This window comes from Streptomyces sp. iso_384, assembly GCF_056172905.1.
This window is the reverse complement of the sequence record NZ_JBWBTT010000001.1, coordinates 7,533,714-7,646,892: the sequence shown is the minus strand read 5'-3', so window position 1 is coordinate 7,646,892 and position 113,179 is coordinate 7,533,714. Positions and strand designations below refer to the sequence as shown.

Genomic DNA, 113,179 nt, shown 5'->3' with positions numbered 1-113,179 from the left:
TACGACTTCCGGCCCGATGCCTCGTCGATCTCGTCGTGGGCCTTGGTCAGCAGTTTCATCGCCAGTTCGTTCAGCGCCCTGGCCCCCGCGATCTCCTCGCCGACCCGCTGCTGGTCGGCGTCCGAGGGGTGGCGGCTGGCGTAGCCGTGGGCGCGTACCTCTGTTCCGTCGGAGAGGCGGACGAGCGCCGCCGCGCGGGTGCGGTGGGTGTCCTCCTCGAATTCGAGGTCGATGTGCCATCCGACAGCGATCCTGGTCATGACGAACACCTCCGGGACGTTCCGGGCGTCTTCTACCAGCGTGCGCCCGCCGCCGCGTCCGCGCTCGCCGGGCCCGGCAGCATCAGCCCCCAGGCGCCCGCCCGGACCGTCCAGGTCCGGGTCCGCACCGGCCCCCCGGTCTGTATGTCCGCCCGGTAGCGGAAGTCCGCGCCGGAGACCGTGACGGCCTTGGCCTCCGCCGTCACGTCCTCGCCGGAACCGGTGCGGACGACGACGTCGGCCAGGCCCCCGTCGCCCTGGGAGGTGACCGAGAGGTCCCGGACGGGCGTGTCCAGGTCGCTCAGCAGCACCCCGTCCGCCTCGATGCGCAGGCGGTGCGTGCCCGGGTTCGTCGTGGCGGCGACCGGGGCCGGGCGGACCAGGGAGCTCACCAGCGAGCGGCAGGTGTCCCAGACGGCCGTGACGCCCGCGTGCGGGGTCCCGGAGCCGGGCGGCGGGGGCGGCGGGGCCGGGATGCGCAGGCGGCCGAGGACCACGCCGTCGCTGTCGTCGACCAGGAGGTCCAGCCGCCGCACCGCACCGTCCAGCGCGGTCCGGGCGGCCGCCACCGCGCCCCGGGGGACGCCGAGGGCGTGGGCCACCTCCAGGGCGTGCGCCGCGCCGACGGGGATCAGGGAGAGGACGCCGTCGGCCAGCTCCCGTTCGCGGTGCAGCTGGGCCACCGCGCGCAGCAGCGCATGATCGTCGCCGACCACCACGGGCCGCCGCGCACCCCGCCGGGACAGGGCCCGGGCGAACTCCTCGGGGGTGTCCGGAAGGCAGATCTTGGCGTGCGAGCCGGCGCTCAGCACGTCCTTGGCGATGCGCACGGACTCGCCGTCGGTCCGGCGGGCGACCGGGTCGATGACCACCAGGAGCTGGTCGTCGCCGTCGCCGGGGGGCTCTGCAGCCGACACCTCGGTCCTTCCTCGGGTAGCATCTTGGTGCAAGAGCCCCTTGCGCTATTGCGCCAGGGGCTTCGTCTATTCCGGGGCACCCGGTTCGACGGCTCAGGCTTTGCCGTACATCGTCGTGCGGCAGGTACGACCTTTACGTACGCCCCCTGACCTTGGACATGCCCCGCCCGGAAGGGGTGTACGCCTGTGCCCGCACTTGTGCTGCTCGGTGCTCAGTGGGGTGACGAGGGCAAGGGGAAGGCCACCGACCTCCTCGGTGGATCCGTGGACTATGTCGTGCGATACCAAGGCGGTAACAACGCCGGTCACACGGTCGTCGTAGGCGACCAGAAGTACGCACTGCATCTCCTCCCCTCCGGAATCCTGTCGCCGGGTTGTACCCCGGTCATCGGGAACGGTGTCGTGGTCGACCCGGCGGTCCTGCTCTCCGAGCTGAGCGGTCTGAACGAGCGAGGCGTCGACACGTCCAAGCTTCTGATCAGCGGCAACGCTCATTTGATCACTCCGTACAACGTCACGCTCGACAAGGTGACCGAGCGCTTCCTCGGGAAGCGCAAGATCGGCACGACGGGCCGGGGTATCGGTCCGACGTACGCCGACAAGATCAACCGGGTGGGGATCCGCGTCCAGGACCTCTACGACGAGTCGATCCTGGAGCAGAAGGTGGAGGCGGCCCTGGAGCAGAAGAACCAGCTCCTGGCCAAGGTCTTCAACCGCCGGGCCATCGAGGCCGGCAAGGTCGTCGAGGACATGCTCCAGTACGCGGAGCAGATCAAGCCGTTCGTCGCCGACACGACCCTGATCCTGAACGATGCCATCGACGAGGGCAAGGTCGTGCTCTTCGAGGGCGGCCAGGGCACCCTGCTCGACGTCGACCACGGCACGTACCCCTTCGTCACCTCGTCGAACCCGACGGCGGGCGGTGCCTGCACCGGCGCCGGTGTCGGCCCGACGAAGATCAGCCGCGTCATCGGCATCCTCAAGGCCTATACGACGCGGGTCGGCGCCGGTCCGTTCCCGACCGAGCTGCACGACGAGGACGGCGAGGCGCTGCGGCGTATCGGCGGCGAGCGCGGTGTCACCACCGGCCGTGACCGCCGCTGCGGCTGGTTCGACGCCCCGATCGCACGGTACGCGACCCGGGTCAACGGCCTCACCGACTTCTTCCTCACCAAGCTCGACGTGCTCACCGGCTGGGAGCAGATCCCGGTCTGCGTGGCGTACGAGATCGACGGCAAGCGCGTCGAGGAACTCCCTTACAACCAGACCGACTTCCACCACGCGAAGCCGATCTACGAGAACCTCCCGGGCTGGTCCGAGGACATCACCAAGGCCAAGACCTTCTCCGACCTGCCGAAGAACGCGCAGGGTTACGTGAAGGCCCTGGAGGAGATGTCGGGCGCACCGATCTCCGCGATCGGCGTCGGCCCCGGCCGGACCGAGACGATCGAGATCAACTCGTTCCTGTAGGGACGGCTCCCGGGAACGGGCGGGCGACATCGCGGCGGCGGACGACGGGGATGACCCGTTGTCCGCCGCCGCTCGGGCTGGATGGTGTGACTGATGTGTCCGCCATGAAGGAGCCAGGATGCTGCTGAGATTCCGGGTGGCGGACGTCCGGTCTCTGCGCGATGGCGGTTGCCGGGCAGGGCCCTGCCAGAGTGCCGCCGGCTGAAGACGGAGCTGGACGAGCTGGGCCGGCGGGTGTGGATGGGGGACCTCGCCTGATGCGGGCTACGGGCCGCGGAGCCTCGGTCCTTCGGGGTACGGCCGCCTGACCGGAGCACCTCGATCGAGGCGAGGACGCCGAGTGCGGCGGTGAGGACCGGCACGACGTTCTCGGCGCTGAACCGTTCAGAGGGCAGTTGAGCCCTTCCCTACCGAGGTCCCGGCACCGTCGCCGCCGGAGGGCTCCAGCGGCCGGTGCGGGCGGGCCCGGACGGGACGCCGTACTCCTTCTTCAGGTGTTCGGGGATCGCGTAGTGCATGACGCGGCCCCGGGTGAGGGAGGACAGCTCCAGGACCGTGGTGAGGTGGCCGATCCGGTCCAGGGCCCAGGCGCCGAGCGGGGAGCGGTCCTCGATGGTCTCCAGGACGCCGAGGAGGTGCGGGACGGCCTTGGCGACGGTGTCCCAGGGGGTACGGGGCACCTCCAGCCAGTCCGCGCAGGTGTCGCCGACGAGGTGGCGGATGAGGGCGGAGACGATCGGGTCGAAGAAGGTGCCGGGGACGACCTCCTCGTAGAGGTCGATGAGCTGCCGGGTCAGCAGCGCGCCCTCGGGGGACGGGCCCATGTGCCGGATCATGTAGAGGTCGAGGAACTCCCGCGCTTCGGCCAGGGACTTGGGTACGGCCTGCTGGTCGACGCCCAGCATCGCGCCGACCACCCGCCACGCGTAGTAGTAGGCCTCCGCGCCCTCCTCGGACATATGGATGCCGAGCCGGTGCAGGCTGTCCAGGACCAGCATCGAGAAGAACATCTGGCCGCCGATCATGTCCTCCTGGCAGATCGGCACCCCCTGGCTCTCCGCGTCCCAGACGCCCTCGCGCCGCAGGTGGTGGCGGATGGAGGCGTGCAGGAGGCGGACCTTCTGCGCGGCCGGGACGAAGCGGCTGCCCGCCTCGAAGGCGTCGGGTCGCATCAGATAGACGGTGAACTGGCCGGTCTCCGCCATCCGTTTGGACGGGTAGTTCAGCCCGTGCGTCGCCGAGAGCAGCTTCGCCACGTGCGGGACGACGTAACAGGCGGGCATGGAGGCGAAGGAGAGGGCGGTGGAGATGTGCACGTTGTTGTCGATGAAGAACAGCCTGGCCTTCTCCATCTCGTCCCAGTCCACCCAGGGGGGCGGCGCGGCTGTGGCGTCGAGGTACTCCCGGGCCACGTCCGGCAGGCCGTCGGGAAGCGGGGCTCCGGCGGTGGAGACATAGCGCATCAGGGTGTTGAACGTGCCGACCTCACCGCGTTCGAAGAGGGCGGCGACCGTGGCGTCGGCGAGTTCGTCGCCCCTCTGTCGCAGCGCGTCCAGTGATGCCTTGGTGTAGTTCGGGGCGGGGGCGGAAGTCATGGAGAGCCTTGCCTTTCCGGGGGCCTCGGGGAGGCGTCAGTGACGGCGGACGGACGCCGAGTGCGCCAGGCCGGCGAGTGCGGTGGCACCGGGGCCGGGCAGGTCCAGCTCGTCGAGGGCACTCAGCGCCTCCTCGACCCGGGCGTTGATCATGGCCTCGATGCGGTCGGGGGCCTTCAGCCGGCGCATCACGTCGCGCACGGCGTCGGTCGCGCCGGCTGTGCAGGCCCCGGTAGCGGGGGCGAGCAAGGCGCGGAGGCGGGCGCGGTCCTCCTCCCCGGCCAGCCGCCAGGTCTCCGCGAGCAGGGCGGTCGGCCGATGGCCGCGCACGTCGTCGGAGCCGTCCTTGCCGGTGAGGGCGGGGTCCCCGAAAAGGCCCAGGAGGTCGTCCCGCAGCTGGAAGGCCTCACCCAGCGGCAGTCCGTACGCCGAGCAGCCCGCGCGCAGCCGCTCCCCGGCCCCGCCCAGCAGTGCTCCGATCAACAAGGGCTGCTCCACGGTGTACTTGGCGGTCTTGTAGCGGACGACCTTGAGCGAGACCGCCGTGTCGGGGTCGGCGCCCCCGGTGTGCAGGATCTCCAGGCACTCGCCCGCAACCAACTCGCGTGCCAGGCAGGCCCAGAGAGGGCGTGCCCGGGAGACGTAGGCGGCGGGCAGGCCGCTGGTGACGAAGAGCTGTCCGGCCATCGATATCAGCAGGTCCCCGGCGAGCATCGCCAACGACCTCGCCGCCGGAGCGGGTTCGGGGTGGCCCTTCACCGCCTCGCGCAGCGCCAGGTGCGCGGTGGGCTTCCCGTGCCGCAGCGGGCTGTCGTCGATCAGGTCGTCGTGGACGACGGCCGCCGCGTGCACCAGCTCCATCGAGGCCGCCGCCCGCACCAGCGCGTCGCTGTCGGGCTGCCCGGCGGCGCGCCAGCCCCAGTAGCAGAAGGCCGCCCGCAGCCGTTTGCCGTCGGCCACGGCCGTCTCCACCGCCTCCGCCACGGGGCTCAGGGAGGCGTCGACCGCGATGAGTTGCTCGGCCTCCTCGGAGGCGAAGCGGTGCAGCACCTGGTCCACCCGGGCCTTGAACGCGCTGGGCTCCCACGCCTCAGGCACGGTCACCGTCGCGCTGGGCGATCACATGGCGGGCGAGCACCTCCAGGTGCGCCGGGGGCGCGCTCGTGTACCGGCCGAGTGCGAGCCGGCCGCGCGCGATCAGGTCCTGCTCGGCCTCGGCCGCCAGCTCGGCCGTGTCGGACCGCCGCAGCAGCCCGCGTACGGAGGTGAGGGCTGACCCCACCGTGGTGACGGCCAGGTCCGCGAGCCCCGCAGCCAGCAGCACCGCCTGTTCGCCCGGTCCGCCGACGCCCTCGTGTGTGTGTGCCGTTCTCTCCACGCCATCCCCCAGCCACAGGTGTCCAGTCCGGGCGGCACCCGCCCGTACCGCTCTTGAGTTTTGCCCGGAGTGCGCACCGGAGCCGGAGAAACTCACCAACGAGTGATCGGCGTCTTTCAAACCTGTGGCCCGTCAGGCGGCCGACGCCGTTCCGCATGCTGGACGCGCCCGAATCCTTTACCTTCGGTCCCGCTCGTGGCCTCGGCCTGATCCGGATCGACGCCTTCCGGAATCAGGCCAGTTGAGGGGCCTGATGCGCTCGTGGTCCACGGCGGTGGGCGGCCGGCGGAGGACGGGGACGCATGCGACAGGCCTGGTCTAGACCTTGACAGGTCCAGACCATCCTCGCTTGAGTGTCGGGCACCCCCACGGCGGCGCACGGCCGGACGTCGCGCCGCGTCTAAGGAGTGTGATCACGTGATTCGACGTGTCATGGCCCTGCTGGTCGCGCTCGGCGCGATCGTCGCGGCGCTCGTCGTCCTGCCCGCCGCCACCGCGCAGGCCGCCACCTGTGCCACGGCCTGGAACTCCTCCGCGGTCTACACCGGAGGCGGCACCGCCTCCTACAACGGCCGCAACTACACCGCCAAGTGGTGGACCCAGAACGAGACGCCGGGCAGCTCCGACGTCTGGGCCGACAACGGCGCCTGCGGCACCGGCGGCGGTGAGGACCCGGGCCAGAGCAACGGCTTCGTCGTCAGCGAGGCCCAGTTCAACCAGATGTTCCCGAACCGGAACCCCTTCTACACCTACCAGGGCCTGACCGACGCCCTCAGCGCCTACCCGGCCTTCGCCAACACCGGCAGCGACGAGATCAAGAAACGGGAGGCCGCCGCCTTCCTCGCCAACGTCAGCCACGAGACCGGCGGGCTGGTGTACATCAAGGAAGTCAACGAGGCGAACTACCCGCACTACTGCGACGCGAGCCAGCCCTACGGCTGCCCGGCCGGCCAGTCCGCGTACTACGGCAAGGGCCCCATCCAGCTGAGCTGGAACTTCAACTACAAGGCGGCCGGTGACGCGCTGGGCATCGACCTGCTGAACAACCCGTACCTCGTGGAGCAGAACGCCGCCATCGCCTGGAAGACCGGCCTCTGGTACTGGAACACCCAGTCCGGCCCCGGCACGATGACCGGCCACAACGCCATCGTCAACAACGCCGGCTTCGGCGAGACGATCCGCTCCATCAACGGGGCGATCGAGTGCAACGGCGGCAACCCGGCCCAGGTCCAGAGCCGGATCAACAAGTTCACGCAGTTCACCCAGCTTCTCGGCACCACCACCGGCTCCAACCTGAGCTGCTGACCCCGGCCCGCGAGGGCCCCTGAGGTTCCCGAGGACCCCACCCGAACGGGGGGTGCGTCCGGCTCACGCCGGGCCACCCCCCGTTTCGGCGTCCGTCACGCCGAGGAGGAGCCGCAGCGCTCACGCCAGCTGCGGCTTCACCGACATCAGCAGGTGGCGGTGGGCGTCCGTGCCCGCCTCGTCCGTGATCATCGCGCGCTGGCCGGCCCCCAGCAGCAGGAGCCGCAGCGAGGGATCCGTGAACGAGGCCAGGGCGTCGGCCAGATAGCCGGGGTTGAAGGCCACGGTCAGTTCCCCGGGCCCCTCCAGGACGGCCGGCAGCCGCTGGGAGGCCACATCGTCCTCGTAACCCGCCCGGAGCAGGACCGAGGCGTCGGCGCGGGAGAAGGTCATCTGCACCGGGCTGTCCCCGTCGGCGACGACGGAGACCCGCTTGACGGCCTCCGTCAGCCGGGCCCGGTCCACCACCGCTACCGCCGGGTCCGTCATCGCGAACAGCTTCTCGTGGCGCGGCAGACGGCCCTCCAGGAGGCGCACGGTGGTCCGCATCCCGGCGTGCTCGAAGCCCGCCGAACCGGCGTCCAGGGCGACGCTCACCAGCCCGGACCGGCCCAGCGAGCGGGCGATCTCGGTGAGGCGGCGGGCGGAGACGATGACGTCGGCGCTCTCGCCGGGGGCGGTCGCCTGCCACGGGAGGGTGCGTACGGCGAAGCGGTAGCGGTCGGTCGCGGCGAGCGTCATCGTGTCGCCGTCGAGGCCCAGCCGGATTCCGGTGAGCGCGGGCAGGGTGTCGTCGCGACCGGCGGCCACCGCCACATCGGCCACGGCCGAAGCGAACAGTTCCGCGTCCACCGCGCCCCGGACCTGCGGCAGCGCGGGCAGTGCCGGGTAGTCGTCCAGCGGCAGCACGGAGAGTCCGAACCGGGCGCCGTCGCCCGCGACCGTGAACCGCGAGCCCTCCACCGCGCACTCCACGGGGCCCTCGGGCAGCACCTTGCAGATGTCCAGCAGCCGCCGCCCCATGACGAGCACCCGCCCGGGCCGCACGACCTCGGCGTCCACGTCGATACGCGCGGACGCCTCGTAGTCCAGCCCGGAGATCCGCAGCCGCCCGCCCTCGCCCGCCGTGTCCAGCAGCAGGCCGCCCAGCACCGGGACGGGTGACCGTATGGGCAGCACACGGGCGGCCCAGGCCACGGCCTCGGTCAGGGCACTGCGTTCGATACGGAACTCCATGGGGGCGCCTTTCCTCGGACGTCGGGAGCCGGAGGCCGGAAGGGGGAACCGACTTCTGCGTACGACGTTAGGAGGCACCACTGACAATCGGGGCCGGCCGTCGGGCCCGGGCGGCGGTGCGCCGGCCGGGAACCGGCGACAGCGACCACCCCGTGAGCCGCTGCCGCCGCGCCCCGAGCGTTCCGGCCTTCCCCCGTCTCCCCCGACGTGCCGGAACACGATGTCGAGTGCCGAGCCTGCCGGTTCTGCTGGCCCTCTCCGACAGCGGACCGGCCGGAGCCGAGCTGCGCGGACTGCTGGAGACCGGACCGCTGGACGACGAGGTACGCAGGCGGCGCGCGCTGGAGCTGTTCCGGTCCTCCACCGCGCCCGCGGCCGCGGAGGAACACCTTCAGGAGCGCCTGCGGCTGGCCAGGGCCGCGCTGCGCCGGCTGCCGGCCGGCGCCCCGCGCCGCGCGCTGGACGCGCTGTGCGCCTACGTCGGCGCCCGCGCGTCCACGGCCGCCTGGCCGGCCGGATGCTGACCCGACCGCAGGACAGGACGAGGAGGAGACCGGCCGTGGAGCAGGAGGCGAACACCGAACTCGCCGTGATCCGCGCCGAAGCACTGCGCGGGCCGAGTGAGCGGGCGACCGAGGCGCAGCATGCCAAGGGGGAGCTGATCGCTCGGGAGCGGATCGGGCTGTTGCTGGATCTGGGTTCGTTCAAGGAGGTCGAGCAGCTGCGTCGGCACCGGGCGACGGGGTTCGGTCTGGAGGCGAAGAAGCCGTACACCGATGGTGTGGTCACCGGTTGGGGCACGGTCGAGGGCCGGACGGTGTTCGTGTACGCGCACGATTTCCGGATCTTCGGCGGGGCGCTGGGTGAGGCGCATGCGACGAAGATCCACAAGATCATGGACATGGCGATCTCGGCGGGTGCTCCGCTGGTGTCGCTGAACGACGGTGCGGGAGCGCGTATCCAGGAGGGCGTTTCGGCGCTCGCAGGTTACGGCGGGATCTTCCAGCGCAACACGCGTGCTTCGGGTGTGATTCCGCATCGCGGTCATGGGCGCCGAGGGCGCGGCCAACGTGATCTTCCGCCGCCAGATCGCGGACGCCGAGGACCCCGGGGCCATGCGCACCCGCATGGTCAAGGAGTACAAGGCCGAGCTGATGCACCCCTACTACGCGGCCGAGCGCGGCCTCGTCGACGACGTCATCGACCCCGCCGAGACCCGCGAGGTCCTCATCGCCTCGCTCGCCATGCTCCGCCGCGAACACGCCGATCTGCCGTCGCGCAAGCACGGCAACCAGCCGGCATGAGCGCCGCCACCGGGCCGCTCGGACCCCTCCTGCGCGTGGTCCACGGCTCCCCGACCGACGAGGAACTGGCCGCCCTCGCGGCCGTCCTCACCGCCGTCCGGAGCCGGACAGCCCCTCCGCCCCCGGGCAGCGTCCGCGACCGGGCCGCCTGGGGCCGGTCGGCGCCTCCTCTCCCCGGCCTCCTCCTGGCGGAACGACCGGGAATGACGCGCACGGGCCTCCTCGGGCGGCCCGTGCGTGCCGGTCACTGCTGGAGGTCGCCGCCCGGCAGCATCCTCTGAACAACTCGCCCTCGCCGACGCGCGCTTGACATGATTGCTTGCGCATGCAAGATTAATGACCCGAGGTCGGGCCCTTGCGGCGCAGCCTCATGGTGAATATTTCCTTGCATGTGCAGGCAATTATGTCCGCGTATGCAGTTCGACCCACCGCACGGAAGGTCCTCCCATGCACTGGCTCCACCTCGCTGTCGCCGTCGTCTTCGAGATCTTGGTCGCCATCGCCGCCGGAAAGGCGGAGGGCTTCAAGAACCGCAAGTGGACCGGCATCACCCTGGCCAGCGGCGCCGCCGCGACCTTCTTTCTCAGCAAGGCGCTGCTGACCTTCGACGTCGGCGTCGGCTATGCCCTGTGGACGTCCGTGGCGGGCGTCGGGATCACGGTCCTCGGCGCGCTGTTCTTCGGCCAGCGTCTGAACGCGCACAAGGCGATCGGCATTCTCCTCGTCATCGGTGGCGTCGTCGGTCTGCAACTGAGCGGATCCGCCTGAGCCCGGAGCCGCACATACCCCCGCATCGCATACCTCCGAGAGGAACCACTCCCATGTCGAACCCCGCCAAGAACTCCACCGACACCAACGCCTGGCTCTCGCTGCTCCTCGCCGGGGTCTTCGAGATCGGGTACGCGCTCGCCGTCGGAGGCAGCGAAGGTTTCACCGTCCTGACCTGGTCCTCGGTCGCCGTGGTCTTCTTCCTGCTGACGCTCTACGCGCTGAGCCTCGCCCTCCGCACGATCGACGTGAGCATCGGCTATGCCGTCTGGGCGGGCATCGGCGCGGTCGGTGCGGCGGTTCTCGGCCCGCTCTTCTTCGACGAGACCCTCACCCCGGCCAAGGGCATCTGGCTGGCCGTCGTCATCGTCGGGGTCATCTGGCTCAAGCTGGCCGACCGTACGAAGCCCGAAGCGGCCGACGCGCCCCGATCCGCGCCGATCGCCGACCGGACCGGCGCACTTCAGGTCTGACGCGTCTCCCATCGGTACGCCGCAGGCGCCCGCCCGTCCCGTCACGAGGGGGCGGCGGGCGCCTGCGGCGTACCGATGGGTGGTGTCCGGTGTGCGGGGTGATGCCCGCCGGACGGCGATCCCGAGGCTGACGGGCTCCGCCGTCCGGCGCGGTCGTGTCAGGCGGCGGCGCCGCGCAGCGCCTGCACCGCGCGGGCGAGCTGGTCGTCGGTGCTCGCTGTGTTGAGGGCCGAACTGAGGATCTCCGCGTACGTGGCGCGGGCGTCCTGGTAGTGCTTGCGGCCCTCGTCGGTGATGACGGCGTAGACGCCGCGCTTGTCGTCGGCGCAGTGGTCCTTGTAGGCGTAGCCGGCGCTTTCCAGCCGCCCCACCAGGCGGGTCACGGAGCTCTGGCTCAGGCCGACGCGGTCCGCGAGCTCCTGCATGCGGTATTCGCCGCTCTCGGCCCGGGTGAGGGCCTCCAGGGCGCGGTACTCGGAGAGGCCGACGCCGAAGCGGCGCTGAAGGGAGTGCGCGAGCCGGCGCTCCACGAAGGCGTGCAGGCCGAGGACGGCCTCCCACATGGTCTGGTCGGAGGCGGCGCGCGGCTGCTGGTGGATCGTCACGGACAGCTCCCCTTCTTGACTGCGATAGCAACAAGATACATGCCCATGCAACTACTGAGGGAAGGCTGGAGCGGTCTCAGGCGCGTTCCGTTCTCCGGGGCCCGGCGGGGCCCGGCGCCGTGATCCGGGCGATCGCCTCGACCGTCAGGGCGCGGTCGTGCGGCTCGGTCTCCAGGGCGCGATGGATGGACAGACCCTCGATGAGCGCGTCGAGCCGGCGGGCGGTGGCCGGGTCGAAGTGCCATTCCAGGGCGCGGCGGCTGCGGCCCATCCAGGTGCGGGTGAGCTCGCGGCAGGCGGGCCGGCGGGCGGCGAGGGTGTAGAGCTCGTGGGTGAGGATCAGCTCGCGCTGGTTGCCGCCGGAGAGGTGGTGGACGAGGTCGGCGACGGCCTCGCGCGCCTCGTCCTGGGTGCTCGCCGCGCCCAGGCGCTCCTCGAAGACGGCGACGATCGTGCCGGAGAACCGGGTGAACGCCTCGTGCAGCAGCTCGTCCATGCCGGAGAAGTGGTACGTCATCGAGCCGAGCGGCACGCCCGCGCGGGCGGCGACCTTGCGGTGCGAGACGCCCGCGACGCCCTCGTCGACGATGAGATCCAGCGTCGCGTCGATGATGCGGTCCCGCCGCTCGGGGTCGGTGCGCCCTGTCGCCACGCGGCGCGGCGCTGATCACCCGGGCGCTGCGGTCTCCTGTGCCGGACCGGGAGGGGCCGGGACCGGGGCGGCCGCTTCGCGGGAGGGCCGGCCGCGCACCGGGTCGGATCAGCCGGACTTGGTGTAGATCAGGCTCTCGCCCGTTCCGGCCGTGGACCGGCGCAGGCTGCCGTCCGGGAGCAGGGTCAGCTCGGTGGGCTTTCCGGGGGAACAGGAGGAGGCCGGGCGGCCGGAGGACACCGTGGAGGATCCGATGCGGACGGGGCCGTCGCCGGACGGGCGGTCGGCGAGCGGCGCGGTGAACTCGCAGTGGTACGTGGAGCCGGAGGCGAGGGGCCCCTCGGCGGTGAGGGCGAGGACCTGGTCGCCCACATCGCCCTGCCGGATGGCCAACGTGCGGGTGGACGTGCCCTGTTCGCCGGGTATGGAGCCCGACCAGGTTCCGAGGAAGCCCTGCGGTACGGCGCCCTCGCCGCCCTGCTGCCCACCGCTGCCGCCGGTGTCGGCGGAGCCCGACGGGCCGGGTGAGGCGGTCTTTCCCGGCCCGTCGCCGTTCATGAACGCGTACACCGATCCGCCTGCCCCTATCGCCACGAGCACGGCGACCGCGATGAGCGCGACGGTGGCCCCGACGGAGCGGCGTTCCCGGACGGGCGGGGGCGGCGTGGGCGCGAAGTAGGCCGGGGGGAGGCGCTGTTCGGCGGTGGGGCCGTAGGGCGGGTGAGGCTGCGCGTACGGGTGGGGCTGTGCGTACGGGCGGTACGGCGGGGCGGTTTCCGTCCGGGCGGCCGGGGCGGCGGGACCCGTCGGCGGTATCGGCGTGGGCGCGGGGGCCGACGGTATCGGGCCGGTCCGGGCGGCGTGAGGGGGGCGGGCGGGGGAGCTCTGGCTGCTCCGGGGGGCCTGCGGGGGTGGTGAGGCCTGCGTGCTGCTCCGGCCCTCCGGATCCGCCGGATCCTCCAGGTCCTCCGCGTCGAGCAACCCAACGGCGTGGCCGCCGAGTTGGGCGATAAGGGTGGCGGGCAGCCAGGGTTCGTCCGCGTCCGTCTCGCCCAGCCGGGCCAGGATCTCGTCGGTGCCGGGGCGGGCCGCCGGCTCCTTCGCCAGGCAGTCCCGGACGAGGCCGGCCAGCTCCTCCGGTACGCCGCTCAGGTCCGGGTCCTCCTGGGCGATCCGGAACATCAGGGCATGGACCCCGCCGCTCTCCGCCGTACCGAACGGCAGCCGGCCCGACGCGGCGTACGCGAGGACGGCCCCGAGGCAGAACACATCGCACGCGGTGGTCACGCGCTCGCCGCGCACCTGCTCCGGAGCCATGAACCCGGGCGAGCCGACCAGGGCCCCGGTGCGGGTCAGATCGCCGTCGGGCACGGACTCCAGGGCGCGGGCGATACCGAAGTCGATGACCCGGGGCCCGTCGATGGTCATCAGCACATTGGAGGGCTTCAGGTCCCGGTGGATGAGCCCGGCCCCGTGGATGTGCCGGAGGGCGTGGGCGAGCCCGGCCCCGAGGAAGCGTACGGAACGGGGCGGCAGCGGCCCGTACGCCCCCGCGGCCGCGACCGGGGCTCCGGGGCGGCCCGAGACGATGCGCTGGAGCGAGGGCCCGGCGACGTAACCGGTGGCGACCCAGGGGACGGGGGCCTCGGTGTCGGAGTCCAGCACCGGTGCGGTCCATGCGCCGCCGACCCGGTGCGCGGCACGGACCTCCTGGCGGAAGCGGGCGCGGAACTCGGACTGCTCGGCGAGCTCGCGGCGGACGACTTTGAGGGCCACGGTGCGGCCGCGGTCGGAGCGGGCGAGGAAGACCTGGCCCATGCCGCCTTCGCCCAGGCGGCCGAGGAGACGGTACGCACCGATGCGGTGCGGGTCGTCGGACCCGAGCTTGTCCATGGTGCGCTTCCTCCCCGTACGGCCCGCACGAGAATAGCGCCGCCCCCACGAACGGCCCCGCCCGTCCCCCTCGCCCAGGACATCCCGACCCCACCCGACGGTTCCCCCGCACGACTCGACCCGCCCGGCACCCCCCCAGCCCGCCCGGCGTTTGAGGGCGGAACCCTTGACCGGACAGGGGCGGTGCACATCTCTCAGCCCGTCCGGCGCTTGAGGACGGAACCGTTGATCGGACGGGGGCGGCGCGCACACCGGGGGCGGCGCCCCGGAGGAGCCAAGACGTTCAGTCCGAGCCCGACACCAGCAGGGTTCCGTCCTCAAACGCCGGACGGGCTGGAGTGGGCACCCGACGCGCCGGAGTGGTGGCCCCCCGCCCCGAGGCTTCCGTCCTCAAACGCCGGACGGACTGGGGTTGGCCGGGTCCGGGCTGGGGTTGTCCCGGTCCTGGCCGGGGTTGACCGGGCCTGGGCTCGAAGGGGCCCGGTCCGCAGCCGTGAGGGTGCCCAAGGCCTGCGACAGCCGCTCCAGCACCCGCACCGCCTCCGCCACCCCCTCCACCCCCAGCTCCCCTGCCAGCCGCGCGGCGAACTCCGCGTGGGACGGGCCGATCCGGGACACCGCCTCCCGCCCCGCCCCGGTCACCCGCAACAGCTTCGCGCGGCGGTGGGCCGGGTTCTCCGCGTACTCCGCGAGCCCCCGCTCGACCAGCAGGTCCGCGATCCGCTGCACGCTCTGCCGGGTGATCCCCATCGCCCGGGCGATCCCCGCCACCGGCAACGGCTCCGGCAGCACCGCCCCCAGCACCTGCCACCACGCCGCCGTCAGGCCGCCCGGCCGCGCCAACTCGTCGGCCACCGACAGGAACTGCCCGTTCAGCCGGAACACCGTCAACGCCGCCCGGCTCAGCAGGTCCTGCTGAACCCGGACGTCCTCCGAGCCCGAGCCCACACCCGCCTCCGTACCCTCACGCACCCTGCAACACCTCGTACGCGCTCGCGTCCGAGTCGTGGAACAGCCGGTACCAAGCGTCCAGCCTCTTCGCGTCGTACACCCCGAGCAGCGCGAAGACCTCCCGTGCGAACGCCACCGGCTCCGTCGGCCCGGCCGTGATCAGCCCGCCGTCCGTGACCGCGTCCGCGTCCACGTACCTCGCGCCGCCCGCGTACCCCGTCGCCGCGAGGTAGAAGGAGACCGCGCTCGTGTGCGCCCGGCCGTCCAGCAGCCCCTCCCGGGCCAGCCCGGCCGTCGCCCCGCAGATCGCCGCGACCGGCACCCCGGCGTCCAGGAAGCCCCGGGCCGCCCGCGCGAACGGGGCGAGCGCGTCGCCCGTGTCCCACTCCGCCGCCCCGGTCAGGATGAGCAACGCGCTGTCCTGCGACCGTAGTTCGTCCAAGGACAGATCGGGCCGGACGCGCAGGCCGCCCATGGTCGTCACCGGCTCCCGGGAGAGGCCCACGGTCCGCACGGTGTAGCCGTTCTGCGCGAGATGTGCGGTGGTGTGCCCGGTCTCCCAGTCGGCGAAGGTGTCGTAGACGGCGAGATGCACGGTCCTGTTGCTGCTGCTGGTCATGATGACCTCCTCGGCTCGATGACAGAAGACTGTCATGTCGACAGCATGCTGTCAATCGGTCGGGGGTGGGCGATGAACAACGGGCCCGGGCCCGACACCTTGCCGATCCATCCGCCCCAGGCCGTACAAGGTGGCCATGGAGACGGGCCCCACCAGCCCCTACGCTCGCCGCATGACCCCTCATGCCCCTCATGCCCCGTACGCCGACCCCGCGGCCGGTGCGGCCGTGAAGGCCGCGGACCGCGCGCACGTGTTCCACTCCTGGTCCGCCCAGGGCCTCATCGACCCGCTCGCCGTCGCCGGCGCCGAGGGGTCCTACTTCTGGGACTACGACGGCAACCGCTACCTCGACTTCACCAGCGGACTCGTCTACACCAACATCGGCTACCAGCACCCCACCGTGATCGCCGCGATCCAGGAGCAGGCGGGCAAACTCGCCACCTTCGCGCCCGCGTTCGCGATCGAGGCGCGCTCCGAGGCCGCACGCCTCATCGCCGAGCGCACCCCCGGCGACCTGGACAAGATCTTCTTCACCAACGGCGGGGCCGAGGCCGTCGAGAACGCCATCCGCATGGCCCGGCTGCACACCGGGCGTACGAAGGTGCTCTCCGCCTACCGCTCGTACCACGGCGCCACCTCCACCGCGATCAACCTCACCGGCGACCCGCGCCGCTGGCCCTCCGACAACGGCTCGGCGGGCGTCGTCCGCTTCTGGGCGCCGTTCCTCTACCGCTCGCCGTTCCACGCGCAGACCGAGGCCGAGGAGTGCGCCCGCGCCCTCCAGCACCTGGAGGACACCCTCGCATTCGAGGGTCCGGCCACCATCGCCGCGATCATCCTGGAGACGATCCCGGGCACGGCCGGCATCATGACGCCGCCGCCGGGCTACCTCGCCGGTGTGCGCGAGATCTGCGACCGGTACGGGATCGTCTTCGTGCTCGACGAGGTGATGGCCGGATTCGGCCGCACCGGCGCCTGGTTCGCCGCCGACCACTTCGACGTCGTGCCGGACCTGCTGACCTTCGCCAAGGGCGTCAACTCCGGTTACGTACCGCTCGGCGGCGTCGCCGTCAGCGCCGAGATCGCCGCCACCTTCGAGACCCGCCCCTACCCGGGCGGCCTCACCTACTCCGGGCACCCGCTGGCCTGCGCCGCCGCCGTCGCCACCATCGGTGTGATGGAGGACGAGAAGGTCGTCGAGCACGCGGCCCGGATCGGCGAGACCGTCCTCGGCCCCGGCCTGCGCGAACTCGCCGAACGCCACCCCTCGGTCGGCGAGGTCCGCGGCCTGGGCGCGTTCTGGGCGCTGGACCTGGTCCGCGACCGGGAGACCCGCGAGCCGCTGGTGCCGTACAACGCCTCCGGCGAGGCCGCCGCCCCGATGGCCGCCTTCGGCGCGGCGGCGAAGAAGCAGGGACTGTGGCCGTTCATCAACATGAACCGGACCCACGCCGTCCCCGCCTGCAACGTCTCCGAGGCCGAGGCCGAGGAAGGGCTCGCGGCCCTGGACGTCGCGCTCTCGGTCGCCGACACGTACACGGTGCAGGGCGGACAGGGCGTGTAGAGCGGCACGTCCGACCGACCGCGCCCCCGACCGCGCCCCCGTCCGTGCTCCCGGCCCGCACACCGGGTAACCGGATCACCCGATTCCGTACGCGATCGACCTCGTACGCCTCCCCGCCGTGCCCGGAATCGGGCACGGCGGCGGCGCTGGCTTAAGGTGACCCGAGCCAGAGTGACCCCCCACCGGAAACGGCCGGCGAGCGGGGCGGACGGGACGGACGGATGGGGGCCGGCATGGGTACGAGCGGAGGTGTGACGCGCAACACCCTGCGCCAGCAGATCGCCGACGCGCTGCGGGACGAGGTGCTCGCGGGGCGTCTTCCGCCCGGCCGGGAGTTCACCGTCAAGCAGATCGCCGAGCAGTACGGGGTCTCCGCGACGCCCGTCCGCGAGGCGCTCTTCGACCTCTCCGCGCAGGGTCTCCTCGCCTCCGACCAGCACCGCGGCTTCCAGGTGCGCGAGTTCACCGTCGCCGACTACCGGGCGATGGCCGAGGCCCGCGCCCTCGTCGTCGAGGGCCTCTTCCGCAACCCCGCCGAGCGGGTCGCCGTCCGGCCCGAGGCCCTCGCCTCGATCCGCCGACGGGCCGCGGAGGCGGTCCGTGCGGCCAAGGGCGGCGACCTCGACGTACTGATCGGGTACGACCTGCGGTTCTGGCGGGAGCTGGGGCAGTTCGTCCTCAACCCGTACATCGCCGACTTCCTCACCAAGCTCCGTGTCCAGGCCTGGGTGTTCGCCGTGCACCGGCTGCGCCGCGACGGCATGGCCGAGGACGTGCTGTGGTTCGGCCACGAGGAGCTGGTCGAGGCCATCGCACGGGGCGACCACGAACAGGTCCACGCCGCCATGCACTCCTACTACGCGCACGCGCTCGCCTGGGCGGACCGGCTGGAGGCGGGGGAGGCCGGGAGGAACGCCCCCGATGCGCCGGAGTCGCCGGGGCACTGTGCGTGAGGTTCGCCCCGCATTACGCTGTCCCGACGATCGCCCGAACCCTTCCGAGAGCGAGACTTCGTGGCCTGTGACCTGTGGCTGGTCCCCCTCGTCGATGTGCTGTGCCACAGCGCCGACAATCCGTTCGCCGAAGAGATCGCCGTCTACGACAAGGCGTTGAACGATGCCGGGCTGCCGCCCGTCCCCGTCTACGCGTACATGCCGGGCCTCACCGGGGACGTCGCCCCCGTGGCCGGCTTCGACTACGACGCCCTGCACTTCCTGCGCCGCGCCTATCTGCTCCAGCTGAGCGGCCTCGCGGTCACCCCCGTCGCCGGTCTCGACGGCGACTACGAGCAGCTCCTGGAGATGTTCGAACAAGGCGCGCAGCAGTCGCACCTGGTCTGGCACTACGACCACGCCGGGGCGTACGTCCCGGTGGACTTCCCGGCCCCGCTCTCCGACGACGCGCTCCTGGCGGGCGGCGGTCCGCTCGGCTCCGCGCACGGGCTGCTGCGGGAGCTGGAGTTCGTGGCCCCGTCCATCGGCATCGACCCGGCCAACCCGCCGGCCGCCCCACAACCGCCCGCCGGCCCCACCACCCTGGAACAGCCGGCGGACCCGGTCCCCTACGACGACAGCCCGTTCGCCCGGGAACGCCACGTCTGGCTGGGCCTCCACGCGGCAGCGACCCGCAGCCTGGCCCAGGGCTCAATGATCATCTTCAGCTAGGGCCTTTCGACCCCTCATGAGCCCTCACGGACCGGGGTGCCGAAATCCAGCCCGACCGGCGGTCGAGGGCCGGGGGTCCGGGGGCAGAGCCCCCGAAACGGCTCACCGCGGCGGCGACTCCGGCGGTCGCTGCCGCGGCATGTTCGGCCGCGCCGCCACCGACGGCATCGAGAACCGCCCCGGCAGAGCCCCCGGCTCCCCCCGCCCGCCCGCGCTCCCCGTCGCCAGGGCCTGCATGCCCATCGGCGCGGGCCCGGCCCGGAACTCCACCATCCAGTCCGCCGTCTCCGACCGCACCAGCTCGGTGATGTCCTCCGAGAACCTCCGCAGCACCCCCAGGCACCGCTCGGCCGCCTCGCTGGCCGTGCCCTCGGTCGGCCCGAGCATCTCCCGTACGCACTCCGAGGCCCAGTCGAACTGCAGCACCTGGAGCCGCCGCTGCACGGCCTGGGCCGTGGCGAGGTTCCTTATCCACCCGGAGGTGAGGCCGAAATACCGGTCGCAGCCCATACAGGCGGCCCCCAGCAGCAGCGACAGATAGCCCCAGCCCGCCGAACCGCTCAGCGTGCCGGTCAGGTCGAGCAGCGGCAGCGCGGCCCCGGCGACCACCCCGGCGGCGGTGCCCATCCGCAGGGCCCTGGCGGCCCGTCGCTTCCGGATCCGGTCGTTCAGATACCAGTCGGCGGTGTCCAGGGCACCGGTCTCGACCCAGCGGTAGAGCTCGTCGAGCCGCTCGGCCGGTTCGCCCCAGTCGCCGAGCGGAAACGGGCGCCCGGTCAGATCGCGCCCTCCGGCGCGGCCCTCGGCACGATCTCCGGCACGACGCTCGGCCCCGGCCGCGGAACGGGAATCGGAATGCTCAGCTCCGTTCTCACCGGATCCCGCGTCGGACTCCTTGCGGGGCGGCCCCTCGGGCTGCATCTCCGGCTGACTCACCGGGGCACTCCTCTGCACTCTGACGGACGGGGATGGACGGGGATGGACGGGGACGGACGGGGACGGACGGGGACGGACGCGTAGGGGGTAACTCTGCGTTACCGCACATGCACGCTCGTGTGCCGATGTGCATGCCCTTCCTACCGCCGAATGGTGGGCCGTGGGGTCGAAATCGCGGGATTCCCGCCTGCACACGGCCGCTGGTCAGGTATAGGAGCATGCACGCCGGGTCCGGAATCTCACCCGAAAGAGTTGGTCCCCGGCGGGTGGAGCGCGGTGACCGGGGAGCACGTAGGCTCGGCTTACCGAAACATTTGTCGTCGAAATGCCAGGAGTGACCGTGATTCCCGGTGGTGGCCAGCCCAATATGCAGCAGTTGCTCCAGCAGGCCCAGAAGATGCAGCAGGACCTCGCCGCGGCCCAGGAGGAACTGGCCAGGACCGAGGTCGACGGACAGGCGGGCGGTGGTCTCGTGAAGGCCACCGTGACCGGTTCCGGCGAGCTCCGCGCCCTGGTGATCGACCCGAAGGCGGTGGACCCGGAGGACACCGAGACGCTCGCCGATCTCGTCGTCGCGGCCGTCCAGGCGGCCAACGAGAACGCGCAGGCGCTCCAGCAGGAGAAGCTCGGCCCGCTGGCGCAGGGCCTGGGCGGCGGTGGCGGCATCCCCGGCCTGCCGTTCTGACCGGACCGGAGTGAGCCGGGCCCCACGGGGCCTACAGGTACCGACCCGTACCCACTACGGTACGGAGCAGGAAGAAAAGAAAGGCGTTCCGTTGTACGAAGGCGTTGTTCAGGACCTCATCGACGAACTGGGCAGGCTGCCCGGCGTCGGTCCCAAGAGCGCGCAACGGATCGCCTTCCACATCCTGCAGGCCGAGCCCACGGACGTACGCCGGCTCGCGCACGCCCTCCTGGAGGTCAAGGACAAGGTCCGGTTCTGCGCTGTGTGCGGCAATGTCGCGCAGCAGGAGCAGTGCGGGATCTGCCGGGACGCGCGCCGCGACCGGAGCGTCATCTGTGTGGTCGAGGAGCCCAAGGATGTCGTCGCGATCGAGCGGACGCGTGAGTTCCGGGGCCGCTACCACGTCCTGGGCGGGGCGATCAGCCCCATCGAGGGCGTCGGCCCGGACGACCTGCGCATCCGCGAGCTGCTGGCGCGGCTCGCGGACGGCTCCATCACGGAGCTGATCCTCGCGACCGACCCCAATCTGGAGGGCGAGGCCACCGCCACGTACCTGGCGCGGATGGTCAAGCCCATGGGCCTCAAGGTGACCCGGCTGGCCAGCGGCCTGCCGGTCGGCGGCGACCTGGAGTACGCCGACGAGGTCACTCTGGGCCGCGCCTTCGAGGGGAGGCGGCTGCTGGATGTCTGACGCCACCGCCGTGCACCCCCGGCCCTCACACGTACCGCCCTTCACTTCACCGTCTGTGACCGCGCCCACGGGAGGTCCCCTCGATGTCTGACGCCACGCTGAACTCCGTCACGCAGGACCCGGGCGACTTCGCCGTCCAGATCGCGGACCAGATCAAGACGTTCATCGTCGCGGTCACCGAGGTGTCCAAGGTCAACGAGCCGGAAGAGGCCGTTCCGGTCCTGCTCCTCCAGGTCTCGCAGCTCCTGCTCGCGGGCGGCCGCCTCGGCGCGTACGAGGACGTCCTGCCCGACGAGCGGTACGAACCGGACCTCGGCGCGGAGCCGGACGCGGACGGCCTGCGCGAGCGGTTCGCGGCGCTGCTGGAGCCGATCGACGTCTACTCCGAGGTCTTCGACCCGTACGAGCCCCGCAAGGCCCCGGTCCCGCACCGGATCTCCGACGACCTGGCCGACCTGGTCACCGACCTCGGCCACGGCCTCGCGCACTACGACGCCGAGCGCACCGCCGAGGCGCTGTGGTGGTGGCAGTTCTCGTACTTTTCCAACTGGGGTTCCACCGCCTCCGCCACCCTCCGCGCCCTCCAGTCCCTGGTCGCCCACATCCGCCTCGGCCAGCCCCTGGAGGAGCTGGACGGCCTGGACACCGACCAGGACCCGGGCGAGGACGACCTCGCCGAGGAGGCGGGCCGCGTGATGCTCCAGGAGATCGCGGGACCGCTGGGCCTGCGGCCGGTGAAGTAGCGGGCGACCACGCCCCGGTGAAGCAGCCGGGCCGGCGTCCCCGCCGGACCGGGCAGGCGTCCCCGCCCGGTCTCACCGGTACGCGTCGGCGCCCCCGCCCGGTCTCACCGGTACGCGTTGGCGTTCTCCTCGGCCCAGCGGCGGTAGGGCCGGGCGGGGCGAGCCGGTGACCCGGGCCGGTCGGTGCGGCCCGGGCCGCCGAGGCGATGTCGGCAGGGTGGACGGCGGGCAGCCCCATGAGCGAACACGCCCCGTCCGGCGCGGGCTTCAGCGACGCGGCCCGTCCTGGATCGGCTTTCACCACCTCGATCCCGCCGAGCACCCAGGCCCTCGACGTGGAGACGCCGGCAGCGTGCGGACCCGGCCCGGGCGGAATCCCGCAGGCCCGCCCGAGGCTCAAGCCCCGAGTCGCGAGCCCCGGGCCGCGAGCCCCGGGCTCCGAGCCCTCTTTGCAGGAATGGGTGGTGAGGTTCAACCCACCCACCCTCCCTTCCTGGTCAGGTTCCGAACTCCGCTGCGAGCTGCGCGAGTTCGACCAGAAATGACGTTAGGTGATCAGGTTGCGCCGGAGCGTATGCACGCTCTAGGTTCACGAACAGCAACCCACAATCCGTAAAACGGACAACCCCGGTGGTGCTCACAACACCGACCGGGGTCTGACCGTCAGAGATCGACGCCCGTAGAAAGGCGATCCCCATGGCTGCTGCCAACCTTAGTGCTGCCCTGCGCGCTCCCGCCCACCCCATGGCGAAAGTCGGGTACGGAAAGCGCGACGCCCCCGACCAGGCCCCGCCCCGCGCCGCCGACTTCGCCGGTCTGGAACCGCGTGAGGCGGCCATCGCCGCGTACATCGACCGGCTCCCCGAAGGCGCGGCGATCGGCTACAAGGTGCTCGCCGAGGAGTTGCCGGACTACGGGCAGCAGGCGTGCCGCAGCGCGCTCGACCGGCTGACCCGGGCCGGGCACCTCCGTCGCATCAAGGTCCATGTCACCGTGGCCGACGGCCAGATGCGCTGGGTGACGCGTACGTACTTCTCCCGCACCGCCCGCGATGCCACCTGGTGGGCCGCCCATGTGCGGTTCGTCCGGGGCATGGACGCGCCGGGGCAGCCGGCCGCGCCCGCTGCCGTATCCGCATCGACGGAAACAGCCGGGGAACCGCGCCCCGAGCCCGGCGTACGCGCCCCGCGCTCGGAGGCGTACGACGTCCTCGCCGGGCTCGGCCGCCGTGAGCCCCGGCTCCAGCTCTCCGAGGGCGACTGCGTGCAGCTGGAACACCTGGTCGGGGAGTGGCTGGCGCGCGGCGCCGGCCGCGAACAGATCACCCGGGCCCTGACCTCGGGCCTGCCGGAGCCCGTGCACTCCGCCGGACCCCTCCTCCGTAAACGACTGGAGACCAAGATGCCGCCGAGCCCCGCCCCGCAGCAGGAGAAGGACCACCCGCGAGAGCAGATCGTAGGGGTCGTGATGATGTGCCTCTTCTGCGACGAGGACGAGACGACGACCACGCTGGACCACGGCGTATGCCTCGACTGCAAGGAGGCGATCGCCCGCGACGAGGCGGCGGGCCTGACCGGCGACGTACCCGACACCTTCCTGGCCCGCCCGCGCGCCGAGGTCGACGTGGCCGCCCGCATGGCCGAACTCCGCTCGGCCACGGCGGCCCGCCCGGTCCTTCCGGCCCCGAGGTCGCGCCGATGAGCGTGCAGGAGATCCCAGTCGGGGCACCACGGAGGCGAGGAGGCGACGTCGTGACCCCCAGGAGCACCGCCCAGCCCCAGATGAGCACCGAAGAGTTCGAGGAACTCGCCCGCCGAGCGACCGAGCTGGTGCGGCTGGAGTTCATCCACGGAAAGGTCCAGGTCAAGCCCGTGCCCGACGAGCACTTCGCCGGGGCGGGGGAGTGGGCGGCCCCCTCCGGCGTGCTGATGACCGTGGAAGCCACCTCCCACGACGCCGACACCAAACGGCGCGACCGGGTCGAGAAGCCCGACGGTTACGCGGCCGCCGGTATTCCGGTCTACCTCCTCGTCGACCGCGAGGCGTGCTCGGTGACCGTCTTCACCGAGCCGGAGAGGGCGTGTACCGGTCCGCCACCACCCGGCCCTTCGGTGCGGTCGTCGAGCTGCCCGAGCCGGTCGGCTTCGCGCTCGACACCGAGAAGCTCAAGGAGTACGCCGACTGATGGTGTCCATCGAGTACGGGGACCGGACGGTCGGGGCGGCCTGAGCGTCAGGTCGGTGACCTCTTGTCCTCAACCGCGTTTGAGGGAACAGGCTCCGGAGTGAACGGCCGACGGCCCAACTGACGGCGGGCCGGCCCGGTCGCCCCGGCGTGCGGAATCCGGGGCGGATATCCGGGGGTGGCCGGCGCGTGCGGTTGTTAGTCTCCCTCAGCTCTTGATCTTCGATCTTCAAGGGCCGGACAGGGGAGGGCAACGCGCATGACAGGACGTACGGGACAGAGACGGGCGGGACGAGCGAGACGGGCTGCCGTCGCGGCGACGATCGCCGCCGGGACGGTGCTGGCGACGCCGGGCACCGTACTGGCGGCGGCGGGTGACGGGCTGCCGAGGCAGCCGCAGGTCGCCGATCTGGCGACGGAGAACTCGGCGTGCGTATCCGGCGGGGAACGGCCGTACGTGGGGTCCGTGCCGCGGGTGACGGCGCGGCTGTACGGGCCCGGCGGCGGGCAGCCCGGTGAAGCGAGCAAGGTCCGGGGCGAGTTCGAGGCGTGGTGGCAGGGCGAGGGCGGCGTCGAGGAGCGGGTGACCACGACCACCAGCACGATGCTCGACACCGCCCCGTTCAGCTGGCAGCTGCCGAGCACCATCCCCGACGAGACCGTCGTGTCCTGGCGGGTGCGGGCCGTCAACGACGCGGGTGCCTCCGCCTGGAGCAGCGAAGGGCCGGGCGCGCCCTGCGAGTTCGTGTACGACCGCACCCACCCCGACGCCCCCGTCGTCACCTCCTCCGACTATCCGGACGACGACACGTGGACGCCCGGCGCCGGGGTCCGGGGGACCTTCCGCTTCACGGCGCAGGGCGGGGACATCGTCGGATTCGCCTACTCCTTCAACGGTGAGCTGCCGCGCATGGCCGACGTCCGGCCCGACGGTTCGGCCGAGATCAGCTTCGTGCCGAAGAAGTCCGGCGTCCAGACCCTCTCCGTACAGGCGCAGGACCGGGCCGGCAACCGCGGCCTGCCCACCGACTACACGTTCCGGATCGGGGAAGGGCCCGCCCCGGTGGCCCGGTGGAAGCTCGCCGACGCGACGGGTTCCCGTTCGGCCGCCGCCGAGAACGGCACCGCGGCCCGGGCCGGTGCGGGAGTCGCGTTCGGCGCGCCCGCGCCCTCCGGCACCCCGCTCACCTCCACCGCCTCGCTCGACGGAACGGGCCACGGCTTCCTGACCCCGGGCGCCCCGGTCGTCGCCGACACCGCGAAGGACTTCGCCGTCGGCGGCTGGGTGCGGCCGGCGCGCGTGGACGGCACCCGTACGGTCCTCTCGCAGGACTCGGGCACGGGGCGTGCCTTCGCGCTCGGGCTGACGCAGGCCGGTACGGCCCCCGCGTGGTCGTTCGCCGTCGGCGGGGCGCGGGTCACGGGCGGGCTGCCCGAGACCGATGACTGGGCGTACGTGCTCGGCCAGTACGACGCCGGGACCGGCACGGCCCGGCTGTACGTGAACGGCCGCGCGGTCGGCGAGGAGACGGCCGCCGTCCCCGTGGCGGGCGAGGGCGACTTCCAGATCGGCCGGGCGCGCGGGGCGCGGGGCTACCGCGACCGCTGGCAGGGCGAGATCGGTGACGTACGGGCGTACGACCGGATCGTGGTTCCGGAGGAGCTGACGGCCCTCGCGACCCGTGCCGCGCGGCGCGTCGGCCACTGGGCGCTCGACACCGCGCCGGGCGGCCTCGCCCCGGAGTCGGGCGGCGGGGCGCCGCTGAAGCTGGGCGCCGGGGCCTCGGTCTTCCGCCTCGACGACCCCTGCGACCCGCTGGACCAGGAGTGCGGCCAGGACTGGCCGCTGGAGGGTGACGGGCACCTGCGTCTCGACGGAGTCTCGGGCCACGCGGCCACGGACGCCCCGGTGGTCGACATCTCCGGGAGCTTCACCGTCAGCGCCCGCGTCCGGCTCACCGACGACGCCCCCGCGGGGCCGATGACGGCGATCTCCCAGGGCGGGGAGCACGGCGACGCCTTCAAGGTGCGCTTCGACCCGGAGAACTCCAGCTGGGACCTGGTGCTGGCGCACGCCGACGAGCCGGGTGCGCCGGAGACCGTGCTCCGCCGGATCGAGTGGCCCGACGGGGACCTCGGCGTGGGCCACCGGGTCACCGTCGCGTACGACGCCCCGGCGAACGAGGTGTCCTTCTACGTGGACGGGTGGGCGGAGTCCGACGGCGGCACCGCGGCCTTCGACGCCGCCTGGAAGAGCACCGGTGGGCTCCAGCTCGGCCGGGGCCGCACCGCCGACGGCTGGGGCGAACACCTGAAGGGCGTCGTGGACAGCGTGTACGCCTACGAGGGTGTGCTGTCCGAGACGGAGATACAGCAGCTGCCGTAAGCCGCGGCGGACGCGCCCGCCGGACGGATGAGAGGGCTCGCCCCTCATCCGTCCGACGGGTCCCGACTCGCGCATTTCCTGCGGACGGTGTGGGCTGGGACACAAACGGGAGTGCTCGCGGGCTGGGTGGGCAACAGCCAGGTACGAGCGGTTCGGAGCGACACGCCGTACCGGGTGATGAGCGGGACATCTCATCATCTGGTATGGACGGGTCGATTCCGGGCTGCTCGTTAAACTGAGCCGACCGCAGTAATGACTGAGCGAGGAGCGCACGTGGGCCTTGTCGTGCAGAAGTACGGAGGCTCCTCCGTAGCCGATGCCGAGGGCATCAAGCGGGTCGCCAAGCGAGTCGTCGACGCCAAGAGAAACGGCAACCAGGTGGTTGTCGTGGTGTCCGCGATGGGCGACACGACGGACGAGTTGATAGACCTCGCCGAGCAGGTGTCTCCGATGCCTACCGGCCGTGAATTCGACATGCTGCTGACCGCCGGTGAGCGGATCTCCATGGCCCTGCTGGCGATGGCGATCAAAAACCTGGGCCACGAGGCCCAGTCGTTCACGGGCAGCCAGGCCGGTGTCATCACCGACTCGGTCCACAACAAAGCGCGCATCATCGACGTCACGCCGGGCCGCATCCGGACGTCGATCGACGAGGGCAACATCGCCATCGTCGCCGGGTTCCAGGGCGTGAGCCAGGAGGGCAAGAACATCACCACCCTCGGCCGCGGCGGGTCGGACACGACCGCCGTCGCGCTGGCCGCCGCGCTGGAAGCCGAGGTCTGTGAGATCTACACCGACGTCGACGGCGTCTTCACCGCGGACCCCCGGGTCGTGAAGAAGGCGAAGAAGATCGACTGGATCTCCTTCGAGGACATGCTGGAGCTGGCCGCGTCCGGCTCCAAGGTGCTGCTGCACCGCTGCGTCGAGTACGCACGCCGTTACAACATCCCGATCCACGTCCGCTCGTCCTTCTCCGGACTGCGCGGCACCTGGGTCAGCAACGAGCCGCAAGGGGACCAGCAGGTGGAGCACGCGATCATCTCCGGAGTCGCCCATGACGTCTCGGAGGCCAAGGTCACCGTCGTCGGCGTCCCGGACAAGCCGGGCGAGGCGGCCGCGATCTTCCGTGCCATCGCGGACGCCGAGGTCAACATCGACATGGTGGTGCAGAACGTCTCCGCCGCGTCGACCGGGCTGACGGACATCTCCTTCACCCTGCCCAAGGCCGAGGGCCGCAAGGCCATCGACGCCCTGGAGCGGACCAAGGGCTCCATCGGCTTCGAATCGCTCCGTTACGACGACCAGATCGCGAAGATCTCCCTGGTCGGCGCCGGTATGAAGACCAACCCGGGCGTCACGGCCGGATTCTTCGAGGCGCTGTCCGACGCGGGCGTGAACATCGAGCTGATCTCGACCTCCGAGATCCGTATCTCGGTGGTCACCCGCGCCGACGACGTCAACGAGGCCGTGCGCGCCGTGCACACCGCCTTCGGTCTCGACAGCGACTCCGACGAGGCCGTCGTCTACGGAGGCACCGGCCGATGACCGGACGCCGCCCTTCGCTCGCGGTCGTCGGCGCGACTGGGGCGATCGGCGGTGTCATGCTCCGGATCCTCTCGCAGCACGCGGATGTCTGGGGCGAGGTCAGACTCGTCGCCTCACCGCGCTCGGCCGGCCGGAAGCTGGTCGTGCGCGGTGAGGAGAGCGAGGTCCTCGCACTCGCCGAGGACGTGTTCGACGGCGTCGACGTGGCGCTCTTCCTGGTGCCGGACGAGGTGTCCGCCCACTGGGCCCCGATCGCCGCCGCCAAGGGCGTCGTCGTCATCGACGACTCGGCGGCCTTCCGGCTCGACGACGACGTGCCGCTCGTCGTCCCCGAGATCAACCCCCATGCCGCACGGCTCCGGCCGCGCGGCATCGTCGCGTCCCCGAACTGCACCACGCTGTCGCTGATCGTCGCGGTCGGCGCGCTGCACGCCGAGTTCGGGCTGCGCGAGCTGATCGTCTCCTCCTACCAGGCGGTCAGCGGCGCGGGCCGGGACGGGGTCGCGGCCCTGCGCGAGCAACTGGCCCTGGTGGCCGGTACGGATCTCGGCACCCACCCCGGGGACGTACGGCGGGCCCTCGGTGACGAGGCGTCCGCGGCGGACAGCCCCTTCGCCGCACCCATCGCCCTGAACGTCGTGCCCTGGGCCGGTACGGACGCCGGCGGCGGCTGGTCCTCCGAGGAGATCGCCATCCGCGAGGAGTGCCGCAAGGTGCTCGGCCTGCCGGATCTGCGGACCACGGCGACCTGTGTGTACGTCCCCGTCGTCGCCACGCACTCGATGTCCGTCCACGCCCGCTTCGAGAACGAGGTCGCCGTCGACAAGGCGCACGAGATCCTGGCGACCGCCCCGGGCGTGGTGCTCTTCGACAGCCCGGCGTCCGGAGACTTTCCCACCCCGTCCGATGTGGTCGGCACCGATCCGACCTGGGTGGGCCGCGTCCGGCGGTCGATGGACGAACCGCGCGCCCTGGAAATGTTCCTTTGCGGGGACAATCTCCGAAAAGGTGCGGCTTTGAACGTGGCGCAGATCGCCGAATCGGTCGCCGCCGAATTTCCCCGAGCGTGATCGAATCTTTTTTGTAGGATCTGTGAACGCCCTGTGAGCAATTAACTGGTCTGAACCTCTTGAGCTGGGGCGTTGTCGTATCCGACGATGATCTCCCGGCCTTTCGCAACCGCATCTCGGCCGGGCGGCGTCTATGCGGTCACTTCTGCGTGGCCGGACGTCATTACGGGGCATTTGGGGAAGAGCAGGTATGTATGAGGGCATGTCGCACAGCGTCGAACGTGGCGCCGTCCGCGTACAACCCTGACGGGGGGCAGCGTGTCCAACAGGCGTGGCAGAGGTTCTCGACATCACAGTGGTGGGCCCGTTGCGAGGCGCTTCGGTGCGTCCGCTCCGGCGGCCCCGCGCGCGCGGCGGCATGCCGGTGATCGCGCCCATGCCCGCCGCGCGACCGGCCTCGTTGCCCTCGCAGCGCGGGGGTGCTGAAGAGTCGGTGGCAGCTGGAACCACGGTCGACCATCTCACCGAGACCTATCGCGCCCACTACCGCTCCCTGCTCGGTCTCGCGGCCCTGCTGCTGGACGACACGGCGTCCTGCGAGGACGTGGTGCAGGAGGCGTTCATCCGCGTGCACTCCGCGCGCAACCGGGTCCGCGAACCGGAGAAGACCCTCGCGTATCTGCGCCAGACCGTCGTCAACCTCTCGCGTTCCGCGCTGCGCCGCCGCATCCTCGGGCTGAAGCTGCTCTCCAAGCCGATGCCGGACATGGCGAGCGCGGAGGAGGGCGCCTACGACCAGCTGGAGCGGGACGCGCTGATCAAGGCCATGAAGGGGCTCCAGCGACGCCAGCGCGAGGTGCTGGTGCTGCGCTACTTCGCGGACATGACGGAGGCCCAGGTCGCCGAGACGCTGGGTATCTCGCTGGGGTCGGTCAAGGCGTACGGTTCCCGGGGCATCGCGGCCCTGCGCGTCGTTATGGAGGCCCAGGCATGAGCGGGCCCGACCAGCGCCCCGAACGGGGACCCGAGCACAGGCACGAGAACGACCCGACGGGAAACGGAATGGTGAACCACGGGCCGGAGAAGACTCCGCACACAGATCCGGACCGCCCGCACGCCGGTAGCGCGGGACCCGAGCCGGACGAGCGGGACGCGGGGCCGGGTGCGGGCGCGAGTGTGGATGCGACGGCGACTGCGGGTTCGGGTGCGGAGGACGGTACGCAGTCCCGTGCCGACGCTGACGCGAAGTCCGGGTCCGGGTCCGGGCCTGATGCCGCTGACGCCGCCGCGAAGTCCGACCCGAAGCCCAGGCCCGGTGCCGCTGCGGGGAAGGCCGCGAAGTCCGGGCTCGGCGCCGACGATGCCCCCGGGGCGCCCGACGACGATGTCCTCGCCACCCTGACCGACCTCTTCGCCGCCGATCGGTCCGCGCCCACGGCCGACGAGCTGGACGAGGTGGCCCTGCGCCGCATGCTGCAGGGCGCGGTGCGCGACATCAGCCCCTCCGAGGGGACCCTGGACCATCTCCACCGGGCCGTCCCCGCCCGCCGCGCCAGGCGGCGGCAGGCCGTCGTCGGGGCGGCCGCTGCGGCCCTGCTGATCGGCACCGCCGTCCCCGCCTTCGTCCACGTCGCGGCCTCCGACGGCCAGACCACCGCCAGCCCCGCCATCGCCGGACACGGCGAGCAGGCCCAGGGCGGCAACGGGGACGAGAGCGGCCCGGAGGAGCCCGGCCGGCGGACCGTGCAGCCCACCGAGCGCGAGAGCGAGGGCGGTGTCGGCGAGGCCGACCCGGATCCCAGCCCGTCCGAAGGCCGGGGCGGTGACCCCGAGGGGGCGGAGAAGGACGAGGAGCCCGACTCCCCGCGCGTGGACTTCGCGTCCCTGCCGGTCTGCGACCCGAGCCAGCTCGGCGTCGCCTCCGCCGGCACCGACGCACCGGGGGCCGACGGCACGGTCTACGGAAGCTTCAAGATCGCCAACATCTCCGCCAAGGAGTGCACGGTCAGCAGCAACGGCACGGTGGGCGTCACGGCCCTCGGCGCGGCCGACCCGCTGAAGATCGGCGTCGTCCAGCACGCCGCGGGCGACGCGGCCCCCGGTCTGCCCGACCCCTCGCAGGAGCCGGGCACGGTGGCGCTGAAGCCGGCCATGGCGTACGAGGTCAAGTTCGCCTGGGTGCCGACCGACACCTGCCCGACCACGGGCCCATCACCGACGCCGACCCCGTCGGCGGACGGCGCGGGAGGTTCGGTCGGCGAGGGCAGCGACCAGTCCGGCGTCGAGGCGCAGTGGCTTCAGGAGGACGGCGGGGGCACGGCGGAGGGCAGTGTCGCGGTGACCCACACCCCGGAGACGGGAGCGCCCACCGCGGAGACGAAGATTCCCAACGCCTGCTCGGGCACGATCTACCGCACGGGCGTGCTCGCCACGTCGTAGTCCGGCGAGGACGGGCCGTCGCGGTCGTCGTCCGCCGCCGCGGAGCCCTCCGGGCCCTTCGGGGCCGAAGCAGGCTCGGCCGGGGCCTCCGGGGCGTCCGAGGCCTCCGGGGCGTCCGAGGCCTTCGGGGCCGTCGCCGCCTCCTCGGTGGCGGGCTCCTCCGGGACGAGGCCGAGTGCGATGTCGCGCACGGCCTCGGCCTCGCGGCGCACCAGCCGGAACCACATGAAGAGCACGAAGCCGGCGAAGACGAACCACTCGCCCGTGTAGCCCAGGTTCTGGAAGGCCTTCAGATCGAGGCCGCTGCCCTGCGGGGCCGCCGCGGGCACGGGCTTCATCGCACCGCCCGTACCGCCCGCCTCGGCCTCGGGCAGCGTCACCCAGGCGTCGTAGACGTCGTACGGGACGAGGTTCACCAGGGTCGCGGCGCTGATCATGCCGATCTGGCCATCGGGCAGCCCGCCCCGGACGTTGACGCCGTCGCTGTTGGTGTTCTCGGAGGCCTGGAGGTCGCCGGTCACCGTGACCTCGCCCTTCGGCGCGGCGGGCACCCGGGTGTCGCTCGCGGAACCGGGCAGCCAGCCCCGTACCACCGGCAGAGCCTTGCCGCTGTCCGTACGCAGCAGGCTCAGGACGTAGAAGCCCTGCCGGTCGTCCAGCTCACGGCCGGGTACCAGGAACTGGTCGGCGTACGTGCCGGTGGCGACGGCCGGGCGGCCGGAGGTCACCTTGTCGACGGGCAGCAGCTCGTCCAGGGGTTTCGCGGCCCGGGTGCTCGGATCGGGTGCTTTCTCCGCCTGTTCGTGCGACTGCACACGGTCCTCGAAGCGGCCGAGCTGCCAGGTGCCCATGAACACGCAGAACGGGATGGCCAGCACGACGAAGAGGTTGATCCCCCACCATCGCGGGGTCAGCAGGAACCGGTACACCCCTCAAAGGTACGGTTCCCCGCCCCGGGCTCCCGGAGCGGGGTCCGTCATTTATCCGGCCCTTACGCCCGTCCGCCGCCCGGGTTCACCCCGCCGTACCGGCCACCGCGCCCCCGCCCAGGTGCTTCAGGGCGAACTCCAGCTCCAGCCGCACCTGCTTGATCCGCTCCTCCACCACCAGCGAACCGTGCCCGGCGTCGTAGCGGTACACCTCGTGGACCGCGTCGCGCGCCGCCAGCCGGTCCACGTAGTTCTCCACCTGACGGATGGGGCAGCGCGGATCGTTGACGCCCGCCGAGATGTAGAGCGGGGCGCGCACCGCGTCGACGTACGTCAGCGGCGACGAGGCCTCGAAGCGCTCGGGCACCTCCTCCGGCGTGCCGCCCAGCAGCGTGCGGTCCATCGCCTTCAGGGCCTCCATCTCGTCGTGGTACGCCGTGACGTAGTCCGCGACCGGCACGGCCGCCAGGCCAAGCGTCCAGGAGTCGGGCTGGGTGCCGAGCCCGAGCAGGGTCAGATAGCCGCCCCAGGACCCGCCGGCCAGGACCAGGCGCTCCGGGTCCGCGAGCCCGGACGTGACCGACCATTCCCGTACGGCCGCGATGTCCTCCAGCTCGATCAGGCCGACCCGGTGCTTCAGCGCGTCCGTCCAAGCGCGGCCGTAGCCGGTCGAGCCCCGGTAGTTGACCCGGACGACCGCGAAACCGTGGTCGACCCAGGCGGCCGGACCGGAGGCGAAGGCGTCGCTGTCGTGCCAGGTCGGACCGCCGTGGATCTCGAAGATCGTCGGGAACGGGCCCTCACCGGTGGCGGGCTTCTGCACGAGGGCGTGGATCCGGCCGCCCGGTCCCTCCACCCACGCGTCCTCGACGGGCACCGACGGCGGCGCCTTCGGTCCGGGCGGGTCCAGGACCACCGCACCGCTCGTGGAGCGCACCACGGGCGGCTGCGCGGCCGAGGACCACAGATACTCCACCGTGCCGTCCGGGCGGGCCGTGGCGCCCGACACCGTCCCGGCGGGGGTTTCCACGCGTACGGGCTCCGGGGCCCCCGGTTCGTACCGCCACAGTTCGCCGCGGGCCTCGAAGCTGTGCTCGATGAGCAGGGCGGAGCCGTCCGGATACCACTCGGCCCCGACGTCGCCCGGCAGATCGACGGCGAGCGCGGTCTCCGTGCCCGTGACCGGGTCCCAGATCATCGGCTCCCAGCGGCCCCGGCGCTGGTGCCCGACGAGAAGCCGGGTGTCGCCGGCGATCGGTGCGAAGCCCAGCACGGCGAGCCCCAGCTCCTTGGTGCCGCCCTCGGTGTCGTCCAGCTCGGCGACCGTGGAGCCGTCCTGGCGCACCACTCGCAGCGCGGAGTGCATCGCGTCGCCGTGCTCGGTGTGCTCCAGGGCGATCAGGGTCCCGTCGTGGGAGAGGTCGCCGACCCCGGCGGACTCCCGGTGCCGGTAGATCTCCACGGGCTCGCCGCCCGGCTTCCGCACCAGGTGGATCGTCGTGCCGTCCTCGTCGGTCGAGCGGCCGATCACCGCCGAACCGTCGCGTCCGATGGCCAGGCCCGCCGGGTAGGAGGGGGCGAGGCCCGGGACGGCCGGCTCGTCCGCCCCGCCGTCGAACGGCTGGCGCATCCACACCCCGAACTCGTCGCCGTCGGTGTCGCTGAACCACCAGACCGCTTCGCCGTCCGGAGTCAGCACGCCGTCCGTGGTGCCGTTCGGCCGGTCGGTGACCTGGCGCTGCCGCCCACTCGCCCGGTCCCACGCGTACAGCTCGTACGTACCGGTGGCGTTGGAGACGAACAGAGAGCGGTCAGGCGCGTCCTCGGCCCAGTCGGGAAGGGACACCCGGGGCGCGCGGAACCGCTGTTCCCACTCGGGCGCGGTCGAGGTCCCGGGCGTGGTCGAGGCCCCAGGTGCGGTCGGGGCCCCAGGCGCGGTCGAGGCGTTCTGTGATTCGCTCATGTCCTCCATCCAACCCGATCGGCCGCTCTGCCGGGGACCCTGTGGATAACCTGTCCGCCGGCCCCGCCGATCTCCCCCGCCCTGTGGATAACCGGTCGCGTTCCCCCGGGCCCGTGGGTAGCTTTCCGCTCATGTACTCCCCGACTCCGGACGACTGGCACGAGACCAACCGAGCGCGCTGGGACGAACGCGTGCCGATCCACGTGGCGAGCGACTACTACGAAGTGGACGCGTTCCGGGCGGGCAAGGACGCGCTGCGCGCCTTCGAGCTGGCCGAGGTCGGTGACGTCACCGGGAAGACCCTGCTGCACCTCCAGTGCCATATCGGCCTGGACACCCTGTCCTGGGCACGGCACGGTGCCGCCCAGGTCGTGGGCCTCGACTTCTCCGAGCCCGCAGTCGAGACGGCCCGGGGCCTGGCCAAGTCACTGGAGTTGGGCCCGGACCGGGCGGCGTTCGTCGCGGCCGATGTGTACGACGCTCCGGCCGCCGTTCCCGACTCCGCGTACGACATCGTCTACACGGGCATCGGCGCGCTGGGCTGGCTGCCCGACATCGACCGCTGGGCCGAGACCGCCGCGTCGCTGGTCGCGCCCGGCGGGTTTCTCTACCTGGCGGAGTTCCACCCGCTGACCGACTCGATGGACGAGACCGGTTCGGTGGTCACCGACGACTACTTCAGCCGCGACGCCTGGGTGGACGAGACGCCTGGCACGTACGCCGACCTCGACGCACCGACCGTGCACAACCGCAGCGTCGAGTGGCAGCACCCGGTGGGCCGGGTGGTGACGGCGCTCGCCGCGGCCGGTCTGCGGATCGAGTTCCTCCACGAGCACGATGTGTCGCTCGTCCAGCGGTTCGGCTCGCTGGAGCGCCATGCGGACGGTCACTACCGCTTCCCGGCGGGCCGGCCGAGGATCCCGCTGATGTACTCGATCAAGGCGTCGCGGCCTGCGGGGCGACGCGGATAGCCGCAGGTCGGAGCTGTCTCGCGGGGCTTATCCGGCCGATTGTCAGTGGTGGCCGCCACACTCTTCTTCATGACCGACATGACAGGAAGCGTCCCGGGGACGACGACGGCAGCGCTGCGCGGAGCGGTGGAGACGTACTGGACGGCGGCCGAGGCGCGCGACTGGAGCGCGTTCGGGGCGACCCTCGCCGAGGGCGTGGTGTACGAGCTGCCGCAGACGCGCGAGCGGATCCTCGGCAAGGAGCGGTATCTCCGGTTCAACCAGGAGTATCCGGGCGACTGGCACGTCCGGGTCGAGCGGATCGTCGCCGACGCGGAGGGCCGCCAGGCCGCCGCCCGGACCGGGTTCACGGTGACGGGGGAGCAGGAGGGCGATCAGGCGCAGGAGTTGGACGCCATCCACTTCTTCACCTTCGACGAGCAGGGGCTGATCACCGGGGTGACGGACTTCTGGCCCGAGACGTACGAGCCTCCGGCCGGCCGCGAGCACCTGGTCGAGCGCTACTGAGAACGGCGGCCCACCGGGCGCCCGGTGAACCGCCGTTCCTGTCCTGCGTGCGAGGCCCTGCGCTGCTGTCTCGCCGAGCCGCGACTTCGCTACGCCGATGCCTCGCTACACCGCGGAGCGGAAGGCGGGCAGATAGCCGCCCGACTGCCCGGCCGCCTTGGGGTGGTACGAGTTGTAGATCGGGATCGTGACGCTGTGGAGCCAGGCGTCGCCGGAGCACAGCTCGTGCCCGGTGAATTCGTCCACCACGCTGGAGAAGGTGAACCCGGCGTCGGCGGCCCGCTTGGCCAGCACGTCGTTGAGGACGCCCGACGCGTTGTTGATCGCGGCCCGTTCGGCCTCGGAGAGACCGGCGATGCAACTGCCGGACAGCTGGTAGAAGCGCGGGTAGCCGAGGACCACGACCTGGGCCTGCGGGGCACGCGACCGGATGTTGCCGTAGAGCGAATCGAGGCTGCCGGGCAGGGAGTTGTTCATCTGCGCGATGGCGTTGTTCACGCTGGCGATGCAGGTGGCCTCGCTGGAGAGCACGCAGTCCTGCATGACGTCGGCGAACCCGACGTCGTTGCCTCCGGCGGTGACGCTGACCAGCGAGGTGGAGGCGCTGAGCACCCCGAGCTGGCTGCTCGCCACGGACGACGTGGTCGCACCCGAGCAGGCGACGAAGTCGAACGAGGAAGGGGAGTTCGCCGCCTGCCAGAGGTAGGGGTAGGCGTTGGTGCTGCGTCGGCAGTCGCCGCTGTCGGAGATGTAGCTTCCGGCGCCGACGCCCGAGGAGTAGGAATCGCCGAGCGCGACATAGCCGCCGGCGGCGGCAGAGTCGGCCGCGGAGGCCGGCCCGGCGATGCCGAGAGCGGCAACGGCGGTGAGCGCCAGGGTGAAGAGGGATGCCCGAATTCTCCGTACTGACATAGCTGCCAGCCTTTCGAAGTGTGGGGGGACAGGCGGGGGGACCTGCGGGGGATGGGGGGAGCGATGCAGTTTCTAGCAGCTCGCGGTACCCGCCGGTAATGCCCGTGCGAGAAGTCGTCTGATATGCCCGAATGATCGTTCGGTGGGTCATGCTCCGCGCGTAGATAAACCCTCAACTCGGTTCCGGAAGCGGCAAGTTCAGGGGAATCCGCTGCGTCCGGGCAGGGCTGTGAGAGGCCGGGCGGACGGTGATTCATGGCGCGGCGGAGCCCGGTCCGGCACCGCGCGCGCCGGAAAGTTCATCCGGTCGGCCCAAGCTCCAGGCGTGACGGGCGAGACGGGCGTGACGCGCATGACGGGTGTGACGGGCATAACGGGTGAGCCGGGCGAGACGGGTGAGCCGGGCGTGACGGGTGGAGCAGTTGGTGTGCAGGCAAGCCCTGCTGGAGTACTAGTAGTGCTTGGTCATGTTGGTGCGGGGTCTGGCGTGTCGCGGTGACAGGTGGGGCAGGCGCCGGTCCAGGTCGCGAGGAGTATCTGCAGTTCGCGGACGACTCGGTAGAGGCTCAGGCCGACGCCGTCTTTTTTGGGGATCGGGTCAGTCGCTGCAGGGTGCAGAAGGCGTGGGCGACCGAGACGAGGGTGACGTGGTGGTGCCAGCCTGGCCAGGTCCGGCCCTCGAAGTGGGCCAGGCCGAGGGCCTGTTTCATCTCGCGGTAGTCGTTCTCGATGCGCCAGCGGAGCTTCGCGGTGCGCACGAGGACGGGCAACGGGGTGGTCTCGGGCAGGTTGGAGAGCCAGAACTGCACGGGCTCGTCCTGGTCGGCGGGCCACTCCGCCAGCAGCCAGCGGACCGGAAGCTCGGCGGTGGTCGTGGCCTGGCGGATCTCGCGCCCGGCGGGCCTGATCCGCAGGGCAACGAAGCGGGAGTACATGCGTTTGTGCCCGCTGCGGCCGCTGCCCGGCCGTGATCCCTCCCTCCACTGCACCGGCCGTGCGGAAGATTTGCCGGCCGCGATGACCAGGTCCTTCACCCGCTGTGCCGGCTCGGGATAGGCAGGGACCGGCCGCCGGCCCCTGCCGAGGTAGGTCGGGGTGGCCGGCCGTGCGTCCTCGGGTTGTGCGGTGGTTGTGGTCGAGATGCCCACCACGTAGTCGAGTCCGCGTGTCTCCAGGCCGAGCCGGAAGGCGGCGGTGTCCCCGTAGCCGCCGTCGGCGATGACCTGGGGCACTTCGATGCCCCAGGACCGCGTCTCGTCGATCATGTCGAGGGCCAGCTGCCACTTCTCGACATGGCCCACCTGGGCAGGGATGGCGCACTTGTCACGGCGGGCCACTTTGGCCGGATCGGCCTTGGGCGAGGAGGGATCCCAGCTCCCGGGCAGGAGCAGACGCCAGTTCACCGCCGCCGAGGCACCGTTGGAAGCCAGGTGCAGCGAGACTCCGGCCTGGCAGTTGGTGACCTTGCCCGCCGTGCCGGTGTATTGCCGGGTCACGCACGCCGACGCGTCCCCGTCCTTGAGGAAGCCGGTGTCATCGATGACCAGCGCGGTGGGTTTGATGACCGGCTGCATCCGCCAGGCCAGCCGGGCCCGGACATGCGCCGCATCCCACGGGCTGGAGGTGACGAAGTGCGCCAGAGCCTGCCGGTTACCCTCCTCGCCCAGGCGGGCGGCCATCGGCTCCACCGACTTACGCCCGCCGTCCAGCAGCAGGCCCCGCAGATAGACCCCGCCCCACCGGCGCTGATCCGCCCGCGCGAACGGCTCGAACATCTCCGCCGCGAAGTCCTCCAGATCACACCGGACCGCAGCCAACTCCTCACTCAGCACACACGATCAACGACACGACCGATCAAGAAGACACGCCATCACAAACGACACATGACCAAGCCCTACTAGGGCCGGTCGATAGGAACGTCGGTCGACTTCACCCGGGCCGTGGCGGTCACACCGACCTCGATGCCCAGCTCGTCGACCGCCTCACGGCTCAACCAGGGAGACGAGCCGGTGCAGCCCGGACTGGATCTCCACCTGGGCCACGATGCCGTCCCCGAAGGGGGTTTCACGAGCCCGGAGTGATTCTTCAGGTTCTACCGGATGCTCCCGGAGGATCCTGCGGACACGTCCGGACTGTTTCCGCATGCCCAACTTCCCTTCCCCTCCCGGGCTCCGGTGTCTGCCCGCACGAAGAAGTCGGGAGGGCTTCACCTGTGAAGCGGACAATTCATCGCAGTGCCGGGATCATCGCGGCCGGCACCGCGGGCGCTCTGGTCCTGACGATCGCCCCCACGGCCGCCGACTCCGGCCTCTCGACGGCGGAGAGGGTCGCCACGGTGGTGGAGAAGACCACCGGCACAGCGGACATCAGCCGGGACGGGCAGAGCGGGGTCACCACGCCCGCCACCGCCGACGGCACCATCAGCGCCGCCGCTGTGGACGGCTCCAGGATCAGCATCCGGCTGCCGGGCGCCGGCAGCTCCAGCGCCGCCGAGACCGGAACCGGCACCATCGTCTATCCCGGCGCGGCCAAGAACGCCGATCTGGCCGTACAGCCCACCGCCCAGGGCGTTCGCGCCCTGATCACCGTCAACAACGCGGCCGCCGCCAAGGAGTACCGCTTCGGCCTCGGGCTTCCCGACGGCGCGACAGCCGAGCAACTCGACGGCGGTGGCGTCCTGGTCACCAAGGGCGAGGACGTCCTGGGCATGTTCGACGCCCCTGGGCCAAGGACGCCAACGGGGAAGCCGTTCCGACCTCGTACCGCGTCGAGGGCGGTGGCCTGGTCCAGACGGTCCAGTTCGACGAGAGCACGGCCTCGTCGCCGACCCCTGGTGGAACACCGCGTGGAAGTGGACCAAGTGCGCCGCCGCGGTCGCCGTGGCGTTCTTCCCAGCGGCAAAGGCCTACAAGGCCGTCAAGGCTCTCGGCGGCGCCAAGCAGACGGCGAAGCTTCTTCGGGTGCGCGGACGAAGGGTGACTTCATCAAGCATGCCAAGAAGGCAGGCAAGAACGGCGCGGTGGAAATACTCGGGATCGCCGGAGTGGGGAGCTACTGCTTCAAGTAGGGGTCCTCGCCCGATGAGGCCCCAGTGTCCCCGAGAGAGTTACGACACCGATTGGAGTGCGATCTCCGTTGAGCAAGCACGAACCCCACATTCTGATCCTGCGGGATCTGGAAAGCCTTCGCGACGAGATCGTTCGTGAGATGGAGTCGGCGGACGAGGCCGAACAGCCGGGTCTTCGGAAGGCCCTCCACCTTCTCGGTCAGCGCGCGGCAGCCACCGATGAGCAACTCGTCCAGGACTGGGTCATCCGAACCCTGTCCCGCGCGGGGGCTGACCCCGCACAGGACCATGTACGGGCTGTGAAGGTGCTCAGGGAGACCATTCCCGGACTCGGGCTGCGTGCGGGCAATGACCTGGTGAAATCCGTCCTCCCGTGAGAAGTCCGTTACCGGCGATGGGAAAGGGCGCTCGACGCCCTCCTGCGTGTACGCCGGTAACACGGGCCGAGGCGAAGTCTGGGCGGCGCGAGGCGCCCGGACTTCCCGATCGCAGGGGTGAAATCCGGGCCGGACCGCCCGGCCCTGCTGGAAGTTGCTTCTCGGGTCATGCGGACCGCCTCTTGGGCCTCGGGCGATGAGGGGGATGCGTAACCACGGACATACGGGCCTAATATGAGGACGGCCTCGGCCGTTCGAGACTCGCTTGGCCGCCTGTCTCGGACGGCCGAGCGCCTTTCCGTGCGAGCCCGGCCGCCGGTAAACGCCCCGGCGCATTGGCACCCGGGTGCCATACGATTGCGGCGGCTTGCGGATCCGGCCGTCACCATGCGTGACACGGTTGAGCGACCTTGCGCGATCGCGCCTGCTGCACCTTCCCGACTTCGGTCCGCCGTGGCACTGCCGCCAGGCGCCAAACGTACGAAATGGAGCATCCAAGGATGGCTCGACACCTGGTAACCAGCGCGCTTCCCTACATCAACGGGATCAAGCACCTGGGCAACATGGTCGGGTCGATGCTTCCGGCGGACGTGTACTCCCGGTACCTCCGCCAGCGTGGTCACGACGTCCTGTACATCTGCGCGACCGACGAGCACGGGACACCGGCCGAACTGGCGGCCAAGGCGGCCGGACTGTCGGTGGCGGAGTTCTGCGCGCAGGCCCACGACGCCCAGAAGGCCGTGTACGACGGCTTCCAGCTGGCCTTCGACTACTTCGGACGCAGCTCTTCGCAGCAGAACGTCGAGATCACTCAGCACTTCGCCCGCCAGCTGCACAAAAACGGCTTCATCGAGGAACGTGCGATCCGCCAGGTGTACTCGCCGGTTGACGGCCGCTTCCTGCCGGACCGGTACGTCGAGGGCACCTGCCCGCACTGCGGCTACGACAAGGCCCGCGGCGACCAGTGCGAGAACTGCACTCGCGTCCTCGACCCGACGGACCTGCTCAACCCCCGTTCGGCGATCAGCGGCTCCACGGAGCTGGAGGTCCGCGAGACCAAGCACCTGTTCCTGCTCCAGTCCAAGCTTCAGCACGAGGTCGAGGCGTGGGTCGCGCGGCACGAGGAGCAGTGGCCGCAGCTGTCCTCTTCCATCGCCCGCAAGTGGCTCACCGAGGGCCTCCACGACCGGGCGATTACCCGTGACCTGGACTGGGGCGTCCCGGTTCCGTCCGACACCTGGCCGGAGCTCGCGGCCGAGGGCAAGGTCTTCTACGTCTGGTTCGACGCCCCGATCGAGTACATCGGTGCGACGAAGGAGTGGTCGGACGCCGGCCCGGACGGCGAGACCCGCGACTGGAAGTCGTGGTGGTACGAGGTCGACGACACCGTGCGCTACACCCAGTTCATGGCCAAGGACAACGTCCCGTTCCACACGGTGATGTTCCCGGCCACGGAGCTCGGCGTCCGCGAGCCGTGGAAGAAGGTCGACGTCGTCAAGGGCTTCAACTGGCTGACGTACTACGGCGGCAAGTTCTCCACCTCGCAGAAGCGCGGCATTTTCACCGACACCGCCCTGGAGACGCTCCCTGCGGACTACTGGCGCTATTTCCTGATCGCCAACGCCCCTGAGTCCGACGACTCCTCCTTCACCTGGGAGCACTTCGCGGCCACGGTCAACAAGGACCTGGCGGACACCCTCGGCAACTTCGTCAACCGCGTCCTGTCCTTCTCCCGCAAGCGCTTCGGCGACGAGGCCCCCGCAGGGAACGCGGCAGGCGAGGCGGAGACGCGACTGGGCGAGGAGATCGCCCGCCTCCTGGCCGAGTACGAGGAGCACATGGACGCCCTCCAGTACCGCAAGGCCGGTGCGGCGCTCAGGGCTCTGTGGTCGGCGGGCAACTCCTACCTGGAGGAGAAGGCCCCCTGGCTGGAGATCAAGACCGACCCGGAGGGCGCGGCCCTGACCCTGCGCACCGCGATGAACCTCATCCACCTGTACGCGATCGTCTCCGAGCCCTTCATCCCGGCCTCGGCGGCCGCCATGCGGGGCGCCTTCGCCCTGGAGAGCGACACCGCGACCTGGGTGACCGCCGAGCAGGCCAAGTCCCTGGACTCTGTTCCGGCTGGCACCCCGTTCACCGTGCCGCCGGTGCTCTTCGCGAAGATCTCGGAGGAGGAACTGGAGTCCTATCGTGCGCGCTTCGGCGGAGCTGACGCCTGAGCCAGGGACCGGTCACGACGGGCTGAGGGCTTCGAAGGGCTCTCAGCCGTCGAGGAGTTGCCGGAGCTCGTCCTCGTGCAGGCGCTGGTCAGGGTCGGCGGTTTCTCCGTTGAAGCGCACGCCTTCCCCGATCAGGACGGTTGCGGCAGTGTCCGTGCGCGAGGGGTCGGGCCATTGGAAGCCGGGGCTGACCTTCCCCGCGGCCGTGAGGACGCGCCAGGGGTTGGGGCATCGACCGCAGGTGCCGAGGTGCTGACCTATGGGGACAGCATGGCTCCCGACCACCGCCGCCAGGTCGCCGTAGGTGGTCCACCGCCCAGCCGGGACACCGCTCAGCAGAGTGTGCAGCCCGGTCCAGTCCTTGCGAGTGCCGCTGAGCTGCCTGGCCAGACCGGTCAGGTCGGACCCTGCCAGCGTGGCCCATTCCCCAGGGTCGACGCCGTCGGGCACGTAGGTGGTGTCCACGTCCCACCACGTCGTTCCCTGCACGACGTCCAGGATCCGACCGGTCACGCTCGTGAAGATGTGCTTGGCCAGCCCGGTAGGGGAGTACGAATCTCCGTCCGCGTTCCAGACCAGTGGCTTCTCGGTGTCATTGGTCCAGGTGACAGCCCCCCGGTCGGCGTCCTGCGCCACCCAGGACCGGATCTCGGCGCGGATGGCCTCCGTCACACCGTGACGTGGTGTCATCAGCAGCCTCGTCCCGTCGGGCAGCAGGCCCGCACCGACGAGCACGTGGACGGCGTTGCGTGAACGCGAGCGTTCCTGCAGCTTCTTGGCCGCCGCCTCGCCTTCGACCCGGGCCGGGGTGAGCGTGAACTCCTCGACCTCCGGGGTCGGGTAGACCTTGGTGAACCCGGCGACGAGGTGTCCTTCCACCCGCCACAGGCCGACCTGGACGAGGTCGATGTCGATGCCCATCTCCGACAGCCAGACCACGGAGTGGGTGACCTGCTTGGGGAAGTCGGCGGCGATGATCACCTGCCGGGGTCGCTGGAGCAACGCTGGGCTCCACTCGCCGTCCACGTGGTCGAGCAGCCGCTGCTTGCACGCGTCGATGTCGAGGGTTTGCCCCCTGCGGGACAGGAAGTCACGGTGCGCCTGGGTGAGGGTGTCGAGGTCGAAGCGGGACACCAGGGCGGCGTAGGTGATCGCCTGGAGGTGTACGTCCCGATCGGCCGTCCCCCGCTTCAGCTCGACCACGACGAGGCGTCCGGTCGCGTCCAGCCCCAGCACATCCAGCCGGTCGCGGGCCGGCACTCCGTCGGTGTCGGCCCACCGGCCGTACTCCGCGGTGATCACGAGCACCGACTCCCCGAGTACCTGGGGATGGGCGATCACCCACTCCTGGAGGTGCTGCCGCTCCAGCAGGCTCTCGGCGGCGAGCCCGGTGCGCGATATCGGCGTGGCCGTCCGCCCGTCGACGGTGAAGAGATGATCCACGGTGCCCCCTCGTGCGCCCGGCGCGGTGCGTCGGACGCCCAGAGCGTACGCGGACGGGACCGCCCCCGGGAGCTGTCTCGCCGAATCATCGAAACGCCGAACCACTTCGGGAGCCGACGGGAGCCGGGTTCCGAGATCGGCTCCCGAGACGCCCCCGGAAACCGCTCAGGGGCCTGATCCACTAAGTGGATCAGGCCCCTGACCTGGTCTTACGGCTGTCGGGGTGGCGGGATTTGAACCCACGACCTCTTCGTCCCGAACGAGGTTCGATCAAGAACGACACCGAGCAGTTTAATGTTTTGCCTGCTCAGGAGGTTGGATTGGAATGGTCTCGGGCTGTCTGGAAGAGGCTTCGGGAGCGGGCTGGCTCCCAGATGGCTCCCAGCGGGCAGCGTCTGTTGTCGTGCTTGCGCATCAGGTCGGTGACCAGCGCTTGATCGCGAGCAGCGTCGGAGCACCCGGACGGATCCCGCAGGATCTGGCGCTTCTGGAGCCGTGTGTTCCGTTCTGCTTCCCGGAGCGCGAACACGCGCTCGACTCTGCCGTACAGTCCCGGCCGCGCGGGAAGATCTCCAGCGGGATGACAGGGAGATTGCTGAACGACTCTCGGCAGACCACCTAGTGTTCTGAGTCAGGAATTCTGTTCAGATAACTGGCGAGGCGTTCGAGGATCTCGTCTGCTGTCTTGGTCCAGACGTAGGGCTTGGGATCGGTGTCGGCGGCGATCCAGTTGCGGATGTCCTTCTCGAGGGCCTGGACAGACTTGTGGACGCCTCGCCGTATCTGTTTGTTGGTCAGCTCGGCAAACCATCGCTCGACGAGGTTCAGCCACGACGAGCCGGTCGGTGTGAAGTGCAGGTGGAACCGGGAGTGGGCCAACAACCACCTCTTGATGGTGGGCGTCTTGTGGGTGGCGTAGTTGTCGCAGATGAGGTGCACTTCGAGGCCGGCAGGCACCTCTTTGTCGAGCTTGATCAGGAACTTCTTGAACTCCTCGGCACGGTGTCTGCGGTGCAGCGAGCCGATCACTTTGCCGGTGGCGACCTCGAGGGCGGCAAACAGGGTGGTGGTGCCGGCCCGGACGTAGTCGTGGGTGGCCCGCTCGGGGACCCCGGGCATCATCGGCAGCACCGGCTGGGACCTGTCCAGGGCCTGGATCTGCGATTTCTCGTCGACGCAGAACACCAGGGCACGCTCGGGCGGATCCAGGTAGAGACCGACGACGTCGTGGACCTTGTCGACGAAGTACGGATCAGTGGACAGCTTGAAGGTCTCCGACCGGTGCGGCTGAAGGCCGAATGCCCGCCAGATCCGTGACACCGACGACTGCGAGAGGCCCAACTCTTTAGCCATCGACCGCGTCGACCAATGCGTTGCGTTCTTCGGTGTGGATTGCAGCGTCTTGGTGACCACATCGGCGACCTGCTCGTCCGTCACGGTCCTGGGCCCGCCCGGACGTGGCATGTCACCCAGACCGGCGATCCGGTACTGCACGAACCGGGCCCGCCAGCGCCCCACCGCATGAGGTGTGGAACCGAGTTGAGCAGCCACATCCTTGTTCGAGACACCCTCCGCGCAGGCCAGGATGATCCGACACCGCAGAGCCCACGCCTGCGGCGTGGAACGTCGCCGCACCCACCCTTCGAGTGCAGCCCGTTCCTCGTCCGACAGTGTCAACTCGGCCTTCGGCCGCCCCGTCCGCGCCATGGAACAAGCCTACATCTGAACAGAATTCCTGACTCAGAACACTAGAAGTCATGGTCCGGCAGCCTCCCCAACTCAAAAGAGCCCATGCCAGATTCGCCCGTGAATGCCGCCGCCGACCTCGATTCTCCGGCTACTCCAGCACGGAGAGGAGTCCGCCCCACTTGCCCATATCTGGGGCGGGGAGCCCCCAGACAAGGTACGGGCACCCGTCGCCGCCGCACGTGCCCCCGAGGAGAGGTTGGACTCCGGCGGCAAGGAGCTCGGCCGCCAAGCCCTGGGGCGGGAGCAGGGCCATAGGGGGCCCGGCGAGCTCCGCACGTTCCAAGACAAGCCGGTCACGGGTGAGGAAAACGTGAGCGCCAACGGCCTGAGCCTCAAGTACCAAGTCGCGGTCAGCGCCATCAGGAAGGCCGGTCACTTCACCGACGGGAGTGGGCGACGGTCCGTGCGACGGCGCAGGCACAGACCAGTTTCCCACCTGGAATGCCAAGCTGTCCGCTAACGCGTTGATCGATGGAAGCCTGTGTTCCAGGAAGCGCTCGGTGACCTTCTTGGCGTCGGTCTTTGAGCGGGGGGTTACCACGAATCGAATGTCGCGCAACAGCCACAGGTTGAGAAGGTCCGCGAGGCCGTACAGCTCGTTTGTGTAGGCGATGTCCGCCGCAACTCGATCGGGCAGCGACTCGTCGTTCATGAGCGCGGCCCCATGCTGCTGAAGGTCGATCAGGACGTTCGAGTCGACGGCGACGACCAACGGACCGTGGTAGCCGGGTGGCAGCAGACCCGGGAGGACGTGATGGCAGAAGCCCAGCCCTCCATCCTCGGTGACTTCGTGGAGCACCTTCGCAGACTACGCCGGTGCGGGAAAGTGATGTAGACCAGCCGAGGCACCGACCTTGCTGGCCAGGCTCAACTACCATCCTGCGTAGGTGGGGATTTGGCCCGGGGGATGAGAACAGAGCTACTTACGAGACGTCCAGAGGAACGTCTCGGTTCTCAGCTCCACGGATCGCTCGGACACCAGGCGTCGGCAAGGGGTTGCAACGGGAGCAGGGCTGGAACTGGGCATGAAATACGACATCGCAGCCCCTGAACCTGCAGGCATGGTCGCCTCGCTCAGCTCTCTCGGCTATTCACTACCCGCCGCCATCGCGGATCTCGTGGACAACAGCATCTCCGCGAAGGCAGCCAACATCGACATCGAGTTCACATGGGCTGGACAGGACTCGTGGATCGCTGTCGTCGACAACGGCGAAGGGATGAGCGCGGACGATCTCGTGACCGCCATGACCGTGGCTGCGCGCGGTCCCGCCACACCGCGTACCGCCACGGACCTGGGGCGCTTCGGCGTCGGACTCAAGTCCGCGTCGTTCTCCCAGGCCCGTCAGCTCACCGTCGCGACCGCTGTCTCCGGAGAGTGGCACGTACGTACGTGGGATCTCGACGTCGTTGAGAAGTTCGGTGAGTGGAGGCTGCTGCACGGCGCGGACGAGGCGACGGCGGACCTGCTCGACAGGATCCGCGGTAGGGCTGATCATGGCACGGTCGTTTTGTGGCGGCGGCTAAACGGATACCACGTCGACGGCGTGACCGAGGACGACGAGCGGACCCAGAAGCAGTTCTACGCAGAGGCCGCCCGCGCGGAGTCGCACTTGGGCATGGTCTTCGCCCGGTTCCTGACGGGCAGTCGTCGCCGTACCATGCGTGTCTCCGGTAGCCCAGTCGAGCCCTGGGACCCCTTCCTCTCCGGTCACCCTTCTGTTCAGCCCCTCCCTGTGGAGCAACTTCCGCTCGGCACCGGCTTCGTACGAGTGGAGGCGTTCGTCCTCCCCAGCGCGCAGCGGCTCACGCCTGCCGAGTACGACAAGGCCAGCGGCCCACGCGGTTGGCTCGACCAGCAGGGGTTCTACGTGTACCGGCGGGACCGTCTGATCCTGGCCGGCGACTGGCTTGGCCAGCGCGGTGTACGCCGCGAGGAGAAGTACAACCTGGCACGGATCGCCGTGGACATCCCCGCCGGGACGGACGTCGAGTGGGGCGTCGACGTCCGCAAGTCCAGCGTTGTGCCGCCCGTCGGCCTGCGTCCCCACCTCCGCCGGATCGCTCTGCAGGCTCGGAGGAGGGCCGCCGACGTGCTGCGCCACCGCGGGCAGATCGCGGCGCGAACGCACGGTGACCCACTCCTCTACGCGTGGAACGTCCGCCGTGCGAGTGACCAGGTCACCTGCAGGATCAACCGTGGTCACCCCTTGGTGAGGGCGGCGCTACGCCCCGGCGGCGCCAGTACAGACGACGTGCGAGCCCTCATCCGCCTGTTGGAGGAGACCGTGCCGGTTACGGCCCTCCGTGTGATGCATGAGACGGACACCAGTGACGACCCCGAGCCCTTTGGCGGTCCGGGACCTGCCGACGCCGGCGCGACGGAGGTCGCACAACGGATCTACGAGGCGATGGTCACCGACGGTCGTTCGCCCGCAGCTGCCCGGGAGCGACTCCGGACCATGCCCCCCTTCGATCAAATGCAGGGCTTCTGGAGTGGGTGATCCCGTTGTCAGTAGTCGCCCCTACCCTGCCCGATACCGTCCCCGTTCAGCTGGAGGTCAGCTGTGAGTTCCACCCCTGAGGACTCTTTCGAGTCCCTTGCCAAAGCCAGGCGCCTGGTTCTCGCACTGCTGTCCCAGGACCGTCAGCCGACTCAGGAAGAGGTGCAGAACGCCGTCACCGTCATCTTCGGGATGTTGGCCGGCCAAGGGGAGGTTGTCGAGCGAGACCAGCTGGCCAAGGAGATCGAGGCCATAACCGCCGTTTTCCAGGAGGGCTCCTCCGGTCTGGAGAGCGACAGGGGCCACGAGCCGTGGCTGCCGGAGGCGAAGAACGACCGCGAATGGGACTTCTGGGAGCGCTACCGTCGCTACCTCGAGGACGTCCGTAGCCTGCCCCCGGTAGTCGTGCGTCGGCTGGACCAGAGCACGGACGAGGTCCTGAGCCAGCTGGAGGACCCGCGCCGCATCGGCTCCTGGCGCCGTACCGGCCTTGTGATCGGTCAGGTTCAGTCGGGCAAGACAGGGCAGTACATCGGGCTCGCCGCGAAGGCCGTGGACGCGGGATACCAGTTCGTGGTGGTCTTGGCCGGAATCCACAACGACCTCCGCAGCCAGACGCAGCTGCGTGTCGACGAGGGCCTCCTGGGTTTCGACACACAGCACCAGCAGCGGTCCAACCAGAACGGGAAGTCCCGTCTCATGGGTGCTGGGCGGATGCCCGGCGCCAAGAGGCTCGACATCGCGTCGCCCACTAACAGTTCCGAGAAGGGCGACTTCGGTCGTCAGGCGGCCAACGCGGTCAACTTCCCCCTCGGCCGGTTCCCGGTCGTCCTCGTCGTGAAGAAGCACTGGAAGATCCTCGAGTACCTCCGTACGTGGGTGACGGAGGTACAAGGCGCCGAGGATGAGACCGGCCGCAAGGTCGTGCGCGACATCCCGCTCTTCGTCATCGACGACGAGGCCGACAACGCCTCCATCAACACCAAGCGGGACCCTGACGCGGATCCGACGAAGACCAACGCCGCGATCCGAGACCTCATGCAGAGTTTCGAGAAGTCGGCCTACGTCGGGTACACCGCGACGCCGTACGCCAACATCTACATCGATCCCGATGTGGACCACGCCGCCCTCGGCGCCGACCTCTTCCCCGACAGCTTCATCCGGACGCTGCCCTCACCGTCCAACTACCTGGGCCCAGAGCGGGTCTTCGGACTCCAGGTCGACAACGACGACGAGGACGACGTGCCCCCGTTGCCGCTCGTGCGTCCCGTGGACGACGCCGAGAGCTGGGTTCCGAGCAAGCACAAGTCCGCCTTCGTCCCGTCCGACGACCTACCCCAGTCTCTGCGTGAGGCGATCGCCTCGTTCGTGCTCTCGTGTGCCGCTCGCAGGGCGCGGGGGCAGACGAAGGTGCACAACTCCATGCTGGTGCATGTCACCCGCTTCACCGCGGTCCAGGGGATCGTTCGTGACCAAGTGGCCGACCATCTGGGCCTTCTCGTGGACTCGCTCCGTGACCGGTACGGACAGGCACCGGAGCGGATGACAGAGCTCCAAGCCCTGTGGGAGCGCGACTTCGTCCCCACCACGGACCACTTCCCCGCGGACGAGGCCGAGCCATTGACCTGGGAGGAGGTGGCCCCACAGGTCATGCCGGCCCTGCGCAAGATCGTGGTCAAGACGGTGAACGGCGCCTCACGTGACGCGCTCGACTACTACGAGCACCGTAGGACCGGTCTCTCCGTCATCGCCATCGGAGGTCAGAAACTCTCCCGAGGACTCACCCTGGAAGGGCTGACCGTCAGCTACTACCTGCGTACGTCCAACACCTACGACACCCTGCTGCAGATGGGCCGGTGGTTCGGATTCCGCCCGGGGTACGAGGACCTGTGCCGTCTCTACACGACGTCCGACCTCCGGGCCAAGTACGTCGAGGTGACCGCCGCGACCGACGAACTTCGCCGTGAGGTGGAGGAAATGGCCGCGCTCAACCTCACCCCAAGGAACTTCGGGCTGAAGGTACGTGCCTCCTCGCTCGGCCTCGCGATCACAGCCACCAACAAGATGCGCCAGGGTACGAAGGTCATGCTCAGTTACTCCGGCGAGGGTCCGGAGACCGTGATCTTCAACCTTGCTCAGAAGACCGTTGACCAAAACCTCAAGGCACTTGAGGACTTCGTCCAGCGGCTCGACGGCGTCGCGGCGGCCGAGTCGAAGGTTCCGGGCGGCAATGTCGCGTGGAAGTCGGTGCCTTCCGAGGTGATCGCCGACTTCCTCTCCAGCTACGAGACCGACCGCATGGCGCAGCGCGTCCGTCCCAGGTTCATCGCGAAGTACATCGACCAGTGCGTGGCGGTGGGCGAACTGCCTGAGTGGACGGTGCACCTGGTCGGCAAGTCCGCGGCACAGGATCCGCAGAACGTCGCCGGACACACCATCGGGCCGGTGACCCGCGCGGCGATCAATCCCGGCTTCAGGACGGAGGGGCGCTACACGATCCGCCGGGTGCTCAGCCCGCCTGACGAGTACCTCGACCTCGAACCGGCACAGGTGAAGGCCGCTCTCGACGCCACGCAGATGGCCGCGACGATGAAGAAGAAGGAGAAGGTTCCCCAGACCCCCTCGGGCGAGCACCTGCGCTGGCAGAGGAGGCGCGACCAGGCCCTGCTGCTGATCTACCTGATCGAGCGGCCGGCGGCCTCTCCGGACGGTGAGGCAGAGCCGCCTCTGGTGGGCTTCAAGGTGAGCTTCCCCCGCTCCGAGCATCAGTCCGACACGGAGTACGTCGTGAACACCATCTGGCAGCAGGAGGGCCTCGACGCCTTCGACGACGAGGAGGGCGGGGAGTGACCGTCACCGAGGCCGAGTGGCGTGGCCTGGAGACCCCCCAGAGCACGCCCGGTAGGTCCTGGCTTCGGCTACACCCGAACGCTCCTCTGGACGTCTTCCTGTCCGTCACCCACCCTGGTCGCCAACGCATGTTGGTCCTCAGGGCCGACGCCCGCTCCGCGGACCACATCGTGCGCTCGGTGGGGCGGCTGCCGCGTGCGGCCGGACTGGAGATGAACCTGAGCGCGGTGTCGCGGCTCGAGTACGAACTCCAGGTGGTCCTGACCGCGAACGAACTGCGTGAGGTTTTCAACCCGCTCGTCACCGACGTTGCCGACACCGTCAGGGACGCCCCCGAGGCCGCTGCCGCCCTGACCGCCGCCGTGGACAGGTTCGAGCGGTGGCAGGACCTCCTTCGCTCCGTAAGTAGGGACGGCCTGGCTCCCGAGGCGCGCCGCGGCCTCGTGGGCGAGCTCCTCGTACTCCGAGAGCACGTCCTGCCCGCCGTCGACCCGGCTGATGCCGTGGAGGCGTGGACTGGTCCGAGCGGAGCCAACCAGGACTTCCAGCTATCCGAGGTGGCGATCGAGGCGAAGGCCAGCACCGTCAGGCGTCCGCGTAGCATCCGTATCGCCAGCGAGCGGCAGCTGGACGGCACCGGCACGCCCGCGCTGCTGCTGGCACTGGCGATGCTCGACGAGCGGCGTGGTGGATCGGGCGAGAGTCTGAACCGGCTGGTCGAACGCATACGCGAGCGGCTCACCAGCTCCGCTGACCGGGCTCAGTTCGATGGGCGTCTCGTCCAAGCCGGATACCTTCCCGGACAACGAGACATGTACGACGAGCCCCGCTACACCCTTCGCGACCTGCACTTCTGGCATGTACGGGGGGATTTTCCCAGAATTGTTGAATCGGATCTCGCCGCAGGTGTCGGCGACTGCACTTACCACGTGAGCACCTCGGGGCTGGATCAGTACCGCGCCACGGCCGACGAGGTGACCGAACTGATCGGGGGCTTGCATGCCTGAGCTCGACCTGTCCGAGTACTCCCGCGATCTCGTGGCAGATGTCCAGGCGACCGCCGACGCTGAGGGAACCAACCCCCCGGAGGCGTTCACCCGACGGGTCTTCGAAGACCTGGAGCAGGCAGGCATCGCTTCCAACACCTTCACCGCTTACCACAAGGCGCAAGGGCATCTGGTCCACGGATATGGCATCGGGGAGTCCGGGGAGTGCCTCGACCTGTTCGTCACGGACTTCACCCTGGGCCCCTTGGAGTCCAAGCTCACGAAGAGCCAGACCGAGACGGCCTTCAAGCGGTTGCTGACGTTCGTAAAACGGTGCCGGGACGGGCTGCGTCAGCACATCGACGAGTCGTTCGACGTCTACGACATGTGCGCGGCGGTCGAGAAGGCCCTCACCGAGGTACAGAGGATCCGGCTCTTCCTCCTCAGCAACCGTGTCGGCACCAGCACCGTGGTTTCGCCCACCGACTTCGACGGTCTCCCCGTGACCCACGAGGTGTGGGACCTGGCGCGGCTGCACCGCCATGCGACGTCCGGCAGCATCAGCGAGCCCATCGTGGTCTCCTTCGAACCTCCGCTGCCGTGCGTCTCCGCGCCCAGCAGCGAGTCGGACCACTCGGTGGCCATGGCGGTCATCCCGGGGCGGAGACTGGCCGAGCTGTACGGGGAGTACGGCACCCGACTCCTCGAACTCAACGTCCGCTCGTTCCTGCAGGCCCGTGGCTCGGTGAACCGGGGAATCAGGGAGACGCTCCTGAGTGCGCCCGGCAGGTTCCTGGCGTACAACAACGGAATCACGGCGACCGCCTCGCAGGTCGATTTCGTGCACGGCCCGGACGGACAGCCGACAGGCATTTCCCGTGTTCACGGACTCCAAGTGGTGAACGGTGGCCAGACGACGGCGTCACTGCACTACGCGCAGAGCCGCGACAAGGCGGATCTCTCGCATGTGTCGGTTCAGATGAAACTGACGGAGGTGTCCCCCGAGCGGCTCGCGGAGATCGTCCCGATGATCTCCGAGTACTCGAACACACAGAACCGGGTGACGCTGGTCGACTTCAGTTCGAACCACGAGTACCACGTGGCCGTCCAGCGGATCACGCGATCCCTTTGGGCGTCGGCGACCGACGGGAGCGGTCAGGAGACTCACTGGTTTTACGAGCGTGCACGCGGCCAGTACACCGACGAGGTGGCCAAGGCCCGGACCCCTGCGAAGCAGCGCACCTTCAAGAAGCTCAACCCTACGAGGCAGAAGTTCACGAAGGCGGACCTCGCCAAGTACGTCAACTCTTGGAACCACCTTCCGTTCCAGGTCAGTCGTGGAGCGCAGAAGAATTTTGCGGCGTTCATGGTCCGCATCGACGAGGCGCCCCCTCACGTCGACGTGCAGTACTGCCAACGCGTGATCGGGATGGCTGTTCTGTTCAAAGCGGTCGACCGCATCGCGGCGACCCACGAGGCAGGCAGTTACAAGAGCATGATCACGACCTACACGGTGGCACGCCTGTCCCTCGCCACGGACCGGCGCATCGACCTCGACCGGATCTGGCGTGAACAGCGGATCTCGCCGGCTCTCGAAGACGCGATCGACGATCTGTGTCCCCGGGTCATGTCGGTGGTGACCAATCCACGCGAAGGTAACCACGTCGGCGAATGGGCCAAGAAGCCCAGCTGTTGGGACGCGGTCTCCAGGGTTCGCTGGACCGTCCCCCGCGACCTGCAGTCGGAGCTCCGCGAGCATCCCTTGGACGAGGGGGCGCTGGCGGGCGGCACCGAGGGAGACGAGAGGGCCAGGGATGAGGTGACGATGGTCCCCGCGGACGAGTGGTACGCGCTCGAGCAGTGGGCCAAGGAGACCCACAACCTCGTACCCGCACAGCGTCAGCTGGCCCAGTACGTCGGAAGGCGTCTCGAACTCGACCAAGAGGTCCCCGAGCCGCAGGCGGTGCAGGCCCTGCACGCTCGCAACGAGGCCCTGTCCCTCGGGTTCACCCCCGGGGCGTAGACGACACCCCACCGACGGTCAGAGCTGCCCCCGCTCGATCAGGTCCCTCATCGCGTCCTCGGCGCGGCAGAGCACGATCCGTCCGTCTCCGTCACTGAACGCGATGAGCGCGGCCTCCGGCGCGATGCCCGCCTCCGCGAGCAGGCTCATGGGGAGTTCGACCCGGCCCTGGCTGTCGATCCGGAGTTCAGATGGTTCCCTAAGCATGGGAAGAGTGTGGCACCCCTCCCTTCGCCCAGATTGGCCGACGGCGGGACATCGAACATGGCAACGGGAGACGACACGGCGGGCACCGGTTGGGTCAGTACCGAGAAGAGCGGTCACCTGCGCGGGCGGCGCGTACGTGACACCGCTCCGGAGGTCGCTCTGCGCTGCGCTGTGCATCGGCTCGGGCTGAGGTTCCGACTTCAGCGCCGGGTGGCGGCCCGCTGCAGAGCGGACTTCGTCCTGCCCAGGTACCGCGTCGCCGTCTTCGTCGACGGGTGCTTCTGGCACGGCTGCCCTGTACACGGGCCCAAGGACTTCCGAGGCCCGAACGCCTCGCTGTGGAGGGAGAAGATCGAGATCAACAGAGGGCGGGACCGCCGCAACACAATGGCGGCCGAGTCAGAGGAGTGGACCGTCGTCCGCGTCTGGGAGTGCGAGATCCGCACCGATGTCGAGCAGGCCGCGCGCAGGGTGTACACAGCTTGCATCGGGCAGTCCTCCTGAACGCCCTCTTCCAGCGTGCCCCCTACGCCGAAGGGCGCTTCCTATCTCCGCGTTCCTTGACCTCTGATGCCCTGTTGCCGTTCGTGGTCACTGAGACGTCTGAGGCATCGGACTTCCGCTTGCAGTGTTTACTCAGCGGGCATTCGGCGCACATCGGTTCACGCGCGCTGCAGACGGTGCTGCTGATGAGACGCAACGCAGCCATGCGGAGCGGCGCATCCTCGCCGCCGGCGCCCACGAGCCTCACCAGGTTGACCCGGCCGTCACTGAGTCTGTTCGTACGGTCCGCGTCGCTGTCGTTCAGACGCGCGGCAACCCGCAGCGCCCCTTGGCCCACCCAGAGGAGGTCCTCGCCCACCAGCAGGCGATAGAGAGATGCTTCCGCCGGCTTGAGAGCGAGGCGCTTGGGAATCTCAAGACGCCTGCTCTCCTGCCAGGCAGCTGTGTCATCGACGAGGGGAGCAAGCCGTTCCAGTCGTGTCCTGACCTTCTCGGAGGGGGCTGCTTCCAAGAGATTATGGAACGCCTTGGACGTGAGGGTCTTGCGCCATCTCACGTCCTTCAGGATCTCGTCCAGTTGGGCTGCCGACGGTTTGGCGCCGGAGAGAAGCGCAATCACGGCCGCCGAGAGCTGTGACATCTGCTCGCCGGGGAGGTGGCACCAGTCGTCGCCGTTCCGCCTCTCCCGGGCCCAGGCCACTAGCTCCTCTCTGACCTGCCGCCAATGCGGCTGTAGTCCTCCGAGCTGGGCCTGTACGCCTTCCACGGGTGCCAGTGCTTCGGCTGCCGCCTTGCCCAACAGTGGTGGTACCGCGTTCCCGATCTGCCGAAAGGCGTCGCTACGGGTGCCGGCGAACCGGAACCAGTCTGGGAAGGTCTGCACCCTGGCCGCCTCACGCACAGTGAGTGTTCGGGGTTCGTCCGGATGGATGTACCAGTAGCCGTCCTTGGCGATATGCGCAGTGATGGAACGGCTGCGCTCGCCCCAGGCCAGCTTCTTGTACTTGTCCGTGAAGTTCTCGGCACTGTAGCGACGGAACTCCTCCGGAATATCCGAGTACAGGGTCTTGGAGTCCATGTGCTCGGAGAAGATCTTCCAGTCGTCGTCTCGGACCCGGCGCGTCATGTGGTCCCAGACAAGCCCCTCCGGGGCGCCCTTACGCATCATCTCCACGAAGGCTGAGGGAGCCTCTGGCATGCGGTAGGCCATCTCTCGTTCGCCGACGCGTTTCCTGGGCTGCGGATCGAGGCCGGGAAGGTCACCGATCGCCTCACGGAGGTTGGTGAAGCCGTCCTGCTTCGGCTGCCAGTCGAAGCGCTCGACGTCGTTCCTCGCGAGCAGGATCAGGCGCTTCCGGTGCTGGGGAACACCGTAGTGCCAGGCGTCGACAAGGCGGACCTGCGTGGCGTACCCAAGATCCTCCAGGTGCTGCTCGATTGTGCGCACCACGAAGAAGTCGTCTCCAAGCCCCATGTCTGGCACGTTCTCCATGAGGATGGCCCGGGGCCTGACACGCGTGACAACGTCCACGTAGGCGCGCCACAGTTCCTTGCGAAGATCCTCCGGGTCCCGCTTGTGGTTCGTCACAAGATCCCGGATCTTGCTGCGTCCGGCGCGGCTGAAGGGCTGGCAGGGAGGCCCGCCCGCGATCAGGTCGATGTCAGCAGTCTTCAGGAGCTCAACCAAGTGGTCACGCTCGTCAGGGTTACCGAGGTCCATGTGGAGACTCATGCCGGGAAAGTTCGCCGCATGGGTCTCCAGAGCGCGCTCGTCGAAGTCGACGGCAGCCGCGACCGTCCAACCCGCCTGCTTCACGCCGTAGCTCAGACCACCGGCTCCGGAGAATAGGTCGACGGCGAGCCGCTGGCCCTTACCGTGGGTCTTCAGCCATTTCCGGAAGTCCTCCGGAGAGCAGCTCTCCGCGTGCCGTTCGAGCGGAAGGTAGTCGCTCCGCTCCAGGGGTACGCCGTACTTCCCCTTCTCCACAGCACAACCTCCAACAGGCACGAGACGAACGAGCACCAGGAGATCACGGACACGCTCGCGGAAGCAACAGCTTCGACGAGGTCGAGCCACCCGAACACCCGGCATCCACCTGGCTTGATTCACCAGTGGGCTTCATGATCGGTGAGGTCCGCACTCTGTGTCTTCGAGGTGATGTTCCTGGGACACCCCTCGAAATGATCGATCGTACGGGATGCCACCGACAGCTCGATCACGGGCCTTGCGGACAAACGCCCCGTTCCACCCCCTACGCCTCAACGGGGCGGCTCACCAGAAGGAACATCCGAGTGACCTTCTTCCTGGTCGGCACCACTCAGGGGCGGTATTCGGCCACTTCCGAGCAACGGGCCCTCGGTCGCACGGCCGCACATGAGCGGTCATCCGCAACGTCGATACAATCTACCTCTCTGGCTGCGCTGAGGCTGGACCGTGACGGACCGAAAGTGAGGCCCAGTTGGATTCGGAGGGTACGGAAGCGTATCTCCGGCCGCGCGCGCGGCTGATGAGCACCTTGGGTGAGGAGCTGATCAGCAACGAGCGGGTGGCACTCACCGAACTTGTGAAGAACTCCTACGACGCCGATGCCAGCCTCGTGCTGATCCGCTTCAACCCGCCGCTCGTGGAGGGGCAGGGCTCGATCGAAGTATGGGACGACGGGCACGGCATGTCCCCGGACACAGTGCGTGGCACCTGGATGGAGATCGCTACTCCGCATAGGCACCGGAACCGCCGCAGCGAGTCGGGTGTGCGGCGTGTGCTCGGGGCCAAGGGCATCGGTCGGTTCGCAGCCGCCCGCTTGGCCAACGTCACCACCATCACGACGCGACGGGTCAGCGACCCAGAAGTCACCCTCCGTATCAACTGGGGAAATTTCACGCAGGGTGACGCCTACCTGGACGAGGTTCCGGTCACTTGGTCCACAGCCTCGCCGTCCGTCTTCGCGGTGGGTGGCGAGGCGGCGCGGAACTTCGCTGACGTGGTCACGGGGTTCCAGACCGCATCGATCGACGCGTCGGTTGGCCACGGAACCGTAGTCCGACTTGAGAAGCTGCGGATGCCTTGGGGGCCTGACGCCGTTGAGGCCCTCAAGCGCTCCCTGTCACGGCTCCTGCCTCCGCCGCCTCCCGCTGAGTTGTCGGTGCCGGACCAGCCTGAGTTTGCCATCTACATAGACACCCCTGATGGTCCACTTCGTCACCACCATGGCTTTGTCGCCGCGAGCGAAACGCTGGCCCACCCGCTCTATCGGCTCGTTGGCACAGTGGATGCCGACGGTAATGCCCACTTGGCCATCTACTCCAGCGGGAGCGAACCCGCGGTGGTCGTCGAGGAGAACATCCGGAAGGATTCGGACAGACCGTCCTGCGGACCACTGAAGCTGGACTTTCGCGTATGGGACCTAGAGAAGTCGGCGCTGGACCCGCTCTTCCATATTGATACCGGGTCGAAGAACCTCACCGAGGTGCGGAAACTGATCCGGGACAACAGCGGCGTAGCGCTGTACCGGGACGGGTTCCGAGTCCAGCCTTTTGGCGAACCGGGCTACGACTGGCTTGGATTCGACCAGCGACGCGTCAATAACCCGACCATGCGGCTGTCCAATAACCAGGTTGCCGGATTCGTCTATATCTCGGCGGATGAGAACCCGGGCCTCCAGGACCGGTCGCACCGGGAAGGGCTGATTGATAGTCCGGAGTACGAGGAACTGAAGATGGTGATAGTGCAGGCGATCTCGAAACTCGAGATCCTGCGCTACAAGTTGCGCCGTCCGGAGTCCACCGTGGAAGTGGCCGGCGAACCCCTGGTCAGTCCTCCCGAAGGGCGAGGTCGCGGAGTCTTCCGGAGTTTCAACCTGGATCCTCTTCGGCAAGTCGCCAGCGAGCGGTATCCAGATGATGTCGTCTTGGGGCGAGCCATCGAGGAAGCCACGGAGACGATCAACGAAGGTGTGCGAAAAGTCCAGGAGATCATCTCCCAGTTCTCCCGGCTCGCGACACTAGGAACCCTTGTCGACGTTGTCCTCCACGAGGGTAGGACCGCCCTGGCCCGCATCGCATTCGACCTTCGTCGACTTAGGAAGATCACGGGAAAGGTCGAGGTCCATGACACCGACCTGTCCGACGCGCTCGGGGAACTGCACACGGATTTCACGGCGCAGGAGAGGGCTATCGACCGGCTCTTCACTCGCATCGAACCTCTCAGTGGTCGGCAGCGTGGGCGGCCACGAGAACTCTCGCTTCACCAGAGCATCTCTGCAGCTGTCTCCGTACTGGAATCTGAGATCGCCAAGTACGGTGTGACCGTCACAATCGGCGGAGAGGACGTAACGGTCACGGCCGAGCCGGGTGACATCAGGACACTCGTGCTAAATCTCGTCAATAACGCGGTCTACTGGTTGTCAACGATGCCCAGCGAGGCAGACCGTGAGATTTTGATCGAAACTGAGCGCAAACAAGAGGGCGAAGCCGACGTGGTGGATATCACGGTCAGCGACAGTGGGCCCGGAGTGCGTGTGGAGATCAAAGATCTGATCTTCGACACCTATTTCAGTGACAAGCCGGACGGCATCGGCCTCGGCCTCAGTATCGCAGGCAGCGTCGTGAAGGACTTCTACGATGGTGACCTGTCGCTGGTAAGCCCCGGCGCCCTCTCCGGCGCGAGTTTCCGGGCACGACTGCGAAGGAGAGTTGGGTGACGACGGCGGACGCCGCGTATCGCGTGCTCATCGTTGACGACGACGCCAAGATGACCGAGGACCTTCGTGGGCTCCTCACGGAAGAGCTCGCGGATCTGGGAGTCATCCAGTTCGAAGTCGAGCAGGACTTTGCCACCGCCGAGGAGCGGCTGAACCAAGAAGACTTCGACTTGGTCATCCTCGATGTCCGGGATGTTACTGAAGGTAGCCCGTCCGCAGACGCCGAGGGGCGCGGACGTGAGCTGTACAAGAAGATCGCCAGCGTCAGGTGGGTGCCAGTGGTCTTCTTCACGGGCGTCCCCCAGCAGGTACGCGGCTTGGAGGAGCCTCCCCTCATTCGAGTGGTGACGAAGAATGCTTTGGACGATATCGCCCCTGCGGTCAGGGAGGGGTTGCTCTCAGGAGTGCCGGCGTTGACACGTCGCATCTCCGGTCTCGTGGAGCGCCAGGTCCGCGACTTTATGCGCGACGTGGTTGCTCCGCACTGGACCGAGATGGCAGCTGCCGACCCGAACGAGATCGCTCCTGTCATCGTCAATCGCCTCGCAGCCTGGCTCAAGGAGAACGGTCTCCATGAGCTGAATCGCGTCGTGGAGGGTGACCTCGTCGCAACAGCACGGCGGTCCGAGGCGGCACGGGTCTATCTGATGCCCCCTGTGACCCATCACCTCACGGCGACAGACCTCCTTATCGACCCAGAAGGCGGCTGGTGGCTGGTCCTTACGCCGGCTTGCGACCTCTACGAGGACCGTCCTGAATCAAGGGTTTCGAAGCCTCGTGTGGCGAAGGTCCAGTACGTGCACTTGGCCAAAGCAGACCGGGTGTTCACGGATGAGGGGAACAGCTCCGAGTCCCCGCCCATCATTTCGTGGCAGTCGAGCGCCAAGAGTAATAGGGACAAGGGCCTAGCGCAGCGCGCGTTCAGAGTCGATGACAATCGGTACCGTGCTCTCCCTCGCTATCTGGATGTTCCGGATCTAGTGATCGACTTCGAGAACGTAAGATCCGTCGCGCTCGATGAGGCACGGGGTCGGGGTTGGAAGCGGGTTGCCACCCTCGATAGCCCCTTCTCCGAAGCAATGCTGATTGCATATAGCCGATCCGTCGGCCGTATCGGCACGCCGGACCTCAGCTTCGATGAGGTGCAGATGCGGCTAGGGCTCACGAAGCCGAAATCCGGGAGCTTCCCGGAGCAGCTGTCCTCCGCCCCGCAGAACGGTGCGGTGATCAGCCCCTGAGTTCTGCACTGTTGGTGTCGGCTGTGGTCTGTACCCGTCGCCGACGACGCGACCCGCAGGAAAGTGGGGTGCATTGCGCAGCCGAAGCGGTGGTGCGGCGAACATACCCATCTTTATCGCTCGGCGCTCTGGACGGTCTGGGGCAGGGGTCGGCCGCAGCGGGAGCTGTGGAAGCAGACGTACGAGTAGATGACGAGGGCCGCCGGAAAACGAGGGCGCGGGGATAGTCGGAGTGGTCGGGGGCGGGCGCCCGGCGTCGGTACCCTGGACCACATGTCTACTGCCCCGGTTCGCGTTCGTTTCGCCCCGTCTCCGACCGGCATGTTCCATGTCGGTGGCGCGCGGTCCGCTCTCTACAACTGGGCCGTGGCACGACAGTCCGGCGGTACGTTCGTCCTGCGGATCGAGGACACCGACGCAGCCCGGAACAAGCCGGAGTGGATCGAAGGCATCGTCAGCGCGCTCGCGGCGATCGGCATCCATGGTGAGGACAGTGCCTTCGAGGGGCCGTACTTCCAGTCGCACAACGCGGCCCGGCACAGCGAGGCCGCCCAGCAGCTGTACTCGGCGGGCAAGGCGTACTACTGCGACTGCACCCGGGAGCAGCTGAAGGAGCGCACGGGGTCGGAGCACCTCGGGTACGACGGGTTCTGCCGGGACCGCGGGCTGGCCTTCGAGGAAGGCCGGGCGCTGCGGTTCCAGACACCGGACGAGGGCGAGACCGTCGTGGTCGACCTGATCCGCGGGGAGCCGGCGTTCCCGAACAGCGCGATCGAGGACTTCGTGATCGCCCGTGGTGACGGGTCCCCCGTCTTCCTGATCGCGAACGTGGTCGACGACCTGGACGAGGGCATCACGCAGGTCATCCGCGGCGAGGAGCACCTGTCGAACACGCCGAAGCAGCAGATGCTGTGGGAGGCGCTCGGCGCCGAGCCGCCGGTGTGGGCGCACCTGCCCGTGATCGTGAACGAGAAGCGGCAGAAGCTCTCCAAGCGTCGGGACAAGGTCGCGCTGGAGGACTACCTCGCCGAGGGCTTCCTTCCCGAGGCGATGGTGAACTACCTGATGCTCCTGGGCTGGGGCCCGGGCGGCGACAGGGAGCTCATGCCGTACGAGGAGCTGGAGCAGCTCTTCCGGATCGAGGACGTCAACACCGCCCCGGCGTTCTTCGACGTGAAGAAGCTGACGGCTTTCAACGGCGACTACATCCGTGCTCTGGCACCCGCGCAGTTCGCCGCAGCCTGTGCGCCGTGGCTCGTGGCCCCGTACGCGCCGTGGCAGCCGGAGGCGTTCGACCAGGCTCTCTTCGAGACGGTAGCGCCGCTGGCCCAGACGCGGCTGGCGTTGCTGTCGGAGATCACCAGCTACGTGGACTTCCTGTTCCTCGACGCGCCCGTCGAGGACGAGGCGTCGTGGAACAAGGCCATGAAGGCCGGCGCCGAAAACATCCTGGCCGACGCTCGTGCCGAGTTCGCCACCGTCGCGGGCTGGGAGGCGGACGGTCTGAAGGCCATCACGCTCGCCGTGGGAGAGAAGCACGGGCTGAAGCTGGGCAAGGCCCAGGCGCCCATCCGGGTCGCGGTCACCGGCCGAACGATCGGACTCCCGCTGTTCGAGTCCATGGAGCTGCTCGGCCGGGACCGCGTGCTGGCCCGTCTGGACGCCGCGGCCGAGAAGCTGGCCGCCCAGGCGTAGTCGCTCTGGTCAGGCGACCTGTGCGAGAAGGTCGCCCCAGGCGTTTCCGAAGTAGTTCAGGTCGAACCGAGCCAGGGTCTCGTACGCCGCCTTGGCTTCGGTCCGGCGTGCCGCAGCGTGTTCCCGGACCTGCGTCGGCAGACGGTCGAGATCCGGCGTGGGCTGGCCGGTCAGGGCGGCGAGGTCGCCGAGGCCCGCGATCGGGCGGATCAGGCAGGGCAGACCGAGTAGCAGGGCTTCGGCCGCGCAGCGGCTCCAGCCCTCCTGCATGCGAGGCAGGAAGACGCCGACGTCGCACGCCCGCAGCAGCCGTAGGTACCGCTCGCGCTCTACGTCGTAGTGCGCGCCGTCGAGGCCGATGGTGTTGCTACCGCTGGTGATCACCCGTAGCCCGGGTACGCCAGTCAGGGCCGCTGCGACCTCCTCGGTGCCCTTCCAGTGGACGGCCTTGCCCGCGTACACGCCGATCGTGTCCGGGGCCAGGCCGAACTCGGCGCGGCATTCGGCCCGGTCGAAGCCGCGTGCCCGCTCGACCTCGGCCATGTCGAAGGCGTTGTAGATCACCCGTATGTTGCGGACGCCGCGGGCTCGGAGGAAGTCTGCCCAGTACGGGGATACGCAGACCACGGCCGCACACTGCGGCAGCACCCGGAACAGCCGCTCCCAGAGCATGGCCTCGACGGGGGCGGAGTCGTGCTGCAACGGTTCGTAGTGGTGCAGGAGGAACACGGTGCGGGCCCGCATCTCCGGCGTGAAGATCAGCAGGCTGATGTCGTCCCACACGAAGGTACCTGGGGCGGAATGCAGCGCTCGGACGGTTGGGGCCAGCTGCGCGAGGTGGCGGAGCTTCCGCCAGCGGCGGATGCGGTAGGTGCGCTTGTGGTCCGGGACCGTGCGCCATTCCACGTCGTCGGCGGTTGCCTCGTGAAGCATCCGAAGGTATACCCGGCCGCCGGTCCGGCCGACCGGCTCCATCGAGTACGCGATCCGTCTCACGGACGTGCCTCCTGCTGGTGGTGGACGTACTCGGCGTTGAGCAGTGTGTGCGCGGCTTCCAGGTAGGGGCTGAGGTGGCGTGCGGCGTCGGCGAGGGGAAGGTGGAAGTCGCTGAGGTTCCGTACGAACTTCCGTCGGCGCTCTTGGTTCGGCGAGGCGGCCAGGTCGCGCAGGTTGTGGATGCGGTCGGCGAGCCGTACCAGGAGTTCCTCTGCGGGGAGGGCCGCCGTCTTCATACGCCACCGGGACTCGTCACCGGAAGCTTTGGGACGCTGTTCGAGCCGGTGGTCGGGCGTCATCGCACGCAGGCGCTCGACGAAGGGTGTACCCAGCTGGTGGGTTACGAGGGCCTCTGATCTCGGATCGACCTCCAGGGCGTCGTGCAGAAGGCCGAGGAGGAGAGTCTCGGGCTGCGTAACGCCGAGCTCGTGCCGCAGGATCGCGACGACGGCGAGTGGGTGCTGGAGGTACGGGGTGCCCTGATCCCGCGTATGGCCGGCGTAGATCGTGAAGGCCACCCCAGCGGCTACGTGGGCGCGGGCACGCTCCCTGGCAGGCCATGCGGTGGTGCCGAGCGTGGTCAGTGTGTGTGACAGATCGTTGGTGGCCATTTCCGTCATCCCTCTCGTAAGGACGGCTGGGACTGCGAACGGGGATCGGGGATGTGGTCGGCGATCAGGAGGTTGCCTCCGACAGCGAGGGCGTCGAGGCCGAGGTCTGCCGCCGCCTGTGCGGCCTGCTGGGAGGTCCGCAGGATCGGGGTGCCTTTGCGGTTGAAGGAGGTGTTCAGGAGCAGCGGCAGTCCGGTGTGCTCGTGGAACTGATGCAGGAGCTCGTGCAGGCCCTGGTGGTCGGCGGCCACGGACTGGACGCGGGCGGTTCCGTCGTGGTGGGTGACTGCCGCTATGCGGTCGGCTCGGCATCGGCGGACATGGGCGACACGGTTCATGAAGGAGTCACCCTCCGACATGAACCATTCCGTGGCATGCTCGGCGAGGACGGCCGGCGCGAACGGGCGGTACGTAGCTCGTTGCTTAATGGCGTTGAGTCGGTCCCGGGTGGCGGCGTGACCAGGGTGGGCGAGGATCGAGCGGTGGCCGAGGGCCCGGGGCCCGAATTCGAGCGGCCCCTGTACCCAGCCGACAATGCGGTGCTCAGCGAGCAGCGTGGCTGCTGCGGGCGCCAGGCCCGCCCCGAGGCCGGTCAGAGCGCGGTAGCCGGATGGCACCGCACCCGCCTTCAGCGGGCCAGGGGCCGGGCCCCAGGCCGCATCGGTCGGTACCGGAAGGCGCTCCTGCCCGAGCTGGTAGTGCCAGGCGTACAAGGCGGCGCCCACGGCGGTGCCCGCGTCGTGTGGCGCCGGCGCTACGAAGAGGCTGTCGAAGCCGCTGTCGGCGGCCAGTCGGCCGTTGAGGTGGGAGTTCAGGGCGCATCCGCCCGAGAACACCAGCGACGAGGCCCCTGTAAGCCGTTGCAGATGGCGTGCAATGTGGACGACCGATTCGGAGAAGACATCCTGGACCGCGGCGGCCAGGTCGGCCCGTTCGTGTTCGGGCTGCTCCAAGACGTTGGCGGCGGTCCAGCCGTGGCCGCGGAGCAGCAGTGGTGTGGTGCTGTCCGCCGAGCCCCAGGGGTGGTCGATTTGCACTTCGCCGTCGTCGCCGAGCCGTACGAGTTCGCGGATTTGCGGCCCGTAGCGCTGGGGGTCGCCGAATGCGGCGAGCGCCATCATGCTGCCCTCGGGCTCGTCGCCGGGTGGGATCGCCCTCCGGGCGAGGTTCCGGTAGAAGTGCCCGAGGGAGGAGTGGACGCGCCGCGGGCCGACAGGGCCGGGAACCACGGTCGGCATGCTCTGGTGGAGGCGGTCGATGCGATCCGGCCGCAGGTCGTAGCCGGTGATGCGTTCCCGTCCCGGGCCGAAGTCGGCGCCGAGGGCGGAGCCGCCGGCGTCGATGACGAGGCCCGCCGCGTGGTCGTGTCCGGAGAGCAGGTACCCGGAGAGGACATGGGCGGTGTGGTGGGACATAAGGCGGAGGCGTTCATCGAGCGGGGCGGGCAGAAGCGCGGCGAGTTCGTCCCGCTCCTCGGTGAGCCACCAGCCGGCGGCAGGATTGGGGCGCATGGAGGCGGCCCAGACGGCGTCGATGTCCTGCGGTTCGATGCCGGCGGCCTCCAGGCACCACTGGAGTGCTCGGGCCGGTGCGGCGAGCGTGCCCTTGCGGGTGGGGTGATTGTGCTTGACACCGCTCCAGCGTTCCTCTTCGGCCGCGTAGAGGCGGCCGTCGACGATCAAGGCGGCGGCGGTGTCGTGGTGGAAGTTCAGCCCGAGGACTGCGGGCATGGTCGTGTACCTCCGGTTTGGGGTCAGGCGGTCGGAATGCGGGCGGGTAGGAGAGCGGCGCCGGAGTCGGCGTACTCGTGGCAGCGCAGGCAGAACCGGAAGTGGTGGCCTCGGGGGGCGAACACCTTGGCCACGAAGTCCTGGTCCCAGATGCTGAACTCGCTGTCGTCCTTCGCCATGGCGTTGAAGCAGCGGTAGCAGGACCCGTCCATCTCGATCATCAGGTGCTGGTCGAGGTAGCGGTCGCAGATGCCGCGCAGGTCGTTCGCCGGCTGGCCGACGTCGACGTGGTGCACGTGGTTGGTGACGTGGATCGCGCCGTACGCGTCGCACAGGCTCGCGAGCTCCACCAATCGGGAAGAACTGATGCCTTCCAGAACGCTGTTGATGACGACGGTTTTGCCGGCTTCACGGAGTCGGGGCACGACGGCGTGTACTTCGGCGTAGTTCTCGTGCTCGTCGTCGCAGCCGATGAGGATCTGGTCGTACGAGCGGAGGGTGGCTTCCATGATCCGCTGGTTGCGAGCAAGGGTGATGGCGTTCGTGCCCAGGACCATGACCTTGTCCGGCAGGCGTGTGCGGGCGGCGTCGCTGAGTGCGGGGAAGTCGCGGTGCACGGTGGGCTCGCCGCCGTTGATGTGCAGCTGCTGGAACGGGATGGTCTCCAGCCGGGCCAGGATGGTGGAGAACAGCTCCAGGGACATGTTCTCGCCCTGGGCGCCGTCGGCGAAGATACAGAAGTCGCAGGACCGGTTGCATTTCGTCGTGATCTTGATCTTCGCCGTTTTCAGGACGCGGGGCTGAGACGCGCGCGCGGGCATGGCGAGGCTCCTTGTGTCAGGGGTTGACGTCATCGGGCGTGAGGCTGAGGAAGTCCCGCACGATGGGCTTCTGCCGATGCCAGTGGGCGAGGGTGGCGCGCAGGGTGTCGGCGGTCGTGGGGCCGGTGGGGATCAGTCCGGCCATCCGGGCGGCCAGACGTTGGGCGGGACTGGTCCCGTCCTCCGCGAGCGTGTACAGGGTCTGGGCGGCGGAACGAAGCTCTTTCGCCTCCCGCCGGATCAAGTACTCAGTCGCGACGCCGGACGGCGGATCGAGGTAGTACAGCCAGCGGGCGACGCGTACGCGGAGCATCCCGGCGGTCATGACCCAGTCGGTCCCTGTGGACTCCTTGCCCGTGTCGGGAGGACGGCTCGCATCAGGAATGCGGCGCATGGCAGCCTCCAGGGAGACATGTGCCGCGCGGAGCAGGTGGCGCGGGCTGCGGGGTCGCCCGTCGGGCCCGCTCTCTGAGTGCCGGAGGAACAGCTCGGCGTAGGCGTCCAGCCCGTCCGGGCGCCACTGGGTGAGCGCGGCCGTCTTGCCAGGACAGCGGGTCCGTGTCGCGAGCGCGGCGGCGGCGAACCAGCAGGGGGCGAGGTAGTGCCAGGCCACGCAGTGGCGCCGGTACGCCGTGATGTCCTCGACCACGTTGTCCGTACTGTCCGCTGCCAGCTGGTATCGTCCGCCGAGCCGCGCCTGGAGGATTCCTCGGTAGAAGCGTTCATCGACCTCGCACCAGGGCGCCATCTGGGCCCGGGACCTCCAGCGTTGGAAGTCCCGGGCGCTCCCGCTGATCAGCGACCAGGTCGCGAGCTCGGGTGCGGAGATGAGTCGTCCGTCCGCCTCGGCCACGGTGAACGCGAATCCGGGCGGATGCTCCAGAAGCCGTCCGTGGGAGACCTCCCGGCGGACCGCGGACCTGTGCGCGGAGGCCAGGTGGTGGTTCCACTCCTCCCAGTCCTCTGGCGACTCCGGCAGGAGGACACGCACGTCGATGTCCGAGTGGGGACTCAGCAGATCGGCCGACTGCCACTTGTGGGTGAGCATCACGGCCCCGACACCATGGGCGTCCAGCTCGCGTTCGTACAGCGCTCCGAGTCCCAGGTAGAGGGGCGGCGCTTCGGCCACGACCATCACCGCTCCCCGGTGGAGGCTCGGGTGCAGGAGGACTGAGCCGCGCCCGTGGTCAGTACGGGGAGCAGGGGCAAGACCGGGGCGCCCTCGGGGCGCTCCATCCGGTCCCAGCGCAGGTCGTAGTCGACGTAGTGGAAGCCCTGCCAGGCGTCGTTCGTGTTGCGGTCGAGCATGGCCTGGAAGAGGTGGGCGAAGGCGTCATCGAGGGTGTCGTCGGCGAGGTGGGGCTTCAGGGGGATGTCACGATTGTGGAGGATGCAGGGGCGGGCCACACCGGTGGGCGTGATCTTGATCCGGTTGGCGTCGGAGCATGTGGCGCAGCTGGAGTTGGAGATGAAGCCGATCGAGCCCGCCCAGCCGTCGGGGCGGAGGTACTGCCCGGGGCTACGGACCCCGAGCTGGTCACGAGAGACCTCCCCCGCGCCCGCGAACCACTCGTGGAGACGGTCGCGGACGTCCGCCTCGCTGATGAACTCGGTGTCGAACAGCGCCTGCGCGGGCCCGATGTTCTGGAGTTCGATCAGGCGGACGGCGACAGGCAGCTCGCGGGCGAGCTCGGCCACGGCGAAGGTGTCGTCCAGGTAGGTGCGCTGGAGAACGCAGTTGATCTTCACCTGCAGGCCGAGGGCGAGGGCGTCGTCGAGGGTGCTCAGGGTGGTGCGTGGGTCGCCGCCTCCCATGATCGTGGCGGACCGTTCCGGGTCGAGGCTATGCAGGCTGAGGTTGAGGTACGTCAGGCCGGCGTCACGGAGTTTCTCGACGCTCAGCCCGCGGCGCAGGTTGCCGTGGCTCGTCATGCCGATCGCGGCACCGGACCCGAGGCCGTCTGCGAGTCCCGCGATCACGTCGAGGATGTCCGCCCTCAGGGTCGGCTCGCCTCCGGAGCAGTGCGCCTTCCGGATCTTCCAGGTGCCGGCTTCGGCGGCGATGGCCGCGTAGTCGGTGGTCGTCAGCGGACGGTCCTTGTGCCCGTAGTCCGGCATGCAACGGGGCTTGCAGAACACGCAGTCCAGGTTGCACAGCGAGTTCAGGGTGAAGGCCAGGTAGGGGTGGTTGCGGCCGGTCGCCGCGAAAGCGGCGGCCAGGTCGTGGCGGGTGGTGGGCATCGGTCAGCCTCCGTCGAGGGGAGAGTGGGCGTCGGGCACTTCGGCCAGGCCGTTGAGCGGCTGGCCGGCGAGGTATCGGCGCAGGTTGGCGGCGAAGAAGTCGACCGCCTCGTTCATGTAGGTGCGGCAGAGCGTCGAGCTCTTCGGTGTGAGCACGACCCGTGGGTGGAGCCGGAGTGGATGGCGAGCCGGCAGCGGCTTCGGGTCCGAGACGTCCAGGGCGGCGCCGCGTAGGTGGCCGGCGTTGAGGGCGGCCAGGAGGGCCTGCTGGTCGACGGTTGTCGCACGACCGAGGTTGAGGAACAGCGCTCCGGGTTTGCAGGCCGTGAAGAGGCGGTGGTCGAAGAGACGGTCCGTGACACGGGTGGCGGGCAGCAGGTTGACCACCACGTCTGCGACGGCGACGGCTTGGTGGACCGCCGAGGTGGGCATCCAGGTGATCCCAGCCCTGGGTGCCGCAGGCGGTGTCCGGCGCACGCCGATCACGTTCATGCCGAAAGCGCGGGCGGCGCGAGCGAGATGGCCTCCGATGCTGCCGCAGCCGACGATGGTCATCGTCGCCCCGGCAAGGTCGAAGAACTCTGCGGCGAGGTCGTCCTTCCACCACGTCCGGTTTCGCTGGACGCGCTGGCTCATGAACAAGCCGCGGGAGAAGCCGAGGATTAGCCCCATGGCATGCTCGGCCATGGGGCGGCCGTGGAACCCGTACGAGCGGGTCAGGGCCACTCCGGCGGAGTGGGCCTCGGCGACGGGCAGATGGTCGGTGCCGGCGGCCGGGGAGGCGATCCAGTTCAGGTGAGGCGCGTTGGTCAGCCACGATGGCTCGAACCGCCAGCCGAGGTAGACGTGTGCCTCGGCCAGCCGGTACGGCACGTCCTCCTCACCGGCCGTAAGAAATTCGACACCCGGGAAGGCGATGCGTAGGGAACGCTCGTGTTCGGCGGACAGCCGCCAGAAGGAGTGCGGGGATTCCAGGCTGACGAGCACCACCGGCCTGCTCATCGGATCCCACTTTCCCCGGTGGACGACGGAGCCAGAACCCACGGGGCGATGCGGCCGATGACGGAGCCGATGCTGGCCTCGTAATCGTGGTGCGAACGCACCAGAGCGGTTCCGCCGTTCCGGAGTCGCTCGCGTTCTCGAGGCAGGACAGTCAAGGCCCTATGTAGGGCGGATGCCAGGGACTTGGAGTCCTGGGGTGCGGAGGTGAAGCCGGTCACACCCTCGATGACGGTCTGGGCCAGGCCGCCGGCGCTGGTCGCGACCACTGGCCCGGCGCCCGCCGCAAACGCCTCCAGGGGTATCCGTCCGAAGGGCTCCTCGCGCGAGGGAACGACGACCGCGCGCAGCGCCGGACTGTGCAACCAGGAGCGGAGGGAAGGGGTGAAGTGGGTGATGAGCGTCGCGTCCAAGCCGTGGGCGCGGATTCCTGCCGCCAGGTCCTTCTGATGAGAGGTGAGGCGCTCGTGCCCCTCCGAAGTGACGGCCGCCAGGAGCAGGTGCGGAATACGAACCCCACGATCCTTCAGGACGTGCAGCGCTTCCAGCAGGTCTTCGAACCCCTTGGTGGGCACCGCGCGTCCCATGGCAAGCAGGAATCCTCCTCGGGCCCTGAGTGGCAAGGGGCGGACAACCGTCGGCCTGGTCAGCTCCTCCCGGATCAGTCCGTTCGGGATGTTCACGATGCTCGCCCGAGGGACACCGCAGCTCGCGACGAGGTGTTCTCGCATGTGGGCGGAGATGGCCCCGATTCGCCCTCCTCGGGCGATCGCCGCTCGTAGGGCTTCACGTTCCCAGCGGATCCGCGACCGGTCTCCTGGCCGCGTGAGGGCCGCCGCGGAGCGCGGGACGAGGACCAGGTCCATGGTTGGGGACGCGTACGGGGCGAGGCCGAGGAGGGGGGCGTCGAGGCCGACGAGCAGGCAGCGGCTGGTGCGATGGGCGATGCGTAGGGCAGCCTCGCCGGCCAGGTCACACAGCTGCATGGCGCCGTGGACCGAGCCCGGCGGCGCTGGGACCCCAGGGATCGTGATCACCTGGGCTTGGGCCTTCTTCAGCATCTGCTGGACCTCGCGGGTCCACCGCCGATCATGCGTTCCCGCTGTTTCGGGGACGTGCGGGGTGATCACGGAGAGGCGGCCCGTCGGCAGGATGCGGGCGAGGGCTGTCAGGAAGGCGCGGTTACTGAAGCCGGTGCCCGACGCGGCACCGTAGACGCCCTCGTGGACAGCTACGACGACGCGGGGCTGGCGACCGGCTGCTGGCGCGTCAGCGGGCGAGGGCGGGGTCGCATGGTCGATGCGCACCGTGTGGTGCCTCCTTGGAAGACGGGTCTCGCGGGCGTGAGCATCAGTGCGTACTGCGAGGCGACGGGCTGGCCATGCGCTTCAGCCGGCACCAGGCACGGGTTCCGTGGACACCGGTGCTCAAGGACCAGGCATCGGCCAGTGCGTCGACGATGACCAAGCCGCGTCCCGATTCGGCTTCCTCCTGGGGACCCGGGGGAGACGCAGGTGCCAGGTCAGGGCAGCCTCCGTCGGTGACGGTGATCTCGACCTCCAGGCCGTCGACGGCCGAGGTCCTGACGTCTACGCACAGGACCAGGGGCGGGTTTCCCGAGGCGAAGGCGTTCGTTGCGAATTCCGACCCGATGAGTCGGGCGTCGTCGAGGAGGTCAGCCTCGGTGCCGTGGAGTGCCACCGCGACGGCTTCCCGAGCGACCTCGGCCGCCCTCAGTCCGTACGGCAAATCCGTGATCAGCGTGGTCGTGCCGCCGCGATCGGAGTGCTTGGGTGGTGGCGCTGAGCCCGGATGCCCGGTGCCGCGCTCCAACACGCTGCCCGGACGGTCTCGGGAGGTGCTCGTGTGGTGTCTCAAGGCCCACCTCTCTCCGCCGGCGTCGAAGGCGGCGCCTTCCGTCGTGACTCAAGAACACCGGAGGAGACCGGTCGGGCAGCACCCGATCAGTGGGTCAACTCGGTCAACTTCCTTGATACGCAGGTGATTCGGCTGCGGTCTGAATCACCATGAGGAGCGCGGGGCGGTCGACGAACCGCCGGGGACGTGAGGTGGGCGAACGTGGGGCAACAAGCAGGGGGACCCAACGCCGTGCTGTCGCGGTGCCTCGACGAACTCGGATGGAGTCCCAAGGCGCTCGCGCGAAAGCTCAACAGGGTGTTCGGAGCGGGGACCGTCGCCGAGTCCGCGCCGTACCACTGGAGGGACGGCGGCTCGCTGCCGCGTTCGCCGTTACCGATGATGGCTGCCTACGTGCTCTCCCAGGAACTGGGTAGAGCTGTCTCCGTAGCCGAACTGTGGCAGGGCCGCGCGGGCGACTCCTCGGCGCTCGTCCCGGCGGACACGGATCTCGCACGGCCCTGGACCGTGCAGGGCATGGAGGCGATCGTGGAGGACTGGGTGATGGGAGGGCTTGTCGACCGACGCCGATTCCTCGCGATCTCAGGCGCGGGGCTTCTGGCGATCGTCGCCCAGTACCTCGACGGAACCGCGGGGCGAGGCCAGTACACGTCCCGGATGCCCCCGCCGCCCGGCGCTGATCCGCTCGTCGACCAGATCGAGCAGCACCTGCCCATGCTCCAGCTGCTCGACGACGAGCATGGAGGTGCGAGACATCTCCCCTACGTCGGTGCCCAGTTCCGCGCTGTGGGGCTACTGATTCACGAGGGCGGGCATCCGCCCGCTGTGGCGAGCAGGCTCATCCGAGCGCTGGCGGAGATCGGGCAGCTCGCCGGCTGGATGGCTTTCGACGCGGCAGATCACGGTCTGGCCCAGCGCTACTTCGCCACTGCGCTGCGAGCCGCACATCAGGTCAACGACCTGCCCCTGTGCGCGCACATTCTCGGCGATCTCTCCTTCCAGGCGGCGAGCCGGGGACATCCGGCGGATGCCATCGCCCTCGGCGAGGCAGCCCGCCGCGCCAGCGAAGCCGCCCCGCCTGCCGCCCGGGCGTCCGTCCTTTCCCGGCTCGCCTACGCGTATGCGGCCGCCGGCCGTGACAACGACTTCGCCCACACCCGCAGCTCCGCGCGAGAACTGATCGCGAGTCGGGACGGCAGCCGGGAGGAGCCCCGCTGGATGTACTTCCTCACCGACAACCACCTCGACTGCCAAGCCGGCTATGGCTTCGTGCAGATGGGGCGCGCCCGGCAGAAGGAGGACGGCGGTACCAAGGGCCGTCGCTTTCTCGCTCAAGGGACCGAAATGCTCCGTTCCGGGGCGTACGACGTTCCGCGTGGCGACCCCAGCCAGCGCAGAGCCATGTTCGAAGGGGCCTGGCTGGCCTTGGGACACAGCGCCCACGGAGACCTGGAGGCGGCCTGCGAGATCGGCCAGATCGCCGCTGACCGCCTTGACGCCGTACGTTCGCCGAGGAGCGCGGCACTGCTCCACCAGCTTGCGGCGGACCTCCGCCGCCGCCAGCGCAACCCGCACGTCCGCAGCTTCCTGCCGGTCCTCGAAGGCGCACTCGCCCGACATGCTCCGTCGACGCCACCCGGCCGTTAGGGTCGAGATCATGACCGCAGGGGAGCGCGTTGTCGTTGTCGGCGCTGGGGTGGCAGGGCTGACCTCCGCCGTTGTTCTCGCCGAGGCCGGGGTATCGGTGCACGTGATCGCCGAGCAGGTGCCCGGTGTCACCTCGCTGGCCGCCGGCGCGATGTGGGGCCCGTACCTGGTCGAGCCGAAGGACAAGGTCGACCGGTGGGGACAGCGGTCCCTGGAAGTCTTCCGGGAGCTGGCCCAGGACCAGGCCACAGGCGTCCGGCTCACCAGCGGCATCGAGGCATCCCGTACTGCGGAGGCCCCACCGGACTGGGCCACCACGCTGCCCGGGTTCCGACCGTGCGAGTCGACCGAACTGCCGGATGGGTTCACGGCCGGTTACCGGTTCACGGTGCCGCTGATCGACATGCCCGCCTATCTCGACTATCTCCTACGCCGGCTGCGAGCGGGCGGCGGAACGGTCGAGCAGCGACGTCTGACCTCGCTCGCGGACGTCGGCCCGGCCCCTCTGATCGTCAATTGCGCGGGCTTGGGCGCCGGTGACCTGGCCGTGGATTCAGACCTGCGGCCGATTCGTGGCCAGCACGTAGTCGTCGCCAACCCGGGGCTGACCGAGTTCTTCTCCGAGGACACCGGCACTTCGCCGGATCTGCTGTGCTTCTATCCGCATGGAGAGACCGTCGTCCTGGGCGGCACAGCCATCGACGACGAAGGCGACCTTGCCCCAGACGACACAGCGGCGGCCCGCATCCTCGCCCGGTGCGCCGAGGTCGAACCCCGCCTCGGCCATGCCCGCGTTCTGGAGCACCGGATCGGGGCTCGGCCGACCCGTTCCATGGTCCGCGTGGAGGCGGAGCGGCAGGACGGAGTCCTGGTCGTGCACAACTACGGGCATGGAGGCGCCGGCGTCACGCTGTCGTGGGGGTGCGCCGAGGCGACTCGAAAGCTCCTTTCCCTCAGCTGAGCGAGGGCTCTCCTCGATACGTCTGTGATGAAAGTCCTGGCGTCCGTGAAGGGTGAACGTGATGACACAGAGCATGGCGAAGGTACCGAGCGTCGCCGCAGCTGTAATCGTCCAAGAGGGACGAGTCCTCATGGTGCGCCGCCGGGTCGGGGAGGGCCAGCTCTCCTGGCAGTTCCCGGCCGGCAAGGTTGAGCCGGGTGAGTCGCGAGAGGAAGCCGCTGTGCGGGAGGCCCGTGAGGAGACAGGACTGCACGTGGCTGCGGTGAAGTTGCTTGGTGAGCGGATTCACCCCATGACGGGCCGACTGATCTCCTATACGGCCTGTGAAGTGGAGGGTGGAGTCGCCCACGTCACGTCCACCGAGGAGGTAGCTGAGGTGGCTTGGGTAACCCACGGAGACATCCCGCAGTACGTGCCTTACGGCCTGTTCGAGCCCGTGCAGGAACACCTTGATGCAGTCCTGCCTTCCTGATCCCCCTCCGCGAGGCAGGGCCATGGGTGCGCGGCGCTCGACCTTCCGATGCACCCCCTGCTGCCGCGTGCTGACCTCGTTCACAGAGTTCCACCACGCTTGTAGCCCACCCAGAGTCGTCCGCCAGCCTGATTCAGTACCTCGTCCACGGCGGCCACAAGAGTCTCAATCCGCCCTGCCAAGACGTCACGTAGGCCATCGTGCAGGCGCTCGCTGAGTCCCGGCGCCGCCGTCTCGAGACGGCGTGCCAGCCACTTCCCGCCTCCGCACCACGACCCGCTGACGTTCAGAGCCAGTTCGCCAGCCCGTCGCACCAGTTCGGTGGCGATGAACAGCCGTTCGCTCTGGTCCGGGCTTCCGGCGAGGTCGTCGAGGAGGTCAGTGATCGCGTAGCGGCAGTCATCGATCTCGCCAGCCGACATCTTGGGCGGTCCCACAGAGGTCAGTGCCCGAGCCTCCGTGGCGATGCGCGCGCCGACCCCATCGGTGTCGAAGAGCAACAGCCCGGCAGAACACATCCAGAGCAGCGGCGACCGGCGCTTGCGTACTTCGCGGTCTACGTACGAGTGCCACGTCGCTTCGGTGTGCACGAACATCTCCACCAGCCACTCACCGCTCCGGAAGCTCGACCGGTATGGGGCCGGGGATCCGTGGAGGATCACCACGATGTCGAGGTCCGACATCGGCGTGCGGCGGGCCGTCACGGCGCTGCCTCCCAGGAACACAGCCTGAGCGTCAGGGTGATGTTCCTCTACAACGGCACGCGCGGCGGCGATCGCATCCATGCAGCAACTATCAGCATTCTGTCCACCGTGCGCACCGGGATTTCTTGAGGCACATGCAGTTCTATCTCCGGTGAGCGGCTGCCGATGCGTGGTGAAGTGCCCGTGCTCTTGGAAGGTCTGGCGTCTGCGCTCCGCCGGCAGTCTGCAGGGTATGGCGGAAGGCATTCGTCATCGACGTCATGACCGCGATGGTCGCGACTGGTTGGCCCGAGGCCGTGGGCCAGTGCCGATCGCGCCGCGCTTCCCGGATGGCCCGCATGTGCTGGCGATCCTGCTCCGCAGCATGCCGCCGAGACCGTGCTACCAGGGGCCCCGTCACTGCGTAGGCCGCCGAGATGAGCAGACATCGCGCCGCGAAGTCCCATCCCCACGTCATGTCGCCCACCCACGCCATAACGGAATCGCGTGCGGTGACAGTGCTGTTGGGCAGCCCAGGACGAGGGCGATCGCGGTCACACACCCTCCATGCACTGGCCGTCCTACAGATGGTCGAGGGGTTCGGCGGCGTACGTGCCGTCACCGAGCGGGGCATCGGTTAGCTCGAAGCGTTGGGGCAGGCTGCCGACCCGGCGGGTGACGACGCTGCCGGGAGCCCGGGTGGTCTCGAAGTACAGGGGAGTGCCGTCGGCGCTGGCGGTTCCAAGCAGACTGAAGCGGCGCAGCACGCGGGGTGGTGTCGGGGTGGTCCGGCGACGCCGGTAGAGCCAGCTGGCTGCGGCAGCGAGAACGGTGACGACCAAGCCAACTGCAATCGGGATCAGAAACTTGTCGAAAAGCGCGGACACGGCGGCATCACTCCTGCGAGGCGGGTAGGACCCGTCACTGCGACGGGCCGCGCCGAGGATGCGACAGGCGGGGGTTAGCCGCGCAACCCCCGATCATCTTGCGCCTCTGTTCAGGAAGTTGGGTGCGGTCGGCGCATCGTCGTACAGCGCCCTCGGTGTGTCAGCGTCGGCCGCCCAGCCTGGATGCACGGCGAACGCGGAGGGTGCCTCCTCGCCCCAAGAGGGCCGGGATGTGGTGGCGGCGTAGTGAGCTAGGGCGGAGCGGAAGACGGGCAGATTCTCACCGGACATCTCGTAGGCCGATGCCTGCCGCCATCCGTCCTGAGGGCCGCCGCCGTAAACGACTGTGACTGGTGCCTCGGTGCCTTCGGGCCACCAGCCGTGCTTGAAGCCGCGCTTGAGGGCGTAGGTCAAGGCCACGGTGGGGCCGCGCAGTCCGCGCGGGAATGCCTCGCGCAGCAGGGCGGCCTCCAGATTGCCGTCGGACTCGACGACCAGGCGCACAAACTGGCGGGCGTCCTCATTGAGTGTGTTCAGGAAGACCATCGCCCGGTCGGCACCCCATGCGGTGTCGACGGACACGGCCAGTTCGTCTCGGTGCTCGGCGAGCAGGGCGAGGAGTTTGCGCTCGAACTCCTCGCTCGCGCCTTCAATGGTGAGCCTCACATGAACCTCTTCAGCACTCTATGTCATCTCTATCGATCGCTATAGACAGTGTTTCGGAGTGGGGCCTGGGTTGTCTATAGAGATGACGTAGCGGTCTATAGGGCGTCAGTGCTTTGCCGGTGGGGGCGTGCCGGATTCGGCGGGGCTCGGTTCGATTGCAAGACGACTGGGTTCGATGTCAACGGACAAGTTCGCCGGGGGCAGACAGGAAAGAGTCGCGAAGGACTGGCCAGCGAGCGCAGACGGATGTCAACCTAGACGACCTTCCGGAACCCCAGGTCAGAAAGGTATTCGCCATGACCTTTGCATCCACGAGCTCCGGTTTCTCCACCGCCGCCGAGGCCCTGAAAGCGCACACCTGGCAGCTTGGCCCGGGCCAGCCCACGCTCGTGATGGATCAGTTCTCTGCCGAGGATTTCCACATGGTTGTGGACGACCGCGCTGATGTCCACGTCAATTCGAAGGACGGCCGGTTCTACTTGGGCTGGTTTCCGCTCGGCCGCCTTGGGGGCGACGGCGAAGGCTGGAAGATCGCCGTCACCGGTACCACGAAGATGCCTGGCTACAGCATCTCCTTCGACGCCGAGACGCCGGCCGACATCGTCGCCGTCGCTGTGACGCGCGTGCTGGAAACCGCCCATTCTCGGTAGGCAGGGCAGTCGGCGTCAGCCGACTCGGCTCCGCCTGGCTCATGGACGGGTGGCGATCCGAGCCGGCAGCCGACTGCCCGGAAGCAAGACGTTGTCAGTAGCCCCGCACCCTGCCCTTGGAGGCGCCCTGTATTCCAACCCTCGGCTCAACCCGCCCACCCCGAACCGGGGCGCTCTGCCTGCGTACTGGGTCGGCCCCCGGCACCTGGCCGGCGATGACGGATGTCTCTACGACGTCGTCGCGGACACTCTCGCCGGCTTCGGCTGGACGTGCCTGACAACCGTCCGCGGGCGGCGTGAGCTCGACGAGTCGCTGGAGGACCGCCAGGTCCTGCGCAGCACCGTCCTGCACATCAGTCCCGACGCCCGTCGGTGGGCTCAGTGGACGCTGTCGGACGAGCCGTTTCACCTCGGTGGGCTGCCGATCGCGTGGCAGATCTCTACCCGCTCGGATGCGAGCAGGTCGCTCGCGGACTGGTCCGCCTACTTCACCTCCGGCATCCCCGGCGAGGCCATCGCCGACTTCCTTCTCGCGCTCGATGTATGCGGTGATCCCACCGACGCGGCCGCCAGTCCCGAGACCGTTCTCGATGCGGCGTCCGCGCACGGTTGGCTCCGCGACGCCGACCAACCGCATGCGGCGGCGATGCATCCCACCTTCACCTCACGCCTCGGTCTTGGCGAGCTGCCACCGCTCATCCAGGATGCCGATCCCTGTGCCCTGATCGTCGAGGGCGATGTGCCAGGGGTGGCGGGTTGGCAGGCGTGGGCCGAGCTCGGCGCGGGTGTTCCGTGCTTGTGGGCTGCATCGTTCAGTTCCAGCGTGCCGCACGGCCTCGTTGCCGCGTTCGCCTCCTCGCTCAGCTCCACCGCACCGGTGCTACGCCGGGTGTTGCCGGAGAGCTCACGGGACCGGCTCCTGTGTGCCCCTGCCTGCTGAGCAGTACTCCCGCGCGATGAAGCCGGGCCCCCGTTCGGGAGGCCCGGCTTCGCGCTGCACCGGCAGCTTCTGTGTCTGGCGGACAGTTACCGGGGCGGGCTGACGTCAGTACTGGGTGCGGTGTCGGCTCGTGGGCGTCGCGGAGAGATGGTTCCTATGTGACCTTCCTTGACTGCGATTACCGGCTGGGTGAGGCTCCGCCGGGTCAGCTTCTTGCTCTGGCCGGTGAGTGACACACCCGGTGTCAGAAGGCGTAAGGGGCGAACGGACGTATCGGTTCGTCCGCGAGTGCGAGCAGGCGATTGAACTCCGCCATTTCGTCCTCGCTCATGAGCTCGACTGCGTTTCCGAGCTTCTTCTCGGTGAGCCGCTCCATGAACGGGGCAAGAAAGCGCTGTGTGACGTCAGGGGCGTCGCATATCTCATGCACGTACTTCATGTACCGCGTGTGCTGCGCACTCAGCTCTTCGACTTCGGCGCGGGTTGCACTGTCGGCAAGGGCTTGTTCCCCCTTGCTGAACGGGCGACCGTCGCGGTGGGACCACGTCCCGGTGTCTTTTTCGGGGCTGGAAGTCCGAGTCGCAGAGAAGGGCGAAAATCCAGGGATTGAAGTCGGGATTGGCCATACAGGTGTCGTGCTCCTCGTGGATCGGTTGGGGTGCATCAATGGTCTGGAGAATCGCCGGTTTGGCTAACCGGTGATCGTCGGCTATGTTGCGCCCGCTTTCCGGGTCAGGGCCGACGGCCGGAGTGGTTCGCTGCCCTGGCCGCCGGTGGTGTGGTGGGGTTTGACGGCGAGGCACGTCGGCTGTCTCTGGCGGACGTCGCCGGAGGGCTTTCGGGTGCGGCAGGCAGATGGGCGCTTCGGCGCAGGCGCCAGACGAGGACGTCGCTGATGGAGTCGGCGGTGTCGAGCTCGCGACGCCGTGCGGCCTCGGCGAGCAGGGCGGCGGGGTCGTGGCCTGCCTGCCGGGCGTCCGCGAGTGTGGCGGACAGGGCGGGCCAGCCGGGCTCGCCCTGGATTCGATCCGCGAGCTCCGGCAGCGCGTGGTGCAGGAGATCGGCGTGCCGCTGCCGGATCCGCGGCGTCAGACGCTGGCCACGCTGGCGGAGGGCCGCGATGGGGTCGGCTGCGGCGGCCTGGTAGGCGGCGCGCAGGTGCTCGGCGGCTTGCCGGGCCGCAGTGGCTTGCTGGCCGTGGTGCTTCCTGGCGTGCCAGTTGGCCGCGGTGATGGCGAGGAAGACGGCCATGTCGATGACCATCGCCGTGGTGGCTCCGTCTTCGCCGCGGCCGAGGGCGGGGCCGCTGTGGACGAGATCGTGGGCGGCCTGTCGCAGGGCGTGGTCATGCCCGCGTACGGCACGGATGTGGGAGCGGCTGGCTCGCTCGAACGCGAACGCCGCCTGCCGGAGTTCGGCGCGGGTGTGGGCGGCAGAGGTCTTGGCAAGCGCGTCCAGGACTTCTCCTGCCGCGGCGATCTGCGCTGCTGCCATGCCGTCGTCACCGTGATCAATGATCAGCAGAGCCTGCCAGGTGGCAGCAGCAGCCCGGCGCCGAGCGAACGCGGGATGGGTCACCGGCGGTAGAGCGGGCTGCACCGGCTCACGCTCGCCCTCGGTGACCGCCTCCGCGTGAAGGGCCCAGCGTTCGCTTATACGAGGCAGGGACAGGTCGGGTGCGAGTGTGGAGCCGGAGTAGAAGACCGGCTCGTCGTCCTTGTTACGGTCGTCAGGCAGCGCGACCTTGTAACCGAGCAGGTCGCCCGACGGTGCGATCCGCTTGTGGATCAGCAGACCGTCGGCGGCCAGACGGTCGAAGAACTCATCCGTGGAGGCAGCGCCGGCCGATGCGCCGCGCACAGCGTCGCGCAGCTTCTCCCGCGCCGTGCGCTCTTGCCCTTGCCGTTCGGCCTTGTGGCGCTCGGCGCTGGTGGGGCGCTTGGCCGCAGTGCCGTCGCCGGGGGCGACACGGTGCAGGTCGTAGTCGGCTTCGATGAGGCGGGCAGCGGCCTGTGCGCGTTGGCCGGAGCGGTGGTGGTTGGGGCGGCGGCCGTCCTCGCGTACGAGGGTGGCGATGATGTGGATGTGGTCGTCGGCGTGACGGACGGCGGCCCACCGGCACCCGGCGTCGTCTACGCCGCCGGGGTCGATGCCGGCGGCGGCCACGATGCGCCGGGCGATGTCGCCCCACTCCTCGTCGCTGAGAATGCGGTCGGTGCCTGCTGCGCGTACGGAGCAGTGCCACACGTGCTGGTCGGGTCGCTGGCCTTCGTCGAGCAGGTGCAGTGGCTGGTCGAGAAGCAGCTGGAGATCCTCCTTTGTCGCTGAGGGGTCGCGGCCGGGGTCGGGTGCCATGGAGTCGAAGGAAGCGACCAGGTGCGGGTCGACGTGCTCCTCGCGGGTGCCCTTGCCGTAGAGGTAGTTGAGCAGCCCGCGGGTGCTGCTGCCTTGCTTGTGGATACGGGGGATCAAGCGGTCTCGTCTTTCTGCCGGTTGTTGATCCGCTCGACGGCCGCCCTGGTCGCGGTGGCCGCGTGGCGGACGGCGGCGAGGGTCTCCTCAATGCGGGCGATATCGCCGCCGGAGTTGAGGGCCTTGGTCATCTGGTTGAGGTTGCTGCCGGCCCAGCCGAGCCTGCGTCCGGTGGCGAAGAGCTCGGTGAGGATGTCCTGCTCGGCGGCGATGGTTGCGGCGGTGCGGGTCTGGTCGCGGGCGGCGGCCAAGGCGGAGTGGGCGAGGAACCCGGCGACGCTCATGCCGACGGCGTCGGCGCCGGCCTGGATGGCTGTGTGTTCGCGTTCGTTGAGGCGGACGCTCTGGGCGGGACGCTGCTTCTTGTCGCGCGGTCGCGATTTTCCCTTGGGCTGACGCTTGCAGACGGCCGTAGTCGGCTGCGATCCGTCCCCGGTTGCAGCCCTTCCGTCCGGCGCCCCCTGGCGCTGGTCGGACCCCGCCACCCCCGGGGCGGGTGCGGGTTCGGACGCTCCCCCTGCGGGGGAGTGTCCGAACCTCCAACTTGCTCCGCTTTGGGTTGGCGTGGGGTGGGTCGCGTTCTGATGCACGGGGCTGTTGGGGTACGAGTCCTTTATGGAGATCAGCTCCTGGTAGGGGATGGGGAGAGCGCACCAGGCCGTCGGACGGGCAGCAGCCCCGCCTCCCGCTGGTTCGAGTGGGAGAGCGCGGGGGAGGGCCGTGCGTGTCTGGCGTAGCGGTGCGAATGAGGCGGGCCGTGGACCAGACGGAGTGGCTGGTCCACGGGCCCCCGTGCGGGCGTCCGGGGGCTGACCGGATATCCGGTCAGCCCGTCGGGATGCCGCTCTTGGCGTCCGGCTCTGCGGCGAGGAGGGCCTTGAGTTCGGTGAGACGGTCTTCGGAGATGGTGAGCTCGGCCGCGCGAATGGCGTTCCGCAGCACGGCGCGAGTGGCTGTTCCGTGCGTAGCGATGGCCCTGCGGCCGATCGCCAGCAGTTCCTCCATTTCGGCGCCGGGAGGACGTCCGTAGCGTTGCGCGGCGGGGACGTCGACCTCCGGGGCCGGCTCGGTGGTCTCGCGAGCGGGGGCCGAATCGTGCAGGGGAAGTCGGTCCTGCACGGATGGAGGAGTCAGGAGCTCGGAGCGAAGGCCAGAGGTGCGGTGTTCCGTGGCCTCCTCGCCCCGCAAGTCGTAGTCGGCACTCGGCTGGTCGCGCCGGAGCGTCGTCGTCTCGCCGCGATGCGTCGCGCCCCCATCCAGCGTGGAAGCAGTCCAGGGCGATGCGAGTTCGATGGTGGCCAGCGCTGCCGCGTGACGGCGGACAGCGAGCTGTTGCAGCAGCAATTCGCGTTGCTGCTGGTCGATGCCCACCGCGGCCTGGGCGATGGCCTGTGAAAGCCGTCGTGAAGTGCGCCGACCTCGCCAGCCGGCGCGCTGCTTCTGGGTCCGCTCCGCAAGATGGGAGGCCAGGGCGACGGCCTTGCGGGTGGCCCGGTCGCGGGTGATCTGCGCGGCATCACGATCGCGTGCGGCGATACCGAGGCGCGAGAGCAGGCGCTCGCGTGCTTCGCGCCCAACCCGGGCGAGCACGCTGTGGGAAGCGCCCTCGGCTGTGCGGATGCGCAGTTCGATGCCCATGGCCTGATGCCAGAGCAGTGCGGCCATGATCGGGCCGACGAAAGCTCGCACTGTGCCGCCGACCACGCCTGACTCGGCGTACGCGGGGATCACCTGCACGGCGGTGATCACCCAGGTCAGGGTTCCGGGCAGGCCGGGTGCCTGCTTGGGCCCGTGCAGATTCTGCCGCGCGAGCAGCGCCGTGGCGAAGAGGGCGAGTTCGGCGGCGGCGAACATCGCGATGCGCTCGGTGGTACCGCTCATGTCCAGGTAGTCGGCGGCGAACCGCCAGCTGGTGTCTGCGCTGTAGGCGGTACAGCCGACCGCAGCCAGTGCGGCGACCCTGACTGCAGGTGTACCGGGCTGGTGCCTGCTGCGCTTTCGGGTAGGGCGCCGGCTGATCAGGAAGCCGAGCAGCAGCATCGTGCACGTGCCCAGGAGGGCGGTAAGCGTGAGAGACGTTGAGGTCCAGTGCCCGAGTGCGGGCAGGGCGAGTTGCGTCATGCAGGGGTCTCCAGAGTGGCCCGCCGCGCCGTTTGGGCAGGCGTGGACGCGGGCGAGCGGAGTGAGGAAGGGGTGAGGTGGTCGACGCCGTGCGGTCAGGCGCGGGGCCGGCGCCTGCGGTCTGCGCCGGTGAGGACGACGGTGGTGGTCATCTCGGCGAGACGGGAGGCGACGCGGTCGCCGACGGCATCGCGCAGCGCGGCGGTCGGCAGATTGGTCGTGAGGAGCGTGGGGAGCAGGTCGGTGTAGCGGCGGTTGATCAGCCGGTACGTGATCTCCTCGGTCCACTCCGACTGCTTGGCCGCGCCGAGGTCGTCCAGGATCAACAGCGGGCAGGTGCTGAGAGTGGCGAGGTCTCGCTCGGCGTCGTGGCCGGCGCGTGGGCGCAGGCGGGCGTACAGGTCGGCCGTAGTGGCGGCTTCCCACCGCAGGCGCACACCGGCGGTCAGCAGCGACCGCACCGCGCCGTACGCCTGGTGCGTCTTGCCGGTGCCGGTGGGGCCGGCGATCAGCAGGGACGGTCCGAGCGCGATGCCCCGGGTGCCGCTCGGGCCGGGCCGTGCAGCGAGGGCCACTTCGTCAACCCAGGCGGCAACCTGCTCGTGACCAGCGAGGGCGTCGCGGTAGCGAGGTGGGATGCGTGCCTCGGCCAGTTCCAGTGCGGTCACCCGCTCCGAAGGCGCCTCGGCGGGTGCGGCGGTCGCGTCGATGCCCCGGTCGGCGAGGATCGTGTCGAGGCGGGCTGCCAGGGAGCTGATGCGCTGCGGCTCCCGGCTGGTGGTGGCTGTAGTCACAGCTGGCCTCCGTAGGCCGCCTCGACGTCAGAGGACGCCGGGTTGGTCCACGCGCGGTGCGGGGCAGCAGCTGCTTGAGGGGCGTTCATGGCCTCGTTGACCAGGCTCGGCAGCAGGTTCGCGGACAGGCCCTTGGCCCGCATGCGGCTCATCCCGGCGCGGATGTGCTCGGCCGAGATGCCCTCGCCGAGCAGTTTGCCGGCCACCTTGCCGAGGCGACCCAGTACGTCGCTGGGCGGCCGGTGCTCGCAGGATGCGACGTACTCGCCGACCAGGTCCCTGGCCGAGATCGCGCCCGAGGTGGCGGGTGGCGCGGAGGCGCTTGCGCTCCCCACCGGAGGTGATCCTAGATCCAGGATCCTAGGTCCTAGATCCGGACCCTGATTCCTCACCGCCATCTCCCGGCGTTGTGGTGAGGGCTCACTGAAACTGCCCTGACCTGCAACTTCCCGGTTCACGGACGGCTCGCTGCATTCACCGGACCCCTCAGGTCCTCCACGGTGAGGGCTCGCGTCATGTTCACGGAGGACACCGTGAACAGGCGAGGCCGGCTCGGTAGATCGGCTTCCCTGATGGCGCGGGCAGGCCGGGCAGCGGCTGCCGCTCGGCCGGTTGATCTTCTGGTGACGAGCCCAGGTGACGATGTGCAGGTAGCGCTTGCCGTCGTCACCCTCGTACCGGCAGACCAGACCGGCGCCGTCGAGCTGTGTGAGGTCGTCCTCGACCTCCAGAGGGCCGTGTTCGGGGCGGAGGGACCACAGGGCGCCGGCGATGACAGCAGCCTGGTCCCGGAAACGGCCGTGGTCGTCTGCCTGGGTGAGGAGGCCGAAGAAGGTCCGCTCGGCGTGGACGCTCACCGCAGCGAGCGACTCGGAGATGAAGGCTTCCGGCTTGATCGTGCGTATCCGCGCCATGCCTATCGCCCCGCCTTCGTGGGCAGAGCGGGCGACTTCGGCGACGAGGATGCGACTACGGCCGCGAGGGCTGTAGCTTGTTGGGGCATAGACGGTTCCTCACCCGGTGGCGTTGTGACCGCCACCGTCTTGATCGTTCAGGTACGGGCGATATCGGTAGGGGCTCCCTGACCCCCGGCGTTGGCCCGCCGGGGGTTTTCATGTGCCCGGAGTCGCCAGGTGTTCCGGCTGCATGGCCAAGACAGCCACACCCTCCCCGCACAAGTCCAGCATTCCGCCGAGAAAGCAAACAGCTCTCGGCGAACGCGTCGTGCGCGGCTTCCCTATAACGGTAGACCCGAATTAGCGGTTGACCTAGAAGCGGCACAAATGGGGCGACTGGTGAATCGCTGTCTGCCTGCATCAGCGATCGGTCTGACATGACCGCGTGATGCAACAACCCACGCCAGGGCAGTCGAAGGCGGCGCTCCTTCCGGACGAGCACAGGGATTTGGACAGCGCCGAATTCCGGTCTATGTTGCGTCGCTCGCGGATGCGGGGGCCCAGATCTGACAAAAAAGACGTGGAACATAGCAGCAGATCGCCGGTTACCCAAACCGGCAATGCGGAGCTACAACAGACGCATGCCTGAAATCCCCCTGGGAATTGGTCCGGCCGGCGTGCTGACCGCCCAAGCCATAACCCGTTCCCGCGCAGCGCGCGGATTCGCTCAGCGCCAGCTGGCCGAACGGGTGACCGCGCTCGGCCGCCCCATGACCATCACGATGATGTCCCGCATCGAATGCCGGCAGCGCCGCTGCGACGTCGACGACCTCGTCGCCATCGCAGCCGCCCTCGATGTCTCGCCGCTCACGCTGCTCGCCGAGACGAGTTAGCGAAGCCCTCTCAGCGCTGTCCGGGTGGGCCAACACCCGGCATCGCCCGCTCACATCACCTCGCCCGTACCAAGCGATCAACCAGCGCGTCACGGGTCACACCACCGCGCCAGAGAAGGAACCCCCTTGCGCCAAGAGGCCGTTCCCCCTGCCTTGTCGCCCATCCGCCGCAGGACCACGAAGGAGGCGATCCCGCGTGGCTGAGCAAACAGGCGCCGAGGTCGCACCGGTCCGCCTCTACCGCCCCGACGAGGTCGCCGCCGTGCTCGGCTGCTCTGCCTGGTGGGTCAAGGACCGCGCCCGCCGTCGCCAGATCCCCTTCGCCCGAGTGGGTCGTGCCTACCGCTTCACCGCCGCCCATCTCGCCGAGATCATCCGCCTCCACGAGGAGCGACCGACCGTCGCTGCGCGGCCACCGTACCCCGACGCCCCGCCTGCGGCCCCTGCCCGACGCTCCAGCGCACCCGAGCCGGGCGCACCCTCCGGCCGCCTGCGCGCCAGGCCGCCCCGCCGATCCGACCGAGCCGCATTCGACACCGCCGCGTAGAACACCGCACCGAAGAGGAAGGAAACGCACTTGGGTTTCGCGGAGAAGCGCGGAAACTACTGGCGTGCCCGCTACAAGACCGCTCCCGGCAAGCACCTCACGGTCGTCGACGAGCAAGGCAAGACGATCAAGTTCGCCACCAAGGGCGAGGCCCAACGCTCGGCGAGCGAGGCCGAGAACAAGTACCGACGCGGCGACTGGCGCGACCCCGCCCTGGGGCAGGAGACGTTCGGCGAGTACGCGAGCCGCTGGTACGAGGCCCAGGACCTGGCCGCCTCGACCATGCAGAACTACAAGCGCCACATCGAGGAGCACCTCCTCCCCGACTTCGAGGACCATGCGCTCGCCGGCATCCTGCGCTCGGACGTCGACCGGTGGGAGAAGAAGGAAAGGGCCCTGTACGCGGCCTCCAGCGTCAAGACCTGGCGCTCCACGTTCCACCTGATCTTCGAGGACGCGATCGACGAAGGTCTGATCACGTCGAACCCTGCGACCAGGCGACGCGGGCGGGGCAAGCGCGCGGGCCGCTCTCGTGACAGAGGCCCGGAGAAGGTCGTCACCGATCCGCTCGGCGTCCTGCTCACCGCCGAACGGGCAGCCCTGCTGTCTGGCCGCGACGACGAGTTCGTCGCCGTGGTGCTCAAGGGATACACCGGCATGCGCTGGGGCGAAGTCGTCGGCCTGGAGACAGAGTTCGTTCGCGCCGGATCCGTCCGTGTCGAGTGGCAGCTTTACGAGCTCGACTCGGGTGAGATGGTGCGCTGCCCGCCCAAGGACGACAGCTATCGCACCCTCGACTCGATGGACTGGCTGTCCGCCCTGGTCGCCAACCACATCGCCCGCACGAAGCCGACACCTTGCCCCTGCCACGGCAGGACCTACGTCTTCCGTGGCCAAGGCGCGGCTCGTACCGGAGGGCACCAGGGCGCGAAGCTCGTCGACGTCGCACGCCGGGCCGAGGTCTCCACTGGGACGGTGTCCAACGTCCTCAACCACCCTGATCGCGTCACCGAGGCCACCCGAATGCGGGTGGAGAGGGCCGTCAGCGACCTCGGGTTCGTGCGTGGCGGAGTTGTGGCGGAGCATGCGGCGCACTGGCGCAGGAACGGCTTCGGGACCTGGCTGTTCACCCCGGCGGTGTCAGGCTGGTACCCGAAGAAGGCCCCGCAGGAAGCGCGCCCCGTTCCCCTGCTCGGCGAGCCGTGGCCCGGCGTCCCCGTACGGGGACGTGGCGCCGGCAACCGGGCCGACGCCTGCTGGCTCCCGGTCGCGAAGGGCCTCACCCCCCACGGCCTGCGCCACACGCATCGAACGATGATGGAAGACCTCGGTACCGAGAAGGTCCTCATGGACCAGCGCATGGGCCACATCGACGGCTCCGTATCGGCGCGCTATGCCCACGTCACCCCGGGCATGCGCAAGCGGCTGATGGCCGGGATGACAGAGCAGTGGGAGGCAGCTCTCGATTTGCGGCTGGCCATGTGTCCTACGTCGCCTGTGCCCGGGCTCAACGGCCTCCTGCGCGTACGCCAGTAGCACGAGCTGAGGCGAAGTCTGGACGGTGAGGTGCCGGACCGCACGGAAGAGCTCAGTGGGCAGGGCTGTGACCTGGGCACTGAAATTCTCCGTGCGGCGACTCATGGCGGGCTCGGTCACACCAGCTTTTCCGTGCTCGGCGGCTGCGGCATTGCGTCGGCCCAGGGCCGTGGGCGGGTTGGGTCAGCGTTTGACGCGGTTTCGGACAGCCAGGGCAGCCAGGCCCAGAAGGACGGGCTCGGTGACGCGGGAGACCATCTCGATGTAGGTGCCGGCGGTGGTCAGGTCCTGGCCCGACGAACGGAACACCACCGAATTGAGCGTGACGTTCAGGGCCTTGTCGAAGCGCTCGCCGGTGTACCTGTCCGCTGTGGGATTCTGGGGATCAGTCTTGCCGATCTCGAAGGTGACCTTGCCGCCAGCAGGAGGCACGGTGCCGGTCGCTTCCTGCTTCGGGGAGTCTTTCGGGAGCCCGAAGCCCATAAGTAGCACGATGGTGACAAGCATGGCGGCGGCAAGCCAGCCCAGAGCTCGGGAAGCACGCAGACCGTAGCCGGACAGCAGCCAGTAACCGCGCAGGAGTCCCCGTTCGGCGCGGGTGGTGCCGGTGCGGTCATGGCGGCGCATTTCCATCTCGCCGTAGTAGAAGACCGCAGCCCCCGGCTCGTCCTTGCCGTCCTCGAACGCCTTGCGCAGCGCCCGGTACACCGGCGCCAGCTGCGCTGGCCCGATGTGTCCGGCACCGAGCACTGCCACGTTCCAGCCCCGGACAGCCGCGTCGCGGCTCGCGCGCCAGTGGTGCTCTTCGGCGAGGGCGCGGCGGGCGGTGAACCGCAGCAGGTACCAGCGCCGCCCGTGCGTGCGGGGCGGGACCCTGTCGAAGGAACACGTGCCCTCCAGCCGGATCTGGTCCAAGTGCACGGTCCCTGCGAACAGGCACCCCGACAGGTCGATGTCGGCGAGGACCAGATGGGCCGCATCCACCCCCCTCAGCGAGGCCACCCGCACCCCGTCGTCGGGCGTGGCGGCAAGAGTCTGCTCTGCCAACGGCTGTCCATAGGAGAGAACGAAGGGCTCGGCCTCTGCGGCGATTGTGAGGGGATACTCAAAGACCGCGTGGGCGAAGTCCACCGTGGCGTAGCGCAGACGTATCTCGGCCGTTGACGACCAGCGGGTCCGTCGGCACTCCAGACGGCGCGCGGCCAACGAGAGGGTCACCGGGCCGCTGAATACCGCCCCCGACAACATCACTCTCCCGGCGCACACCAACGGACCGAGACTGGCCGCCCGATCGAACACCGCCTTTATGAACGAGGCGTCTCCCTGGAAGGCCGCCGCTTCGAACTCGGCGTCGCCCCGAAAGGTCGCACCTTCGTACTGGGCGCCGCCCTCGAAGGCCGTCCGCACGAACTCGACGTTGCCCTGAAAGGTCGTGCCCGTGAACCACGTGCCGCCCTGGAAGGTCGCCCCCGAGAACCGGGCGTCGCTCCGAAAGGTCGCCACTCTGAACTCGGCGTCGCGCTCGAAGGCTGCCGCTTCGAACACGGCGTCACCCCGGAACGTCGCCGACCGAAACCCGACGACGCCCTTAAAGGTCGCCGCCCCGAACACGGCGTCGCCCTTGAAGATCGCCGACCGGAACACGGCCTCGCCCTGGAAACTCGCAAAATCGAACTCGGCGTCGGCCTGGAAGGTTGTCGATATGAACCGGGCGTCGCCGAGGCGGGGGTATCCGGTGGTGGGGTCGCGGAGGGCATTGAGGAGGGCGTCAAGAAGCGGTTCGGTGAAGGTGGTGCCGCTGTGGTCGATGGCGGCGCCGGGGGTCAGGCTGTACAGGTAGGCGTCGCGTTCGGGGTCGCCCAGGTGGGCGAGGCATGCGGTATGGCCGGGGACTTGGGCACCGCGGCAGCCGACCGGGTCCTCCGGGGTGGTGCCGTGACCGCAGGGCACCCAACTAAGCGAGGTCAAGGACGGTTCGGGGCTCGGGTGTGACATACCCGAAGGACGGTTGCGCACGCCCGGATGGTTGCCGACTTCGCCGCAATAGGCGCCATGCTCGCGGTCGACGCCGCAGGCATTGTGGTGGTCGAAGTCGAACCGGCCTCGGGGCGAGACCAGCCAGGAGAACACTTCGCCGCCACGGTCCTTCCCCGTAAGCGCTTCGGGGACGACGCCCCTGAGGGCAATGCTGGGCATCCCTCGAAGCCGAAGGGAACCGGCGCCAGCGCTGACACGCAGGTCGGCGCCGTTCTCTTCGTCCGAAAGGAAGCCAAGCCTGTGACCGACCGTTAGTACGCTGCTGAGCACGCGCTGCAATGGCGCGACGTGCTCAGGCCACGGCTGGCTTGGCCCCATGGCGTTCGTAGAGTTGTTTCACCTGCTTGATCCAGAACTCGAACTTCTGGTCCGAGGACGCACTCATGGGCAGGAGCTGCAGGTCCTTGGCCAACTGATAGAAACCCGGTCCAGCGTCGTTGGCACCCAAATAGTTCACCAGTGCCGAGAGCATGACACGAGGGTCGGAGGGGGTGATCTCCTGATCTCGGACCACGATCCGTCCCAGCAGTTCCCCCATGGCCGCCCGCTCATCAGCACGCTCGAAATCGAAGGCACGGCAGCCGGTTCTCCGGGCCACTGTGACGCTGAGCTCTGTGTATGAGGTGAGCCTGCCAAGTTTCGCGCGCTCGACGAGAAATCCCCGCCCCGCTTCCACCAGCATGCCCCACTCGTTGTCTGCGCGGCCGTACTCCGGCATTCCGCCCCCTCCGAGCCAAACCAATCCGTACGCGGCAACGTACAGTGACACTGCGGCTACCACAATCGCTCACACGGTCGTTTGGGAAGCCGCGCTGGCACGGCAGAAAAGCCGAGGCCAGCCAGGCCGGGGGTAAACGCCAGCTGTGCTCGATGTCGGCACAGGCTGCCCATGTCGCATCCAGCCCCCTGAAGCCTCAGGCGCTGGCCAGTGCGATGATCGACGGCTCCCGGTCCGAGGCGAGATCGTACTCGGAGAACTCCCAGGCGATGATCTTCGCGCCCTTCGGGACCCGGTAGACAAACTGCATCTCATCCTTGAAGCCGGGCTGGAGCTGCTCGTTGCACTCGGGATTTCCTGTCACTTCGTACAGGTCATCGATGGTGTCGTAGCGCCGCTCTTGCTCGTCCAGCAGGCCATTCACGATGGGCAGCGAGCAGGTCAGGTCCATGCTGGCCTTGGAGTCGTTAAATACCACGGTCTCCAAGATCACGTACTTGGCGTCGCCTCCCGCCTTCTTGACTCCACCGGCCACGTTGATCGACTCAGCCTCCCGGACCTTGGTGACCGTGACGACGGCGCCGCCGTTGCGCGCTTCGTCTCCGATCTTGAAATCGGCCGGTCGACTCGGGATAGGGGACGTCGTCTCGACGGGGGCAGTGTCGGCGCTGGGGCGATCGTCCTGCCAGATCGAGGGCGACGGATCGGCTGAGGCGTTGGGAGCGTCCCCTTGGCTTCCCGTAGCGGTGTAGGCGAGTGCTGCAGCGGTCACCATAAGCGCGCCAGCCAGGCAGAACGTGGCCGTTTTCCACGGGTTCCTGACGCTCTTGGGTCGCTCGGGAAGCTGTTCAGGCATCGGTGGGAGCTGACCGCTCACTGAAGTCCTCTCGTGGATGGCCGGGCTCCTCAAGAGGTCGCCGACCTGTATGCGGTCACCAGTCGAGCGGGTGCCAACGGGCCGATCCGGAAAGGACTCGGACTCACTCGATGGCGCTGACGACGATAGCAACGTCACAAGCGAGGTAGGTGCCGTTCGCTCCGGAAAGCAGGCCCACCTCGTCTCCCGGCGCCGACCGTGTGCGCTGCCCGTCCAGCCTGTCGCGAGTGAATGCGCCATATGGGCAACCTGAGTGCCCGACTGGCGATTATTTTTGGGGGCGAGTTTGTAGGCAACTGCGGAGGACATGTGAGCAGTACCCAAACGCACGCTGAGATCCTTAGCGAGGCCATCCAGGTCCTCCAGGGGACATGGGATGCCGAACGCGTCCTGGCGGCCCTGTTCGGAGCGGGATACCGTCCCGCTGACGTGGCGATCGGGAAGAAGCGGGCACGCCAGGTGCTTCGAGATCTTGCTGATGCCGGGGTGATCGTGAAGGTGAGTGAGAGGCCCGTGGGGTATCGGCACGCTGGCAGCTGAGCCGCAATCCCTCCCTGCCGGGCGGAGAGCGGAATCGGCGTGCTCGGCCAACAGCTATGAAGAGATGATTCCTCGTGTCTATTGACGGCCGAGCGGCATGAGCCGAGCGCGCCGAGCGAAGGACAGGTACGGCCCTGGGGTAGCCCCGTTCCGCCGTTGGCCTCCACGCGCACGCTCTGGGAGCCGGCGGGGAGCCGGATCCTGAGATCGGCTCCCAAACGGCTCCCAAGACGCCCCCGGAAACCACTCAGGGGCCTGATCCACTAAATGGATCAGGCCCCTGACCTGGTGTTTCAGCTGTCGGGGTGGCGGGATTTGAACCCACGACCTCTTCGTCCCGAACGCTATTCAGGGGGCTGCCAGGCTGGTCAGCTTGGTCCCGTGCTGGGCAGATGCGGCGTCGGCTTGTCCGTGGGCGTCCATGCGGGTCCACCCTCGGTTGAGTGCGTTGGCCCCCCGTTTGGCCCCCTGAGAGAGGGTCAACGCGCAAGGGGCGGTGTCAGAAGGGCCTCAGCGACGGTGGCCATGGCCGTAACGATCGTCCGAGCCCCGGCGGCGGCGAGGCTTGCCTCTTTGCCTGGCTTGTTGGCGAAGCCGATCGCCATGGAGCCCGCCCGCGCGGCAGCCTCGATGTCCGTAGTGGAATCACCGATCAGCGTGCAGGTGCTCGCTTTGACGCCAAGTTCCTTGGCGGCTCTTTCGAGAGAGAACGGCGACGGTTTCATGAGGTCAGGTCGGTTCGGGGAACGGCCGATCACTTGGTGAACGAATCGATCGAGGCTGTGAAGCGCTAGGAATTCCCTCACGCACGCTGCGGAGTTGTTGCTAACGATCGCGACTCTTCGGCCGGACGCGTGGGCCGCACGAAGGGAATCCTTGGCGCCCGGGACGGGGTCGCCCGCAGCCTTCACCGCCGAAACTTCCGCAGACGTGAGGGCTTCTTCGATTCGGCGCACGGCATCCTCACTGACGCGGGGTGCCAATCGCAGCACTTCCATCGGGTCGTCCGTTGCGAGGGCCTGCTCGCCAGTCGCCGCGTCGATCTCGGCGAGCATGGCGGCCAGTTCTCGGGCAACACCAGGGGCGGGGTGCCCAGCGAACACATCGCAGACAGGCCCGTCGAAGTCGAAAAGCACGCCGTTGGTAGCGGCGACGGTCGCGGCGAGGCTCTCAGACGCCATAGGGGTCGAAGTCCCTTCCAATGGTGCTCCAGACGCTCTCGAACCAGAGGCGTGCCTGTTCGACTTGCTGTGCGCCGCTGGTCCCGTCTCCCTCGTTGGTCGAGTAGTGGAACAGCGCGGCGTCTGCGCCCACCAGGTCGTAGATGTCGATCGCTTCCCCTCCTGCGGACACCTTGTTCGGGCGGATGGGGTAGTACCCGAAGAACGCGTCTCCCTGGTTGATCACGTAGAGCTTGAAGAACTGCGTTCCGCTGTGAACCCGCACGCTGACAGTGGCCTCTTGGACCAGACCGAGGTGCTGAAGTTCCCCCACGGCGTTGGCGATGCTTCGGGTGAAGCCGACCATCATGTCGTGCATGCGGGCTCGGAGGCGGGGGTCGTCAGCGCCGTCACTCCGACGTACCGGGGCGGCCTGGGGCACGGCCATGTCCGGCACCAGGATTCGGATGTTGATGCTGGTCGGCGTCAGTCGGCCGACCCGGATCTTGTCGATCGGTTCCTGTAGGGCTCCATGCAGCGTCTCGCTGGAGAAACCCGCGAAGTCGATTGAGACGTTCGGGCTGGCGAAAGCCTGCTCGACGTAGGGCCGCAGACCGGCCGGCCGCTCGGTCCGGTTCCGGACGTACACACCGCTTCCCTTGCGGGAGACGACCAGCCCCTCATCCTCCAGGTCCCGCAGTGCGCGCTGAATCGTCGCCCTGGCGAACCCATAGAGGTCGGTGAGGTTCTTGTGCGACGGCAGCTTGTCGCCAGGGGCGAGCCTCCTCGTCCGAATGGCTGCGGCAAGGCTGCTTGCGACCTGCTCGTAGGGCGGACGGTTGTCGTCCGGGTCCAGCGGTTCGGGCGTGAAAGTCATGCCTCGATGCTACGCCCAGAACCCATGATCAGGGCAGCCAGGCTAGCCAGATGTTGACATGGCTAGTCATGCTGGCTACGTTAAGGGCAGCTCAACCGGGCTAGCCAAGTTGGTTGGTGCGGTGAGCCAGGCCCTTCTTTGGGCTGCCCAAGCTGGTTCGGGATTGCTCGATTGAAGGCGGCTTCGGCCGCGCGCTACGGGCCCTGAGCTGGTCGTTTCTTGAGAACTGAACAGCGTGCCAAGGATTTGCCGCCTCTCCTGTGCCATAAGCAGGCGGCAGCGCGAGACATCGTCCCGCGTGCTCAACCAATCCGCAGTGCCATGACTGCTGCGGCCGGTTGCCTCCACCGCCCGTCCGGCCTCCGGGGTCGTACGGGCGGGGCAGAGGGGAGCCGGTTCCTGGTTCCAACGGCGAGAACCCCCGGAGTTGCTGCTCCGGGGGTTCGTGGTGAGCCGTTCCTGTCTGAGAGGAACAGACCCATGAAGAGCATCGCAGCACTTCAGGCCGTTGTTACGGCCACCCCGTTCGACGGTGAGCCGTCGGACGCCGAGCTGGACGCGATCGAGACCGAGTCGCCGCTGATCCTCGCGGACGTCGCTCTCCTCGACGCGCAGATCATGACCATCGACCGCACCCCGACCGAGCTGGACCAGCAACGCATCCGCCGGGCCCACCGCCGGGTGCTGGCCGCCCGCCGGGACCTCGCCAACCGCGCCGCCACCCTGGCAGTCCCCGGCGGTGCCGCATGAGCACGGAGGCCACGAAGACGGTTCTGCCGGCCGTCGCGATGACGGCGGTGTCCATGGTCCTCACGCTGGCCGTGGTTGTGATGTGGCTCGGCACCGCGATGCCATGGCCCGTCGCCTTGGTGGTCGGGCTCGGGATCGACGGGGGGTGGCTCGCCACCCTCGCCTACGAACGCCGCCTCGCCGCCCAGGGCGACCACTCCACCCCCGTCACGGCCGTGGGCTGGTTCTTCGGTCTGGTCGCCACTGGCGTCCTCATTGCCCACGCCGTCACCGCCGACGCGAGCGCCAGCGCGTGGCTCGCGGTCGCCTGGCTGCCCCTGGCCGCTAAAGCGCTGTGGCTGGTCCACGGGTTGTGGGAGCGCACCGCGCTGACAGGATCAGCGCTGGAGGCGATCCAGGGAATCCAGCAGGAAGCCCGCGACGAGGCCGCCGTGGCCCGCGCCCGCCTGCGGGCCGAGGCGGGCACGGAGGAGACGCGGCTGGCGGCTGTGACGCAGGCCGGGGCGCGCGTCGCACGCGTCCAGGCGCAGACCGCCACCACCCTCGCCCGAGCCTGGTCGACGCTGGAGAGCACCCGGGCCGGGAAGGACACCGGCAGGGCCCTGACCAGCGTGACCAGCCGCGTCACACCCGGCGTCACACTCGCCTGGGAACTCCCTGTCTGGGGCCCCACCAACCCCCTCCCCGCCCTCGACGCCGCGCCCGCGCTCTCCGATGCGGAGCTGGACCGGTTGGTGGACGGAATCCGGCACAGCGAGACCCCGGCCCTGTCCTACCGGGAGATGTCCACCCGGTTCCGGGCCGCCGGGCACTCCGCGTCCGAGGTCCGGCTCCGGGGCGCGTGGAAGCGCGTCGCGGCCTGATGGCCGCCGTCTACCGGTGGCGTCTCGCCCCGGACGGTTTGGCGACCCGCCGTCAGCTCCGAGCGTTGGGGTTGCGGCCGGGTGGTCAGGACGTCGTCGCGGAAGTCCACCGGCCCCGGCGTCGCCGTGGGCCGTTGGTCGCCTACCTCTACCGGGTCGACCGGGCCAAGCCCGTACGCCCCATGACCCCGGCCCGCGCCGCCGCGCTCGCTGCGGCGATGCTCGCTCGCCGCACTTGCCCCAACTGCCTCACGGACGCCGGGTATTGCATCCCGCGCTCGCTCGGCATGTGCGTCACCTGCCACGACACCCCGCCGAACCGGAAGGACACGCCTCCATGACCCCTGACATACACGTCCTGCCGGGATGGCCCACCGCCCCGGCCGCCCCCACCACGGGCACGGTGCAGCTCCACGCGGAGCGGGCAGGGACGGTCGTCTACGTCCCCGGCCCGGACGGGTCGATGGTGGCCGTGCTCCGCGAGCACCTGCCCACCGCCCCCGCCGTCTACCAGCCCCGGGACCTGACTCCGCAGCCGTTGTTCGACCCGCGCGCCCAGCGCATCGCCGCCGGCGGACTGCTCGCCGGCGGTGCCGGGTGGGGTGCCGGTCAGCTCCTCCTCGGTGCCGGTCAGCTCGTCAGCGCCGCCGCCGGACTCGGGTCGCTCGTGATGTGGGCCGCCATCGCCGTCGTCGCCTCCCGCATCGCCCCCGCCGTCCTCGGTGGCGGGCGGCCCACGACGGTGCACAACACCACCGTCAACAACCGGTGGTTCGGCCGCTCCACCCACTGAAACCGCCCAGCGCCCCGCAGAGCGATCGGGGCCCCTTCCGGGTGGGTCGAGACCCCCCGGCCCCTGTTCGGCCGCCAGGACCCCCGTAGCGACGCAGCGTGACGGAAGTTTCCCGTCTCGCGCGCACACGCGTAGGGGCCCCTGTCGGAAACCAGGAAACCGGAAACTCCATCACCGCGCGTACACACACCCGCGTGTGGGGGCGGGCCATGCCGGGCCCGCCCCCACCGACTCATAGCCCTTGGAGAGGAACCCGTGAGTCACCCATCAGCCTGGCAGACCCACCGCCAGTACGCAGCCACCGCCGCCCGCTGGACCGCCGACCGCTGGTCCAAGGAATCCGACCGCCGCCGCACCCTCCGAGCCACCCGCAAGCCCTTGGTCCGCGACGCCCGCGCCGCCCTCGCACAGGCACAGGCCACCGACCCCCAGAAGGTCACCACCCTCGTCCACCGCGCCGAGCGCGAACTCGCCACCGCCAAGCGGCACGTGCCCGACCCGATGTGGCTGTTCGCGTCCAAGGCCGCGCTCGTCACCGCCGCGACCGGGTACGTGGGGCTGCCGCTGGTTCCGGGGCGGGTGTGGATGTGGGCGGCCGTCGCCGTGAGCGTCGCCCTCGCCGGAGCAGTCCTGTGGGCGGTGCTGCACCGCCCCGCGGCTTCCCCGATCGAGCCGACCGCCGAGGAACGCGACCTGCTCAAGCGTCTCCAGCCCGAGCACTGGCGCGAGCACGCCGAACAGCGCGGCCTGGCCGGGACGCTGACCGGCCGGCCGCGCCTGACCGAGTCCGGGATCGTCGTCGCGGTCCGCCTCGACGGACAGTGGACCGCCACCAAACTGCGCGGCTCCGAAGACCACATCCGCGCGCTGCTCGGTGCGCGCACCGGGCTGCGGTTGCAGATCAAGGCCGGGAAGCAGGGTGGCTGGGCCGAACTGACCCTGCGCACCCGCAGCGCCGCCGACGGCGACGACCTCCTGTGGGCGCCGGAGCGGCGCTCGCTCGGCATCGACACCGTCACCGGCGAACACGTCACCGTGCCCCTGGGCGAGCGGCTGCTGATTGCGGGCCGGTCCGGGGCGGGCAAGAGCGTCGCGTCCCGTCCGCTCCTGTTCGACGCCTCCGAGGGCGACACGAACGCGCTGGTCATCATCGACCTCAAGCGCGTGGAAGGCCGGTTGTGGGACCACCGGGCCCGCGTCGCCTCCACCCCCGAAGACGTCATCGCAGTGGTGGACGAGCTGGAAGCCGAGATGCACGACCGGCTCAACGTCCTGCCCAAGGGACAGGACACCTGGGGCCCCACCCCCGACCGGCCCCGCATCACCGTCGTCGTGGACGAGGGCGCGGAAGTCGTCACCGCCGCCGACAAGGTCCCCTTCCCCGAGGAGGACGGCGACGGGAAGACGAAGGTCCGCACCCGCAGCGCCCTGCCGGGTCTGGAGTCGATCGCCCGGATGGGGCGGGCGGCGTGCATCGACCTGTGGTGGATGACGCAGAAGCCCACCATCGGCGACGGCGTCCCCAAGCAGATCGCCCCGCAGATCAGCACCTCGATCTGCCTTGCCGTCCGCACCCCTGCCGAGGCCCGCGTCGTCCTCGGTGAGGACGCACAGGCCAAGGGCTGGAACGCGGACGAGCTTCCCGCGCCCGGCGTCGCGCTCATCCGCGACGGCAAGCGGGGCCCCGATCCGGTCAAGGTCCGCTACATGGACAAGGCCGTCGTCATCGCCCTGCCCGACCAGCCCATCTGGTCCCGCACCACCACACCCACCACCGCCAGCGGGACGGCCCCGACGCTCACCCTCGTGAAGCCCGCCACCGCCGTTCCGGTCGTGGCGGCCGTGGACGGGACGGACGCCCGGATTCTCGACGCGATCGAGACCGCCGCAGCACCGGTACGGCAGAAGGACTTGGCCGAGACGACCGGGCTGTCCAAGGGGACGGTGTCCAAGGCCGTGAAGCGCCTCACCGACACCGGCCACATCACCCGCCGGCCGGACGGCGGACTCACCGCCGACAAGGCCGCCTGACCACACCAACCAAGGAGGGCGGCCCCCGTCTCACCAAAGCCGGGGCCGCCCTCGTCCAGAAACCCACTCACGAGAACTGGAGACACCAGCATGACCCAACCCACCCCCATCCGGCGAGTGCCGGACGGGACCTTACGAGCCGTGGCGCTGTGCGCCGGTTACGGCGGCCTGGAGACCGCGCTCGGTGCGGGTATCGGCGCGGTGCCGGTCGCCTACGCCGAGAACGACCCCTATGCCGCCGCCGTGTTCGCCGCCCACCACCCGGGGGTGCCGAACCTGGGAGACATCACCCGCGCCGACTGGGAGCGGGTCCGTGACCTGTACCGGCCCGAGATCGTCGGGGCCGGTTTCCCGTGCCGCAACATCAGCAATGCCGGACGGAAGGATGGGATCAGTGGCCAGTGGTCGAGGGTCTGGAAGAACGTCGCTGCGGCTGTGGGCGTCATTCGACCGCGCTACGTCTTCCTGGAAAACGTGGCGGCGCTCCGCTCGCGGGGGCTGGACGTCGTCGCCCAGGACTTGGCCGCGATCGGGTATGGCGTCCGGTGGACATGTCTACGAGCTGGTGACCCCGAAGTCGGGGCCCCGCACGAGCGTGACCGGTGGTTCGCAGTTGCCCATCCCGCTGATGCCGACCCCCACCACCTCGGACGGCACTGGCGGCCCCGGCACGTCTCCCAAACGCAAGGGCGGGCTGAACCTGCGCACCGCAGTCACCCGGCTCCCGGCACCCCCGCCCGAGTCCTGAGGCTGGTCCCCACGCCGGCCGCCCGGGACTGGAGGTCGGGTGCCTCCAACCTGCTGGAGCGCAACGCGCGCCCGCTCAACGAGTTCGTCGTCAACCGGCTCCCCTACAGCGGGAGCTGGATCTCCACCGACGGCATCGACTACGGGCCCGCCATCCGCCGCTGGGAACACATCACCGGCCGCCCCGCCCCCTGCCCCACCGAGCCCGGCACACGCGGCAACCGCCGCCTCTCGCCCGTCTTCACGGAATGGCTCATGGGACTGCCCGCCGGCTGGGTCACCGACATCCCCGGCATCCCCCGCAAGGAACAGCTCCGCATCCTCGGCAACGGCGTCATCCCCCGCCAGGCACACCACGCCTACGGACAACTCCTCGGAGCCACCCCCGCCGCCTGGACCCACCCCCGGGCGGTGGCCGCATGAACACCCACCTCCTCAACGCAGCCCTGGACGCAGCCAAACGCGGATGGCACGTCTTCCCCCTGCGGCCGACCGACAAGCGCCCCGCCCTCCACGGTGAAACCGCCTGCCCCGGCACCGGTGACTGCGCCGGCGGGCACCGCAAGTGGGAGCAGCGCGCCACCGCCGACCCCGCCCGCATCCGCGCGGCCTGGTCGGCGGGACCGTTCAACGTCGGGATTGCCACGGGCCCGTCCGGGCTGGTCGTGGTGGACCTGGACCCGGTCAAGGCGAAGGACCCGAAAGGAACGCCTGACGGCGTCACTTCCCTGCAAGCGCTCTGCGAGCGCGCCGGGCAACCCGTCCCCGCCACCTACCGGACCCGGACCGCGTCCGGGGGACACCACCTGTACTTCACCGCCCCCAAAGGGGTCCGGCTCGGCAACAGCGCGGGCAGGCTCGGCACCCACATCGACACCCGCGCCCACGGCGGCTACGTCGTCGCCGCCGGCAGCACCCTCCCGGGCGGTGCGTACGAGGTGGCCGACCCCACCGAGCCCGTACCACTCCCGGAATGGCTGCACGCCCTCCTGACACCTCGTCAGCCGTCGCGGGCATTGATGGCCGCGCCCGTGCCGGTTCGGGCGTCCAGGTACGCGGCAGCGGCTCTCAGGGCCGAAACGGCGGCCGTGGCCGGGGCCGGGAAGGGCGTGCGGAACTGGACGCTCGTGAGGGCCGCCCGCGCATTGGGGAGGTTCATCCCGTCCGGCGACCTCGACCGCCACGAGGTAGAAGCGGCTCTTAATTCGGCGGGATTGGCGGCCGGACTCCGCGAGAACGAGTGCCGCGCCGCCGTGACCAGCGCTCTGAACTGGTCCATCGCCAACAACCCCGGGCGGCCGGCATGACCACCACCCCCAGGAATCACCGCCTTAAGAGCCTGCCTGCCACCCCGAACACCCCGCAGCCCGCCAACACCGCCGCAGCACCGGTGACCGGTGGCGAGCCGAAAGGCGTCGGCCGCAAGGCCGTCCCCGTTGCTGTTCTCCCTGACCCGCACACGGTCACGGTGACCGGCATCCGCCCCGGCCTCACGGTGCGCGGGCTCGGCCGCAATCAGATCCCCACGGCTGACTGGCTCTGCGCCTGCGGCCACCACGAGCGCGCCCGAGGCCGGGAGTGCGTCACCAACCTGACCACCCGCGCCCGCGTCGACCACTGTCCGCACACCGAGCAGCACCGGAGGAACGCCGCATGAACACCCCCGCCCAGCAGACCAAGGCACCCATCGACGGTGCCGCCCTGCTCGATGCGGTGGAAGCCTTCCACCGCCGGTTCAACGTCTTCCCGACCGAGTCCGCCTATGTCGCGGTGGCCCTGTGGGACGCGCACGCCCACCTGATCGACTGCTTCGAGACCACCCCGCGCATCGCGTTCCTCTCCCCGGAACCGGGGTCGGGGAAGTCGAGGGCGCTGGAGATCGTGGAACTGCTCACCCCCCGCCCCATGAGCACGGTGTCCGCGTCCGCGAACGCCCTCTACCGGCTGGTCGACTCCGCCGAGGGACTGCCCACTGTCCTGTTCGACGAGGTGGACACCATCTTCGGCCCCAAGGCCGGGGCGGACGAGGCCCTGCGCGGCTTCCTGAACGCCGGATACCGGCGCATCGGCGGGGCCCTGCGGTGCGTCGGGGACGGCTCCAACCAGAACGCCCAGGTGTTCGGCTCCTACTGCGCCGTCGCCATGGCCGGACTCGGCTCCCTCCCCGACACCGTCCTGACCCGGTCCGTCATCATCCGTATGCGCAAGCGTGCCCCCAACGAGAAGGTCGAGCCCTACCGCCAGCGCATCCACGAGAAGCAGGGCCACGCCCTGCGCGACCGGATCGCGAAGTGGGCCGACACCGTCCGCGACCAGGTCGCCAACGCCTGGCCCGACATGCCCGAAGGGGTCACCGACCGGCCCGCCGACGTCTGGGAGCCCCTGCTCGCCGTCGCGGACGCGGCCGGCGGAACCTGGCCCGCACGGGCCCGGGCCGCCTGCCTGGACCTGATCAACGCCGGTCAGGACAACGACGAAGCATCGTTGGGTGTCCGGCTGTTGACCGACCTGCGCGACACCGTGTTCTGCGGCGCGGACCGGGTGCCCACCGCCGTCATCCTCGAAATCCTGCTCCGCATGGACGACGCCCCCTGGGGCGACCTGGACGACAAGCCGCTGAACTCCCGGACGCTCGCCAAGCTCCTCGGGCAGTACGTCACCCCGGCCATCAAGCCCATCAAGCCGCGCGGCATTCGCACCCCCTCCGGCACCCCCAAGGGCTACTACGCGGAAGACCTCGTGGACGCCTGGACGCGGTACTGCCCTCCGCCCCCCGAGGAATCCGCAACATCCGCCACGTCCGCCACACCGCAGGTCAGCGGGGGTGAATCCGTGGCGGATACCGCCACACCCATCCGCCACATGCCTGCGGAATCCGCCACACCGCTCTTCCCTGTCGCGGGCTGACCCCAGCGCCACCAGGTGCCGCCACACCCCCGGATGCGGCGGCACCTATCCGCCACACGACCGCCATCCGCCACAAACGCAGGCCCCTGACCTGCGATGTGGCGGCGTGGCGGACGTTGCGGATCTGCCAGGACAGAGAAAGCACCCGCCCGCCACACCCAGAGGAGAATCCCGTGGCCACGCCAACCACCTCGCCGCCCGCCCGCCTCCTCCGCGTCGATGTCGCCGCCGAAATCCTGGGGGTCAAACGCTCCACCGCATACGAGGAGATCCGACTCGGACGGTTGCGCACTGTCCAGATTGGCCGCAGTCGGCGCATCCCGACGGAGTACGTCGAGGAGTACATCGACCTCCTCAAGCGCGAATCCAACTGACCAACCCGACCAGCGGGCCCGCCCACTCTCGTGGGCGGGCCCGCTACATGAAGGGAACTGCCGACGTGGCAACCAGCAAGCCCACCCGCAGGGCCGGGCACGGGGAAGACACCATCTACTGGGACCAGGCGAAGAACCGCTACGTGGGGGCGGTCTCCCTGGGCTATGCACCGAACGGCAAGCGTCTGCGACCCAAGGTCTACGGCAAGACCAAGACGGAGGTCCGCGAGAAGATCCGCGATCTCAAGAAGGAGGTCGCAGCAGGTGTTCGTACCCCCGCCAACTACACCGTTGAGAACGCCGTGAACGACTGGCTGGAGCGCGGGCTGAAGGGGCGAGACGCCCAGACCGTGGCCAAGAATCGCACGCTCGCCGACAAGCACCTGATCCCCTTCGTGGGCAAGGCCAAGCTCAAAGACCTCAGCGCCGACGACGTGGACGACTGGCTCAACAGCCGCGTCGAGGCGCTTTCCACACGAAGTCTCCGGGATGTGCTGGCGATCCTGCGCAGGTCAATCGAGCACGCCCAGCGGCGAGACAAGGCAGTGCGTAACGTCGCGCTGCTGGTCACCGTCCCGGAGGGGCGTGCCGGCCGACCGAGCAAGGCACTCAACCTGGAGCAGGCGAAAGCCGTGCTCGGGGCCGCGCGGGGGAGCCGCCTCTACGCCTACCTGGTGCTGTCACTCCTCGGAGGGGTGCGGACCGAGGAGGCCCGGCCGCTTACCTGGGATCACGTCTACCTGAACCCTGAGGACGGCATCCCGCCGCACGTCGCCGTGTGGCGGTCCGTGCGCAGGCACGGGGAGACCAAGACGCGCAAGAGCCGCCGGACGATCGCCCTACCGAAGCAGGTCGTGGACGTGCTGGTCGAGCACCTGCGGTGGCAGAAGCAGGAGCGCGCTTCGCACGGGATCGAGTGGCGTCCCGACGGTCGGGTGTTCACCACACGGAGCGGGGAGCCGCTGGACGCCGCGAACGTGCGGCGCGACTTCCGCGCCATCGTGAAAAAGGCGGGGCTCGATCCCGAATGGACGCCCCGGGAACTTCGCCACAGCTTCGTGTCCCTGCTCTCCGATCACGGCATCCCGCTGGAGCGCATCGCCATGCTGGTCGGCCACAGCAGTCAGGCGACCACTGAGGCCGTGTACAGGAAGCAGCTCCGGCCGGTGATCACGCAGGGAGCGGAGGCTATGGACGAGATCTTTGCCGAGCGGCGTAAGGCACCCATGCCGAAGGCTTGATCAAATCCCTTTGGCCCCCTGTTTGGCCCCCCAGACACGACAGAGGCCACATACGAAAATCCGTATGTGGCCTCTGACCAGCGTCGGGGTGGCGGGATTTGAACCCACGACCTCTTCGTCCCGAACGAAGCGCGCTGCCAAGCTGCGCTACACCCCGATGTCCACCGGTCTCCCGGCGACATCGATTACTTTAGCCCACCGGCGGCCGGAGGCGAAATCCGGTTTCTGCCGTGCCGGAACCACCCCGCCACGTTCGGCCGGAGGTGGTCCACGGCGGTGGTCAGGACGCCCAGGGCGGCGAAGAGGAGACCGAGGGCCAGGGACTGGGTGAGGGCGCCGGCGTAGCCGTACGTGTCGACGTCGAGGAACGGGTACGGGTAGCGGGCCGGGGCGCCGGGGGAGAGCAGGGCCCCGCGGGTCAGGGTGAGGGCCAGGTAGGCCGCGGGGGCCGTCAGCCAGAGCGGGATGTGGGCCAGGCGCAGGGTCCGGGGTGCGGTCAGCAGGAGCCAGTCCGCGGCGACGGCCAGCGGGGTCACCGTGTGGAGCAGGAGGGTCGCGGCGATGGGCCGGTCTGTCTGCGGAGGCGGGCTGCCGCCGTAGTTCACCAGCACCAGGTGGTACATCAGGCCGGTGATCGCGGCGAGCAGGAGTGCCCCGCCCGACAGGCGTGGCGACAGCGGTGGGCCGCCTCGCCAGGTACGTACGGCCGACCAGCCGAAGGCGCCCGCGATCAGGAGGTTCGCCAGGACCGTGAAGCGGATCAGCGTCGGTGGCGCGTAGCCGGTCACCTGGGCGATGACCGGGCCCGCGGCCGCGACCCCGCACGCCGCGGCGCGCAGGGCCGTGGCCCAGGGGCGTCGGCGGGGCCCGGTGGGGTCCGGGAGCACCTCTGCCGCCCGGGGGCGGGGGAGCAAGGCGGTCCGGGGCGCGGTCATGATTCGTACCGTAAGCGGGCGGGAAGACCCCCGCGATTCGTCACCCGCCGCGCGGACGGCGCCCCGTGCCCGCCGCACCCGCCGCGCGGATGGCGCCCCGCCCCGTGCCCGCCGTGCCTGCTGCGCGGACGGCGCCCCGAGCCCGCCGCGCGGATGGGGCCCGTGCCCACCGCGCCTGCCGCGTCCGCCGTGCGGATCGGGCGGGCGCGCCCCGGTCAGGCCTTCGGGGCCAGTGTCAGCAGCGTGGCCTCGGGCGGGCAGGCGAAGCGGACCGGGGTGTAGCGGTTGGTGCCGCAGCCGGCGGACACGTGGAGGTAGGAGCGGTGGGCGCCCGCCGTGTGGGTGGACAGGCCCTTCACCCGGTCCGTGTCCAGGTCGCAGTTGGTGACCAGCGCCCCGTAGAACGGGATGCACAGCTGGCCGCCGTGCGTGTGACCGGCCAGGATCAGCGGGTAGCCGTCGGCCGTGAAGGCGTCCAGGGAGCGCAGGTACGGGGCGTGCACCACGCCGATGGAGAGGTCGGCGCCGGTCTCGGGGCCGCCCTGGACCTCGGCGTACCGGTCGCGCTTGATGTGCGGGTCGTCCAGACCGGTGAACGCCAGCTCCAGGCCGCCGAGCTTCAGGCGGCCCCGGGTGTTCGACAGGTCCAGCCAGCCCGCCTCGTCGAAGGCGTCGCGCATCGGCTCCCACGGGTTGTGGACGACGCCGACCGCGGGCTCGTTGCCGTTGAGGCCGTGCTTGCCCTGGACCTTTTCCAGGAGGTAGCGGGCCGGGTTGCGGAGCTTGGGGCCGTAGTAGTCGTTGGAGCCGAAGACGTACACCCCAGGGAACTCCATCAGCGGGCCGAGCGCGTCGAGCACCTCGGGCACCGCTTCCGGGTCGGAGAGGTTGTCGCCGGTGTTGACCACGAAGTCCGGGCGCAGGCCCGCCAGCGACTGGAGCCAGGCCCGCTTCTTGCGCTGACCGCTCACCATGTGGATGTCGGAGACCTGGAGCACGCGCAACGGGCGCGCCCCGTGCGGGAGTACGGGAACGGTGACCCGTCGCAGGCGGAACGAGCGGGCCTCGAATCCGGCGGCGTAGGCGAGTCCGGCGGCGCCGACCGCCGCGCCGACTGCCGTGACTTTCAGGGGTACTCCGTAGCGTGCGCGCATGCGCCCATCGTCGCAGAAGCGGAACCGTGAGCGGAAAACCGGTGGGCGGCCCGGGCCCCGCACCTGTCACAATCGCGGCATGACCACGCTCAAGTCCAAGCTCAAGGAAGACCTCCACACGGCCATGAAGGCGCGTGACGAGCTGACCTCGTCCACCCTTCGGCTCACCCTCACCGCGATCACCAAGGAAGAGGTCAGCGGCAAGTCGGCGCGCGAGCTCTCCGACGACGAGGTGCAGAAGGTGATCGCCAAGGAGGCGAAGAAGCGCCGTGAGGCGGCGGAGGCCTTCGCCCAGGGCGGCCGGACCGAGCAGGCCGAGCGGGAGAAGGCGGAGGGCGAGCTGCTCGACGGCTATCTGCCCAAGCAGCTCTCCGACGACGAGCTGAACGCGATCGTGGCGTCCGCCGTCGAGGAGGCGAAGGCCGCCGGGGCCGAGGGGCCGCGTGCGATGGGCGTCGTCATGAAGATCGTCAACCCGAAGGTCGCGGGGCTCGCCGAGGGTGGCCGGGTCGCCGCCGCGGTGAAGAAGCTCCTCGCCGGCTGAGAGAAGCAAAGGGTGGGCGGCCCGGTCGATCGACCGGGCCGCCCACCCTTTGCTTCTGTCTGTACGGGTACGGGTCAGGGGCCGTTCTGGCCGCCGTCCTGGCCTCGCCCGCCACCGCCGCCGCCGCCGATCACACCGTCCGGAAGCTCGATGCCCGGGAACCGGTTGCCGTCGTCGCCGGGCTTGCCGTCCTCGCGGCCCTCGTCGCCGCGGTCACGGTCCCGGTCGCCCTTCTCCTTGTCCTTCTTCTCCTTGCCCCGGGGGACGGAGACCGGGTTGAAGCCGGGGGTCTCGGACGCGTCCAGCGCTCCGGTCATCGCGATGCGCCAGATCGGGCCGGGCAGGCAGCCGCCGCAGACCTTGTCGTAGTCGCGGCCGCCGATGGTGACGTTGAACATCGAGCTCTTCTCGCCGATGTCGTCGCCGACCCACACCGCGGTGGAGAGGTTCGGCGTGTACCCGACGAACCAGGCGTCCTTGCGGTCGTTGGTCGTACCGGTCTTGCCCGCGTTGTCCCGGTCGCTGAGCCCGGCCTGCGTACCGGTGCCGTCTTCCACGACGCCCTTGAGCATCTGGTTGATCGTGTCCGCGGTCTTCTCGCTCATCGCGCGCGAGCAGGACGTCTTCGGCACGGGGATCTTCTTGCCCTGCGGGTCCTTGATGGAGGCGATGGCGATCGGCGTGCAGTACGTGCCCCGGTTGGCGAAGGTCGCGTACGCGGACGCCATCGAGAGCGGGGTGCTGTCGACGCTTCCCAGGGTGGCCGCGGGCCGCTCCAGGATCTCCTTGCCGTCACCGCGCTCGTAGCCCACCTTCTTCGCCATGGTCAGCGTCTCGCAGAGCCCGGCCTTCTGCTCCAGCAGCGCGAAGTAGGTGTTGATGGACTTGCCGAGCGCGCTCGTCATGTCCCAGGTGCCCTTCTCGGACTCCAGCTCGTTCACCAGATTCCAGGGCTGGTTTCCGGCGGGCGCTCCGTCGCAGGTCCGGAAGGAGCTCTCCGGCAGCGTCAGTTTCCAGTCCGTCGAGAACGTCGTCGCCGGGCTGATGCCCTTCTCCAGCGCCGCCGCCGCGGTGAACGGCTTGAACGTGGAGCCGACCTGGAAGCCGTACGTGGAGCCGCCCATCTTGTTGCTGACGGCCAGGTTGAGCACGGTCTCGTTCTGCTTCTGGTCCAGACCGTAGGGGCGGGACTGGCCCATGGAGAGAATCTCGCCGTTGCCCGGCCGGACCTGCACCACGGACGCCGCGAACTTGTCGTCCTTGTAGACCCTCGCGGTGGCGGCCTCGTTGGCCGCCTTCTGGGCGCGCGGGTCCAGCGTGGTCCGGATGGTCAGGCCGCCGAGGTTCCAGAGCTTGGCCCGGTCCTCGTCGGTCTTGCCGAAGGCGGGGTCGGTGAGGATCGTCTTGCGGACGTAGTCGCAGAAGAAGCCGGACCCGCTGACGGCGGTGATGCAGCCGTTCTTCGGCCGGGAGACCTTCAGCTTGATGGGCGTCTCCATGGCCTTGTCGGCCTCGGCCTGCGAGATGCTCTTGACCGCGGCCATCCGTGCCAGCACGGTGTTGCGGCGCTTGGTCGCCTCCTCCGCGTCGTTGACCGGGTCGTAGCGGCTCGGCGACTGGACGATGCCGGCGAGCATCGCGGCCTCCTCCAGCTTGAGGTCCTTGGCGTGCTTGGAGAAGTAGCGCTGGGACGCGGCCTCGATGCCGTACGCCTGCTGCCCGAAGAACGTGATGTTGAGGTAGTTCTCCAGGATCTTCTTCTTGCCGAGCTCCTCCTCGACCTGGATCGCGTACTTCAGCTCGCGGACCTTGCGGCCGAGCGTCTGCTGCGTGGCCTCGGCGACCTTCTCCGGGTCGTCGCCGGCCTCTTCGACGAAGACGTTCTTCACGTACTGCTGGGTGAGGGTCGACGCGCCCTGCGCCGCCCCGCCCGCCTGCACGTTGCGGTTCATCGCGCGGAGGATGCCCTTGAGGTCGACCGCGCCGTGCTCGTAGAAGCGGGAGTCCTCGATCGCGATGATCGCGTCCTGCATGTACGGCGAGATGTCCTTGAGCGGGACGACCGTGCGGTCGCGGGAGTACACCGTGGCGATGGTGCCGCCGTCGCGGTCCTGGATCGTGGTCCGCTGGCTGAGCGGTGGCGTCTTGAGATTGGAGGGGATCTCGTCGAACCCTTCGACCGTCCCCTTGGCGGCGAGCCCCAGCGCTCCGGCTGCGGGCAGCGCGATGCCTGCCAGGACAGCTCCGGAGAGCGCGGCGACACCGAGGAACTTGGCGGCCTGCTGGGTCGTGGTGAGACCCCCGCCCGAGCGCTTCTTTGGCATAGGGGGCAGCCTAATCCGTAGTGATGAACGTGTCGTAGGAGCGGGGGCCTCTCGGAGCGTTCCCGTACCGGACCGTGACATCCGGGAGGGCCGGCCGGTCGCCGGGAGGGCCTGGTGTGCCCCGGACCGGAGCCTTCGGAGGTGCTGCGGGCATACGGAGGCCTCGCGGAGCGGGCACGCGGGCGCGGGCGGCTACGTTCCTATTCGCCGGACAGACGGACAGGCCTTGGCCTAAGCTGCTCTCAACTGTCACAGCAGTCCGGTTCGGTATCAAGCCCCCTGTCGTCCCATGCGCGTCTTCTGGTCATTCTTCACCCGGCCGACGCGCAACCGCATGGCACTTCACGCACGCATCGTGGCGCTCCCGAAATCGCCCTGTATGTCGCGAGAAGTCCTTTGCGACTTGAGTGCACTGTCCCCTTTTCATGGAGATAGTCGCGTATGTCCTCGGCTCACTCCCCTGGGTGATCTGCCGCATACGCATAGTCCGTTCGGACCATTCAAGATTGGGCCCGAAGGGGGTGTTGTGCTGTCCGCACCTTCCGTAACGTCCTCAACTGGCAGCGGTGAATATGCCGCTGCCGCCGTGGGGGAGCCTCGATTCGGGAGAGGACGGCGCCGGCATGGGCTGGGTAACCGACTGGAGTGCGCAGGCAGCCTGCCGCACTACCGATCCGGATGAACTGTTCGTACAAGGGGCAGCGCAGAACAGAGCCAAGGCGGTGTGCACCGGATGCCCGGTGCGGACCGAGTGCCTGGCCGATGCGCTGGACAATCGCGTCGAATTCGGCGTGTGGGGCGGAATGACGGAGCGGGAGCGCCGCGCACTGCTGCGCCGCCGGCCGACCGTCACGTCCTGGCGCCGACTGCTGGAGACCGCGCGCAGCGAATACGAGCGGTCCACCGGCATTCTGCCCGGAGTCATCGGGCTGGAGGACGAGGAGCTGAACGAGACGTACGCCGCCGTCGGGTAGCCGCGGCCGCCACGAGGCCGCGGCCCCGCCGCCCGGGAGGGTGGCTACGCCGCTCCGGCCGGAGCCGGTGCGGAGCCGCTCGCCAGGCGGTCGCCGATGGCCCGGAGGCCGTCGAGGTCGTGTACGTCACCGGGCAGCGCCGCCACGGCCGTCACCGGCACCTCGGGGTGCCGTGCGGTGAAGCGGTCACGGGTGCCGTGCTCCCGGGCGACGACCTGCATGCGCTCGGCGTGCAGCCGCAGCAGACCCGCCGTCAGGTCCTCGATGCTGATGATGCCGATGGCGTCGACGGTGTCGGCCTCGTCGTCGCCGCTGGTGGTCGCGGATGTCGCGACGTTCTCGTGGGGCGGTTCGTTCTCCGTCGTGTCCTGGTGCTCGGCTGCGGGCTCGGGGCCGGACGCCTGCCCGGCCTCGGGGGAGAGGGGCGGCTCGGTCGTTCCGGAAGCGGTGACCGCCGGATCGGGGGCTTCCCGGTCACCAAAGCCAGCTTTCCCGGCCCTCTGATCCACAATGCGGGCGTCCTCAAGATTTTCTGCGGCCGTCAGCGCCTGCTCGGCGGAGAGCCGCGACGCCTCGCTGCCGTGCACACGGTTGAGGACCAGACCGGCCAGCGGCATCTCATCGGCGGCCAGTCGCTCCACGAAATAGGCAGCCTCGCGCAGCGCGTCCTGCTCCGGCGTCGCGACCACGAGAAAGGCCGTGCCGGGTGCCTGGAGCAGCTTGTACGTGGCGTCCGCCCGGCTGCGGAAGCCGCCGAACATGGTGTCCATCGCGGCGACGAACGTCTGGACGTCCCGCAGGAACTGGCCCCCGAGCAGCTTGCCCAGCGTTCCGCTCATCATCGACATACCGACATTGAGGAACTTCATCCCGGCCCGGCCGCCGACCTTCGCGGGCGCCATCAGCAGCCGGATGAACTTCCCGTCGAGGAACGACCCGAGCCGCTTCGGCGCGTCCAGGAAGTCCAGCGCGGAGCGCGAGGGAGGGGTGTCGACGATGATCAGGTCCCACTCGTCGCGCGCCCGGAGCTGCCCGAGCTTCTCCATCGCCATGTACTCCTGCGTACCGGCGAACCCGGCCGACAGGGACTGGTAGAAGGGGTTCTCCAGGATCGCCCTGGCCCGCTCCGCGTCCGCGTGCGCCTCGACGGTCTCGTCGAAGGTCCGCTTCATGTCGAGCATCATGGCGTGCAGTTCGCCCTCGCCGTCGATGCCGTCGACCCGCCGGGGCACGTTGTCCAGCCGGTCGATGCCCATGGACTGGGCGAGCCGGCGGGCCGGGTCGATGGTGAGGACGACGACCTTCCGGCCGCGCTCGGCGGCCCGTACGCCCAGGGCGGCGGCGGTCGTGGTCTTGCCGACCCCGCCGGAGCCGCAGCACACGACGATCCGGATGCCCGGGTCGTCCAGCAGCGCGTCCGTGTCCAGGCCGCCGTCCGCCGCCGCCGGAACCGCGTCCGTACCGGCTGTGTCCGCGCTCATGCGTCTCCCCCTTCGCCCGCGCCCTGCTTACGGAGCTCCGTGGCCAGCTCGTGCAGCGCGGCGAGGTCCACCCCGTCGCCGATCAGCGGGAGCTCCGCCGTCGGCAGACCGAGACCGGCCAGCACCGCGCGCTGCTCCCGCTCCAGCCCGACCCGCTCGGCGTGCTGGGCCGCCTGCTCTACCAGGGGGCGTACGAGGGCGGCGGAACCGGTCACTCCGGCCCGGGTCAGCGCCTTGGCGATCTCCTTGCGACGGCCGCCCGCTGCGGTGCGCAGGGCGTCCTCGTCCAGCAGATGCGGGCGGACCATGTTCACGAAGACGCTGCCCACGGGCAGTTCGGCGGCGCGCAGCTCGGCGATGCCGTCCGCGGTCTCCTGGACCGGCATCTCCTCCAGGAGGGTCACCAGATGGACCGCGGTCTGCGAGGACTTCAGGACCCGCATCACGGCCTGGGCCTGGTTGTGTATCGGGCCGATCCTGGCCAGCCCGGCGACCTCGTCGTTGACGTTCAGGAAGCGGGTGATCCGGCCGGTCGGCGGGGCGTCCATGATCACGTAGTCGTAGACGAACCGGCCCTGCTTGTCCTTGCGGCGTACGGCTTCGCAGGCCTTGCCGGTCAGCAGGACGTCCCGGACGCCGGGCGCGATGGTGGTGGCGAAGTCGATGGCGCCGAGCTTCTTCAGGGCGCGGCCGGCGCTGCCGAGCTTGTAGAACATCTGGAGGTAGTCGAGGAGTGCGCGTTCGGCGTCGATGGCCAGCGCGTACACCTCGCCGCCGCCCGGCGCGACGGCGATCTTGCGCTCCTCGTAGGGCAGCGCGTCGGAACCGAAGAGCTGGGCGATGCCCTGCCTGCCCTCGACCTCGACGAGGAGAGTGCGCCTGCCCTCGGTCGCGAGGGCGAGCGCGAGGGCGGCGGCGACCGTGGTCTTACCGGTACCGCCCTTGCCGCTGACGACCTGGAACCTGCTCACGTATTCGAGCCTAACCAGTCCGGCCCCGGCCTACGCACGGGACGGTACGTGCCAGGCGTTACAGTCGGGCCCATGACCAAGTGGGAATACGCGACCGTGCCCCTTCTCGTGCACGCGACCAAGCAGATTCTGGACACCTGGGGCGAGGACGGCTGGGAGCTGGTCCAGGTCGTTCCCGGCCCGAACAACCCCGAGCAGCTCGTGGCCTACCTGAAGCGGGAGAAGGCGTAGTGGCGGGCGCCGTCGAGTCGCGCCTCGCCGAGCTCGGCCTGACCCTGCCGGCCGTGGTGCCGCCGCTGGCCTCGTACCAGCCGGCCGTGCAGTCCGGGGTGTACGTGTACACCTCCGGCCAGCTGCCGATGGTGGACGGCAAGCTCGCCGTCACCGGCAAGGTCGGCGCCGAGGTCACGCCGGACGAGGCGAAGGAGCTCGCGAAGACCTGTGCGCTCAACGCCCTGGCCGCCGTGAAGTCGGTCGCCGGCGACCTGGACCGGATCAAGCGCGTCGTGAAGGTCGTGGGCTTCGTCGCCTCGGCCTCCGACTTCACCGGGCAGCCCGCCGTGATCAACGGCGCCAGCGAGCTGCTGGGCGCGGTCCTCGGCGACAAGGGCGTGCACGCCCGCAGCGCCGTGGGCGTCGCCGTGCTGCCGCTGGACGCACCGGTCGAGGTCGAGGTCCAGGTGGAGCTCGTCGACGCCTGAGGATCCTTGCCCGCTCGTCCTTCCGATCCCGCCCGGTCCCGCGACCGGGCGGGATCGCGTGTGTGCGGGACCGCGTGTGTACGGGACATGTCGGGTCGCCGTGATGATCAGGGATCCTCTCGAACATCGGCGCGGTTCCGGATAGCCTCCGGCCATGCCCCAAGGTCAGTGGTACCCCCCGGAATGGCCCGACCGGATCCGGGCCCTCGCCGCCGGTGAGCTGACGGCCGTGACACCCCGGCGGGCCGCCACCGTGATGCTGCTCCGTGATCGGGGGCCCCGGGCCGCGACGCCCGGCCCTGTCGTGCACATGCTGCGGCGGCGGACTTCCATGGCCTTTGCCGGAGGCGCGTACGCCTATCCGGGTGGCGGAGTCGATCCGCGCGACGACGACCGGCTGATCGGGTGGGCCGGGCCCCCGCTGGAGCAGTGGGCCGCCCGGCTCGGCGTGGCGACGGTCACCGAGGCGCAGGCCGTCGTGTGCGCGGCGGTGCGCGAGACGTTCGAGGAGGCGGGCGTCCTGCTCGCCGGGCCGACCGCTGAGACCGTGGTCGGCGACACGACCGGGGAGGACTGGGAGGCCGACCGGGAGGCGCTGGTCGCCCGGGACCTGTCCTTCGCG

104 protein-coding genes, 1 tRNA gene and 2 pseudogenes (2 of these 107 only partly in view) are annotated in these 113,179 nt (G+C 69.4%); 57 read left to right on the top strand and 50 right to left on the bottom strand.

Features of this window, described 5'->3' with window-relative positions:
- Both AC0VY3_RS34610 and AC0VY3_RS34605 read right to left on the bottom strand, forming a co-directional pair.
- Window positions 1-260, bottom strand: the 5' portion of a protein-coding gene (locus AC0VY3_RS34610) for a DUF1876 domain-containing protein (RefSeq protein WP_006126332.1). It extends 13 nt beyond the left edge of the window; the window shows 260 of its 273 coding nt (coding positions 1-260); it begins with the start codon at window positions 258-260; its stop codon lies off the left edge, out of view.
- A 32-nt stretch (window positions 261-292) separates the two neighbouring features.
- Entirely contained in the window at window positions 293-1,177 is an 885-nt protein-coding gene (locus AC0VY3_RS34605) for a diacylglycerol kinase family protein (protein ID WP_242738339.1), read from the bottom strand.
- A 186-nt stretch (window positions 1,178-1,363) separates the two neighbouring features.
- On the opposite strand from AC0VY3_RS34605, the gene AC0VY3_RS34600 reads away from it, so the two are divergent.
- Window positions 1,364-2,647: an adenylosuccinate synthase gene (locus AC0VY3_RS34600; protein ID WP_030082081.1), complete on the top strand. Its 1,284-nt coding sequence runs from the start codon at window positions 1,364-1,366 to the stop codon at window positions 2,645-2,647.
- Window positions 2,648-3,054: 407 nt separating this feature from the next.
- On the opposite strand, the gene AC0VY3_RS34595 is transcribed toward AC0VY3_RS34600, so the two are convergent.
- From AC0VY3_RS34595 to AC0VY3_RS34585, 3 genes are read right to left on the bottom strand one after another with little or no spacing between them, the layout of a single operon-like run.
- Window positions 3,055-4,242: an oxygenase MpaB family protein gene (locus tag AC0VY3_RS34595; RefSeq protein WP_475551483.1), complete on the bottom strand. Its 1,188-nt coding sequence runs from the start codon at window positions 4,240-4,242 to the stop codon at window positions 3,055-3,057.
- A gap of 36 nt (window positions 4,243-4,278) precedes the next feature.
- A complete protein-coding gene (locus AC0VY3_RS34590) occupies window positions 4,279-5,346 on the bottom strand; it encodes a polyprenyl synthetase family protein (protein WP_475551482.1) in 1,068 nt (355 codons plus the stop codon).
- Window positions 5,333-5,620 (bottom strand): hypothetical protein, encoded by a 288-nt coding sequence (locus AC0VY3_RS34585; RefSeq protein ID WP_103510565.1) that lies wholly within the window; start codon window positions 5,618-5,620, stop codon window positions 5,333-5,335. The genes AC0VY3_RS34590 and AC0VY3_RS34585 overlap by 14 nt, the downstream gene beginning before the upstream one ends.
- Window positions 5,621-6,037: 417 nt before the next feature.
- Here AC0VY3_RS34585 and AC0VY3_RS34580 point away from each other — a divergent pair, with 417 nt between their 5' ends.
- Window positions 6,038-6,925: a glycoside hydrolase family 19 protein gene (locus AC0VY3_RS34580; RefSeq protein ID WP_103510564.1), complete on the top strand. Its 888-nt coding sequence runs from the start codon at window positions 6,038-6,040 to the stop codon at window positions 6,923-6,925.
- Window positions 6,926-7,045: 120 nt separating this feature from the next.
- Here the strand turns inward: AC0VY3_RS34580 and dnaN are convergent, their stop codons facing one another.
- The gene (gene dnaN, locus AC0VY3_RS34575) at window positions 7,046-8,161 is read right to left on the bottom strand and encodes a DNA polymerase III subunit beta (protein ID WP_475551481.1); all 1,116 of its coding nucleotides are present in this window, start codon (window positions 8,159-8,161) and stop codon (window positions 7,046-7,048) included.
- A gap of 227 nt (window positions 8,162-8,388) precedes the next feature.
- Here dnaN and AC0VY3_RS34570 point away from each other — a divergent pair, with 227 nt between their 5' ends.
- The 5 genes and pseudogenes from AC0VY3_RS34570 (at window position 8,389) to AC0VY3_RS34550 (ending at window position 10,706) form a co-directional block, all read left to right on the top strand.
- Window positions 8,389-8,685, top strand: a complete 297-nt coding sequence (locus AC0VY3_RS34570; protein WP_475551480.1) for a hypothetical protein — start codon at window positions 8,389-8,391, stop codon at window positions 8,683-8,685.
- Window positions 8,679-9,465 (top strand): annotated as a pseudogene (locus AC0VY3_RS34565) (carboxyl transferase domain-containing protein). The gene AC0VY3_RS34570 and the pseudogene AC0VY3_RS34565 overlap by 7 nt, the downstream one beginning before the upstream one ends.
- On the top strand, window positions 9,462-9,746 hold the full coding sequence (locus tag AC0VY3_RS34560) for an acyl-CoA carboxylase epsilon subunit (RefSeq protein ID WP_475551479.1): 285 nt from the start codon (window positions 9,462-9,464) through the stop codon (window positions 9,744-9,746). Before AC0VY3_RS34565 ends, AC0VY3_RS34560 begins: the two are co-directional and overlap by 4 nt.
- A gap of 166 nt (window positions 9,747-9,912) precedes the next feature.
- On the top strand, window positions 9,913-10,233 hold the full coding sequence (locus AC0VY3_RS34555) for a DMT family transporter (protein ID WP_103511183.1): 321 nt from the start codon (window positions 9,913-9,915) through the stop codon (window positions 10,231-10,233).
- A gap of 53 nt (window positions 10,234-10,286) precedes the next feature.
- The gene (locus tag AC0VY3_RS34550; RefSeq protein ID WP_103511182.1) at window positions 10,287-10,706 is read left to right on the top strand and encodes a DMT family transporter; all 420 of its coding nucleotides are present in this window, start codon (window positions 10,287-10,289) and stop codon (window positions 10,704-10,706) included.
- 158 nt (window positions 10,707-10,864) lie between these two features.
- Here AC0VY3_RS34550 and AC0VY3_RS34545 read toward each other — a convergent pair whose 3' ends face one another.
- The 5 genes from AC0VY3_RS34545 to AC0VY3_RS34525 all read right to left on the bottom strand — a co-directional run bounded on the left by AC0VY3_RS34545 (window position 10,865) and on the right by AC0VY3_RS34525 (window position 15,426).
- Entirely contained in the window at window positions 10,865-11,311 is a 447-nt protein-coding gene (locus tag AC0VY3_RS34545) for a MarR family winged helix-turn-helix transcriptional regulator (protein WP_103511181.1), read from the bottom strand.
- A gap of 76 nt (window positions 11,312-11,387) precedes the next feature.
- Window positions 11,388-11,963, bottom strand: a complete 576-nt coding sequence (locus AC0VY3_RS34540) for a TetR/AcrR family transcriptional regulator (RefSeq protein WP_475551478.1) — start codon at window positions 11,961-11,963, stop codon at window positions 11,388-11,390.
- A gap of 108 nt (window positions 11,964-12,071) precedes the next feature.
- On the bottom strand, window positions 12,072-13,856 hold the full coding sequence (locus tag AC0VY3_RS34535) for a serine/threonine-protein kinase (protein WP_475551477.1): 1,785 nt from the start codon (window positions 13,854-13,856) through the stop codon (window positions 12,072-12,074).
- Window positions 13,857-14,246: 390 nt separating this feature from the next.
- Window positions 14,247-14,828 (bottom strand): MarR family winged helix-turn-helix transcriptional regulator, encoded by a 582-nt coding sequence (locus tag AC0VY3_RS34530; protein ID WP_475551476.1) that lies wholly within the window; start codon window positions 14,826-14,828, stop codon window positions 14,247-14,249.
- Complete coding sequence (locus tag AC0VY3_RS34525) at window positions 14,821-15,426, bottom strand: type 1 glutamine amidotransferase family protein (protein ID WP_475551475.1); 606 nt, start codon at window positions 15,424-15,426, stop codon at window positions 14,821-14,823. The genes AC0VY3_RS34530 and AC0VY3_RS34525 overlap by 8 nt, the downstream gene beginning before the upstream one ends.
- 172 nt (window positions 15,427-15,598) lie before the next feature.
- Here AC0VY3_RS34525 and AC0VY3_RS34520 point away from each other — a divergent pair, with 172 nt between their 5' ends.
- The 3 genes from AC0VY3_RS34520 to AC0VY3_RS34510 all read left to right on the top strand — a co-directional run bounded on the left by AC0VY3_RS34520 (window position 15,599) and on the right by AC0VY3_RS34510 (window position 18,654).
- Complete coding sequence (locus tag AC0VY3_RS34520; RefSeq protein ID WP_475551474.1) at window positions 15,599-16,990, top strand: aminotransferase class III-fold pyridoxal phosphate-dependent enzyme; 1,392 nt, start codon at window positions 15,599-15,601, stop codon at window positions 16,988-16,990.
- Between the two features lie 233 nt (window positions 16,991-17,223).
- Window positions 17,224-17,943 carry a GntR family transcriptional regulator gene (locus AC0VY3_RS34515; protein WP_103511185.1) on the top strand — a complete coding sequence of 240 codons (720 nt, stop codon included), beginning with the start codon at window positions 17,224-17,226 and terminating at the stop codon, window positions 17,941-17,943.
- 60 nt (window positions 17,944-18,003) lie between these two features.
- Window positions 18,004-18,654, top strand: a complete 651-nt coding sequence (locus tag AC0VY3_RS34510) for a hypothetical protein (protein WP_137235113.1) — start codon at window positions 18,004-18,006, stop codon at window positions 18,652-18,654.
- 102 nt (window positions 18,655-18,756) lie between these two features.
- Here the strand turns inward: AC0VY3_RS34510 and AC0VY3_RS34505 are convergent, their stop codons facing one another.
- Complete coding sequence (locus AC0VY3_RS34505; protein ID WP_103511175.1) at window positions 18,757-19,590, bottom strand: SLATT domain-containing protein; 834 nt, start codon at window positions 19,588-19,590, stop codon at window positions 18,757-18,759.
- A gap of 340 nt (window positions 19,591-19,930) precedes the next feature.
- Between AC0VY3_RS34505 and AC0VY3_RS34500 the strand changes: the two genes are divergently transcribed.
- The 10 genes and pseudogenes from AC0VY3_RS34500 to AC0VY3_RS34455 all read left to right on the top strand — a co-directional run bounded on the left by AC0VY3_RS34500 (window position 19,931) and on the right by AC0VY3_RS34455 (window position 31,273).
- Window positions 19,931-20,275: a YbaB/EbfC family nucleoid-associated protein gene (locus AC0VY3_RS34500; RefSeq protein WP_003967515.1), complete on the top strand. Its 345-nt coding sequence runs from the start codon at window positions 19,931-19,933 to the stop codon at window positions 20,273-20,275.
- A 91-nt stretch (window positions 20,276-20,366) separates the two neighbouring features.
- Window positions 20,367-20,966, top strand: a complete 600-nt coding sequence (recR, locus tag AC0VY3_RS34495) for a recombination mediator RecR (protein ID WP_103511174.1) — start codon at window positions 20,367-20,369, stop codon at window positions 20,964-20,966.
- Between the two features lie 83 nt (window positions 20,967-21,049).
- Window positions 21,050-21,709 (top strand): DUF5063 domain-containing protein, encoded by a 660-nt coding sequence (locus AC0VY3_RS34490; RefSeq protein ID WP_475551473.1) that lies wholly within the window; start codon window positions 21,050-21,052, stop codon window positions 21,707-21,709.
- 744 nt (window positions 21,710-22,453) lie between these two features.
- Window positions 22,454-23,410, top strand: a complete 957-nt coding sequence (locus tag AC0VY3_RS34485) for a hypothetical protein (protein ID WP_475551472.1) — start codon at window positions 22,454-22,456, stop codon at window positions 23,408-23,410.
- Window positions 23,411-23,460: 50 nt separating this feature from the next.
- Window positions 23,461-23,894, top strand: a pseudogene (locus AC0VY3_RS34480) (Uma2 family endonuclease).
- A 258-nt stretch (window positions 23,895-24,152) separates the two neighbouring features.
- Window positions 24,153-26,279, top strand: coding sequence for a LamG-like jellyroll fold domain-containing protein (locus tag AC0VY3_RS34475; protein ID WP_475551471.1), 2,127 nt, complete (start codon window positions 24,153-24,155; stop codon window positions 26,277-26,279).
- Between the two features lie 273 nt (window positions 26,280-26,552).
- Entirely contained in the window at window positions 26,553-27,824 is a 1,272-nt protein-coding gene (locus tag AC0VY3_RS34470; protein WP_103511092.1) for an aspartate kinase, read from the top strand.
- A complete protein-coding gene (locus tag AC0VY3_RS34465; RefSeq protein ID WP_475551470.1) occupies window positions 27,821-28,894 on the top strand; it encodes an aspartate-semialdehyde dehydrogenase in 1,074 nt (357 codons plus the stop codon). The genes AC0VY3_RS34470 and AC0VY3_RS34465 overlap by 4 nt, the downstream gene beginning before the upstream one ends.
- A gap of 358 nt (window positions 28,895-29,252) precedes the next feature.
- Window positions 29,253-29,828, top strand: coding sequence for a SigE family RNA polymerase sigma factor (locus AC0VY3_RS34460; protein WP_103511094.1), 576 nt, complete (start codon window positions 29,253-29,255; stop codon window positions 29,826-29,828).
- Window positions 29,825-31,273, top strand: a complete 1,449-nt coding sequence (locus AC0VY3_RS34455; protein WP_181011005.1) for a hypothetical protein — start codon at window positions 29,825-29,827, stop codon at window positions 31,271-31,273. The genes AC0VY3_RS34460 and AC0VY3_RS34455 overlap by 4 nt, the downstream gene beginning before the upstream one ends.
- On the opposite strand, the gene AC0VY3_RS34450 is transcribed toward AC0VY3_RS34455, so the two are convergent.
- Both AC0VY3_RS34450 and AC0VY3_RS34445 read right to left on the bottom strand, forming a co-directional pair.
- The gene (locus tag AC0VY3_RS34450; protein WP_475551469.1) at window positions 31,243-32,202 is read right to left on the bottom strand and encodes an SURF1 family protein; all 960 of its coding nucleotides are present in this window, start codon (window positions 32,200-32,202) and stop codon (window positions 31,243-31,245) included. The two genes, AC0VY3_RS34455 and AC0VY3_RS34450, sit on opposite strands and share 31 nt — an antisense overlap.
- A gap of 85 nt (window positions 32,203-32,287) precedes the next feature.
- Window positions 32,288-34,165, bottom strand: a complete 1,878-nt coding sequence (locus tag AC0VY3_RS34445) for a S9 family peptidase (protein ID WP_242738851.1) — start codon at window positions 34,163-34,165, stop codon at window positions 32,288-32,290.
- Between the two features lie 131 nt (window positions 34,166-34,296).
- Here AC0VY3_RS34445 and AC0VY3_RS34440 point away from each other — a divergent pair, with 131 nt between their 5' ends.
- Window positions 34,297-35,136, top strand: a complete 840-nt coding sequence (locus AC0VY3_RS34440; RefSeq protein ID WP_475551468.1) for a class I SAM-dependent methyltransferase — start codon at window positions 34,297-34,299, stop codon at window positions 35,134-35,136.
- A 69-nt stretch (window positions 35,137-35,205) separates the two neighbouring features.
- Complete coding sequence (locus tag AC0VY3_RS34435; RefSeq protein WP_475551467.1) at window positions 35,206-35,643, top strand: nuclear transport factor 2 family protein; 438 nt, start codon at window positions 35,206-35,208, stop codon at window positions 35,641-35,643.
- Window positions 35,644-35,748: 105 nt separating this feature from the next.
- Here AC0VY3_RS34435 and AC0VY3_RS34430 read toward each other — a convergent pair whose 3' ends face one another.
- Together AC0VY3_RS34430 and AC0VY3_RS34425 are read right to left on the bottom strand one after the other, a co-directional pair.
- Window positions 35,749-36,555: an SGNH/GDSL hydrolase family protein gene (locus AC0VY3_RS34430; protein WP_103511097.1), complete on the bottom strand. Its 807-nt coding sequence runs from the start codon at window positions 36,553-36,555 to the stop codon at window positions 35,749-35,751.
- Window positions 36,556-37,121: 566 nt separating this feature from the next.
- On the bottom strand, window positions 37,122-38,387 hold the full coding sequence (locus tag AC0VY3_RS34425) for an IS701 family transposase (RefSeq protein ID WP_475551466.1): 1,266 nt from the start codon (window positions 38,385-38,387) through the stop codon (window positions 37,122-37,124).
- A gap of 380 nt (window positions 38,388-38,767) precedes the next feature.
- Here AC0VY3_RS34425 and AC0VY3_RS34420 point away from each other — a divergent pair, with 380 nt between their 5' ends.
- From AC0VY3_RS34420 to metG, 3 genes are all read left to right on the top strand, one after another.
- On the top strand, window positions 38,768-39,622 hold the full coding sequence (locus tag AC0VY3_RS34420) for a hypothetical protein (RefSeq protein WP_475551465.1): 855 nt from the start codon (window positions 38,768-38,770) through the stop codon (window positions 39,620-39,622).
- A 68-nt stretch (window positions 39,623-39,690) separates the two neighbouring features.
- The gene (locus tag AC0VY3_RS34415; RefSeq protein WP_103511440.1) at window positions 39,691-39,999 is read left to right on the top strand and encodes a hypothetical protein; all 309 of its coding nucleotides are present in this window, start codon (window positions 39,691-39,693) and stop codon (window positions 39,997-39,999) included.
- A 500-nt stretch (window positions 40,000-40,499) separates the two neighbouring features.
- Complete coding sequence (gene metG, locus AC0VY3_RS34410; protein WP_103511439.1) at window positions 40,500-42,221, top strand: methionine--tRNA ligase; 1,722 nt, start codon at window positions 40,500-40,502, stop codon at window positions 42,219-42,221.
- 42 nt (window positions 42,222-42,263) lie between these two features.
- On the opposite strand, the gene AC0VY3_RS34405 is transcribed toward metG, so the two are convergent.
- From AC0VY3_RS34405 to AC0VY3_RS34395, 3 genes are all read right to left on the bottom strand, one after another.
- The gene (locus AC0VY3_RS34405) at window positions 42,264-43,664 is read right to left on the bottom strand and encodes an MGMT family protein (protein WP_475551464.1); all 1,401 of its coding nucleotides are present in this window, start codon (window positions 43,662-43,664) and stop codon (window positions 42,264-42,266) included.
- A gap of 618 nt (window positions 43,665-44,282) precedes the next feature.
- Entirely contained in the window at window positions 44,283-45,371 is a 1,089-nt protein-coding gene (locus AC0VY3_RS34400; protein WP_475551463.1) for an IS630 family transposase, read from the bottom strand.
- Between the two features lie 130 nt (window positions 45,372-45,501).
- Window positions 45,502-46,212: a hypothetical protein gene (locus tag AC0VY3_RS34395; RefSeq protein ID WP_475551462.1), complete on the bottom strand. Its 711-nt coding sequence runs from the start codon at window positions 46,210-46,212 to the stop codon at window positions 45,502-45,504.
- A gap of 226 nt (window positions 46,213-46,438) precedes the next feature.
- Between AC0VY3_RS34395 and AC0VY3_RS34390 the strand changes: the two genes are divergently transcribed.
- The 4 genes from AC0VY3_RS34390 to AC0VY3_RS34375 all read left to right on the top strand — a co-directional run bounded on the left by AC0VY3_RS34390 (window position 46,439) and on the right by AC0VY3_RS34375 (window position 53,773).
- Window positions 46,439-47,914 carry an ATP-binding protein gene (locus tag AC0VY3_RS34390; RefSeq protein ID WP_032776858.1) on the top strand — a complete coding sequence of 492 codons (1,476 nt, stop codon included), beginning with the start codon at window positions 46,439-46,441 and terminating at the stop codon, window positions 47,912-47,914.
- A 63-nt stretch (window positions 47,915-47,977) separates the two neighbouring features.
- Window positions 47,978-50,764, top strand: a complete 2,787-nt coding sequence (locus AC0VY3_RS34385; protein WP_475551461.1) for a Z1 domain-containing protein — start codon at window positions 47,978-47,980, stop codon at window positions 50,762-50,764.
- On the top strand, window positions 50,761-51,771 hold the full coding sequence (locus tag AC0VY3_RS34380; RefSeq protein WP_475551460.1) for a PD-(D/E)XK motif protein: 1,011 nt from the start codon (window positions 50,761-50,763) through the stop codon (window positions 51,769-51,771). The genes AC0VY3_RS34385 and AC0VY3_RS34380 overlap by 4 nt, the downstream gene beginning before the upstream one ends.
- Window positions 51,764-53,773, top strand: a complete 2,010-nt coding sequence (locus AC0VY3_RS34375) for an AIPR family protein (RefSeq protein WP_475551459.1) — start codon at window positions 51,764-51,766, stop codon at window positions 53,771-53,773. The genes AC0VY3_RS34380 and AC0VY3_RS34375 overlap by 8 nt, the downstream gene beginning before the upstream one ends.
- 18 nt (window positions 53,774-53,791) lie before the next feature.
- Here AC0VY3_RS34375 and AC0VY3_RS34370 read toward each other — a convergent pair whose 3' ends face one another.
- Window positions 53,792-53,980, bottom strand: coding sequence for a hypothetical protein (locus tag AC0VY3_RS34370; RefSeq protein WP_475551458.1), 189 nt, complete (start codon window positions 53,978-53,980; stop codon window positions 53,792-53,794).
- A gap of 57 nt (window positions 53,981-54,037) precedes the next feature.
- Here AC0VY3_RS34370 and AC0VY3_RS34365 point away from each other — a divergent pair, with 57 nt between their 5' ends.
- Window positions 54,038-54,484, top strand: a complete 447-nt coding sequence (locus tag AC0VY3_RS34365) for a very short patch repair endonuclease (protein ID WP_475551457.1) — start codon at window positions 54,038-54,040, stop codon at window positions 54,482-54,484.
- Window positions 54,485-54,506: 22 nt separating this feature from the next.
- On the opposite strand, the gene dcm is transcribed toward AC0VY3_RS34365, so the two are convergent.
- Window positions 54,507-56,471 carry a DNA (cytosine-5-)-methyltransferase gene (gene dcm, locus AC0VY3_RS34360; protein WP_050505485.1) on the bottom strand — a complete coding sequence of 655 codons (1,965 nt, stop codon included), beginning with the start codon at window positions 56,469-56,471 and terminating at the stop codon, window positions 54,507-54,509.
- Window positions 56,472-56,991: 520 nt separating this feature from the next.
- Between dcm and AC0VY3_RS34355 the strand changes: the two genes are divergently transcribed.
- The 3 genes from AC0VY3_RS34355 to gltX all read left to right on the top strand — a co-directional run bounded on the left by AC0VY3_RS34355 (window position 56,992) and on the right by gltX (window position 62,117).
- Window positions 56,992-59,184 (top strand): sensor histidine kinase, encoded by a 2,193-nt coding sequence (locus tag AC0VY3_RS34355; protein ID WP_475551784.1) that lies wholly within the window; start codon window positions 56,992-56,994, stop codon window positions 59,182-59,184.
- Window positions 59,181-60,422, top strand: a complete 1,242-nt coding sequence (locus tag AC0VY3_RS34350) for a hypothetical protein (RefSeq protein WP_475551456.1) — start codon at window positions 59,181-59,183, stop codon at window positions 60,420-60,422. The genes AC0VY3_RS34355 and AC0VY3_RS34350 overlap by 4 nt, the downstream gene beginning before the upstream one ends.
- Window positions 60,423-60,743: 321 nt before the next feature.
- Complete coding sequence (gene gltX, locus AC0VY3_RS34345; RefSeq protein WP_475551783.1) at window positions 60,744-62,117, top strand: glutamate--tRNA ligase; 1,374 nt, start codon at window positions 60,744-60,746, stop codon at window positions 62,115-62,117.
- Window positions 62,118-62,126: 9 nt separating this feature from the next.
- Here the strand turns inward: gltX and AC0VY3_RS34340 are convergent, their stop codons facing one another.
- Genes AC0VY3_RS34340 through AC0VY3_RS34300 form a run of 9 tightly spaced genes read right to left on the bottom strand, consistent with a single transcriptional unit; the run spans window position 62,127 to window position 71,351 of the window.
- The gene (locus AC0VY3_RS34340) at window positions 62,127-63,113 is read right to left on the bottom strand and encodes a glycosyltransferase (protein WP_393773678.1); all 987 of its coding nucleotides are present in this window, start codon (window positions 63,111-63,113) and stop codon (window positions 62,127-62,129) included.
- Window positions 63,110-63,724 carry an HD domain-containing protein gene (locus tag AC0VY3_RS34335; protein WP_475551455.1) on the bottom strand — a complete coding sequence of 205 codons (615 nt, stop codon included), beginning with the start codon at window positions 63,722-63,724 and terminating at the stop codon, window positions 63,110-63,112. Before AC0VY3_RS34335 ends, AC0VY3_RS34340 begins: the two co-directional genes overlap by 4 nt.
- Before the next feature lie 5 nt (window positions 63,725-63,729).
- Window positions 63,730-65,454, bottom strand: a complete 1,725-nt coding sequence (locus tag AC0VY3_RS34330; RefSeq protein WP_475551454.1) for a carbamoyltransferase C-terminal domain-containing protein — start codon at window positions 65,452-65,454, stop codon at window positions 63,730-63,732.
- Window positions 65,455-65,477: 23 nt separating this feature from the next.
- Complete coding sequence (locus AC0VY3_RS34325; RefSeq protein WP_475551453.1) at window positions 65,478-66,275, bottom strand: radical SAM protein; 798 nt, start codon at window positions 66,273-66,275, stop codon at window positions 65,478-65,480.
- Between the two features lie 16 nt (window positions 66,276-66,291).
- Window positions 66,292-67,410, bottom strand: a complete 1,119-nt coding sequence (locus AC0VY3_RS34320) for a hypothetical protein (protein ID WP_475551452.1) — start codon at window positions 67,408-67,410, stop codon at window positions 66,292-66,294.
- The gene (locus AC0VY3_RS34315; RefSeq protein WP_475551451.1) at window positions 67,410-68,516 is read right to left on the bottom strand and encodes a radical SAM protein; all 1,107 of its coding nucleotides are present in this window, start codon (window positions 68,514-68,516) and stop codon (window positions 67,410-67,412) included. The genes AC0VY3_RS34320 and AC0VY3_RS34315 overlap by 1 nt, the downstream gene beginning before the upstream one ends.
- Before the next feature lie 3 nt (window positions 68,517-68,519).
- The gene (locus AC0VY3_RS34310) at window positions 68,520-69,518 is read right to left on the bottom strand and encodes a D-2-hydroxyacid dehydrogenase (RefSeq protein ID WP_475551450.1); all 999 of its coding nucleotides are present in this window, start codon (window positions 69,516-69,518) and stop codon (window positions 68,520-68,522) included.
- Window positions 69,515-70,822 (bottom strand): glycosyltransferase family 4 protein, encoded by a 1,308-nt coding sequence (locus AC0VY3_RS34305; protein WP_475551449.1) that lies wholly within the window; start codon window positions 70,820-70,822, stop codon window positions 69,515-69,517. Before AC0VY3_RS34305 ends, AC0VY3_RS34310 begins: the two co-directional genes overlap by 4 nt.
- A gap of 43 nt (window positions 70,823-70,865) precedes the next feature.
- Window positions 70,866-71,351: an ATP-binding protein gene (locus tag AC0VY3_RS34300; protein ID WP_475551448.1), complete on the bottom strand. Its 486-nt coding sequence runs from the start codon at window positions 71,349-71,351 to the stop codon at window positions 70,866-70,868.
- Window positions 71,352-71,594: 243 nt separating this feature from the next.
- Here AC0VY3_RS34300 and AC0VY3_RS34295 point away from each other — a divergent pair, with 243 nt between their 5' ends.
- The 3 genes from AC0VY3_RS34295 to AC0VY3_RS34285 all read left to right on the top strand — a co-directional run bounded on the left by AC0VY3_RS34295 (window position 71,595) and on the right by AC0VY3_RS34285 (window position 74,473).
- Window positions 71,595-73,040: a carph-isopro domain-containing protein gene (locus AC0VY3_RS34295; protein WP_475551447.1), complete on the top strand. Its 1,446-nt coding sequence runs from the start codon at window positions 71,595-71,597 to the stop codon at window positions 73,038-73,040.
- Between the two features lie 10 nt (window positions 73,041-73,050).
- The gene (locus AC0VY3_RS34290; RefSeq protein ID WP_475551446.1) at window positions 73,051-74,001 is read left to right on the top strand and encodes an FAD-dependent oxidoreductase; all 951 of its coding nucleotides are present in this window, start codon (window positions 73,051-73,053) and stop codon (window positions 73,999-74,001) included.
- A gap of 61 nt (window positions 74,002-74,062) precedes the next feature.
- On the top strand, window positions 74,063-74,473 hold the full coding sequence (locus AC0VY3_RS34285) for an NUDIX hydrolase (RefSeq protein ID WP_329038705.1): 411 nt from the start codon (window positions 74,063-74,065) through the stop codon (window positions 74,471-74,473).
- Window positions 74,474-74,553: 80 nt separating this feature from the next.
- Here the strand turns inward: AC0VY3_RS34285 and AC0VY3_RS34280 are convergent, their stop codons facing one another.
- The 3 genes from AC0VY3_RS34280 to AC0VY3_RS34270 form a co-directional block, all read right to left on the bottom strand.
- Complete coding sequence (locus tag AC0VY3_RS34280) at window positions 74,554-75,258, bottom strand: nucleotidyltransferase domain-containing protein (RefSeq protein ID WP_403133717.1); 705 nt, start codon at window positions 75,256-75,258, stop codon at window positions 74,554-74,556.
- Window positions 75,259-75,737: 479 nt separating this feature from the next.
- Window positions 75,738-76,043, bottom strand: coding sequence for a hypothetical protein (locus AC0VY3_RS34275; protein WP_403133715.1), 306 nt, complete (start codon window positions 76,041-76,043; stop codon window positions 75,738-75,740).
- Between the two features lie 93 nt (window positions 76,044-76,136).
- The gene (locus tag AC0VY3_RS34270) at window positions 76,137-76,709 is read right to left on the bottom strand and encodes a hypothetical protein (protein ID WP_475551445.1); all 573 of its coding nucleotides are present in this window, start codon (window positions 76,707-76,709) and stop codon (window positions 76,137-76,139) included.
- 296 nt (window positions 76,710-77,005) lie between these two features.
- On the opposite strand from AC0VY3_RS34270, the gene AC0VY3_RS34265 reads away from it, so the two are divergent.
- Window positions 77,006-77,359, top strand: coding sequence for an SPDY domain-containing protein (locus tag AC0VY3_RS34265; protein ID WP_403133711.1), 354 nt, complete (start codon window positions 77,006-77,008; stop codon window positions 77,357-77,359).
- Window positions 77,360-77,486: 127 nt separating this feature from the next.
- Window positions 77,487-78,299 carry an SPDY domain-containing protein gene (locus AC0VY3_RS34260; protein ID WP_475551782.1) on the top strand — a complete coding sequence of 271 codons (813 nt, stop codon included), beginning with the start codon at window positions 77,487-77,489 and terminating at the stop codon, window positions 78,297-78,299.
- 244 nt (window positions 78,300-78,543) lie between these two features.
- Here AC0VY3_RS34260 and AC0VY3_RS34255 read toward each other — a convergent pair whose 3' ends face one another.
- From AC0VY3_RS34255 to AC0VY3_RS34230, 6 genes are all read right to left on the bottom strand, one after another.
- Window positions 78,544-78,738 (bottom strand): hypothetical protein, encoded by a 195-nt coding sequence (locus tag AC0VY3_RS34255; protein ID WP_475551444.1) that lies wholly within the window; start codon window positions 78,736-78,738, stop codon window positions 78,544-78,546.
- Between the two features lie 293 nt (window positions 78,739-79,031).
- On the bottom strand, window positions 79,032-80,771 hold the full coding sequence (locus tag AC0VY3_RS34250) for a relaxase/mobilization nuclease domain-containing protein (protein ID WP_475551443.1): 1,740 nt from the start codon (window positions 80,769-80,771) through the stop codon (window positions 79,032-79,034).
- Entirely contained in the window at window positions 80,768-81,055 is a 288-nt protein-coding gene (locus AC0VY3_RS34245; protein WP_475551442.1) for a mobilization protein, read from the bottom strand. Before AC0VY3_RS34245 ends, AC0VY3_RS34250 begins: the two co-directional genes overlap by 4 nt.
- 541 nt (window positions 81,056-81,596) lie before the next feature.
- Window positions 81,597-82,892: a hypothetical protein gene (locus AC0VY3_RS34240; protein WP_475551441.1), complete on the bottom strand. Its 1,296-nt coding sequence runs from the start codon at window positions 82,890-82,892 to the stop codon at window positions 81,597-81,599.
- Between the two features lie 95 nt (window positions 82,893-82,987).
- The gene (locus AC0VY3_RS34235) at window positions 82,988-83,686 is read right to left on the bottom strand and encodes an ATP-binding protein (RefSeq protein WP_327379880.1); all 699 of its coding nucleotides are present in this window, start codon (window positions 83,684-83,686) and stop codon (window positions 82,988-82,990) included.
- Window positions 83,683-84,600: a hypothetical protein gene (locus AC0VY3_RS34230; RefSeq protein WP_475551440.1), complete on the bottom strand. Its 918-nt coding sequence runs from the start codon at window positions 84,598-84,600 to the stop codon at window positions 83,683-83,685. Before AC0VY3_RS34230 ends, AC0VY3_RS34235 begins: the two co-directional genes overlap by 4 nt.
- Before the next feature lie 623 nt (window positions 84,601-85,223).
- On the opposite strand from AC0VY3_RS34230, the gene AC0VY3_RS34225 reads away from it, so the two are divergent.
- From AC0VY3_RS34225 to AC0VY3_RS34215, 3 genes are all read left to right on the top strand, one after another.
- Complete coding sequence (locus AC0VY3_RS34225; RefSeq protein ID WP_475551439.1) at window positions 85,224-85,475, top strand: helix-turn-helix domain-containing protein; 252 nt, start codon at window positions 85,224-85,226, stop codon at window positions 85,473-85,475.
- 196 nt (window positions 85,476-85,671) lie between these two features.
- The gene (locus AC0VY3_RS34220) at window positions 85,672-86,022 is read left to right on the top strand and encodes a helix-turn-helix domain-containing protein (RefSeq protein ID WP_475551438.1); all 351 of its coding nucleotides are present in this window, start codon (window positions 85,672-85,674) and stop codon (window positions 86,020-86,022) included.
- A 30-nt stretch (window positions 86,023-86,052) separates the two neighbouring features.
- A complete protein-coding gene (locus AC0VY3_RS34215; RefSeq protein ID WP_475551437.1) occupies window positions 86,053-87,558 on the top strand; it encodes a LacI family DNA-binding transcriptional regulator in 1,506 nt (501 codons plus the stop codon).
- 183 nt (window positions 87,559-87,741) lie between these two features.
- Here the strand turns inward: AC0VY3_RS34215 and AC0VY3_RS34210 are convergent, their stop codons facing one another.
- From AC0VY3_RS34210 to AC0VY3_RS34190, 5 genes are all read right to left on the bottom strand, one after another.
- On the bottom strand, window positions 87,742-89,754 hold the full coding sequence (locus tag AC0VY3_RS34210; RefSeq protein ID WP_475551436.1) for a pentapeptide repeat-containing protein: 2,013 nt from the start codon (window positions 89,752-89,754) through the stop codon (window positions 87,742-87,744).
- Between the two features lie 133 nt (window positions 89,755-89,887).
- A complete protein-coding gene (locus tag AC0VY3_RS34205; RefSeq protein WP_181008098.1) occupies window positions 89,888-90,313 on the bottom strand; it encodes a hypothetical protein in 426 nt (141 codons plus the stop codon).
- A 196-nt stretch (window positions 90,314-90,509) separates the two neighbouring features.
- Window positions 90,510-91,169, bottom strand: coding sequence for a DUF4352 domain-containing protein (locus AC0VY3_RS34200; protein WP_139061987.1), 660 nt, complete (start codon window positions 91,167-91,169; stop codon window positions 90,510-90,512).
- Between the two features lie 1,040 nt (window positions 91,170-92,209).
- Window positions 92,210-92,911 (bottom strand): HAD family hydrolase, encoded by a 702-nt coding sequence (locus AC0VY3_RS34195; protein WP_475551435.1) that lies wholly within the window; start codon window positions 92,909-92,911, stop codon window positions 92,210-92,212.
- On the bottom strand, window positions 92,901-93,767 hold the full coding sequence (locus AC0VY3_RS34190) for a GntR family transcriptional regulator (RefSeq protein ID WP_475551434.1): 867 nt from the start codon (window positions 93,765-93,767) through the stop codon (window positions 92,901-92,903). Before AC0VY3_RS34190 ends, AC0VY3_RS34195 begins: the two co-directional genes overlap by 11 nt.
- Window positions 93,768-94,247: 480 nt before the next feature.
- Here AC0VY3_RS34190 and AC0VY3_RS34185 point away from each other — a divergent pair, with 480 nt between their 5' ends.
- From AC0VY3_RS34185 to AC0VY3_RS34135, 11 genes are all read left to right on the top strand, one after another.
- Window positions 94,248-94,517, top strand: a complete 270-nt coding sequence (locus AC0VY3_RS34185; RefSeq protein ID WP_475551433.1) for a DUF6284 family protein — start codon at window positions 94,248-94,250, stop codon at window positions 94,515-94,517.
- Window positions 94,514-95,380 carry a protein spdB gene (locus AC0VY3_RS34180; protein WP_475551432.1) on the top strand — a complete coding sequence of 289 codons (867 nt, stop codon included), beginning with the start codon at window positions 94,514-94,516 and terminating at the stop codon, window positions 95,378-95,380. The genes AC0VY3_RS34185 and AC0VY3_RS34180 overlap by 4 nt, the downstream gene beginning before the upstream one ends.
- Complete coding sequence (locus tag AC0VY3_RS34175; RefSeq protein ID WP_475551781.1) at window positions 95,380-95,721, top strand: RRQRL motif-containing zinc-binding protein; 342 nt, start codon at window positions 95,380-95,382, stop codon at window positions 95,719-95,721. Before AC0VY3_RS34180 ends, AC0VY3_RS34175 begins: the two co-directional genes overlap by 1 nt.
- A complete protein-coding gene (locus AC0VY3_RS34170) occupies window positions 95,718-96,173 on the top strand; it encodes a hypothetical protein (protein ID WP_475551431.1) in 456 nt (151 codons plus the stop codon). Before AC0VY3_RS34175 ends, AC0VY3_RS34170 begins: the two co-directional genes overlap by 4 nt.
- Before the next feature lie 255 nt (window positions 96,174-96,428).
- Window positions 96,429-98,204, top strand: coding sequence for a MarR family transcriptional regulator (locus AC0VY3_RS34165; RefSeq protein ID WP_475551430.1), 1,776 nt, complete (start codon window positions 96,429-96,431; stop codon window positions 98,202-98,204).
- A 90-nt stretch (window positions 98,205-98,294) separates the two neighbouring features.
- Window positions 98,295-99,374, top strand: coding sequence for a DNA cytosine methyltransferase (locus tag AC0VY3_RS34160; protein ID WP_475551429.1), 1,080 nt, complete (start codon window positions 98,295-98,297; stop codon window positions 99,372-99,374).
- On the top strand, window positions 99,371-100,258 hold the full coding sequence (locus tag AC0VY3_RS34155) for a bifunctional DNA primase/polymerase (RefSeq protein WP_475551428.1): 888 nt from the start codon (window positions 99,371-99,373) through the stop codon (window positions 100,256-100,258). The genes AC0VY3_RS34160 and AC0VY3_RS34155 overlap by 4 nt, the downstream gene beginning before the upstream one ends.
- Entirely contained in the window at window positions 100,255-100,608 is a 354-nt protein-coding gene (locus AC0VY3_RS34150; protein ID WP_475551427.1) for a hypothetical protein, read from the top strand. The genes AC0VY3_RS34155 and AC0VY3_RS34150 overlap by 4 nt, the downstream gene beginning before the upstream one ends.
- Window positions 100,605-101,858 carry a DUF3631 domain-containing protein gene (locus AC0VY3_RS34145; protein ID WP_475551426.1) on the top strand — a complete coding sequence of 418 codons (1,254 nt, stop codon included), beginning with the start codon at window positions 100,605-100,607 and terminating at the stop codon, window positions 101,856-101,858. The genes AC0VY3_RS34150 and AC0VY3_RS34145 overlap by 4 nt, the downstream gene beginning before the upstream one ends.
- A gap of 173 nt (window positions 101,859-102,031) precedes the next feature.
- Window positions 102,032-102,232 carry a helix-turn-helix domain-containing protein gene (locus tag AC0VY3_RS34140; protein ID WP_216322753.1) on the top strand — a complete coding sequence of 67 codons (201 nt, stop codon included), beginning with the start codon at window positions 102,032-102,034 and terminating at the stop codon, window positions 102,230-102,232.
- A gap of 65 nt (window positions 102,233-102,297) precedes the next feature.
- Complete coding sequence (locus AC0VY3_RS34135) at window positions 102,298-103,473, top strand: tyrosine-type recombinase/integrase (RefSeq protein ID WP_351447570.1); 1,176 nt, start codon at window positions 102,298-102,300, stop codon at window positions 103,471-103,473.
- Window positions 103,474-103,556: 83 nt separating this feature from the next.
- Here AC0VY3_RS34135 and AC0VY3_RS34130 read toward each other — a convergent pair.
- The 3 genes from AC0VY3_RS34130 to AC0VY3_RS34120 all read right to left on the bottom strand — a co-directional run bounded on the left by AC0VY3_RS34130 (window position 103,557) and on the right by AC0VY3_RS34120 (window position 105,562).
- A tRNA-Pro gene (locus tag AC0VY3_RS34130) sits at window positions 103,557-103,630 on the bottom strand.
- Between the two features lie 28 nt (window positions 103,631-103,658).
- Window positions 103,659-104,408, bottom strand: a complete 750-nt coding sequence (locus AC0VY3_RS34125; protein WP_242735479.1) for a Pr6Pr family membrane protein — start codon at window positions 104,406-104,408, stop codon at window positions 103,659-103,661.
- Between the two features lie 215 nt (window positions 104,409-104,623).
- The gene (locus tag AC0VY3_RS34120; RefSeq protein WP_103508435.1) at window positions 104,624-105,562 is read right to left on the bottom strand and encodes a metallophosphoesterase; all 939 of its coding nucleotides are present in this window, start codon (window positions 105,560-105,562) and stop codon (window positions 104,624-104,626) included.
- 79 nt (window positions 105,563-105,641) lie between these two features.
- Here AC0VY3_RS34120 and AC0VY3_RS34115 point away from each other — a divergent pair, with 79 nt between their 5' ends.
- Complete coding sequence (locus AC0VY3_RS34115) at window positions 105,642-106,106, top strand: GatB/YqeY domain-containing protein (protein ID WP_475551425.1); 465 nt, start codon at window positions 105,642-105,644, stop codon at window positions 106,104-106,106.
- Window positions 106,107-106,180: 74 nt separating this feature from the next.
- On the opposite strand, the gene AC0VY3_RS34110 is transcribed toward AC0VY3_RS34115, so the two are convergent.
- Entirely contained in the window at window positions 106,181-108,430 is a 2,250-nt protein-coding gene (locus tag AC0VY3_RS34110) for a transglycosylase domain-containing protein (protein ID WP_103508434.1), read from the bottom strand.
- A 623-nt stretch (window positions 108,431-109,053) separates the two neighbouring features.
- On the opposite strand from AC0VY3_RS34110, the gene AC0VY3_RS34105 reads away from it, so the two are divergent.
- Window positions 109,054-109,404 (top strand): WhiB family transcriptional regulator, encoded by a 351-nt coding sequence (locus AC0VY3_RS34105; protein ID WP_030087009.1) that lies wholly within the window; start codon window positions 109,054-109,056, stop codon window positions 109,402-109,404.
- Between the two features lie 44 nt (window positions 109,405-109,448).
- Here the strand turns inward: AC0VY3_RS34105 and bagB are convergent, their stop codons facing one another.
- Window positions 109,449-110,885, bottom strand: coding sequence for an ATPase BagB (gene bagB / locus AC0VY3_RS34100; protein ID WP_475551424.1), 1,437 nt, complete (start codon window positions 110,883-110,885; stop codon window positions 109,449-109,451).
- Window positions 110,882-111,856, bottom strand: a complete 975-nt coding sequence (gene bagA / locus AC0VY3_RS34095; protein ID WP_103508432.1) for an ATPase BagA — start codon at window positions 111,854-111,856, stop codon at window positions 110,882-110,884. The genes bagB and bagA overlap by 4 nt, the downstream gene beginning before the upstream one ends.
- Before the next feature lie 72 nt (window positions 111,857-111,928).
- On the opposite strand from bagA, the gene AC0VY3_RS34090 reads away from it, so the two are divergent.
- The 3 genes from AC0VY3_RS34090 to AC0VY3_RS34080 form a co-directional block, all read left to right on the top strand.
- Window positions 111,929-112,087, top strand: coding sequence for a DUF4177 domain-containing protein (locus tag AC0VY3_RS34090; protein ID WP_003967454.1), 159 nt, complete (start codon window positions 111,929-111,931; stop codon window positions 112,085-112,087).
- The gene (locus tag AC0VY3_RS34085) at window positions 112,087-112,557 is read left to right on the top strand and encodes a RidA family protein (RefSeq protein ID WP_030087015.1); all 471 of its coding nucleotides are present in this window, start codon (window positions 112,087-112,089) and stop codon (window positions 112,555-112,557) included. Before AC0VY3_RS34090 ends, AC0VY3_RS34085 begins: the two co-directional genes overlap by 1 nt.
- A 154-nt stretch (window positions 112,558-112,711) precedes the next feature.
- A protein-coding gene (locus AC0VY3_RS34080; protein ID WP_475551423.1) for an NUDIX hydrolase crosses the window boundary here: on the top strand, window positions 112,712-113,179 show its 5' portion. It continues 429 nt past the right edge of the window; the window shows 468 of its 897 coding nt (coding positions 1-468); the start codon lies at window positions 112,712-112,714; the stop codon falls past the right edge of the window.

Excerpts from the sequence above, each read along its gene's own strand:
- AC0VY3_RS34435 (WP_475551467.1), top strand. The coding sequence starts at position 35,206 with ATGACCGACATGACAGGAAGCGTCCCGGGGACGACGACGGCAGCGCTG.
- AC0VY3_RS34245 (WP_475551442.1), bottom strand. The coding sequence starts at position 81,055 with ATGAGCGTCGCCGGGTTCCTCGCCCACTCCGCCTTGGCCGCCGCCCGC.
- AC0VY3_RS34170 (WP_475551431.1), top strand. The coding sequence starts at position 95,718 with ATGACCCCTGACATACACGTCCTGCCGGGATGGCCCACCGCCCCGGCC.
- AC0VY3_RS34325 (WP_475551453.1), bottom strand. The coding sequence starts at position 66,275 with ATGCCCGCGCGCGCGTCTCAGCCCCGCGTCCTGAAAACGGCGAAGATC.
- AC0VY3_RS34515 (WP_103511185.1), top strand. The coding sequence starts at position 17,224 with ATGGGTACGAGCGGAGGTGTGACGCGCAACACCCTGCGCCAGCAGATC.
- AC0VY3_RS34400 (WP_475551463.1), bottom strand. The coding sequence starts at position 45,371 with ATGGCGCGGACGGGGCGGCCGAAGGCCGAGTTGACACTGTCGGACGAG.
- AC0VY3_RS34280 (WP_403133717.1), bottom strand. The coding sequence starts at position 75,258 with ATGGATGCGATCGCCGCCGCGCGTGCCGTTGTAGAGGAACATCACCCT.
- AC0VY3_RS34180 (WP_475551432.1), top strand. The coding sequence starts at position 94,514 with ATGAGCACGGAGGCCACGAAGACGGTTCTGCCGGCCGTCGCGATGACG.
- AC0VY3_RS34285 (WP_329038705.1), top strand. The coding sequence starts at position 74,063 with ATGACACAGAGCATGGCGAAGGTACCGAGCGTCGCCGCAGCTGTAATC.
- AC0VY3_RS34190 (WP_475551434.1), bottom strand. The coding sequence starts at position 93,767 with ATGACTTTCACGCCCGAACCGCTGGACCCGGACGACAACCGTCCGCCC.
- AC0VY3_RS34155 (WP_475551428.1), top strand. The coding sequence starts at position 99,371 with ATGAACACCCACCTCCTCAACGCAGCCCTGGACGCAGCCAAACGCGGA.
- AC0VY3_RS34475 (WP_475551471.1), top strand. The coding sequence starts at position 24,153 with ATGACAGGACGTACGGGACAGAGACGGGCGGGACGAGCGAGACGGGCT.
- AC0VY3_RS34460 (WP_103511094.1), top strand. The coding sequence starts at position 29,253 with ATGCCGGTGATCGCGCCCATGCCCGCCGCGCGACCGGCCTCGTTGCCC.
- AC0VY3_RS34555 (WP_103511183.1), top strand. The coding sequence starts at position 9,913 with ATGCACTGGCTCCACCTCGCTGTCGCCGTCGTCTTCGAGATCTTGGTC.
- AC0VY3_RS34105 (WP_030087009.1), top strand. The coding sequence starts at position 109,054 with ATGGGCTGGGTAACCGACTGGAGTGCGCAGGCAGCCTGCCGCACTACC.
- AC0VY3_RS34225 (WP_475551439.1), top strand. The coding sequence starts at position 85,224 with ATGCCTGAAATCCCCCTGGGAATTGGTCCGGCCGGCGTGCTGACCGCC.
- AC0VY3_RS34195 (WP_475551435.1), bottom strand. The coding sequence starts at position 92,911 with ATGGCGTCTGAGAGCCTCGCCGCGACCGTCGCCGCTACCAACGGCGTG.
- gltX (WP_475551783.1), top strand. The coding sequence starts at position 60,744 with ATGTTCCATGTCGGTGGCGCGCGGTCCGCTCTCTACAACTGGGCCGTG.
- AC0VY3_RS34115 (WP_475551425.1), top strand. The coding sequence starts at position 105,642 with ATGACCACGCTCAAGTCCAAGCTCAAGGAAGACCTCCACACGGCCATG.
- metG (WP_103511439.1), top strand. The coding sequence starts at position 40,500 with ATGGCTCGACACCTGGTAACCAGCGCGCTTCCCTACATCAACGGGATC.
- AC0VY3_RS34440 (WP_475551468.1), top strand. The coding sequence starts at position 34,297 with ATGTACTCCCCGACTCCGGACGACTGGCACGAGACCAACCGAGCGCGC.
- AC0VY3_RS34125 (WP_242735479.1), bottom strand. The coding sequence starts at position 104,408 with ATGACCGCGCCCCGGACCGCCTTGCTCCCCCGCCCCCGGGCGGCAGAG.
- AC0VY3_RS34520 (WP_475551474.1), top strand. The coding sequence starts at position 15,599 with ATGACCCCTCATGCCCCTCATGCCCCGTACGCCGACCCCGCGGCCGGT.
- AC0VY3_RS34330 (WP_475551454.1), bottom strand. The coding sequence starts at position 65,454 with ATGCCCGCAGTCCTCGGGCTGAACTTCCACCACGACACCGCCGCCGCC.
- AC0VY3_RS34310 (WP_475551450.1), bottom strand. The coding sequence starts at position 69,518 with ATGAGCAGGCCGGTGGTGCTCGTCAGCCTGGAATCCCCGCACTCCTTC.
- bagB (WP_475551424.1), bottom strand. The coding sequence starts at position 110,885 with ATGAGCGCGGACACAGCCGGTACGGACGCGGTTCCGGCGGCGGCGGAC.
- AC0VY3_RS34430 (WP_103511097.1), bottom strand. The coding sequence starts at position 36,555 with ATGTCAGTACGGAGAATTCGGGCATCCCTCTTCACCCTGGCGCTCACC.
- AC0VY3_RS34525 (WP_475551475.1), bottom strand. The coding sequence starts at position 15,426 with ATGACCAGCAGCAGCAACAGGACCGTGCATCTCGCCGTCTACGACACC.
- AC0VY3_RS34255 (WP_475551444.1), bottom strand. The coding sequence starts at position 78,738 with ATGAAGTACGTGCATGAGATATGCGACGCCCCTGACGTCACACAGCGC.
- AC0VY3_RS34455 (WP_181011005.1), top strand. The coding sequence starts at position 29,825 with ATGAGCGGGCCCGACCAGCGCCCCGAACGGGGACCCGAGCACAGGCAC.
- AC0VY3_RS34240 (WP_475551441.1), bottom strand. The coding sequence starts at position 82,892 with ATGACGCAACTCGCCCTGCCCGCACTCGGGCACTGGACCTCAACGTCT.
- AC0VY3_RS34290 (WP_475551446.1), top strand. The coding sequence starts at position 73,051 with ATGACCGCAGGGGAGCGCGTTGTCGTTGTCGGCGCTGGGGTGGCAGGG.
- AC0VY3_RS34595 (WP_475551483.1), bottom strand. The coding sequence starts at position 4,242 with ATGACTTCCGCCCCCGCCCCGAACTACACCAAGGCATCACTGGACGCG.
- AC0VY3_RS34205 (WP_181008098.1), bottom strand. The coding sequence starts at position 90,313 with ATGCCGGAGTACGGCCGCGCAGACAACGAGTGGGGCATGCTGGTGGAA.
- AC0VY3_RS34230 (WP_475551440.1), bottom strand. The coding sequence starts at position 84,600 with ATGGCGCGGATACGCACGATCAAGCCGGAAGCCTTCATCTCCGAGTCG.
- AC0VY3_RS34160 (WP_475551429.1), top strand. The coding sequence starts at position 98,295 with ATGACCCAACCCACCCCCATCCGGCGAGTGCCGGACGGGACCTTACGA.
- AC0VY3_RS34315 (WP_475551451.1), bottom strand. The coding sequence starts at position 68,516 with ATGCCCACCACCCGCCACGACCTGGCCGCCGCTTTCGCGGCGACCGGC.
- AC0VY3_RS34090 (WP_003967454.1), top strand. The coding sequence starts at position 111,929 with ATGACCAAGTGGGAATACGCGACCGTGCCCCTTCTCGTGCACGCGACC.
- AC0VY3_RS34320 (WP_475551452.1), bottom strand. The coding sequence starts at position 67,410 with ATGGTCGTGGCCGAAGCGCCGCCCCTCTACCTGGGACTCGGAGCGCTG.
- AC0VY3_RS34335 (WP_475551455.1), bottom strand. The coding sequence starts at position 63,724 with ATGGCCACCAACGATCTGTCACACACACTGACCACGCTCGGCACCACC.
- dnaN (WP_475551481.1), bottom strand. The coding sequence starts at position 8,161 with ATGGAGTTCCGTATCGAACGCAGTGCCCTGACCGAGGCCGTGGCCTGG.
- AC0VY3_RS34185 (WP_475551433.1), top strand. The coding sequence starts at position 94,248 with ATGAAGAGCATCGCAGCACTTCAGGCCGTTGTTACGGCCACCCCGTTC.
- AC0VY3_RS34375 (WP_475551459.1), top strand. The coding sequence starts at position 51,764 with ATGCCTGAGCTCGACCTGTCCGAGTACTCCCGCGATCTCGTGGCAGAT.
- AC0VY3_RS34110 (WP_103508434.1), bottom strand. The coding sequence starts at position 108,430 with ATGCCAAAGAAGCGCTCGGGCGGGGGTCTCACCACGACCCAGCAGGCC.
- AC0VY3_RS34390 (WP_032776858.1), top strand. The coding sequence starts at position 46,439 with ATGAAATACGACATCGCAGCCCCTGAACCTGCAGGCATGGTCGCCTCG.
- AC0VY3_RS34120 (WP_103508435.1), bottom strand. The coding sequence starts at position 105,562 with ATGCGCGCACGCTACGGAGTACCCCTGAAAGTCACGGCAGTCGGCGCG.
- AC0VY3_RS34355 (WP_475551784.1), top strand. The coding sequence starts at position 56,992 with ATGAGCACCTTGGGTGAGGAGCTGATCAGCAACGAGCGGGTGGCACTC.
- AC0VY3_RS34490 (WP_475551473.1), top strand. The coding sequence starts at position 21,050 with ATGTCTGACGCCACGCTGAACTCCGTCACGCAGGACCCGGGCGACTTC.
- AC0VY3_RS34265 (WP_403133711.1), top strand. The coding sequence starts at position 77,006 with ATGACCTTTGCATCCACGAGCTCCGGTTTCTCCACCGCCGCCGAGGCC.
- AC0VY3_RS34560 (WP_475551479.1), top strand. The coding sequence starts at position 9,462 with ATGAGCGCCGCCACCGGGCCGCTCGGACCCCTCCTGCGCGTGGTCCAC.
- AC0VY3_RS34150 (WP_475551427.1), top strand. The coding sequence starts at position 100,255 with ATGACCACCACCCCCAGGAATCACCGCCTTAAGAGCCTGCCTGCCACC.
- AC0VY3_RS34145 (WP_475551426.1), top strand. The coding sequence starts at position 100,605 with ATGAACACCCCCGCCCAGCAGACCAAGGCACCCATCGACGGTGCCGCC.
- AC0VY3_RS34200 (WP_139061987.1), bottom strand. The coding sequence starts at position 91,169 with ATGCCTGAACAGCTTCCCGAGCGACCCAAGAGCGTCAGGAACCCGTGG.
- AC0VY3_RS34370 (WP_475551458.1), bottom strand. The coding sequence starts at position 53,980 with ATGCTTAGGGAACCATCTGAACTCCGGATCGACAGCCAGGGCCGGGTC.
- AC0VY3_RS34550 (WP_103511182.1), top strand. The coding sequence starts at position 10,287 with ATGTCGAACCCCGCCAAGAACTCCACCGACACCAACGCCTGGCTCTCG.
- AC0VY3_RS34210 (WP_475551436.1), bottom strand. The coding sequence starts at position 89,754 with ATGCCCAGCATTGCCCTCAGGGGCGTCGTCCCCGAAGCGCTTACGGGG.
- AC0VY3_RS34175 (WP_475551781.1), top strand. The coding sequence starts at position 95,380 with ATGGCCGCCGTCTACCGGTGGCGTCTCGCCCCGGACGGTTTGGCGACC.
- AC0VY3_RS34535 (WP_475551477.1), bottom strand. The coding sequence starts at position 13,856 with ATGGACAAGCTCGGGTCCGACGACCCGCACCGCATCGGTGCGTACCGT.
- AC0VY3_RS34465 (WP_475551470.1), top strand. The coding sequence starts at position 27,821 with ATGACCGGACGCCGCCCTTCGCTCGCGGTCGTCGGCGCGACTGGGGCG.
- AC0VY3_RS34445 (WP_242738851.1), bottom strand. The coding sequence starts at position 34,165 with ATGAGCGAATCACAGAACGCCTCGACCGCGCCTGGGGCCCCGACCGCA.
- AC0VY3_RS34365 (WP_475551457.1), top strand. The coding sequence starts at position 54,038 with ATGGCAACGGGAGACGACACGGCGGGCACCGGTTGGGTCAGTACCGAG.
- AC0VY3_RS34485 (WP_475551472.1), top strand. The coding sequence starts at position 22,454 with ATGGCGAAAGTCGGGTACGGAAAGCGCGACGCCCCCGACCAGGCCCCG.